The organism is Streptomyces sp. NPDC034043, from assembly GCF_055575675.1.
Genome location: NZ_JBVISF010000005.1, coordinates 371020 through 484652, shown reverse-complemented (window position 1 = coordinate 484652; position 113633 = coordinate 371020). Strand labels below are relative to the sequence as shown.

General features: G+C 71.3%; 97 protein-coding genes, 4 tRNA genes and 4 pseudogenes (1 of these 105 running past the window's edge). 48 read left to right on the top strand and 57 right to left on the bottom strand.

Annotation, left to right across the window (positions count from 1 at the left end; translation table 11 throughout):
• Window positions 1-28 carry the beginning of an NADP-dependent oxidoreductase gene (locus ACZ51S_RS15975; protein WP_468961091.1) on the bottom strand. The gene continues 995 nt to the left of window position 1, outside the view, so the window shows 28 of its 1023 coding nt (coding positions 1-28); it begins with the start codon at window positions 26-28; its stop codon lies off the left edge, out of view.
• Window positions 29-123: 95 nt separating this feature from the next.
• On the opposite strand from ACZ51S_RS15975, the gene ACZ51S_RS15970 reads away from it, so the two are divergent.
• Window positions 124-546, top strand: a complete 423-nt coding sequence (locus ACZ51S_RS15970; protein WP_468478319.1) for a MarR family winged helix-turn-helix transcriptional regulator — start codon at window positions 124-126, stop codon at window positions 544-546.
• A gap of 108 nt (window positions 547-654) precedes the next feature.
• Here ACZ51S_RS15970 and ACZ51S_RS15965 read toward each other — a convergent pair whose 3' ends face one another.
• The gene (locus ACZ51S_RS15965; protein WP_468884007.1) at window positions 655-1347 is read right to left on the bottom strand and encodes an SCO2400 family protein; all 693 of its coding nucleotides are present in this window, start codon (window positions 1345-1347) and stop codon (window positions 655-657) included.
• A gap of 78 nt (window positions 1348-1425) precedes the next feature.
• Between ACZ51S_RS15965 and ACZ51S_RS15960 the strand changes: the two genes are divergently transcribed.
• Window positions 1426-2004 (top strand): hypothetical protein, encoded by a 579-nt coding sequence (locus ACZ51S_RS15960; RefSeq protein ID WP_468801977.1) that lies wholly within the window; start codon window positions 1426-1428, stop codon window positions 2002-2004.
• A 12-nt stretch (window positions 2005-2016) separates the two neighbouring features.
• Here the strand turns inward: ACZ51S_RS15960 and ACZ51S_RS15955 are convergent, their stop codons facing one another.
• Window positions 2017-2718, bottom strand: a complete 702-nt coding sequence (locus ACZ51S_RS15955) for an esterase/lipase family protein (RefSeq protein ID WP_468478316.1) — start codon at window positions 2716-2718, stop codon at window positions 2017-2019.
• Between the two features lie 225 nt (window positions 2719-2943).
• On the opposite strand from ACZ51S_RS15955, the gene ACZ51S_RS15950 reads away from it, so the two are divergent.
• From ACZ51S_RS15950 to ACZ51S_RS15940, 3 genes are all read left to right on the top strand, one after another.
• Window positions 2944-3981 carry a rod shape-determining protein gene (locus ACZ51S_RS15950; protein ID WP_388939099.1) on the top strand — a complete coding sequence of 346 codons (1038 nt, stop codon included), beginning with the start codon at window positions 2944-2946 and terminating at the stop codon, window positions 3979-3981.
• A complete protein-coding gene (locus ACZ51S_RS15945; protein ID WP_468801978.1) occupies window positions 3978-5588 on the top strand; it encodes a sensor histidine kinase in 1611 nt (536 codons plus the stop codon). The genes ACZ51S_RS15950 and ACZ51S_RS15945 overlap by 4 nt, the downstream gene beginning before the upstream one ends.
• A 1176-nt stretch (window positions 5589-6764) precedes the next feature.
• Window positions 6765-8108 carry a carboxyl transferase domain-containing protein gene (locus ACZ51S_RS15940; protein WP_468961088.1) on the top strand — a complete coding sequence of 448 codons (1344 nt, stop codon included), beginning with the start codon at window positions 6765-6767 and terminating at the stop codon, window positions 8106-8108.
• A gap of 77 nt (window positions 8109-8185) precedes the next feature.
• Here ACZ51S_RS15940 and ACZ51S_RS15935 read toward each other — a convergent pair whose 3' ends face one another.
• Window positions 8186-9445 (bottom strand): MFS transporter, encoded by a 1260-nt coding sequence (locus tag ACZ51S_RS15935; protein WP_468478314.1) that lies wholly within the window; start codon window positions 9443-9445, stop codon window positions 8186-8188.
• Window positions 9446-9695: 250 nt separating this feature from the next.
• Here ACZ51S_RS15935 and ACZ51S_RS15930 point away from each other — a divergent pair, with 250 nt between their 5' ends.
• Window positions 9696-10805: a carboxylate-amine ligase gene (locus ACZ51S_RS15930; RefSeq protein ID WP_468478313.1), complete on the top strand. Its 1110-nt coding sequence runs from the start codon at window positions 9696-9698 to the stop codon at window positions 10803-10805.
• 63 nt (window positions 10806-10868) lie between these two features.
• On the opposite strand, the gene ACZ51S_RS15925 is transcribed toward ACZ51S_RS15930, so the two are convergent.
• The gene (locus ACZ51S_RS15925) at window positions 10869-11855 is read right to left on the bottom strand and encodes a helix-turn-helix transcriptional regulator (protein ID WP_468961086.1); all 987 of its coding nucleotides are present in this window, start codon (window positions 11853-11855) and stop codon (window positions 10869-10871) included.
• 460 nt (window positions 11856-12315) lie between these two features.
• Here ACZ51S_RS15925 and ACZ51S_RS15920 point away from each other — a divergent pair, with 460 nt between their 5' ends.
• The gene (locus ACZ51S_RS15920; RefSeq protein WP_468478311.1) at window positions 12316-12540 is read left to right on the top strand and encodes a hypothetical protein; all 225 of its coding nucleotides are present in this window, start codon (window positions 12316-12318) and stop codon (window positions 12538-12540) included.
• A gap of 383 nt (window positions 12541-12923) precedes the next feature.
• Here ACZ51S_RS15920 and ACZ51S_RS15915 read toward each other — a convergent pair whose 3' ends face one another.
• Both ACZ51S_RS15915 and ACZ51S_RS15910 read right to left on the bottom strand, forming a co-directional pair.
• Window positions 12924-13841 (bottom strand): exonuclease domain-containing protein, encoded by a 918-nt coding sequence (locus ACZ51S_RS15915; protein WP_468961084.1) that lies wholly within the window; start codon window positions 13839-13841, stop codon window positions 12924-12926.
• A 590-nt stretch (window positions 13842-14431) separates the two neighbouring features.
• The gene (locus ACZ51S_RS15910) at window positions 14432-15286 is read right to left on the bottom strand and encodes a DUF4231 domain-containing protein (RefSeq protein ID WP_468961083.1); all 855 of its coding nucleotides are present in this window, start codon (window positions 15284-15286) and stop codon (window positions 14432-14434) included.
• 278 nt (window positions 15287-15564) lie between these two features.
• On the opposite strand from ACZ51S_RS15910, the gene ACZ51S_RS15905 reads away from it, so the two are divergent.
• Entirely contained in the window at window positions 15565-16539 is a 975-nt protein-coding gene (locus ACZ51S_RS15905; protein ID WP_468961081.1) for an amino acid--tRNA ligase-related protein, read from the top strand.
• A gap of 635 nt (window positions 16540-17174) precedes the next feature.
• Window positions 17175-18170 carry a DNA-methyltransferase gene (locus ACZ51S_RS15900; protein WP_468961078.1) on the top strand — a complete coding sequence of 332 codons (996 nt, stop codon included), beginning with the start codon at window positions 17175-17177 and terminating at the stop codon, window positions 18168-18170.
• 63 nt (window positions 18171-18233) lie between these two features.
• Here ACZ51S_RS15900 and ACZ51S_RS15895 read toward each other — a convergent pair whose 3' ends face one another.
• The 5 genes from ACZ51S_RS15895 to ACZ51S_RS15875 all read right to left on the bottom strand — a co-directional run bounded on the left by ACZ51S_RS15895 (window position 18234) and on the right by ACZ51S_RS15875 (window position 24023).
• A complete protein-coding gene (locus ACZ51S_RS15895; RefSeq protein ID WP_468961075.1) occupies window positions 18234-19112 on the bottom strand; it encodes a hypothetical protein in 879 nt (292 codons plus the stop codon).
• Window positions 19113-19573: 461 nt separating this feature from the next.
• Window positions 19574-21424, bottom strand: coding sequence for an AAA family ATPase (locus ACZ51S_RS15890; protein ID WP_468961072.1), 1851 nt, complete (start codon window positions 21422-21424; stop codon window positions 19574-19576).
• 264 nt (window positions 21425-21688) lie between these two features.
• The gene (locus ACZ51S_RS15885; RefSeq protein WP_468961069.1) at window positions 21689-22171 is read right to left on the bottom strand and encodes an NUDIX domain-containing protein; all 483 of its coding nucleotides are present in this window, start codon (window positions 22169-22171) and stop codon (window positions 21689-21691) included.
• A gap of 10 nt (window positions 22172-22181) precedes the next feature.
• Window positions 22182-23414, bottom strand: a complete 1233-nt coding sequence (locus tag ACZ51S_RS15880; protein WP_468961067.1) for a helix-turn-helix domain-containing protein — start codon at window positions 23412-23414, stop codon at window positions 22182-22184.
• Between the two features lie 372 nt (window positions 23415-23786).
• On the bottom strand, window positions 23787-24023 hold the full coding sequence (locus ACZ51S_RS15875; protein WP_468961064.1) for a hypothetical protein: 237 nt from the start codon (window positions 24021-24023) through the stop codon (window positions 23787-23789).
• A gap of 195 nt (window positions 24024-24218) precedes the next feature.
• Between ACZ51S_RS15875 and ACZ51S_RS15870 the strand changes: the two genes are divergently transcribed.
• The 6 genes from ACZ51S_RS15870 to ACZ51S_RS15845 all read left to right on the top strand — a co-directional run bounded on the left by ACZ51S_RS15870 (window position 24219) and on the right by ACZ51S_RS15845 (window position 28806).
• The gene (locus ACZ51S_RS15870; protein WP_468961061.1) at window positions 24219-24728 is read left to right on the top strand and encodes a nucleoside-diphosphate kinase; all 510 of its coding nucleotides are present in this window, start codon (window positions 24219-24221) and stop codon (window positions 24726-24728) included.
• Window positions 24729-24802: 74 nt separating this feature from the next.
• Complete coding sequence (locus ACZ51S_RS15865; RefSeq protein WP_468961058.1) at window positions 24803-25102, top strand: hypothetical protein; 300 nt, start codon at window positions 24803-24805, stop codon at window positions 25100-25102.
• A 148-nt stretch (window positions 25103-25250) separates the two neighbouring features.
• Entirely contained in the window at window positions 25251-25841 is a 591-nt protein-coding gene (locus ACZ51S_RS15860; RefSeq protein WP_468961055.1) for a hypothetical protein, read from the top strand.
• A 39-nt stretch (window positions 25842-25880) separates the two neighbouring features.
• Window positions 25881-26651: a hypothetical protein gene (locus tag ACZ51S_RS15855; RefSeq protein WP_468961052.1), complete on the top strand. Its 771-nt coding sequence runs from the start codon at window positions 25881-25883 to the stop codon at window positions 26649-26651.
• The gene (locus ACZ51S_RS15850; RefSeq protein WP_468961049.1) at window positions 26651-28042 is read left to right on the top strand and encodes a hypothetical protein; all 1392 of its coding nucleotides are present in this window, start codon (window positions 26651-26653) and stop codon (window positions 28040-28042) included. The genes ACZ51S_RS15855 and ACZ51S_RS15850 overlap by 1 nt, the downstream gene beginning before the upstream one ends.
• 20 nt (window positions 28043-28062) lie before the next feature.
• Complete coding sequence (locus tag ACZ51S_RS15845; protein WP_468961047.1) at window positions 28063-28806, top strand: class I SAM-dependent methyltransferase; 744 nt, start codon at window positions 28063-28065, stop codon at window positions 28804-28806.
• 88 nt (window positions 28807-28894) lie between these two features.
• On the opposite strand, the gene ACZ51S_RS15840 is transcribed toward ACZ51S_RS15845, so the two are convergent.
• Window positions 28895-29434, bottom strand: a complete 540-nt coding sequence (locus tag ACZ51S_RS15840; RefSeq protein ID WP_468961044.1) for a zinc finger domain-containing protein — start codon at window positions 29432-29434, stop codon at window positions 28895-28897.
• A gap of 463 nt (window positions 29435-29897) precedes the next feature.
• Here ACZ51S_RS15840 and ACZ51S_RS15835 point away from each other — a divergent pair.
• Window positions 29898-30026, top strand: a pseudogene (locus tag ACZ51S_RS15835) (tyrosine-type recombinase/integrase); the annotation flags it as partial.
• 134 nt (window positions 30027-30160) lie between these two features.
• Here the strand turns inward: ACZ51S_RS15835 and ACZ51S_RS15830 are convergent.
• The 3 genes from ACZ51S_RS15830 to ACZ51S_RS15820 form a co-directional block, all read right to left on the bottom strand.
• Window positions 30161-30234, bottom strand: a tRNA-Ile gene (locus tag ACZ51S_RS15830).
• A gap of 184 nt (window positions 30235-30418) precedes the next feature.
• Window positions 30419-30491 (bottom strand) — tRNA-Asn (locus ACZ51S_RS15825).
• Window positions 30492-30496: 5 nt separating this feature from the next.
• Window positions 30497-30569 (bottom strand) — tRNA-Asn (locus ACZ51S_RS15820).
• Between the two features lie 146 nt (window positions 30570-30715).
• On the opposite strand from ACZ51S_RS15820, the gene ACZ51S_RS15815 reads away from it, so the two are divergent.
• The 4 genes from ACZ51S_RS15815 to ACZ51S_RS15800 all read left to right on the top strand — a co-directional run bounded on the left by ACZ51S_RS15815 (window position 30716) and on the right by ACZ51S_RS15800 (window position 36277).
• Window positions 30716-31015: a YtxH domain-containing protein gene (locus ACZ51S_RS15815; RefSeq protein ID WP_468477852.1), complete on the top strand. Its 300-nt coding sequence runs from the start codon at window positions 30716-30718 to the stop codon at window positions 31013-31015.
• A 40-nt stretch (window positions 31016-31055) separates the two neighbouring features.
• Window positions 31056-32501, top strand: coding sequence for an FGGY family carbohydrate kinase (locus ACZ51S_RS15810; protein WP_388939083.1), 1446 nt, complete (start codon window positions 31056-31058; stop codon window positions 32499-32501).
• 123 nt (window positions 32502-32624) lie between these two features.
• Complete coding sequence (locus tag ACZ51S_RS15805) at window positions 32625-34358, top strand: ABC transporter ATP-binding protein (protein WP_468801981.1); 1734 nt, start codon at window positions 32625-32627, stop codon at window positions 34356-34358.
• On the top strand, window positions 34355-36277 hold the full coding sequence (locus tag ACZ51S_RS15800; RefSeq protein WP_468801982.1) for an ABC transporter ATP-binding protein: 1923 nt from the start codon (window positions 34355-34357) through the stop codon (window positions 36275-36277). Before ACZ51S_RS15805 ends, ACZ51S_RS15800 begins: the two co-directional genes overlap by 4 nt.
• 67 nt (window positions 36278-36344) lie before the next feature.
• On the opposite strand, the gene ACZ51S_RS15795 is transcribed toward ACZ51S_RS15800, so the two are convergent.
• A complete protein-coding gene (locus tag ACZ51S_RS15795) occupies window positions 36345-37490 on the bottom strand; it encodes an RNA polymerase sigma factor (protein ID WP_468477849.1) in 1146 nt (381 codons plus the stop codon).
• A gap of 216 nt (window positions 37491-37706) precedes the next feature.
• Window positions 37707-39785: a molybdopterin oxidoreductase family protein gene (locus tag ACZ51S_RS15790; protein ID WP_468884023.1), complete on the bottom strand. Its 2079-nt coding sequence runs from the start codon at window positions 39783-39785 to the stop codon at window positions 37707-37709.
• 164 nt (window positions 39786-39949) lie between these two features.
• Here ACZ51S_RS15790 and ACZ51S_RS15785 point away from each other — a divergent pair, with 164 nt between their 5' ends.
• Window positions 39950-40522, top strand: coding sequence for a Uma2 family endonuclease (locus ACZ51S_RS15785; protein ID WP_468477847.1), 573 nt, complete (start codon window positions 39950-39952; stop codon window positions 40520-40522).
• Window positions 40523-40529: 7 nt separating this feature from the next.
• Here ACZ51S_RS15785 and ACZ51S_RS15780 read toward each other — a convergent pair whose 3' ends face one another.
• Window positions 40530-41294 (bottom strand): glucose 1-dehydrogenase, encoded by a 765-nt coding sequence (locus ACZ51S_RS15780; protein WP_468801984.1) that lies wholly within the window; start codon window positions 41292-41294, stop codon window positions 40530-40532.
• A 69-nt stretch (window positions 41295-41363) separates the two neighbouring features.
• The gene (locus tag ACZ51S_RS15775) at window positions 41364-41978 is read right to left on the bottom strand and encodes a SanA/YdcF family protein (RefSeq protein WP_468477854.1); all 615 of its coding nucleotides are present in this window, start codon (window positions 41976-41978) and stop codon (window positions 41364-41366) included.
• 468 nt (window positions 41979-42446) lie between these two features.
• On the opposite strand from ACZ51S_RS15775, the gene ACZ51S_RS15770 reads away from it, so the two are divergent.
• The 4 genes from ACZ51S_RS15770 to dnaG all read left to right on the top strand — a co-directional run bounded on the left by ACZ51S_RS15770 (window position 42447) and on the right by dnaG (window position 47851).
• The gene (locus ACZ51S_RS15770) at window positions 42447-43160 is read left to right on the top strand and encodes a sirohydrochlorin chelatase (RefSeq protein WP_468961039.1); all 714 of its coding nucleotides are present in this window, start codon (window positions 42447-42449) and stop codon (window positions 43158-43160) included.
• A 75-nt stretch (window positions 43161-43235) separates the two neighbouring features.
• Entirely contained in the window at window positions 43236-44549 is a 1314-nt protein-coding gene (locus tag ACZ51S_RS15765; protein ID WP_468477844.1) for a deoxyguanosinetriphosphate triphosphohydrolase, read from the top strand.
• 94 nt (window positions 44550-44643) lie between these two features.
• The gene (locus ACZ51S_RS15760) at window positions 44644-45918 is read left to right on the top strand and encodes an NAD(P)/FAD-dependent oxidoreductase (protein WP_388939066.1); all 1275 of its coding nucleotides are present in this window, start codon (window positions 44644-44646) and stop codon (window positions 45916-45918) included.
• Window positions 45919-45952: 34 nt separating this feature from the next.
• Complete coding sequence (gene dnaG / locus ACZ51S_RS15755; protein ID WP_468477842.1) at window positions 45953-47851, top strand: DNA primase; 1899 nt, start codon at window positions 45953-45955, stop codon at window positions 47849-47851.
• Window positions 47852-47909: 58 nt separating this feature from the next.
• On the opposite strand, the gene ACZ51S_RS15750 is transcribed toward dnaG, so the two are convergent.
• Window positions 47910-48353, bottom strand: coding sequence for a gamma-glutamylcyclotransferase family protein (locus tag ACZ51S_RS15750; RefSeq protein ID WP_468801985.1), 444 nt, complete (start codon window positions 48351-48353; stop codon window positions 47910-47912).
• 346 nt (window positions 48354-48699) lie between these two features.
• Between ACZ51S_RS15750 and ACZ51S_RS15745 the strand changes: the two genes are divergently transcribed.
• Both ACZ51S_RS15745 and ACZ51S_RS15740 read left to right on the top strand, forming a co-directional pair.
• Window positions 48700-49242 carry a hypothetical protein gene (locus ACZ51S_RS15745; protein ID WP_468801986.1) on the top strand — a complete coding sequence of 181 codons (543 nt, stop codon included), beginning with the start codon at window positions 48700-48702 and terminating at the stop codon, window positions 49240-49242.
• Between the two features lie 329 nt (window positions 49243-49571).
• Window positions 49572-50174 carry a class F sortase gene (locus tag ACZ51S_RS15740; protein WP_468884275.1) on the top strand — a complete coding sequence of 201 codons (603 nt, stop codon included), beginning with the start codon at window positions 49572-49574 and terminating at the stop codon, window positions 50172-50174.
• A gap of 4 nt (window positions 50175-50178) precedes the next feature.
• Here the strand turns inward: ACZ51S_RS15740 and ACZ51S_RS15735 are convergent, their stop codons facing one another.
• Entirely contained in the window at window positions 50179-50955 is a 777-nt protein-coding gene (locus tag ACZ51S_RS15735; RefSeq protein ID WP_388939058.1) for a sulfite exporter TauE/SafE family protein, read from the bottom strand.
• 255 nt (window positions 50956-51210) lie between these two features.
• On the opposite strand from ACZ51S_RS15735, the gene ACZ51S_RS15730 reads away from it, so the two are divergent.
• Genes ACZ51S_RS15730 through nirD form a run of 3 tightly spaced genes read left to right on the top strand, consistent with a single transcriptional unit; the run spans window position 51211 to window position 55408 of the window.
• Complete coding sequence (locus ACZ51S_RS15730; RefSeq protein ID WP_468884030.1) at window positions 51211-52548, top strand: NAD(P)/FAD-dependent oxidoreductase; 1338 nt, start codon at window positions 51211-51213, stop codon at window positions 52546-52548.
• Window positions 52548-55079, top strand: a complete 2532-nt coding sequence (nirB, locus tag ACZ51S_RS15725; protein WP_468884033.1) for a nitrite reductase large subunit NirB — start codon at window positions 52548-52550, stop codon at window positions 55077-55079. Before ACZ51S_RS15730 ends, nirB begins: the two co-directional genes overlap by 1 nt.
• The gene (nirD, locus tag ACZ51S_RS15720; protein WP_388939052.1) at window positions 55076-55408 is read left to right on the top strand and encodes a nitrite reductase small subunit NirD; all 333 of its coding nucleotides are present in this window, start codon (window positions 55076-55078) and stop codon (window positions 55406-55408) included. Before nirB ends, nirD begins: the two co-directional genes overlap by 4 nt.
• Window positions 55409-55415: 7 nt before the next feature.
• Here the strand turns inward: nirD and ACZ51S_RS15715 are convergent, their stop codons facing one another.
• The gene (locus ACZ51S_RS15715; RefSeq protein WP_388939050.1) at window positions 55416-55820 is read right to left on the bottom strand and encodes a VOC family protein; all 405 of its coding nucleotides are present in this window, start codon (window positions 55818-55820) and stop codon (window positions 55416-55418) included.
• A gap of 320 nt (window positions 55821-56140) precedes the next feature.
• Between ACZ51S_RS15715 and ACZ51S_RS15710 the strand changes: the two genes are divergently transcribed.
• Entirely contained in the window at window positions 56141-57301 is a 1161-nt protein-coding gene (locus ACZ51S_RS15710) for an alkaline phosphatase PhoX (RefSeq protein WP_468477836.1), read from the top strand.
• Window positions 57302-57389: 88 nt separating this feature from the next.
• On the opposite strand, the gene ACZ51S_RS15705 is transcribed toward ACZ51S_RS15710, so the two are convergent.
• The 3 genes from ACZ51S_RS15705 to dusB form a co-directional block, all read right to left on the bottom strand.
• Window positions 57390-58418 (bottom strand): ArsR/SmtB family transcription factor, encoded by a 1029-nt coding sequence (locus ACZ51S_RS15705; protein WP_468477835.1) that lies wholly within the window; start codon window positions 58416-58418, stop codon window positions 57390-57392.
• A 461-nt stretch (window positions 58419-58879) separates the two neighbouring features.
• Window positions 58880-61588, bottom strand: a complete 2709-nt coding sequence (gene ppdK / locus ACZ51S_RS15700) for a pyruvate, phosphate dikinase (RefSeq protein ID WP_468477834.1) — start codon at window positions 61586-61588, stop codon at window positions 58880-58882.
• Between the two features lie 366 nt (window positions 61589-61954).
• Window positions 61955-63097, bottom strand: a complete 1143-nt coding sequence (dusB, locus tag ACZ51S_RS15695; RefSeq protein WP_468477833.1) for a tRNA dihydrouridine synthase DusB — start codon at window positions 63095-63097, stop codon at window positions 61955-61957.
• 79 nt (window positions 63098-63176) lie between these two features.
• Between dusB and ACZ51S_RS15690 the strand changes: the two genes are divergently transcribed.
• The 3 genes from ACZ51S_RS15690 to ACZ51S_RS15680 all read left to right on the top strand — a co-directional run bounded on the left by ACZ51S_RS15690 (window position 63177) and on the right by ACZ51S_RS15680 (window position 66551).
• A complete protein-coding gene (locus ACZ51S_RS15690) occupies window positions 63177-64688 on the top strand; it encodes an MFS transporter (protein WP_468477832.1) in 1512 nt (503 codons plus the stop codon).
• Between the two features lie 180 nt (window positions 64689-64868).
• Window positions 64869-65936, top strand: a complete 1068-nt coding sequence (locus tag ACZ51S_RS15685; RefSeq protein WP_468801991.1) for an aldo/keto reductase — start codon at window positions 64869-64871, stop codon at window positions 65934-65936.
• A 21-nt stretch (window positions 65937-65957) separates the two neighbouring features.
• Window positions 65958-66551 (top strand): TetR/AcrR family transcriptional regulator, encoded by a 594-nt coding sequence (locus tag ACZ51S_RS15680; RefSeq protein WP_388939036.1) that lies wholly within the window; start codon window positions 65958-65960, stop codon window positions 66549-66551.
• Between the two features lie 173 nt (window positions 66552-66724).
• Here the strand turns inward: ACZ51S_RS15680 and ACZ51S_RS15675 are convergent, their stop codons facing one another.
• Window positions 66725-68107, bottom strand: coding sequence for a glycine--tRNA ligase (locus ACZ51S_RS15675; RefSeq protein ID WP_388939035.1), 1383 nt, complete (start codon window positions 68105-68107; stop codon window positions 66725-66727).
• 154 nt (window positions 68108-68261) lie between these two features.
• On the opposite strand from ACZ51S_RS15675, the gene ACZ51S_RS15670 reads away from it, so the two are divergent.
• Genes ACZ51S_RS15670 through ACZ51S_RS15655 form a run of 4 tightly spaced genes read left to right on the top strand, consistent with a single transcriptional unit; the run spans window position 68262 to window position 71439 of the window.
• On the top strand, window positions 68262-69278 hold the full coding sequence (locus ACZ51S_RS15670; RefSeq protein ID WP_468801992.1) for a metal ABC transporter substrate-binding protein: 1017 nt from the start codon (window positions 68262-68264) through the stop codon (window positions 69276-69278).
• The gene (locus tag ACZ51S_RS15665) at window positions 69278-70096 is read left to right on the top strand and encodes a metal ABC transporter ATP-binding protein (RefSeq protein ID WP_468477829.1); all 819 of its coding nucleotides are present in this window, start codon (window positions 69278-69280) and stop codon (window positions 70094-70096) included. Before ACZ51S_RS15670 ends, ACZ51S_RS15665 begins: the two co-directional genes overlap by 1 nt.
• Window positions 70096-70959 (top strand): metal ABC transporter permease, encoded by an 864-nt coding sequence (locus ACZ51S_RS15660; RefSeq protein WP_468477828.1) that lies wholly within the window; start codon window positions 70096-70098, stop codon window positions 70957-70959. Before ACZ51S_RS15665 ends, ACZ51S_RS15660 begins: the two co-directional genes overlap by 1 nt.
• 51 nt (window positions 70960-71010) lie before the next feature.
• Window positions 71011-71439 carry a Fur family transcriptional regulator gene (locus ACZ51S_RS15655; RefSeq protein WP_468477827.1) on the top strand — a complete coding sequence of 143 codons (429 nt, stop codon included), beginning with the start codon at window positions 71011-71013 and terminating at the stop codon, window positions 71437-71439.
• Here the strand turns inward: ACZ51S_RS15655 and ACZ51S_RS15650 are convergent.
• From ACZ51S_RS15650 to recO, 3 genes are read right to left on the bottom strand one after another with little or no spacing between them, the layout of a single operon-like run.
• Window positions 71436-71963: a YcxB family protein gene (locus ACZ51S_RS15650; RefSeq protein ID WP_468477826.1), complete on the bottom strand. Its 528-nt coding sequence runs from the start codon at window positions 71961-71963 to the stop codon at window positions 71436-71438. The two genes, ACZ51S_RS15655 and ACZ51S_RS15650, sit on opposite strands and share 4 nt — an antisense overlap.
• Window positions 71964-71986: 23 nt before the next feature.
• Entirely contained in the window at window positions 71987-72808 is an 822-nt protein-coding gene (locus ACZ51S_RS15645) for an isoprenyl transferase (protein ID WP_030227016.1), read from the bottom strand.
• An 11-nt stretch (window positions 72809-72819) separates the two neighbouring features.
• Window positions 72820-73566 carry a DNA repair protein RecO gene (recO, locus tag ACZ51S_RS15640; protein ID WP_468477825.1) on the bottom strand — a complete coding sequence of 249 codons (747 nt, stop codon included), beginning with the start codon at window positions 73564-73566 and terminating at the stop codon, window positions 72820-72822.
• On the opposite strand from recO, the pseudogene ACZ51S_RS15635 reads away from it, so the two are divergent.
• Window positions 73499-73837, top strand: a pseudogene (locus tag ACZ51S_RS15635) (hypothetical protein); the annotation flags it as partial. The gene recO and the pseudogene ACZ51S_RS15635 sit on opposite strands and share 68 nt — an antisense overlap.
• Before the next feature lie 32 nt (window positions 73838-73869).
• Here ACZ51S_RS15635 and ACZ51S_RS15630 read toward each other — a convergent pair.
• From ACZ51S_RS15630 to leuA, 3 genes and pseudogenes are all read right to left on the bottom strand, one after another.
• Window positions 73870-75387 (bottom strand): annotated as a pseudogene (locus ACZ51S_RS15630) (nucleobase:cation symporter-2 family protein); the annotation flags it as partial.
• 592 nt (window positions 75388-75979) lie between these two features.
• Window positions 75980-76675 carry a TerB family tellurite resistance protein gene (locus tag ACZ51S_RS15625; RefSeq protein WP_468477823.1) on the bottom strand — a complete coding sequence of 232 codons (696 nt, stop codon included), beginning with the start codon at window positions 76673-76675 and terminating at the stop codon, window positions 75980-75982.
• Window positions 76676-77017: 342 nt separating this feature from the next.
• Window positions 77018-78781, bottom strand: a complete 1764-nt coding sequence (gene leuA, locus ACZ51S_RS15620) for a 2-isopropylmalate synthase (RefSeq protein ID WP_388939021.1) — start codon at window positions 78779-78781, stop codon at window positions 77018-77020.
• Between the two features lie 364 nt (window positions 78782-79145).
• On the opposite strand from leuA, the gene ACZ51S_RS15615 reads away from it, so the two are divergent.
• The 4 genes from ACZ51S_RS15615 (at window position 79146) to ACZ51S_RS15600 (ending at window position 82160) form a co-directional block, all read left to right on the top strand.
• The gene (locus tag ACZ51S_RS15615; RefSeq protein WP_468961034.1) at window positions 79146-80222 is read left to right on the top strand and encodes a M4 family metallopeptidase; all 1077 of its coding nucleotides are present in this window, start codon (window positions 79146-79148) and stop codon (window positions 80220-80222) included.
• A 42-nt stretch (window positions 80223-80264) separates the two neighbouring features.
• On the top strand, window positions 80265-80537 hold the full coding sequence (locus ACZ51S_RS15610; protein WP_467886107.1) for a protealysin inhibitor emfourin: 273 nt from the start codon (window positions 80265-80267) through the stop codon (window positions 80535-80537).
• Window positions 80538-80604: 67 nt separating this feature from the next.
• Entirely contained in the window at window positions 80605-81414 is an 810-nt protein-coding gene (locus ACZ51S_RS15605) for a GNAT family N-acetyltransferase (protein WP_468961031.1), read from the top strand.
• A 98-nt stretch (window positions 81415-81512) separates the two neighbouring features.
• Window positions 81513-82160, top strand: coding sequence for a class I SAM-dependent methyltransferase (locus ACZ51S_RS15600; RefSeq protein ID WP_468477820.1), 648 nt, complete (start codon window positions 81513-81515; stop codon window positions 82158-82160).
• Window positions 82161-82213: 53 nt separating this feature from the next.
• Here the strand turns inward: ACZ51S_RS15600 and era are convergent, their stop codons facing one another.
• The 13 genes from era to hrcA all read right to left on the bottom strand — a co-directional run bounded on the left by era (window position 82214) and on the right by hrcA (window position 94062).
• Complete coding sequence (gene era / locus ACZ51S_RS15595; RefSeq protein ID WP_388939010.1) at window positions 82214-83164, bottom strand: GTPase Era; 951 nt, start codon at window positions 83162-83164, stop codon at window positions 82214-82216.
• 306 nt (window positions 83165-83470) lie between these two features.
• Window positions 83471-83836, bottom strand: a complete 366-nt coding sequence (locus tag ACZ51S_RS15590) for a cytidine deaminase (protein WP_388939008.1) — start codon at window positions 83834-83836, stop codon at window positions 83471-83473.
• A gap of 76 nt (window positions 83837-83912) precedes the next feature.
• On the bottom strand, window positions 83913-84266 hold the full coding sequence (locus tag ACZ51S_RS15585; protein WP_468477819.1) for an MmcQ/YjbR family DNA-binding protein: 354 nt from the start codon (window positions 84264-84266) through the stop codon (window positions 83913-83915).
• A complete protein-coding gene (locus ACZ51S_RS15580) occupies window positions 84263-85570 on the bottom strand; it encodes a hemolysin family protein (protein ID WP_388939004.1) in 1308 nt (435 codons plus the stop codon). The genes ACZ51S_RS15585 and ACZ51S_RS15580 overlap by 4 nt, the downstream gene beginning before the upstream one ends.
• Window positions 85567-86064, bottom strand: a complete 498-nt coding sequence (gene ybeY, locus ACZ51S_RS15575; RefSeq protein ID WP_388939002.1) for an rRNA maturation RNase YbeY — start codon at window positions 86062-86064, stop codon at window positions 85567-85569. Before ybeY ends, ACZ51S_RS15580 begins: the two co-directional genes overlap by 4 nt.
• A 13-nt stretch (window positions 86065-86077) precedes the next feature.
• Window positions 86078-87133 (bottom strand): PhoH family protein, encoded by a 1056-nt coding sequence (locus ACZ51S_RS15570; protein WP_388939000.1) that lies wholly within the window; start codon window positions 87131-87133, stop codon window positions 86078-86080.
• Window positions 87134-87260: 127 nt separating this feature from the next.
• On the bottom strand, window positions 87261-88346 hold the full coding sequence (locus tag ACZ51S_RS15565) for a carbohydrate kinase family protein (protein ID WP_468477816.1): 1086 nt from the start codon (window positions 88344-88346) through the stop codon (window positions 87261-87263).
• Between the two features lie 161 nt (window positions 88347-88507).
• The gene (locus ACZ51S_RS15560) at window positions 88508-89422 is read right to left on the bottom strand and encodes a ribonuclease Z (RefSeq protein ID WP_468801997.1); all 915 of its coding nucleotides are present in this window, start codon (window positions 89420-89422) and stop codon (window positions 88508-88510) included.
• Between the two features lie 3 nt (window positions 89423-89425).
• A complete protein-coding gene (locus ACZ51S_RS15555) occupies window positions 89426-89785 on the bottom strand; it encodes a histidine triad nucleotide-binding protein (RefSeq protein ID WP_388938995.1) in 360 nt (119 codons plus the stop codon).
• Between the two features lie 119 nt (window positions 89786-89904).
• Window positions 89905-90651, bottom strand: a complete 747-nt coding sequence (locus tag ACZ51S_RS15550) for a 16S rRNA (uracil(1498)-N(3))-methyltransferase (protein ID WP_388938993.1) — start codon at window positions 90649-90651, stop codon at window positions 89905-89907.
• Window positions 90648-91739 (bottom strand): nitronate monooxygenase, encoded by a 1092-nt coding sequence (locus ACZ51S_RS15545; protein ID WP_468477813.1) that lies wholly within the window; start codon window positions 91737-91739, stop codon window positions 90648-90650. The genes ACZ51S_RS15550 and ACZ51S_RS15545 overlap by 4 nt, the downstream gene beginning before the upstream one ends.
• A 166-nt stretch (window positions 91740-91905) precedes the next feature.
• Window positions 91906-93045 carry a molecular chaperone DnaJ gene (dnaJ, locus tag ACZ51S_RS15540; RefSeq protein ID WP_388938990.1) on the bottom strand — a complete coding sequence of 380 codons (1140 nt, stop codon included), beginning with the start codon at window positions 93043-93045 and terminating at the stop codon, window positions 91906-91908.
• The gene (gene hrcA, locus ACZ51S_RS15535; protein ID WP_388938988.1) at window positions 93046-94062 is read right to left on the bottom strand and encodes a heat-inducible transcriptional repressor HrcA; all 1017 of its coding nucleotides are present in this window, start codon (window positions 94060-94062) and stop codon (window positions 93046-93048) included.
• Between the two features lie 162 nt (window positions 94063-94224).
• Between hrcA and ACZ51S_RS15530 the strand changes: the two genes are divergently transcribed.
• The 3 genes from ACZ51S_RS15530 to ACZ51S_RS15520 all read left to right on the top strand — a co-directional run bounded on the left by ACZ51S_RS15530 (window position 94225) and on the right by ACZ51S_RS15520 (window position 96492).
• A complete protein-coding gene (locus ACZ51S_RS15530) occupies window positions 94225-94956 on the top strand; it encodes an MBL fold metallo-hydrolase (RefSeq protein ID WP_468801998.1) in 732 nt (243 codons plus the stop codon).
• A gap of 28 nt (window positions 94957-94984) precedes the next feature.
• Entirely contained in the window at window positions 94985-95785 is an 801-nt protein-coding gene (locus ACZ51S_RS15525; RefSeq protein WP_388938985.1) for a DUF3097 domain-containing protein, read from the top strand.
• 98 nt (window positions 95786-95883) lie between these two features.
• Window positions 95884-96492 carry an ADP-ribosyltransferase gene (locus ACZ51S_RS15520; protein WP_468477811.1) on the top strand — a complete coding sequence of 203 codons (609 nt, stop codon included), beginning with the start codon at window positions 95884-95886 and terminating at the stop codon, window positions 96490-96492.
• A 24-nt stretch (window positions 96493-96516) separates the two neighbouring features.
• Here the strand turns inward: ACZ51S_RS15520 and hemW are convergent, their stop codons facing one another.
• The 3 genes from hemW to lepA all read right to left on the bottom strand — a co-directional run bounded on the left by hemW (window position 96517) and on the right by lepA (window position 101755).
• Complete coding sequence (gene hemW, locus ACZ51S_RS15515; protein WP_468961025.1) at window positions 96517-97749, bottom strand: radical SAM family heme chaperone HemW; 1233 nt, start codon at window positions 97747-97749, stop codon at window positions 96517-96519.
• A 56-nt stretch (window positions 97750-97805) separates the two neighbouring features.
• A complete protein-coding gene (locus ACZ51S_RS15510) occupies window positions 97806-99698 on the bottom strand; it encodes an AMP-dependent synthetase/ligase (RefSeq protein ID WP_388938981.1) in 1893 nt (630 codons plus the stop codon).
• 191 nt (window positions 99699-99889) lie between these two features.
• A complete protein-coding gene (lepA, locus tag ACZ51S_RS15505; protein WP_388938980.1) occupies window positions 99890-101755 on the bottom strand; it encodes a translation elongation factor 4 in 1866 nt (621 codons plus the stop codon).
• A 199-nt stretch (window positions 101756-101954) separates the two neighbouring features.
• On the opposite strand from lepA, the gene rpsT reads away from it, so the two are divergent.
• Window positions 101955-102215 carry a 30S ribosomal protein S20 gene (gene rpsT / locus ACZ51S_RS15500; protein ID WP_030030523.1) on the top strand — a complete coding sequence of 87 codons (261 nt, stop codon included), beginning with the start codon at window positions 101955-101957 and terminating at the stop codon, window positions 102213-102215.
• Between the two features lie 246 nt (window positions 102216-102461).
• Here rpsT and holA read toward each other — a convergent pair whose 3' ends face one another.
• Window positions 102462-103454 carry a DNA polymerase III subunit delta gene (holA, locus tag ACZ51S_RS15495; protein ID WP_467886161.1) on the bottom strand — a complete coding sequence of 331 codons (993 nt, stop codon included), beginning with the start codon at window positions 103452-103454 and terminating at the stop codon, window positions 102462-102464.
• Between the two features lie 61 nt (window positions 103455-103515).
• Here holA and ACZ51S_RS15490 point away from each other — a divergent pair, with 61 nt between their 5' ends.
• Entirely contained in the window at window positions 103516-103758 is a 243-nt protein-coding gene (locus ACZ51S_RS15490; RefSeq protein ID WP_388938975.1) for a hypothetical protein, read from the top strand.
• A 17-nt stretch (window positions 103759-103775) separates the two neighbouring features.
• Here ACZ51S_RS15490 and ACZ51S_RS15485 read toward each other — a convergent pair whose 3' ends face one another.
• From ACZ51S_RS15485 to ACZ51S_RS15455, 7 genes and pseudogenes are all read right to left on the bottom strand, one after another.
• On the bottom strand, window positions 103776-104657 hold the full coding sequence (locus tag ACZ51S_RS15485; RefSeq protein ID WP_468477808.1) for a YceI family protein: 882 nt from the start codon (window positions 104655-104657) through the stop codon (window positions 103776-103778).
• Window positions 104658-104793: 136 nt separating this feature from the next.
• Window positions 104794-107172 (bottom strand): annotated as a pseudogene (locus tag ACZ51S_RS15480) (ComEC/Rec2 family competence protein); the annotation flags it as partial.
• 86 nt (window positions 107173-107258) lie between these two features.
• Window positions 107259-108287: a ComEA family DNA-binding protein gene (locus ACZ51S_RS15475; RefSeq protein ID WP_468961021.1), complete on the bottom strand. Its 1029-nt coding sequence runs from the start codon at window positions 108285-108287 to the stop codon at window positions 107259-107261.
• Between the two features lie 225 nt (window positions 108288-108512).
• Window positions 108513-109358: a DegV family protein gene (locus ACZ51S_RS15470; RefSeq protein ID WP_388938970.1), complete on the bottom strand. Its 846-nt coding sequence runs from the start codon at window positions 109356-109358 to the stop codon at window positions 108513-108515.
• 72 nt (window positions 109359-109430) lie between these two features.
• The gene (locus tag ACZ51S_RS15465) at window positions 109431-110234 is read right to left on the bottom strand and encodes a hypothetical protein (protein WP_468802001.1); all 804 of its coding nucleotides are present in this window, start codon (window positions 110232-110234) and stop codon (window positions 109431-109433) included.
• A 145-nt stretch (window positions 110235-110379) separates the two neighbouring features.
• Complete coding sequence (gene leuS / locus ACZ51S_RS15460; protein WP_468477805.1) at window positions 110380-113244, bottom strand: leucine--tRNA ligase; 2865 nt, start codon at window positions 113242-113244, stop codon at window positions 110380-110382.
• Between the two features lie 257 nt (window positions 113245-113501).
• Window positions 113502-113574: transfer RNA gene (locus tag ACZ51S_RS15455), tRNA-Ala, on the bottom strand.
• Window positions 113575-113633 lie beyond the last annotated feature (59 nt).

The window sequence follows — 113633 nt, the reverse complement described above, 5'->3', positions numbered from 1 at the left end:
CACGGCTGACGGCGGGGATCTGAGACATGAGGGACTCCAGGGGAACGAAGTTTTACTTCAGAACGTGAAACAACCATGCGCCTGGATATTTCACGTTGTCAAGTAAACCGGTACGCTGGAGCCATGCCCAGTCGTCGCGCAGACCCAGTGACCGTCGAGGTCGTCGAGCTCATCGGCGATGTCGTGGCCCGCTATCACATGGAGTACGAGGAGGCGGCCGCCCGCCACCAGCTCACCGGCGCTCAGGCCAAGGTGCTGAACTTGCTCGCGATGGAGCCGCTGCCCATGCGGCACATCGCGCAGAAGCTGCGCTGCGAGCCCTCGAACGTGACCGGCATCATCGACCGGCTGGAGACCCGTGGCCTGGTCGAACGCCGCCCGGACCCGGCCGACCGCCGGGTGAAGCTGGCCGCGCCCACCGAGGAGGGCGCCGCGACCGCCGAGCGGCTGCGCGAGTCGCTGGACTTCGCGCGCGAGCCGCTGGCCGGGCTCTCGGCGGAGGAGCGCACGGCGTTGCGGGACCTGCTCAGGCGGATGCTGGGCTGAGCGGCGCGGGGATGCCGTACGGACCGGATACGCCGCACCGGCCGGGGGGGCCGCACGGATCGGAGCTGCCCTGCACACCGGACGTGCCGTACCGGCCGTGAGGCCCGGTCAGCAGAAGATCCAGAACACGCAGGTCTCGGTCGGCTTCGGCTTCGGCTTGCCCGTCGTGCTCGTCGGGCTCGGCCGGGTGGGCTGCGCCGTGCCGGTGGGGCCCGGCGCGGGCTGTCCCGGCTGTGTCGGTTTTACGGATGCCCCGCTGCTGGAACCTTTCTGCGAGGGCGTCGCCTCCGAGGCGGAGGCGCTCGCGCTCCCCGACGGCTGCGCCGAGGCGCTCGGGCTGCCGCTGGGCCGGGCCGCCTTCGCCGCCCCGCCGGAGCCCTTCGGCAGGACCGAGGGCACGGCCGGTCCCTCCCCGCTGGGCAGCGGGTCCGGCTGCTTCGGCCCGTCGTCGGTCAGCACCACCTTGTCCGCCCGGTCGGCGCCCTCGTCGTCGGCCACGATCCGGGCCACGGCGATCGAGCCCCCGGTCGCCAGCACCAGACCCAGCCCGAGCGCGAGCACGCCCCGGCCCCGTCTGCGGCGGGTGGCGGCGCGCTTGCGGGTGCCGGCGCGGCCCTCGTGGGGGCCCGACAGCACGACGAGCGAATCGGCGAACACCTCGGCCAGCGCGGGCTGCGGCTCGGGGCCCGGGGACGGCGCGCTCGGCGCGGCGACCACCAGGTGCTCGGCCGGGGTTCCGCACCCGGCGCAGGCGAGCGCGCCGTTGAGGTGCCTCTGACAGGCGGGGCAGAAGTAGTTCATGGCGACCGCAGGCTATGCGGTCCCCGGCAACATAAGCATTCCGGGAACGTAAGGATCCTGTGTGGAATCGTTACTTCCATGACAGCGACCCCGACTCCCGGGCGTCCGGGAGCCTTCGGGCCGGCCGCCTTCCAGCTGGTGCTGCTGCGCAGGATGGCGGACTTCCAGCCCGGCCTGGCCGAGGAGGCCCGGCTGCGCCTCGGCGCCACCCTCGCGGAGCAGCGGGAGGCCAACCGGCGCTGGCAGGCGATGGTCCGCTCCCCCAGGTCCCGCGGGGCCCTGGCGCGTTACCGGTCGGTGCTCGGCCCGCCGGAGTCCGTGGAGCGGCGCACCATCGGGGACCTGGGGTGCGAGGCCCTGCTGTGGCCGGTGCCGCTGTGGCCGGAGCTGCGGTTCGAGGTGCTGGCCGCGCCGGACGGGGCGGTGTGGAACGAGTGGCTGGTCCGGGCCCCGGGCGCACGGGGACCCGTACTGGAGACGGCCGGTGACCTGCGGCCCTGGTCGGCGACGGTGGACGAGGTGGCGCGGGCCTTCGCGCCGGCGCGGCCGATGGAGGGCACGGCGCCGACGCGCTGGCGGCTCGCGTTCACCGCGTCGGACCGGCCGCTGGTGGCGGAGTTCACGTACGGGCTGCTCCAGCGGGTGCAGGAGGGGTAGGGCCGCCTCCGGTCAGCCCCGCAGGAAGGCGCGGACTCCGGCCGAGGTGGTGTCGTCACCGAGCAGGTCGTTGTGCTTCAGGCAGCCGACCGGCGTGTTGAGGGCCCCGGCGAGCGGGACGCTGCCGTCGGGGTTGACCACCTCGTCGCACTCCGACCAGAAGGTGGCGTACCTGACCGCGCCCGGGGTCTCGTCACCGGCGGCGAGGTTCTTCGTCACGTACGAGCCCGGGGTCATGTCGCGGCAGGCCTGGTCCCACAGGGCGCAGGCCCAGGCGGTGGACGTGCCGTGGTTGGGGCCCGCCAGGGAGACCCAGTGGTCCACGGCCGCGTCGCCGCCGCCGTACTTGACGTACCAGCGGCTGACGAGTGAGCCGAAGGAGTGCCCCACGAGGTCCACGCGGGCGGCGCCGGTCTGCCGGCGGACCTGGTCGACGTAGGCGGCGAGGCGTCCGGAGAGCACTTCGTTGACGGACTGGTGGGTGTCGTAGCCGAAGGAGAAGAGCTCCGAATCGGCGTACCCGTCGGCCCTGAGGTCCTCGCGCAGGGACCCCCAGACCCCCGGGTCGGCGTTGTAGCCGTGCACGAAGACCACCGGATTGCGGGCGGCGGCGTCCTCGGCCGCCCGGGGGACGGCGGCCTGGGCCGGAAGGGGTGCCAGGAGGGCCAGGCAGAGGGTCAGGAGCGCCAGGAGTCTCTGGCGGGGCGTCAGCATCGGGTCCCCTTTACCTTGTTACGCACGGGTAGCGCGGATGGTGCGCGCATGCTGCTGCCTGTCGGTACAGAAATCCACCCCCGTGCAGCACCCCTCACCCGTACGCCATGACCCCACCCGGACCAGCCCAGCGGGCGGTATGACCCCTTTATCCGAGAAGATGTGAAATGCGATCGGCGGTTGCCGGTCTCTCATCCTTCGTCCGCGCTCTCGGGAGGATCTGCCGTGACCGTCAGTCTTGAGCAGTTGCGCCGCTGCCACGTCGCCGTCGACCTGGGAGCCGCGAGGACCCGCGTCTACGTCAAGGGACCGGGGCTGGTCGTCGACGAGCCCAGCGTCGCCGCCGTCAACACCCGCACCGGCGCCCTCATCGCCGTCGGCACCTTCGCCGAGCGGATGACCGGCCGCACACCCGACTACATCCGCGTCGTGCGCCCCGTCTCCGGAGGCACCGTCGTCGACATCGAGATGGCCCAGCGGATGCTGCGTCACCTCCTCGGCGAGAAACTGCGCCGCGCCCTGCGCCGCAAGCCCCGACTGCGCGCCGCCTGCTGCACCCCGCACGACGCCGATCCGCTCGCCCAGCGGGCGGCCGTGGAGACCATGGTCGGACTCGGCGCCCGGCGCGTCGAACTCGTCGACACCCTGATCGCGGCCGCCGTCGGCTGCGGCCTGCCCGTGGAACAGCCGACCGCGACCATGATCATGGTGTGCGGTGCGGCGGCCACCCAGATCGCGGTGCTCTCCCTCGGCTCGATCGTCACCGCCCAGCGGATCCCCGTCGGCGGCGAGGCCATCGACCACGCGGTGGTCCAGCACCTGCGCCACGCCCACGAACTGATGCTGCCGAGCCAGGCCGTACGCCCCCTCCAGCTGGCCCTGCACGGCAACGGCATCACCCCCGACGGCCCGGCCTCCACCCTGATCCACGGCCGGGACGTCGCCACCGGACTCGCCCGCTCCGTCCACGTGGACACCGCCGCCGTGCGGGACGCCATCCACACCCCGCTGACGGCCGTCCTCGACGGCATCGGCAAGGTGCTGCGGGACTGCCCGCCCGACCTGGTCGCGGACCTGACGGACCGGGGGATCATGATGGTGGGCGGCAGCGCCCTGCTGCCGGGCCTGGACCAGATGCTGCGGGACTCCACCGGAATGCCCGTGGCCATCGCCGAACGGCCCGACGTGTGCGCCGTGCTGGGACTCGGCGCGATGCTGGAAGGAAAAATCGCCCCCATGGTCCTCAACCCGCTGGCCGGATGACCCTGGACGGACCCGCCGGCGCCGCCGGGACCGGCGGGGCCGGTGTGCCGTCGAGCCTCCCGGCGCTGCTGGAGGCGGTCCTCAGCGTCGGCTCCGAACTGGAGCTGCACACCACCCTCCAGCACGTCGTGGACTCCGCCACCGACCTGTGCGGGGCGCGGTACGGAGCGCTCGGGGTCGTCGACCCCGAGCGCGTCCGGCTGACCCAGCTGTTCACCTCCGGCATGACCGACGCCGAACGCGCCGCGATCCCCCGGCTGCCCGACGGCCGCACCGGCGTACTCGGCGCGCTGATCACCGACCCCCGGCCCCTGCTGCTGGACGACCTGACGAGGGACCCCCGAGCGGCGGGCTTCCCGCCCGGCCACCCGCCCATGCGCAGCTTCCTGGGCGTGCCGATCCGGGTGCACACCGAGGTCTTCGGCAACCTCTACCTCACCGAGAAGCGCGGCGGCGGCCCCTTCACGGACGAGGACCTCGCGCTGATGCGCGTCCTGGCCTCGCAGGCCGGCATAGCGATCGGCAACGCCCGGCTGTACGAGACCGCGCGCCGGCGCGAACGCTGGATCGAGGGCGCGGCCGCCGTCACCACCACCCTGCTGGCGGGACGCCCGGCGGCGGACGCCCTGATGTGCGTGGCCGAACGCGCCCGGCTGCTGGCGGACGCGGCGGCCGGTGTGGTGCTCCAGCCGACGCCGGAGGGCGGCATGGAGATCGTGGCCGCCTCGACGCACGGGGACCCCGGCGACCTGGTCGGCACCGCCATCGCCCCCGGTTCGCCCGTACTGGAGCAACTCCTCGGCGGTGAGCCCGTCTTCATAGAGGACTCCGCGACCGATCCCCGGATGACCACCCACGTACGCGAGCGCTTCGGGCCGAGCATGATGCTGCCGCTGCAGAGCGGCGGGCAGCTGATCGGGACCCTGGCCCTGCCCAGGGCCCGGGGCGGGCAGCCGTACGACGCGGTGGACCGGCTGCTGGCCTCGCAGTTCGCCTCGCAGGCCGCACTGGCCCTGGTCCTGGCGGACGCGCAGCACGACCGGGAGCAGCTGGCCGTGTACGAGGACCGCGACCGGATCGCGCGCGACCTGCACGACCTGGTGGTGCAGCGGCTGTTCGCCACGGAGATGATGCTGGAGAGCACGCGGCGGCGGTCGGCCAACGCGGCGACGGGCGAAGAGGGGGGAGACGGAGAGGGCGGCGACGAAGTCGGCGAGGAGCTGGGCCGCGCCGTGGACGAGCTGGACTCCACCATCCAGGAGGTCCGCACGGCCATCTTCGCCCTCCAGCAACCCCCGACCGACGCCCCGACGACGTTCCGGGGGCGAGTGCTGCGCGAAACGGGCGGAGCCGCCGTACTGCTGGGGTTCCAGCCGTCGGTGCACTTCGCGGGACCGGTGGACGCCCTCCTCCCGGACCCGGTGACGTCCGCGCTCCTGTCGACCCTGCGCGGCGCCCTGGCGGCGGCACACCGGCGCAGCGAGGTCACGTCGATCGAGGTCGAGATCGACGCGACCCCGTCCCGAGTCCGCCTGACGGTCTCCGACGACGGCCGCACGGAAGCGGGCACGCGGGGCACGACGGTGGTGTGGGAGGCGGGACTGTAGGGAGATCCCCTCGGGCGGTCTCAGGGCCGGTTCGGGGGTTTCCCGTCAGTCCCATCGTCCTTCCGGTTCGTGCCGGTCCCTCAAGGGCGCTCACTTCGTTCGCGTCGCTACGCGATGGCCTTCGGCCACCCTTGACCGACCGACCCGCCCAGGAAAGCCGAAAGACTGCCGGGAACCCCCAAAAGAACGGTCACGGGGCAGGAAGGCGAGGGACGGGCCCCTCAGCGACGAGACGAGGGGCCAGGCGTCGGCTTGCTGGGCATCCGGGCCCTCAGAGACCGTCGGCGGTCCACCCTCGCGCGTCAGATCGCTACACCCTCCTCACGGCATAGCGTCGGGCGACCGTCCGGGGCCGATACCCGCACCAAATGACGATCAGGGCCGCATCCGGGGCCCGTGGGCGCGTCAGATCGCTACGCGCTTCCGCCCGGGAGGCGTCTGCGGCCCGCCTGTGGTGTGTGGCCCACCAGCGAGGCCGATAGTCCCTTTTGGCCACTCTTGATGGGCGTGGGTGAGGCGTAAAGGGTCTCTGTCGGAGTCTGCCGTTGAAGAAGGCGTCCCCAGGCTCCGACAGACCATTGAGAGACCCGTGAGAGGCCCGCGAGGGTGCCCTGATGGTCATGTGGTGCGGGTATCAGCCCATGGCGACCGCCGGACGCCAAGCCGGGAGGAGCGCGTAGCGATCTGACGCGCCCACCGCTCCCGAAAGGGCCCCTGATCGACATTTCGAGCGGGTATCAGCCCATGACGACCGCCGGACGCCAAGCCGGGAGGAGCGCGTAGCGATCTGACGCGCGGGGGTGGACCGCCGAGGGTCTTCGGGGGCCCGGATGCCCGACGGACCGTCCCCGGCCGCCCGCCTCGTCACTGAGGGGCCCGTCCCTCCGACTCTTGCCCCGTGACCGTTCTTTTGGGGGCTTCCCGGCAGTCCTTGTCTTTCCGGGGCGGGACGGCCTGTCAAGGGTGGAGCGAAGCGACATCGCGAAGCGACGCGACGAAGGAGCGCCCTTGACAGGCCGGCCCGAACCGGAAGGACGATGGGACTGACGGGAAACCCCCAAACCAGCCCCGACACCGCCCCGCCGGAACCCCGCCCCCGAAACCCCGCCCCGCCCCAGCCCCCGCCCCCGCCCCTAGTCCATGGCCTCGCGAGCGGGCTCCGCCTAGGGTGGCTGCGTGACGATCCGCCTCTCGGCCCGTGCCGCCATCGCCGCCCTCACCGATCCCCGTACGTTCGCCGAACTCCCCGTCCCCCGCGCGGAGTCCCCCGACGACGGCCCCATCGGCTGGACCGGCTACGACGCCTCCCGGGCCCGTGCCACCGCGCGGACCGGCGAGCAGGAGTCCGTCGTCATCGGCACCGCCCTCATTGGCGGCCGTCCGGCGGCGGTCATCTCCTTCGAGTTCGGCTTCCTCGGCGGCTCCCTCGGGCAGCACACCGGAGACCGGCTCGAGGCCGCGTACCGGCACGCCCGGGAGCGGCGCCTGCCGCTGGTGTCCCTGATCGCCACCGGCGGGTCCCGGATGCAGGAGGGGATGCTGGCGCTGACCCAGCTCCAGCGGGTGGCGCGGCAGTGCGTGCTCACCCGGGCCGCCGGGCTGCCGCAGATCGCGGTGCTGCGCGACCCGACCACCGGCGGCGGGTGGGCCACCCTCGGGGCGGGGGCCGACGTGGTGCTGGCGCTGCCCGGGGCGCAGGTCGGCTTCGCGGGGTCCCGGGTGCGGCCGGCGGACGCCGATCCGGCGGCCTACACCGCCGAGGGGCAGTACGCCGCCGGGCACGTCGACGCCGTCGTGCCCGCCGCGGAGCTCCCGGCGGCCGTCGCGGACTGGCTGCGGGTGCTGACCGCGCCGCGCCCGGACGGGGCGGTCGAGCCCCCGGCGGCGCTGGCCCGCGCGACGCCCCCGGAGACGGGCTGGGACGCCGTCCGGCAGGCGCGGCACCCGGACCGCCCGCGGGCGGAGGCGTACTTGCGGGCCTACTTCGAGCTGCGCCTGCCGCTGCGCGGCGACCGGGCCGGGGCCGCCGATCCCGGGATGCTGTGCGGGTTCGGGCTGCGCGGGGGGCGGGCCGTCGCGTACGCGGCCCAGTGCGGCACCGCCACCCGCCCGGCGGGCTACCGTACGGCGGCCCGGGTGATCCGCCTCGCGGACCGGCTGGGGATCCCGGTGCTCACCCTGGTGGACACCCCCGGCGCGGCCAACGACGCCGCCGCCGAACACGCCGGCGCCGGCCCGGCCATCGCCGACGCCTTCGCGGCGCTCGCGGAGGCCTCCGTACCGGTGACCACCCTGCTGATCGGCGAGGGTGGTTCGGGCGGGGCGCTCGCCCTGGCCGCGCCCGAGAACACCTGGGTCACCCCGGACAGCTACTTCTCGGTGATCGCCCCGGAACTGGCGGCGGCCATCCTGAAGCGCCCCGCGGAGGAGGCCCCCGCCACGGCGGACCAGCTGCGCATCCGGCCGCAGGACCTGGTCGCCCTCGGGGTGGCCCGGGGGATCGTCGCCCCCGCGAGCTGAGCCCGTCCCGCAAGCTGAGCCCGTCCCGCGAACGGCGCCCCGCGCCAACGGCGTTCCGGCACGGAGGCGCGCGCCCGCTACGCCTGGGGCGAGCGCGCGTCGTAGCGGGCGAACGAGCGCCACCGCGCGGCGAGCCCGCACAGCACCAGCACGCACGCGACTCCTCCCCCCGTGACGGCCACCGTCGGCGAGGTCAGGTCGGCGACGGTTCCGGCGAGGAAGTCCCCCAGCCGGGGTCCGCCCGCGACGACCACGATGAACACGCCCTGGAGGCGCCCCCGCATCTCGTCCGGGGTGGCGGCCTGCATCATCGTGCTGCGGAACACCATCGAGACGGTGTCGGCGCAGCCGGCCGCCGCCAGGAAGACCAGTCCCAGCCAGAGGTTCCGCGTCAGGCCGAAGACGGCGATGGCCAGCCCCCACGCCCCGACGGAGAGCAGGATCGCCAGCCCGTGGCGCCGGATCCGGCCCTGCCAGCCGGAGAACAGCCCGCCCAGCAGCGCGCCCACCGCGGGGGCGGCCACCAGCAGGCCGACCGTCTTGGCGTCGCCGCCGTACCAGAGCACGGCGACGGCCGGGAACAGTGCCCTCGGATGCGCCAGCACCATGGCGGCCAGGTCGGCGAAGAAGGTCATCCGGATGTTGGGGCGGGTCCCGAGGAAGCGCAGGCCGTCGAGGACGGAGGCCCGCCCGCCCTTGGTGCGGCCCTCCGGCAGCATCGAGGGCAGCCGCCACATGGCGTACAGGGCGGCCGCGAAGGTCACCGCGTCGACGAGGTAGGCCGCCTGGTAGCCCCACCAGCCGACGATCACGCCGCCCAGCACCGGCCCCAGCATCGTCCCGGAGGTCATGGTGACGGAGTTCAGGGCGTTGGCGGCGGGCAGCTGCTCGGGCGGCAGCAGCTTGGGGATCATGGCCGAGCGGGCGGGTCCGTTCAGCGCCCCGCAGACGGACTGGAGGGCGACGACGGTGTAGAGCAGCCAGACCCGGTGGTAGTCGAGCAGCGCGGCCGCGGCCAGGCCGAAGGACAGGACGGTGAGCCCGCTCTGGCTGTAGAGGCCGAGCTTGCGCCGGTCCACGGTGTCGGCGATGGCGCCGCCGTACAGGCCGAAGGCGACGAGCGGGACGAGCGAGAAGAGCCCGACCAGGCCGACGGAGAAGCTGGAGCCGGTGATCTCGTAGACCTGGAGCGAGATCGCGAGGGCGGTCATCGCCTGGCCCATCCAGGAGATGGTGCCGCCCACCCACAGCCGCCGGTAGTGGGCGGAGGTGCGCAGCGGGGTCAGGTCGGCGAATACGCGTCGCGCGGGTCGGAGGGGGGAGGCGGTACCGGTCACACGGGATGGTAACCAGGCCCGTCTAGCGCCGCCCTCGAGCCCGGCGGGCGTGCACCCACCGGCCACGCCCTCACCACGCGGAGCCGGGGCCCCACGGCGCGCCCGATCTTACCGCTAACTCGCCACTATCACCCGAGATTTGACCGGATCGACGTACCCTCCACGCCTCCTGTTCGGCTCATGATGAAAAGACTCGTATGTCCAGGGAGGCGTAGTGATCGAACCTGGCAACAGCACAACGAGCGCCATCGTGAGCGGGGTTCCCGTCCCCCTCACGGTCGGGGTCGAGGAGGAGTTCCTGCTCGTCGACGCCACCACCTTGCGGGTGGTCCCCGCCGCTCCGCTCGTCCTCGCCACCGCCGCCGGGCTCCCGCAGCAGCTGCACGCCGAGGGGACCCGGTACCAGGTGGAGATCTCCACTCCGGTCGCGGATTCGGCGGTGACCCTCCGCGAGGAGCTCGCCGTCCTGCGGCGTTCCCTCTCCGCGGCGGCCCGTGAACACGGCTGCCGGCTGCTGGCCGCCCCCTCGCCCGTGATGGCGGTGGAGGGGCCCCTGCACCTGACCGACGACGAGCCGCGCCAGCGGGAGCAGCACCGGCGGTTCGGCGCGCTGACGGACACCCTGGTGAGCTGCGGCCGCCACATCCACATCGGCACCCTCGACGTGGACACGGCGGTGGCCGTGTCCAACCGGGTCAGACCGTGGCTGCCCACGCTGATCGCGCTGGCGGCCAATTCCCCCTTCTGGGGCGGCCGGGACACCGGTCACTCCAGCTGGCGGGCCATGGCCTGGTCGGGCTGGCCCTCGGCGGGGCTGCCCCCGCACTTCACGTCCACGGCCCACTTCCGGCACTCCGTGCAGACCCTGCTCGGCTCCGGGGCGGCCCTGGACACCAAGATGGTCTACTGGGACCTGCGTCCGTCCGGGAACTGGCCCACGCTCGAGATCCGGGCGCCCGACATGTCGTCGGACATCGACACGGCCGTGCTCCAGGCGGAGCTGGGGCGCGCCCTGGTGGCCTCGGCGCTGCGCGCGATCGCCGAGGGCCGGCCGGAACCGCCCGTACGGGACGACGTACTGCGTCTCGCGCGCTGGCGGGCGGCGCACGACGGTCTGGAGGGCTTCGGCCTGGACCCGTACACGGGCGCCGAGATCCCGGCCGCCGCTCTGGCGGAGGCGCTGCTCGACCTGGTGGCCGGGGACCTGGCCGCCGTGGGTGATCTGGACCACGCGGCCAAGACCCTGGGCGGGCTGCTGCGCGACGGGTCGGGGGCCGCCCGGCAGCGTACGGTCTTCGCCCGCCGCGGGGACCTCACGGACGTGCTGCGCCACCTGGTGGAGGAGACGGAGAACTTCTAGCCGGTTCCCCCCGCGGCCGCGGCCGCGGATGCCCGCTCGGGGCGTCCGCGGCCGCGGTGCCCCTCAGAGCCAGCCGCGCTGGGCGGCGCGCAGGCCGGCCTCGAAGCGGCTGGTGGCGTTGAGGCGTTCCATCAGCGCGGCCATCTGGCGGCGGACGGTGCGCAGGGACACCCCGAGCCGCTTGCCGGCGGCCTCGTCGGTCAGGCCGGAGGCCAGCAGCTTGAGCAGTTCGCGTTCGCCGGCGGTGATGCCGTCGTCGGCGGGGTGCTCGCGGGCGGCACCGAGCGGGACGGCCTGTTCCCAGGTCTGCTCGAAGAGGCTGACGAGGGAGGCCACGATGCCGGGGGCGGTGGTGCAGAGGGCGCCGAGCCTGGAGTTCGCGGGGTCGATGGGGACCACTGCGGTCTTCCGGTCGAAGATCACCAGGCGGGGCGGCAGTACCGGGCTGGTGCGCACCTGGGCCCCGAGGTCGGTCTCCCACTGCACGTAGGCCAGGGTGGCGGGGTCGTTGCGCACGCTGTCCTGGTAGACCGACCGCAGCTGGACCTTGCGCCGCAGGGCGTCCTCGTCCAGTGGCCGCGAGGCGTCCAGGCTGGCCTGGGACTGGGCGCCGCCCGGCATGATCGAGAGGCATTCGACGGTGAGGCTGCGGGTGAGGACCTCCAGCCGGGCCTGGATGGCGTCGAGGCCCACGAGCCGTTCGGCGCCGTCGGACTCCGTGTTCGGCCGCAGTCCCGCGAATTCCGCGACCGCGCGGGCGGCGGCCGCCTTGCTCGCCGCCAGCTCCTGCTGACGGCGGACCAGTTCCTCCTCCTGGCGGCGCAGGATCTGCTCCAGTCCCGCCTCCGGGCTGACGGCCCGCAGCCCGCCCGCGTGGTCGCGCGAGGGGGTGAGCAGATCGAGGTCGACGAGCCGGTCGAGCCCCTCGCGCACCTCCGCCTCCGTGATCCCCAGCCGTGCGCCCAATTCGGCCACCCCGCCGGTCGGATCGGCGAGCATCTCCCGGTAGACGGCCTCTACGAGGGTGTCCAGTCCCAAAGCTTCCAGCATGCTTGTGCCCCCCGGCCTGTTGGTCCCGGCGGATGAAGTTCCGCCGCGGGTTGATCCTAAAGGTGCGCAGGTCGGGCCATAGGCAGTCTCTTTCGATCTTGTTCGCCGGGCCCGCTCCCCATCCGGCGGCCGGGCGTGGCGGGCCGGTGGAGCGACCGGTTGCCGGCAGCCGTCGGGCGCCTCGGCGACGCCCGCGGGGGCGGAGCGGATCTGGCCGGATCCCGTAGGGGCTATCGGGACGGCACCTTCGCCCCTGTCACCTTCGCCCCTGTCACCTTGGTGCCTGTCACCTTGGTGCCATCGGAATCCTCTTCTCCCTCTATACGGCGCCCAGCAGGATGGTGCTCACCGGGACGGCGGGGCGCGGAGCCCCACCCCAGGCCAGGGACGAAAGGCCGGACCGGTGCAGCGCGCCCATCCACACCGCACTGAAGCCGCTCGTGTTCCGCAGGGGGATTCCATGTCTCGCACCGCTCGCCTGATCGCTGCCGCCGGCGTCACCGCTCTGCTGTCCTGCACCGCCGCCGTCGCGGTCACCGCCGGCCCGGGCACCATCGGCTGGGACTCGGTCCAGGCGGCCACGGCTCCGGGCACCATCGGCTGGGACTCGGTCCGGGCTGCCGGCCCCGGGACGATCGGCTGGGACTCCGCCGCCACCGACGAGCGCACCATCGGCTGGGACTGACCCGCGGTCCCTTGCCCTGCCCGCCCACCCCGCCCCAGAAAACGCCGAAGCCGCAGGTGCAATCGTTTCTGCACCTGCGGCCTGCGGTGGGGCGGGTGGGACTCGAACCCACGGCCGACGGATTGTGAGTCCCGAAGAGATCGTCCAAGACGATCACCCCTGACCCCCACGTGTCCTTACTTGCCTGGTCAGCGACCCTTGTCGTCCAGCTGAGTGAGCCCCGACGGGCTCGGACCGCATCCGTCCGAGCCCGTCCGCTCACGCATCGCTCACGCACAGATTGATCCCTGATGTGCGCTGACCTGTACGTTCACCTCCAACGGGGATCGCTCCCCGCTTAGATATCGAGCTGAGGCGGGGCGTCCAAGAGGCCGGGCCGGGCCTCAGGAGCCCAGGCGGCGCAGAAACTCGTCCTCATCCAGAACCTCAATGTCCTGCCCGGCTTCGAGCAGGGCCTGCGCCTTCTTGGCCTTGCCGCTCAGCGTGTCGCCAGGCTTGAGCTGGGTCTGGGAAGCAGAGACCAGGATGTTGGTCTTCCTGGTCATGTTCTCCGCGGGCTGTGCACCAGCCGCGGCGAGCCGCGCGAACGCTTCGTCTCTCTTCATCGACGTGAGGGCGCCCGTGATGCACACCGTGAGCCCATACAGCTCCCCTTCCGGGTTTGCGTTCGGGTCCGCCCCGGGCACAGGCTTCCGCTCGCCCGAACCCTGGTACTGACTCCCCCGCCACTGTCCATCGGGGGTCATGGAACCCCAGCGGATCTGGTGCTTCGCCAGGAGCTCATCCAGCGACACCGCCCCCGCCTCACGCATCGCGGCGAGCATGACCTCAGCCGCGGCGCGGGCGTCTGCCTCGGCGTTATGGTGATCAGCGAAGGGGAGGCCGGCAGCATCCATGCAGAAGGTAAGCCCGTAGCTCAACAGCTTCCAGGTACGTCGGGCAACAACCTGCGAACAGGTGTACTGAACTTCAGGCCAGCCGATCCCTTCGGCATCACATGCGGCTCGGATCACGCTCATGTCGAACCCAGCGTTGTGGGCCACGAGCGGACGGCCCTCAGCGAAGGTCAGGATGTCGCGCAACACCGCGCCCCACTCGGGCGCCGCTGCCACGTCACCGGCGGAGATGCCGTGGATCCCCACGTTGTACGGATTGAAGTGCCCGTGCGCCGCGGGCGGCTGAATAAGGGCCGACCAGGTGTCCACCACCCGTCCACCATCCACGGCCGCCAGTCCGACGGAGCAGGGGCTCGCCCTGTGTTCGTTGGCCGTCTCAAAGTCGATCGCTACCCATGAAGACATGACGCAAGTGTCATGAGGTAGTCATTGACGCAACAGCGTCGAAATCGCCAATCATGGCTTGGAATCACGCATTCGGTTCACCCCCCTCCGAGCTCTCCACAGAGTTCGGGCGGCTCTGGGCGACGATGGAGGCAGCATCCGGGCCGGGAGGAAGCCTCCACTCAACGACCTGGAGGCCAGCCAATTCGATGATCTCCTCCGGGACTCCCAACCGACGTAAAGGGGTCGCCCCGTACTTGTCGAGCCAGGCTCGGCGTCTGGCTTGCTCATCCGGGCCCAGTACCGTCCAACAGTCGAGAGCTACCCCTGGCGTACCGCTCTTCTCCATCGGGTGCTGGGCGGCCACGTGCCGAACGAAAGCGATGTTTGCAGGGTCCTGAGCGAGAGCGACGAGGCACCAGGCCGTCGTGCGCGACAGGGACGCTCCGTGCGCGCCCCTGAGGCGCCAGGCCCTCCACTGCCAACGCGGCGCCAGCAGCCAACGGATCACGTGTGGCTTCATATTCTGCATCGGAGCGCGAGCCAGCTCCGGGAGCATGACCTGCGCAGGGGGCAGTGTCGCGCTACCCATTCACTGACGGCCGTCGCGCTCAACCCGCTCGCTCCTCGCTCGAGGAGCTTGACTGCTCGAGCTGCAGTTCACGCTTCCTCTGCTCTTCCTTCAGCCGTTCAACGAATCCTGCATATTTCCGAAGACGCTCACCTTCAGAAAGGGGGACATCGCCATGGCCTGCATAATCATCGAGCATGAACTGAGATGCGTTGTAATGCTTCTCAATCTCGTCCGCCGTCGACTGAAGGTTGTACCCACGCTCACGGAACTTGAAATACCCCGTTACACCAGCCGAGATGCCGACGAGCGCGCTCAGAGCAGACGTAATAATCCGAAGAACCAGACTACTGCCCTCATTCATCGCGGTCAGCGTCGAAGTGACGATCGATCCCGTGATGATGATCAGCTGGAAGAAATTATGGATGCGCCGGTTAGCGTTAGCCGACTTCCGATACTGAGCGATGAGGTCAAGTGAGGCCTCCCGATAGATCCGAAGACCGGAAGGCGAGTCGAGGGGCAGGTCGGCTGCCGCCGTCTGCCGGTCCTGGAGCGCATTACGCAGCGCGCCCGTACGGTCTACGATCTTCCTGCGGTTCTTCAGGAGCAGCCACCCCATTGCCACCCAGAGGCAGGTGACGGCGACTAGGCCCGCATAACGAGCAAATGCCGGCTTGGTCTGCCAGAGCCCCACGATGACCGTGTAGCCCAGAAGGGCAGCAAGCGTGATCGCACCTGCTAAGCACAGCCAGTAGATGCGCTGGAAGGTGCGAGACGCCTTGAGATCTGCTTCGATCTCATCGAACTCCTTGAGCCGTCTCCGGTAAGCCTCCTGCAGACGTCGCTCATCCTCTTCCGACAGAAACGAACCCGGCCCCTCAACCCCAGCTGCCACCGCTCCCCCAAACTACCCAGCGACACAAGTTCGCGAGAATAGAGAAGGACCAGAAAGTTCAGCAAGAGTTCACCACCAGCCAAAGGGGCTAAGGAAAATCAGGCCAAGATCTAATTGACCGAAACACACTCACCCGATCAGGCACATCTCGCACAGGCGGGCGGTTTTAGCCATGATCAGGTGATCCCCAAGGGCCCAAATCGAACGCAAGTGCTCATCTTGCGCGACCACTCCGGCATGGTCCAGCTGACCCAAAAACGCGACGGCAGCTGGAGTCCGTGCTCGAGTCCCCTGACCCCGAGTCCGCCGTGCGGATCACCGGACGCGCCTTCGACGCGTCACAGGTCGAGCTCGGCGGCTTGGAGCTCGTCCCCGAGTCGGTCGAGGTGCTGAACCTGGCGGAGGCCCTGCTGCCGATCGGCGAGCGCACCGGGCCCGAGCACCGGCTCGACTGGCGGTTCCTCGACGTCCGCAAGCGGGAGACCGCCCAGCTGGTGTTCACGGTGCAGACGACCCTGGAGCAGGGGCTGCGCGAGTACGCCATGAAGCACGGCTGCACTGAGATGCACACCCCGAAGCTGATGGGGACCGCCTCGGAGTCCGGGGCGGAGGTGTTCAAACTCGGGTACTTCGACCGCTCGGCATACTTAGCGCAGTCGCCGCAGTTCTACAAGCAGATGGCGGGGGCCCCCAGTATCGACCGCGTCTTCGAGATCGGGCCGGTCTTCCGGGCCGAGCCGTCGTTCACCTCCCGGCACCCGACCGAGTTCACCGGTGTAGACATCGAACTGTCGTGGATCGACGACGTCGAGGACACCATGGCCTTCGAGGAGCGGATGCTCACCCACGCCATCGCCAAGGTCGCCGAGGTCCACGGGGAGCGGATCCGCGAGATCTTCGGGGTCGACATGGCGGTGCCTGAGACGCCGATCCCGCAGATCACGATGGCCGAGACACAGGAGGTCCTGCGGGCCGGCGGTTTGGACTCGGAGGGGATGAAGGAGGACCAGGACCCAGACGGTGAGCGTCGGATCGCCGCGCACATGAAGGAGCGGACCGGGCGCGAGTTCGCGTTCATCACGCACTACCCGGCGAGCATCCAGCCCTTTTACCACATGCGCCCGGAGGGGCAGCCAGACCTGACACTCAGCTTCGACTTGCTGTGGAAGGGCCTGGAGGTCACCACTGGAGCTCAGCGTGAGCATCGCACCGACGTCCTGCTGAAGCAGGCGGAGGACAAGGAAAGGGCATGAGCACCGAGCCGATGCAGGACTCCCTGACACATCTTCCGCTTCGGCTGCCCGCCCCACAGCGGCCTCGGCGCCGGCCTGGGCCGCATCCTCATGGCCATACGGCTTGGAGTCCATCCGCGAGGCAGCCTTCCTCTTTCGCGGACCGAACCGACTCACCCCATGACTGCCGCGATCTTCTGAGCACCGTTCGAGCTCACAGAGCAGCGGAAGCTACACGCTCACCTGACGGGCACTCACTGATCTCTGTGACGAATCTGCAGGTCAGAGGGGCTCGACGAGCTAATCGTCAGGCTCTATACTCGACAAGTCACACGGCCAGGGAGCCACCTCAACTCTTTCCAGATACAGCTCCAGCGCAGAGTTGATAATTCCGAATTCAGGAAACACAGAAAGGCGGTCTCGAGGCAATGGCAAGTACGCCGCCCAGCGGAGTCCGGGCGAGCCGAGACCGCAGAAAGTCTAATTCCGCAGGAGAAGCAAGCGGGAGTCCCACAGCTGTCGAAGTTCCACTGTTCGATGAGGTCCCAAACGCCTTGCTTCCCGCAGAATATGCCTCGGAGTTCAGGAAAGCCGAGCAGCCCACCGTAGAAGTGCAGGTCGGGGATGCCCGAAACGTAGCCCTAGGCGATGACACAGTGGACCTCATCGTCACCTCCCCTCCCTACTACCAGAAGCGAGACTACGGCGTTTCCGGTCAGATTGGGCAAGAGACCACTCCTCGTGCCTATGTGGACGCGATGATGGAGTGCCTGAAGGAGTGGAGGAGAGTACTTCGCCCCACCGGCTCCGTCTTCCTCAACGTGGGCGACTCTTACGTAAAACGCTCCCTCGCCGGGATTCCGAGTCGAATCGAGGCAGCCGCCATTGACGACGGCTGGCTCGTGCGAAATAGGATCATTTGGGCAAAAGATGGTGGCATGCCCGAACCAGCCCGGAACAGGCTGGCCGGCAGGCATGAATACATCATTCACCTGACCCCGCGTCCGACGTATTACTACGATCTTCATGGCTACTCGAACGACGTAGGTAACGGCGCTAACCCGGGCGACGTCTGGCGAATCAATCCCGAACGGAACATGAGTCGCCACCTCGCCCCGTTCCCTACGGAAATCGTCCGCCGTGCAGTCCTGCTCGCCTGTCCACTGGTCGTCTGCGGCAAGTGCGGAACTCCCAGCGAACGGATCATTGAGCGCACTGCCCAACTTGATCCGACACGCCCGCAGGCGCGACGAGCCATGGAACTAGCGAAGGAAGCAGGGCTTACCTCGCGGCACATCGCGGCCATCCAAGCGACGGGGGTGTCCGACGCCGGCAAGGCCCTCAAGGTACAAACAGGAACCGGTAGAAACGCGGCCGATGTTCAAGCCCTGGCCGCGGAAGCAAAGAAAGCTCTCGGGGGCTACTTCCGAGAATTCACCTTTGCGCAGAAGCGCACGACAGGTTGGACGCGCTGCCAGTGCCCTGAAGACGCCCCGCTGCAACGTGGCGTGGTCCTCGACCCATTCATGGGTACTGGCACTACGCTGAAGACCGCTTTCGCAATGGGCCGTACTGCTGTTGGTGTTGACCTCAATCCGATCACCGACAGCAAGTTCGCCGAGGTAACGGGCCAAGGCAGAAATACCAGCTGACATGCCAGGGTGCGGGCCGGGAAGTCCAATCAGGACTCCCGGCTTCGCACCCATACTTGTCTGCTACAAGGCTGGCGACGCAAAAGGCACACCCGCGAGGATCATCTTCGCCAGCTCATGAAATCCTGCGACGTTTCCTTCAGGCCGCTCCGGGTCAACGCCGATGGCGAGTACGCGCCCACCGACCTGAGACGTGAAATCGTAGAACTTCTGCGGAATGGGACGCGGAGTGTAGTAGATGATTGCACCCTGACCCGTTTCACCAAGCCCGGCATTGGAGAAGTACCCCAGCATTTTGTAGATCTCTTCTGTTGGCACTCCAGATCGTTTTCTCAGTTTCGGATCAACATAAAATACATTGTCGCCGACAATCACTGTGAAATCTGGCCTACCTCCAAGTCGCCCGCCTGGACGCTTCCAGGCCACTTCTGCACCAACAGCCGTTTTTGCCAAGTCGTACTGAAAGCGGACAGCAACATCCGTCTCACCGGCAGCCCATGAGAATACGGGCAGCTTGGAGAATTCTTCAACTTCCGGAAGATCCTGGCCAAGCAACTTTGAAATAGTGCCAGCCATCTCTCCTAGAGACCAGAGCTCGAACAGGGTCGCATCAAACGACGAGTCATAGAAAAGCCACGCCAGCTCGCCCGGATCAAAGGTTGGCGGCGAAGCTGACATGATCCGACGCACCCATGAGGCCAACAGCTCGTACGGTTCTCGATTCCCCACATGGCCAGCGTCAAGGCGCCCGTCTACGTTTTCCAGGACGGCGAGAGCCCATTCTCGGCTACCCATTCGCGCAACCTCACCGCGATGCTCTGAGAATTCCGGCGAAAACGAGAGTGCTGCGAGGCGTTCCAGCAGCGCATCAGCTTCTTGACACTCCCTGCTGCCGACTGGCGCAGCAGCCGCCACCAGAGCCTGCTCGATCTCAGTCTCCACCCAAGCAAGTGAGTAGCACGCAAGAAGGTTTTCGGGTGTACGCGAGGAACGTTCGACTCTCAATACGGGATAAATAGACGGAACTCGGACTTCAGCCCGCCGAGTCGCCCATCGCGCTACGTCGAGCCTTCCTGCTAGTGCGCCTACGGAATCACTTCGTTTTACGCGGTAACGGAAGTTCGGGCGATCGAGAACCGACTCGAGTATCGTGACCAAGCTCAGGCCGGCAGCGAGGGACACTCTAAGCCTCAATCCGGAAAGAGCCCGAGCCGGTGATCCTGGTTCGCCGTAATCTCCTCCCGCCACTCCTCCGCTGGCCTCCGTCAACTTCTCTCGAAGCCCACGCGAAAAATACGTGCCGATGAGAGGAAGCGCGCCATAAGTGGCTGCAGCCCTCCCCTCCTCACTGAAGTAGCCATTAGACTGCCAAGAATCAGCTACTCGGCTTTCACTCCCCACGCCTACCGCACCGATTGTGTGTTGCGTAGATGACGGATGGCACGACGAGTTTCACTGAGCGCGCTCTGCTGGCTGTCAAAATACTGCTGCACTTGCAAGATGTGAGAAGCCCGCAGAGTGCTCATTTGAGGCACAATGCGGTCGGCGAACGCAGCATCAAGCGCCCTCCGCAGGTCGTCTTCTTGAACGTCAGGCACTGCAGCCATGGTCAGCAGCACAGCCTTCCAAAGATCTACTGCCTGGGCGCTGCCAATCGGCCAGGAAAGCTCTTGCCCATCGGCACTTCCCGTCTTGCCGTATCGTAGCCACTGGAAGATTCCGACGATCGTATCCTGAATCGAGGAGATAGCCGTCTTGGCCTTACCTTCGGGTGCACCGTTAAGCATCTCAGGGTACTGCCTACCCAACCATGCGGATGCTTGGCGGCGGCAGAGATCAACCTCTTCCTCAACCTGAGCCTCCTCAGGGACGCCTACATAAACAAACTGGAAGCGCCGAGTTAGCCCCTGCGAGATCGAATTAACAAACGATGTATCCACATCGTTCATGGTTCCAATGATGCGAAACCTCCCTGGAACCCAAAGAAGACGTCTCGCTGGCTCCTGCTCAAACCAAAGATCAATGGGCGTCGACCGCAGGTGCCCACCGTCAGTGGACGAGAGCACGGTGTACAAGCCGCCTACAGCACGATCAATATCCGACCGGTTCAGCTCATCGATGATCAGCCAGCTGGAGGTGGTACTCGAATCGCTTGAAGAGCCATCTTCCTCGTCTTCTTGCATCTTCTTCGCGCAAGCTAGTGCTGCCGTTGGCACGACGCCCAGCACGGGCTCGAGAGATCCGTTATTTGTCGGGCGCAACCCGCCTATTACTTCGTACGTAGTCCAGTCAGCGGTAGCCGTCGTGATCAGAGTATCCGCTGAAAAGGCCTCGGCAAGTAGACGTGCCAGCGTGGTTTTGCCAGTTCCGGGCGGGCCTTGAAGTACAAGATTGCCGGACAGTAGGGCGACGACACACCGCTCAATCAGAGAATCTTCGTCCGGCAGAATGAGGTCGCGCTCGTCAGCAAGTGACTTCACGACCTCAACCATCGCCCTAATGTCGGCTCCGACAAAGGACCGAGTCGAGTAATCTCGCGTCCACTCGTAGCCTTCAGTGGAGCTCGAATCGACTTCTGCCGGGTTGACTACGGCCGTTTCCTTGGGCGAGATTGGAGGCTCCAGGAGAAGTCCGAGCTCCTGGCTGGCAGGTTCCAACTGGAGGGGAATCGCATCTTCTAGAGACATGTCACCAAAGAGCTCATCCATCTCTTCTGTGGAGAGATGAAACTTATCGCGAAATTGCTTTACAAGACCTGCGACCGCCAGCTCAACACCGTCAGGGAAATCTTGTCGATCCCGGAGGAACCAGGCGATAGAGTCCACCAGCGGAAGCTTCTTCCCCTTCAATTGCTGAACGAGAATCTTCGCCCATTCGGCGCCAGTGCCTGGCTTTAGCGCAATATGGACACTAGGCCCGTCCTTGCTGACACTAAGGACTGCCAACAACTTCTTATTGGGGCGCTCAAGTGTCGTCTTCAAACTACCGACTGGCCAACCACCGTTCTTCTGGTCCTTGTTCCAGCGGCCACTGAACGGTTCATACCATTTGTACGGTTCCCTGCCAGCTGCGCCGAAAAGATCATCGCAGGCCTCCCTCATGGCCTGGTTACTGATGGTCAACGTCTTCCCGTGCTCCAGGCCCATACGCTTCAGGACCAGCAGCTTGGCCACGTCCGAGCCGGCCCGGGCAGTGCCCACCGACGACAAGGCATCGGCTGCTTGGATCACACGCTCGGCTGAGATCTGCGCCACACAAACTCCATCTGACTCAGTTGACCAGCAGGAGACAAGCTCAGCTTGCTTCCAAAGCGATCATCGAAGCACACAAACCGCTGCTTTGGGCGAGTTCGGCTGACAGACGACGAGCTCGGGAATGGTCACCGCCCGCAAGCCCGCATCGCAGGGCCTCTGCACGTCGGCGGAGCTTGCGCGCAGTGGCTCGCGCGACGGGATGATGCCAGCTCAGCCGAGGTAGGGGTACGCGCCGCCGACGTTGGCGTCGTTTCTCTCTGTGGGCTACGCCCGCGATGCTGGCGCTACACCATGCTCCAGATAGACAGTGTTGCCGTCCACCCGGGCCTGGATGGCGGCCACGACTCGACGCGCCAGGCGAGGGATGGTGAGCTCCGTTACCTGGTCGGCGTTGTGGAAGTCGTAGCCGCGGAGCTCGTCGGCTTGTAGTGCGATCTGGCGGCAGTCATCTGCGCTCAGGCGGCCGCCGTCGAAGAGGTAGAGGACCTTGTCCCCCTCGCCCGGGTTCGGCGCCCAGTCCACGACGAGGAGGCGGCCGATGTGCGGTTTGATGCCGAGTTCCTCCTGGACCTCACGCACACAGGCCGCTCGAGGCGACTCCCCCTCCTCAACGTAGCCCCCAGGGATGTCGCGGTAGTCCTTGTAGGACGGCTCGACGAGGAGGACTCGATCGGCTTCGTCGAAGAAGAGAGCGCCGGCTGCCATGCGCGGGCGGGCCATCTTCGCTTCGTGCTCGTTCTCGCTCACGGATCGGACTCTAGCTGCCCGCGACGATGCCCAGTCTGCGGGCCAGGTCTGCGACGGGATGGGCAGGCCGGCCCCTGGTGCCGCGTATCCAGCCGATGACCAGTTCTCGGCTCAGGTAGTGGTGGCGGACCTGCTCGGGGGCCGCCTGTTCCGCTTCCAGCAGGACGGCCAGGGCTTCGTCAGTGCGGTTCCAGGAGCTCAGTGCCCTGGCGACTTCGAGGCTGTGCCGTACGCGCCGCTCCACGGGCAGGCCGGTCGTGTCGATTCGTGAGCCCAGGTCCGCGGCGATCTGGATGTCGCCGAGTTCGCCGGCGGTGGCCACGCAGTGGATCGCCACGTTGGTCGGGCCGAAGGCCGTCCACATGTGATTGGCGTCGGCGCCGAGTCGTTGCGCCGCCTCGTTTGCCTCGCGGAGGAATGCCTGCGTGGTCGCCCGGTCTTCTGCACGTGCGGCGGCCATCGCGCCTGTGAGGAACAGCGTGCCGTACACCGAGAGGTACTCATCGTTGGCGTTGCCGAGCTCGGGCTGCATGACAGCTGCCGCGTCGTTCACCAGCTGGACCGCGGCTGTGAAGCGTCCGGTGGCCAGGAGGCAGTGCGTGACCGCTCGGAAGAGCGATCCCGTGACTTCACTGCGGCCACTGTGCTGCGCTGCTGCCAGACCGCGGTCCGCGGCGATCCACGCCAGCTCGGACTCTCCGACCTTGCCCAGCACCATGGCCGCCCCGTGGTAGGCGAGAGCGAGCAGGGCGTGTGCTTCCTCCGCCTCGTGCCCCGTGTAGGCGCGGGACGCGACGAGGGCATCGGCCAGTACGAGGGGGAGACGTCGGGTGGCGAAGCCGTACCGAGACGCCTGGTAGGCATCGAGCACGTCGCCCACGTCGCCGCGGAGGTCCTGTACGGCGGGTGGTTCCTCGTCGCTGGCCGCTCCAAGTAAAGGGGCGAGCTGCTTGTAGTCCATGAGCGTTTCCCGCAGCGCGGGAACCGTGCGGTGGCCGCTGTCGGCTGACCACTCCATGAGAGCCGGCTCGGCGAGCAGGTCTCCGAGGGAGACGTCGAGGGCGTCGGCGAGTGAGGTGATCACCGAGAGGCGATCGAGCTCGATCCGGTTGTTCTCCGCTTTGCTCAGCCAGTCCGTGGTGCGGCCGACAAGGCCGGCCAGTACCTCTTGGGAGAGGCCGCGCCGGCGCCGGTACCAGGCGACGCGCTCGCCGATGGTCAGGTTCTCTGTCATACCTCGCATGTCCTGATCATCACCTCGTGGCCGAAGTGAACCCCGGAAGGTTTTTCCGGGGTGTCACCGGGCGCCCTGGCTACTGTCGCAGCAGACCGAGAACACTGCTGGGAGATGCGAACAACTCGTTCTGCATCGACTGGCTTTGGCTAACGATGCTCGTCCGTTCCGCCCGTCTTCTTCAGGCAGAGAGATCGGAGATGGCCCAGCCATGACGCCCGCACCGCGAGATCCCGAAGGAGCGGTCCAGGCCGTATCGCAGCGCCCCGTGACCGTCGAAGCCGCAGCCGGCTGGAGTTCGCTGCCGGAGTGGCTCACGGTCCGCGCGCTGGTAATCGACACTGGCACCGGCCGCCGGGGTGAGGTGCAGCCGTGGCCCTACTACTCCGAGAGGCCACCTACCAGTGCCTGGCTGCGGCCGGAGGGCGGCGGGAAGGAGTGGATGGCGCCGATCGACGGCCTCAGGCCGGCCCACGGCGATCCGGCCGCGTGAAGCCTCAGCAGCTGTGGCAGCGGTTCGAGTGGGGGAGCGGGAGCTGCTTCCGCTGCGAACGGCTTGAAGTCGAGGTGACCGTCATCGGCTCCATCGTCGTGGGCGACGTCGAGGTCGAGATCCACGCGTGCAGGAAGTGTGTTTTCCGCCTGGAACAGCTGCACTGGGTCCTCGTCGGACGACAGTCTCGGCCACTTGGCCGATAACCCTTCTATCTGTCAACTAACTTGCACAGAAGGGGCTTTCGCCGCCGGTAACCTCAGGCGGACGAGGCGCTGAGCGCCCGTCATATGGCTTGCCTGAAAGCTGAAAGGGAATCGATGGCCCAGGATCAGGAAAACACCGTGGAGCGCACGCTCGTCCTCCTCAAGCCCGACGCTCTGGTCCGCGGCTTCGGCGGGAAGATCATCGCCCGCTTCGAGGACGCGGCTCTGAAGATCGTCGGCGTCAAGATGAAGCAAATGGACGCCGAGTTCACCCGGCGCCACTACTTCGACCTGGAGGAGCGGCTCGGCCCGGAGGTCTACAACCTCACCGCGACCTTCATGCAGCAGGGTCCGGTCATCGCGCTCGTCCTGGAGGGCTTCGACGCCGTCGCGACGGTCCGAAAGATCGTCGGCAGCACGTACCCAAACGACGCCCCCGCCGGAACGATCCGTGGCGACTTCTCGCACTACAGCCGCGGCGCCAGCGCCGCCTCCGGGAAGGCCGTGGCGAACCTCGTGCACGCCTCGGGCAACAAGGAGGAGGCCGACATGGAGGTGGACCTCTGGTTCGACAAGGACGAGCTCCACAACTACCGCACCCTCGCGGAGATCTTCACGTACTGAGCCCGGACCGATGTCACCTATCGGCTGTCGACGCGTTGAACACCACCAGGCACCACCGTAGGAGAGAAGACATCATGAGCAACCCGACCCGCGTCGCCTCCGTAGCCGAGCTGGAGAACGTCTTTCAGCAGGAGCTGGCCACCGACCTCTGGGCCGCGGCGGAGACCGCCTTCGCTCTCGCCACCCGCAGCCGTGACATCGGCGACTGGGCCAAGTCCCGTGAGTGGGCCAAGCAGTGCCTGACCCTGCTGGCCGGCTTCCCGGACGAGACCGAGGGCGACGTCGCCACCAAGCGGGTGTCCGTCGGCGGGGTCCCGCTGCCGAACTACCTGCACGAGGGCGTCGTACGCGACCGCTTCGGCGACCTCGACTGACGTACAACCACGGCGGCGGTGCGGCACGCGGCCGCGGACCGCACCCCGCCGTTCGCTGATCAACCACACATCGCATCCAACCGAGCCACCCCCATGCGTGGCCTGGCTCGGGCGGATCACCCATGCCCGATTCCGGAAGGGAGCCCCTGTGGCCATCGAGATCGAGATGCGCGCCCGGTTCGACAAGGACGCCTACGACCAGCTCCTCGACCGCCTCACTGCGGAGGCCGAAGACGTCGGCTGCGACGACAAGAACATCTTCTTCTACGTGCTCCCGGACCAGCTGCTGAAGGTCACCGACAACGTGGCCGCCGGCTCGGCGAAGGTCACGCTCAAGGCCAGCAAGATCGGCCAGGGCTCCGCCTTCCCCGAGACGGAGATCGCCATCGGGCGCGAGGACGTGCCTGCCGCGGTACGGATCTTCAACGCCCTCGGCTTCGAGGGCACCATGCACCAGGCGTTCAACCAGCGGCACAACTTCCGCTTCCGCGGCGTCGAGATCGCCGTGAAGTGGAGCGAGGCCTGGGGCCACCACGCCGAGTTCGAGGTGCTCCTGGACGAGTCCGCGGGGACCACGGCACAGGAGGAGGCCGCCGCCCGCATCCGCAACGTCGCCGACGAGCTCGGCATCCGCCTGATGACCGAGGAGGAGCTCGCCGACTTCACGGCCGCCTTCGAGGCCGCCGAGCAGGAGCGCAAGGAGAAGGACGCGGCCACCGTCGCCGCGCCCGCCAGCTAGGCATTCGCTGTCGTAGACCACCACGAGGAGGTGGGTCCGATGAGCACGACCTCGCCGGCCGACAGTCTGGTCGAGCTGGCTGCACGCAAGCAGCTCCCGCATCACCAGTACACCGATCCCGCCACCGTACGCTGGATCACCGCCAATCGGCCGGACTTCCCCGACGGCCCGCCTCCTCCCACCCTCCGGCCGAGCTCGCAGGAGATCGTGACCCGCGCGGCCATCCCCCGCGACTGGCTCGCCGAGCCCAAGTGCCATGACTCCCTCCACGGAGTCCGGCACGCCATGCGCACCGCCGCCCTGGCGGCGCTCCTGGCCGAGGCCACAGGGCTCAGCGGCAACGACACCGCCACCCTCATCCTGGCCGCGGCGGTCCACGACTGCCGCCGCCTCCACGACAAGGACGACCGCGGCCACGGCGCCCGGGGAGCCATCTGGCTCACGGACAACGCCGACACCATCTGGAGCCACTTCGGACTCACCCCGACACCCAGCCGCATCGCCGCCGCCGGCACAGCCGTCCGCCTCCACGACGTGCCGTACGAGCATTTCTCCCCGGACGACCGCACCGACCACAGCCGCGCCGAGACGATCAGCGACCTGCTGAAGGCCGCCGACGCTCTGGACCGCTACCGGTTGCCCAAGCTCACCTGGTGGCCTGACCCCGCCCAGATCCACTGCGAGGCATTCGACGACTTACGCGCCACAGCCTTCGAGCTCGTCATCCGCTCCGAGTCGGCGTGGCTGGCGGGGGCGAGTAGCGCGGACGCCGTGTTCACCGGGCTGGCACAGCTGGAGCTGATCAGCTGATGGACTTCATCGACGCCTACGAGCAGTGGGCCGACGCCCACGCGTTCTTCGACACCACGCTCATCCCGAGCCCCGCCGACGTCCAGGATCCGCTCGCGAGCCAGACCGCGGCGTGGGAGGACCGCTTGGTCGACACCCCCAACGGCCGACTGCTTCGGGACAACGCGCTCTTCCGCGCGCTGAGCGGGGACGGCAAGCTCCACCTCCTCCACGTCACGCACGCCCTGGAGCAGATCAGCGAGCACGGCACGCTCTACCCCTCCGGTGGCTGCCTGGTCGGCAGCGTCTACTGCGCGCCCCTCACAGCGACCGAGCGCGGCTTCCGCATGCACAACCTCGGCGAGTACATCCTGACCAAGGAAGCCCCTGCCTTCGCCGCCAAGGCCAACGCCTCGGGGCGGACGCCCACGCCGCTGATCTTCGAAGTGACTCTCCCGTCGCAGGCGTACCGGGGGCTGGCCGGCGTGGACTACCTCCGCCTCGGCTCGATCCACCTCCAGATCTACATCCGCCTGGAGTACCTGCTCTCCAAGACTGAACGCCACCAGCTGCGCGAGACCATCGTCAGCCGGATCAAGAACTCCACAGCCTTCCTCGCCCTGGCGGCTGCCGTCGCCTACAAGGGCGCGGCCGTCCAGTCCGACAGGTTTCTGCGGCTGCTGGACGAGACGATCCCCCGCCTGCCGATCCTCGGCTATGTGTACTTCGAGGCTCTGGCCGAGTACCTGATGCTGCACTCCGCCACCCCTGGTACGCGTGAGCGGGCCGAGCGCGGCGAGTTCGACAACTGGCTCTACAAGGAGATGTTGTTCGCGTCCTTCCCGGATATGGCGGGCAAGTTCGACCTGGCCAAGTTCCGGCCGTCGCCCGCTGACCTGGCCGCGCTCCTCGCGCGGATCGACCCGGGCCTCGACGTGCGCCACGCCCGTAGCTACCTGACCGAGCGGATCAGCCACCTGGTCGCGGTCCGCCTCTTCACGCCCGGGCAGGTACCCGAGGCCTGGCACCGCACCCGCTGGGAGTTCGACAGCCTCTCCACCCAGCTCGGGCCACTCCTCGGCCACCTCATCCACCGGGAGCTGCGCACCTTCGGCCGGTACCCGGACTTCTACTTCTACTTCGACCAGCACAAGGCGCTACAGGCGTGGAACTACTGGAACCACATGGACATCATCACGCCCTTCAACGGGACCATTCCGAAGGGCGAGATCGGCATCAACCCCGCGTACCCGGACCTGGCGTACCGGGTCTGGCGAGCTGAGCAGGACGACAGCGGCCGCCTCCAGCCCGCCGAGGAGCTCAACCTGACCATCGCCCCGCGCCTGGTCGACATCAAGTACACGCTCATGCGCAACAACCAGTGGACCGCCTCGGCCGCTGGCACCGCCTGATGCGAGAGGACACCGCTCCGATGAACGCCCACCGCACGAACGGCACCTCCATCGACCACCTCGGCGAGCAGATCACCACGCTCCTCGCCGACCCCGCGACCACACACGGCCTGGCCCGGACGCTCCGCGCCGCGGCCAAGGAGATCGAGCTCAGCCGGTACCACAGGGTCAGCCAGAGGGCCTTCCCCAGCGGCCGGATCGACGCGGCCCCCAAGAACATCCAGGTCGGCGGCGGCGCCCACCGCATCGACGGCTTCTTCAACATCGACGCCGTACCGCCGGCCGACCTGCTGTGGGACGTCCGCGAAGGGCTGCCGCTCCAGGACAGCACGGTGGAGGTGCTGTTCTCCGAGCACTTCCTCGAGCACATCGACTACCCGATCTCCGCCAAGCAGTACGCCCGCGAAGCCCACCGCGTCCTCGCCCCCGGCGGCCAGCTCATCACCGGCGTTCCAGACGCGTCATTCGTCCTCAGCCGGTACCCCGCCAGCCCTCAACAGGCCGAGGAGATGATCGACCGCTGGTACGCCAAGCGGAACTGCCGCGACGACATCAACACCTACCTCGACCTGATCAACTATGTCTTCCGCGACCAGGACGACGACCCCACGTACACCCCGCACCTCTGGGCCTACGACCTCGACAAGCTCCGCCAACTGTTCACGGAGGCGGGCTTCAAGACCGTCGAACCGTGGCAGTTCGACGCCACCATGGCCAACCCGAAGCGCGAATGGGCCAGCGTCTACGTCATCGCGACCAGGTGACCTGCGTCTCGGCCAGTCCAGGCCACCTGGTCACTGCCGGGTGGAAACGGGCAGAGGAGAAAACGTTCAAGGGCCCGAGGCCTGGGGGCTACGCGGCGAAGGTTTCGTGGCGTGCCTGGAGCGCCCGGTAGGGGGCGAGGGCACGGCGAGCCTCGGCCGGGATCGGGCTCCCCGTAGCCGCCACTCGTGCCGCGACTGCCGCGGCCGGTTGCCTGCCGGTCAGCTGGCGCTGCTCGACTGGCGGGGTGAGGCTGGCAGCAACGGCTTGGCGGCCGGCCCGGATCTCGGCCAAGTAGGCGACCGTGTCATCGGGGTCGGCTTCCGGGACTGGGTCGACGTGTCGCTGGAGGAGCTCGGCGCGGCGGGGGGCCCAGGCCCTGAGGATGTCGGTCGGTTCAATAGACCGGTACTGCGCGGTGCGGTCGCTCCCTTGCTGCTCGTAGAAGCGGTCCACGGCGTGGACCGCGTCCCAACGGACCGATTCCAGCACAGCAGGGACGCTGGCAAGCGCATCGCCCCACGGCCGGATGAGCTCAGCAGCCTGTTGGTGCGTGGACATCAGGCGACGCAGGCGGCTGTCGAACGTGCCGGCGTGGTTGAGCAGCGCGGCCACTTCTTGCAGATTCATTCAGACGCCTCCGTCCTGGGGTGAGTGGGACGACGTCCGCGGTCGGATTTGAAGGGAAGGTGCGCTGGTCCAGATCAGCCCAGGCCCGGAGCCAGTAGCGGGCGGACTTGGGAGCGTCTCCGGGGGTGGTGCGGCGGGCGACGACCCCGACCAGGGCGTGTGTGCCGTGGTGCTTGATGAGGTCTTCGAGGTTGTGCTCCTCGCTGGGGCTGAGGTTCCAGTGGACCGTCAGGCCCTCCGCTTGCATTGCGAGCGCGAGCTGGCGGACGGGTTCGCTTCCCACGGAACAGGGAGAGGTCGCGCGCGGCTGCTGTTCTTTGTGTTGCTTCTGGTTACTTGCGTTCTGGGGGCCTGTGACCGGCTCCCTGGGGACCTGTGACAGGTCCCCAACCGGGCCTGATACCGATCCCCTGAGGGCCTCCTGCACACCCGGGCCGGTGAGAGGCCCGGGCTTCTCACCAGCCACACGATCAAGGAGACCTTGCGGCACTCCACGATCACGCTCACTTCGGACACTTACACGAGCCTGCTGCCCGAGGTGGACAGGGCTGCCGCGGAGGGTGCTGCCCGGGTCGTACCCCGGGCTCGGCAGGCGGTGGGCTCGGATACCGCCGCTCACGCATCGCTCACGCACGAGGCCCGAAACGACAGAGTGCCCCGGCCCAGGAAGCCCGGGCGGGGCACTGAAGTCGCTGGTCGAAACGATTCTGCTGACCAGGTCTGCGGTGGGGCGGGTGGGACTCGAACCCACGGCCGACGGATTATGAGTCCGCTGCTCTAACCGGCTGAGCTACCGCCCCTTCACGGCGTGGCGCGTACATGTGTGCGCGCCGTCTGCCGCAGCATAGCCGCTCATACGATCTCCTGCCTCGGATGCCCCGCATGATCGGCTGCGCTCGTTCAGAGAGACCGCGCCGAAGGCTGCCCGGTTCCCCGAGGAGGGCAAAAAGAAAGAGGACCCTCCCGGGTCCTCTCCTCTTCCTGCTCCCCCGACTGGACTCGAACCAGTAACCTGCCGGTTAACAGCCGGCTGCTCTGCCAATTGAGCTACAGGGGACCGCGCTCCCCCGACTGGACTCGAACCAGTAACCTGCCGGTTAACAGCCGGCTGCTCTGCCAATTGAGCTACAGGGGATTGCTGCGGTGCACCGAACAGCCCACCTCCGGCCTTGCCGGGGGGCGAGCGCCCGTTGCGAGTCATAGATTAGCGCAAGCAGGGGGGTGCTCCGCCAATCGGTATCGCAGCAGGCCGGGCACCGAGACAAACGAAGGGTGACAGGCATGCGCTACAAGGTCACGTTCCTCTCCGGAGTGGCCCTCGGGTACGTGCTGGGCACGGCCGCGGGCCGGGAACGGTACGAGGAGATCAAGAAGTCCGCCCGGCGGATCGCGCAGAACCCGGCGGTCCGCAACGCCGCCGAGACCGCCGGGCAGACCGGACGGCAGTTCGCGGGCAAGGCGTTCGCCGTGGTCGGCGACAAGGTGGGCGACGCCGTGCCGGAGTCCGTGGCCAAGCGGGTGCGGTCGCTGCGGGACCGCGGACACGGCACCGAGGACGAGTGGGGCACGAGCAACACCTGAGGCGGCCGGGTCCGGCCCGGCGTGCGGCAGAATTCTCCGCATGGGGATAGTCGCCGGGCTGGACAGCTCTTCCACCTTCACTCGCATCGTCGTCTGTGACACGGATACGGGGGCCGTGCTGCGCCAGGGCTACGCGCCCCATCCACAGCCCACCGGCGAGACCGTCCCCCACGAGACCGACCCACAGGCCTGGCTGCTCTCCCTCGGCGAAGCCGCCGGGGGCGGGCTGCTGGAGGGCGTCCAGGCCATCGGCGTCTCCGCGCAGCAGCACGGCGTGCTGCCGCTGGACGCGCAGGGCGCGCTGGTCCGCCCCGCCCTGGTCGGCAACGACAAGCGCGGTCAGGTCGCCGCGGTCGACCTGGTCGAGGCGCTCGGCGGCAAAGCCGCCTGGGTCGCGGCCGTGGGCTCCGTCCCCCACGCCGCGCAGCCGATCACGAAGCTCGCCTGGCTGGCCCGTAACGAGCCGGAGGCCGCGCGCCGGATCGCGGTGGTGCTGTCCCCGCACGACTGGCTCGTCTGGCAGTTGCTCGGCCGGCCCGCGCGCCGCACCACCGACCGGGCCGGCGCCTCGGGCACCGGCTACTGGTCGGCGGCCACCGGCTCCTACCGCCCCGACCTGGTCGAGCTGGCGCTCGGGCACCAGGCGCTGCTGCCCGAGGTACTCGGCCCCGCCGACGCCGCCGGGATGACCCCCGAGGGGCTGCTGATCTCCGCCGGTACCGGGGAGACCACGGCCGCCGCGCTCGGACTGGGCATCGGGCCGGGGGACGCGGTGGTCTCGCTGGGGGCCTCCGGTTCCGTGATGGCCGTGCACCACGAGGCGCTGTCCGACCCGGGCGGTCTGATCACCTCCCTCGCCGACGCGGCCGGCATGCACCTGCCGGTGGTGAACACGTCCAACGCCGTACGGGCCCTGCGCGGCACCGCCGACATGCTGGGCACCGACCTGGAGGGGCTGAGCGCGCTCGCGCTGAAGTCGACCCCGGGTGCACACGGGCTCGTGCTCCTGCCCTACCTGGAGGGCGAGCGGACCCCGAACCTGCCGCACGCCGCCGGGACCCTGTCCGGGCTGCGCCGGGACTCGATGAAGCCCGAGCACCTCGCGCGGGCCGCCTTCGAGGGCATGCTGTGCGGGCTGGTCGACGCCCTCGACGTGCTGCGGCACCGGGGCGCCCAGATCCGCCGGGTGTTCCTGCTCGGCGCCGCCGCCGAGCTGCCCGCCGTACAGGCCGCCGCGCCGGGGCTGTTCGGGACGCAGGTGGTCGTACCCGCTCCGGCGGACTACGCGGCGCTGGGCGCGGCCCGTCAGGCGGCGTGGGCGCTGGGGGTGCGGCAGGGCACGCTGGCCCCGCACGTCCCGCCGCTGTGGCCGGCCCCGCCTGCCCAGGTGTTCGAGCCGGGCGAGGACTACCCGGCCTGGCAGGCCGTGCGCCAGCAGTACGTGACAACGCGGGAGCAGCTCCACCCGGGGGCGTTCGGGTTCTAGGGCGCGGGCCGCACGGTGGCCTACTCCTTTTGTCCCGGCTTTGCGAAAAGCGGTGGGGATCGGGCCACCGGTTGGCACAAGATGGAGTGAACCCCCCTCGATCTTGCCTACCGGAGCCTGCGCGTGCTCATACGACTGCTGCGGACCCATCTGGGTCCGTACAAGAAACCCATCGCCGCACTGGTCCTGCTGCAACTCCTGCAGACCAGTGCGAGCCTCTACCTGCCCACGCTCAACGCGGACATCATCGACGACGGTGTCGTCAACGGGGACACCGGCTACATCCTGCGCTTCGGCGCGCTGATGCTCGCGGTCTCCCTCGTCCAGCTCGTCTGCAACGCCGGGGCCGTCTACTACGGGGCCCGCACCGCGGCCGCTCTCGGCCGCGACGTCCGGGCCTCCGTCTTCGACCGGGTGCAGAGCTTCTCGGCGCGGGAGATGGGCCAGTTCGGCGCCCCGTCGCTGATCACCCGTACGACGAACGACGTCCAGCAGGTCCAGATGCTGGTCCTGATGACGTTCACCCTGATGGTCTCGGCGCCGATCATGTGCGTCGGCGGCATCGCCATGGCGCTCTCCCTCGACGTGAAGCTGTCGGCCGTCCTGCTCGCGGTGGTGCCCGTGCTGGGCGTCTCGGTCGGGGCGATCGTCTGGAAGACGCGGCCCCTGTTCCGCCAGATGCAGGACCGCCTCGACGTCGTCAACCGCGTGCTGCGGGAGCAGATCACCGGAAACCGCGTCATCCGCGCCTTCGTCCGCGACGGCTACGAAGAGGAGCGGTTCCGCAAGGCGAACACCGGGCTGACCGACGTCTCGCTGGCCTCCGGCAGGCTGCTCGCCCTGATGTTCCCCGTGGTCATCCTGGTCGTGAACATCTCCAGCGTCGCCGTCATCTGGTTCGGCGCGATGCGCGTGGACAGCGGCGGCATGGAGATCGGCCAGCTGACGGCCTTCCTCGCCTACCTGATGCAGATCGTGATGGCCGTCATGATGGCGACCTTCATGTTCATGATGGTGCCGCGCGCCGAGGTGTGCGCCGAGCGCATCCAGGAGGTCCTGGACACCGAGTCCAGCGTCGTCCCGCCCGCCGAGCCGGTGCGTACGCTCGCCCGGCGCGGGCGGCTGGAGCTGCGCGGCGCCGACTTCCGCTACCCGGGCGCCGAGGCCCCGGTGCTGCGGGGGGTGGACCTGGTGGCCCGCCCCGGCGAGACCACCGCGGTGATCGGCTCCACCGGCAGCGGCAAGTCCACGCTGCTGGGGCTGGTGCCCCGGCTGTTCGACGCGACCGGCGGCGAGGTGCTGGTCGACGGGGAGGACGTACGCCGGATCGAGCCGGAGCTGCTCGCCCGGACGGTCGGCATGGTCCCCCAGAAGCCGTACCTCTTCTCCGGGACCATCGCCTCCAACCTGCGCTACGGGCGCCCGGACGCGACCGACGAGGAGCTGTGGCGGGCCCTGGAGGTGGCGCAGGCCAAGGACTTCGTGTCCGAGCTGGAAGGGGGGCTGGAGGCGCCCGTCACCCAGGGCGGGACGAACGTCTCCGGCGGCCAGCGGCAGCGTCTGGCGATCGCCCGGACGCTCGTGCAGCGCCCCGAGATCTACCTCTTCGACGACTCCTTCTCGGCCCTGGACTACGCCACGGACGCGGCGCTGCGCGCGGCGCTCGCCCTGGAGACCGAGAACGCGACGGTGGTCATCGTCGCCCAGCGGGTCTCCACGATCCGCGACGCCGACCGGATCGTCGTCCTCGACGAGGGCCAGGTGGTGGGCGAGGGGCGCCACCACGAGCTGATGGCCGGCAACGAGACCTACCGGGAGATCGTGCTCTCCCAGCTGACGGAGGCGGAGGCCGCATGAGCGGGCCCGGAGGACGGATGATGACGGGGCCGGGCCAGCGGTCCATGGACTTCAAGGGGTCCGGCAAGCGACTGCTGGGCCAGCTCGCGCAGGACCGGGCCAAGCTGGGGGGCATGGTCGCGGCCGTGGTCGGCAGCGTCGGCTGCGCGGTGGTCGGGCCGAAGATCCTCGGGGAGGCCACCGACCTGGTGTTCTCGGGGATCGTCGGCCGGCAGATGCCGGACGGCCTGACCAAGCAGCAGGCGCTGGACGGGCTGCGCGACAAGGGCCAGGGCGGGATGGCGGACATGCTGTCCGGCACCGACTTCACCCCCGGGCGGGGCATCGACTTCGGTGCCGTCGGGGTCATGGCGCTCTGGGCGCTGGTGGTGTTCACCCTGGCGGGCCTGCTGATGCTGGTCGCCACGCGGCTGTCGAACCACGTGATGAACGGCACCGTGTACCGGATGCGCGAGGAGCTCCAGGCGAAGCTGTCGCGGCTGCCGCTGTCGTACTTCGACCAGCAGAAGCGCGGCGAGGTGCTGAGCCGGGCGACGAACGACATCGACAACATCGGCCAGACCCTCCAGCAGACGATGGGCCAGCTGATGAACTCGCTGCTCACGATCGTCGGCGTGCTGGTGATGATGTTCTGGATCTCGCCGCTGCTGGCGCTGGTCGCGCTGGTGACCGTACCGCTGTCGGTGGTGGTCGCGGCGAAGATCGGCAAGAAGTCGCAGCCGCAGTTCGTGGCGCAGTGGAAGAGCACGGGCGCGCTGAACGCCCACATCGAGGAGATGTACTCCGGTCACGCGCTGGTGAAGGTCTTCGGGCGGCAGAAGGAGTCGGCGGCGGTCTTCGCCGAGCAGAACGAGGAGCTGTACCGGGCCTCCTTCAAGGCACAGCTGGTCAGCGGCATCATGCAGCCGGCGATGTTCTTCATCTCGAACGTCAACTACGTGCTGGTCGCGGTCGTCGGCGGTCTGCGGGTGGCCTCGGGCAGCCTGTCGATCGGTGACGTGCAGGCCTTCATCCAGTACTCGCGCCAGTTCTCGATGCCTCTGTCGCAGGTGGCGTCCATGGCGAACCTCGTGCAGTCGGGCGTCGCCTCGGCGGAGCGGGTCTACGAGCTGCTGGACGCGCCGGAGCAGGAGCCGGACGTCGAGGTTCCGGAGCGTCCGGAGAAACTGCGCGGCCAGGTCACCCTCGACAAGGTGGCCTTCCGCTACGAGCCGGACAAGCCGCTCATCGAGAACCTCTCGCTGTCGGTGGAGCCGGGCCAGACGGTCGCCATCGTCGGCCCGACGGGCGCCGGCAAGACGACGCTGGTCAACCTGCTGATGCGGTTCTACGAGGTCACGGGCGGGGAGATCGCCCTGGACGGGGTGGACATCGCGAAGATGACCCGCGAGGAGCTGCGCGCCGGGATCGGCATGGTGCTCCAGGACACCTGGCTGTTCGGCGGCACGATCGCGGAGAACATCGCCTACGGCGCCTCGCGCGAGGTAACGCGCGCCGAGATCGAGGAGGCCGCGCGGGCGGCGCACGCGGACCGCTTCGTCCGCACCCTGCCGGACGGTTACGACACGGTGCTGGACGACGAGGGCGCGGGGGTCAGCGCGGGTGAGAAGCAGCTGATCACCATCGCGCGGGCGTTCCTGTCGGACCCGGTGATCCTGGTGCTCGACGAGGCGACGAGCTCGGTGGACACCCGTACGGAGGTGCTGATCCAGAAGGCGATGGCGCGGCTGGCGCACGGCCGTACGTCCTTCGTGATCGCGCACCGGCTGTCCACGATCCGCGACGCCGACGTGATCCTGGTGATGGAGAGCGGCTCGATCGTGGAGCAGGGTACGCACGAGGAGCTGCTGGCGGCGGACGGCGCGTACGCGCGGCTGTACGCGGCGCAGTTCGCGCAGGCGGTGGCCGAGGTCGACTGACCGGCAGCGTGGACCGCGGCTCCGGCCGTGCGGGTGGGGGCGTCCTTCGCGGCGCCCCCTTCGCGTTTCAGTCGAGGTAACCGCGCAGCTGGTCGGCGAAGGCGTGGTCGCGCAGCTTGTTGAGGGTCTTGGACTCGATCTGGCGGATGCGTTCGCGGGTCACGCCGAAGATGCGGCCGATCTCCTCCAGGGTGCGGGGCCGGCCGTCGGCGAGCCCGTACCGGAGCTGGACCACCTTGCGCTCGCGTTCGCCGAGGGTGGAGAGCACGGCTTCGAGGTGCTCGCGCAGCAGGAAGAACGCGGCGGATTCCATCGGGGAGGTGGCGTCGCCGTCCTCGATCAGGTCGCCGAGGGCGACGTCGTCCTCCTCGCCGACCGGGGCGTGCAGGGAGACGGGCTCCTGGGCGAGGCGGAGGACCTCCAGGACCCGCTCGGGCGTCAGTTCCAGGTGGACGGCTACTTCTTCGGCGGTGGGTTCGTAGCCGCGTTCCTGGAGCATGCGGCGCTGGACGCGGACGACGCGGTTGATGAGCTCGACGACGTGGACGGGGACGCGGATGGTGCGGGCCTGGTCGGCGAGGGCCCGTGACATCGCCTGCCGGATCCACCAGGTGGCGTACGTGGAGAACTTGTAGCCGCGGGCGTAGTCGAACTTCTCGACGGCCCTGATGAGTCCGAGGTTGCCCTCCTGGACCAGGTCGAGCATGGTCAGTCCGCGTCCGACGTAGCGCTTGGCCACGGAGACGACGAGCCGCAGGTTCGACTCGATGAGGCGGCGTTTGGCCATGCGGCCCATGACGACGAGTTTGTCGAGGTCGACGGCGAGCTGGGAGTCGAGGTCGGCGGCGCCGGCGAGTTTCTCCTCGGCGAAGAGGCCCGCTTCCACCCGCCGGGCGAGTTCGACCTCTTCGGCGGCGGTGAGCAGCGGGATCCTGCCTATCTCGCGCAGGTACTGGCGGAAGAGGTCCGCGGAGGGCCCGGCCCCGGTGCCGCCGTCCCGGCCGCGCGAGCGCTGCGGGGGCACCGGTGCGATGAGTTCGAGGACCTCGGGCTCCTCTTCCCCGGCGTCTTCCACGGTTTCGGCCTCCGGATCCGGATCGGAGGCGTCGTCCGCGGGGCGGCTCGCGTTCACGGTCAGGGTCTGGGTCTGCACGGGGGCGACCTCCAGGGCTCCGAGGACGGTGGCACCGCACCTCAGTGTGGGGTACGGCACATCGCTGCCACGAGGGGCGTGCGGGCACTTTCTGAGCCCGCCGCGTGACGGATGGTTACCCCCTGGCGGGAACCCCGATGCGGACCGGACGCATGTCCGAGCCGGCGGCCGCGTCGGGCCGCCGTCGGGCCCGTCGTGGAGCCGCCGTCGGGCCGTCGTCGGGCCGTCCGGAAGAGGACGGCCGTCATCCGCGGCCGTACGGCGTCCGGGGCGGGGCTACGCGGGCTCCACCCGGACCGCGCAGACCTTGAACTCCGGCATGCGCGAGACGGGGTCCAGGGCCGGGTTGGTGAGGGTGTTGGCACGGCCCTCGCCGGGCCAGTGGAACGGCATGAACACGGTGTCCGCGCGGACGGCGTCCGTGACGCGGGCCGGGGCGACGGCCCGGCCGCGGCGGGAGGTCACCGCGAGCGGGGCGCCGTCGGTCACGCCGAGGCGGGCCGCGAGGCGCGGGTGGAGCTCCACGAAGGGGCCGGGTGCGGCGGCGTTGAGTTCGGGCACGCGGCGGGTCTGCGCCCCGGACTGGTACTGGGCGACGACCCGGCCGGTGGTGAGCAGCAGCGGGTACTCGGCGTCGGGGACCTCGGCGGCGTCGCGGTGCGAGACGGCCGTGAAGCGGGCCCGGCCGTCGTCGGTGGCGAAGCGGTCCAGGAAGAGCCGTGGCTGTCCCGGGGAGCCTTCGGGGCAGGGCCAGAAGACGCCCTGCTCGGCTTCGATGCGGGCGTAGGAGATGCCCGAGTAGTCGGCGGGGCCGCCTTCGGAGGCGCGGCGCAGTTCGCCGAAGACCTCCTCGGGGTCGGTGGGGAAGCCCTTCTCCACGCCGAGGCGTGCGGCGAGCCCGTGCAGGACCTCCAGGTCGCTGCGGACCCCGGGCGGCGGGGTCAGGGCGCGGCGGCGCAGCAGGACGCGGCCTTCCAGGTTGGTGGTCGTACCGGTCTCCTCCGCCCACTGGGTGACGGGCAGGACCACGTCCGCGAGCGCGGCAGTCTCGGAGAGGACGACGTCGGCAACGGCGAGGAAGTCCAGGGAGCGGATGCGTTCCTCGACGTGGGCGGCCCGGGGGGCGGAGACCACCGGGTTGGACCCCATGAGGAGGAGGGCCTTGACGTCGCCGCCGAGGGCGTCGAGGAGTTCGTACGCGCTGCGGCCGGGGCCGGGCAGGCTCTGCGGGTCGACGCCCCAGACGCGGGCCACGTGTGCGCGGGCCGCCGGGTCGGTGAGCTTGCGGTAGCCGGGGAGCTGGTCGGCCTTCTGGCCGTGCTCGCGGCCGCCCTGGCCGTTGCCCTGGCCGGTGAGGCAGCCGTAGCCGGAGTACGGGCGGCCGGCGCGGCCGGTGGCGAGGCAGAGGTTGATCCAGGCGCCGACGGTGTCGGTGCCCTTGGACTGCTGCTCCGGTCCGCGGGCGGTGAGGACCATGGCGGAGGAGGGCGCGCAGAACAGCTCGACGGCGCGGCGCAGTTCCGGCACGGGGATGCCGGTGATGCGCTCGACCAGTTCGGGCCAGTGGGCCATGGCGGCGGCCCGGGCGGCCTCCCATCCGGTGGTGCGGCCGGCGATGAACTCCTCGTCGGTGCGGCCCTCGGCGACCACGAGGTGCAGCAGCCCGAGGGCGAGGGCGAGGTCGGTGCCGGGGCGGGGCGCGAGGTGCAGGTCGGCCTGCTCGGCGGTGCGGGTGCGGCGGGGGTCGACGACGATCAGGGTGCCGCCGTTGGCCTTGAGCTCGGTGAGGTAGCGCAGGGCGGGCGGCATGGTCTCGGCCAGGTTGGAGCCGACGAGGATGACGCAGCCGGTGCGCGGGACGTCCTCCAGCGGGAAGGGCAGTCCGCGGTCGAGGCCGAAGGCCCGCTGGTGCGCGGCGGCGGCCGAGGACATGCAGAAGCGGCCGTTGTAGTCGATCTGGGAGGTGCCGAGGGCGACGCGGGCGAACTTGCCGAGGGCGTAGGCCTTCTCGTTGGTCAGGCCGCCGCCGCCGAAGACGCCGACGGCGTCCGGGCCGTGGGCGCGGCGCGTGCGGGCGAGGCCCCCGGCGACGGCGTCGAGCGCCTCCTCCCAGGTGGCCGGGACGAGCGGGCCGCCGGCGTGGGTGCGGATGAGCGGCTCGGTCAGGCGCACCCGGGAGGAGAGCACGGCGGGGGCGGTGCGGCCCTTGCCGCACAGCGCGCCCCGGTTGACGGGGAAGTCGGTGCGCTCCTCGACCGTCACCGTGTCGCCGCCGGGGGCGGGGCGCAGGTTCATGCCGCACTGCAGGGCGCAGTAGGGGCAGTGGGTGGCGGTGGCTTCCGGGGAGCTGTGCATACGGTCCAGGGTGCGGGCGGGGTGTTACGCGGGGGCCTCACCTCGCGTTACACGTGGGGTACGCCGGTCTCCCGGTGCCCGGCCCCGCACGGTGAGCCGCACCCGATGAGGCCCGTCGGCGGCCGGGCGTGGCTAGGCTGGCGGGGCCAGGACTGGAGGACACCATGACCGCCACGCTTCCCGAGTGGCTCTACCCGCCGCGCCCCAGCGGCTGGGAGGCCGACGACCTCGACCGCATCCCGAACCTGCCCCGCCGCACCGAACTGATCGACGGAGCACTGATCTTCATGGTGTCGCCCCAGCGGGCCTGGCACGACCGTGTCGTCCGCCGTCTGACCGCCGCATTGGAGGACCAGGCATCAGAGGAGAGCACGGTCGCGGCGCAGATGACCGTGCGCCTGAGCGTGAAGAGCCGCCCCGAGCCCGATGTCATCGCAGCGACCGTCACCTACGACCCGGACCGGACCTGCTTCCTGCCGGAGGACGTCGCGCTGGTCGTCGAGGTGGTCTCCGACGAGTCGCAGGAGCGGGATCGGGAGACGAAGCCCTTCAAGTACGCCCGGGCCGGGATCCGGCACTTCTGGCGCATCGAGGAGGAACACGGCCTCCCGGTGGTGCACGCCTACGAGCTTGACGACACGACCCGCACCTACGTCCCCACCGGTATCCACCGGGAGCACCTCAAGACGAGCGTGCCCTTCGGCATCGACATCGATCTTGCACGCCTCGCGCGGTGAGACCGGCCTACTGTCCGGTCAGGTACCTCACCGTCAGGCCGGCCGTCCAGCCGCCGTCCACGGCGAGCTCGGCGCCCGTCACGTAGCCGGCGGCGTCGGAGAGGAGGAAGGCGACGGCGGCCGCGATCTCCTCCGGGACGCCGACGCGGCCCAGTGGGGCCCCGGGGTAGTTGCCCTCGCCGGCCCGGATGCCGACGGGGGCGGTCATCGGGGTCAGCGTCATGCCGGGGTGGACGGAGTTGACGCGGATCCTCGCCTCGGCGAGCTCGACGGCACCGATCTTCGACAGCCCCCGCACCCCCCACTTGGAGGCCCCGTACCCGGCGGTGAGGGCGAGTCCCGTGAGGCCGGCCGCGGAGGAGATGTTGACGATGGAGCCGCCGCCGTTCGCCCGCATCAGGGGTATCGCGGTCTTGATCCCGATGAACACACCGACCAGGTTGACCTCGACGACCTGGCGGAAGTGCTCGACGCTCTCGTGTTCCAGGAACTGGCCGGTGGGGATGCCGGCGTTGTTCACCAGTCCGTCGATCCGGCCGAACTCGGCGGCCGCGTACTCCAGCGCCGCCCGCCAGTCGGTCTCGCTCGTCACGTCGTGCCGCAGGAAGCGGGCCGCGTCGCCGAGCCTGGCGGCGGTCTCGGCGCCCTCGTCCTCCAGCAGGTCGGTGATCAGCACCCGGCCGCCCCCGTCGACGACCGCCTGCGCGGCCGCCGCGCCCAGGCCCCGGGCCCCACCCGTGATGACGACGGCCTTGCCGCTCAGATCGACCACAGCCCCCACGCTCCACCCCCACCGCGGATACTCCGCATATGACTAATAGGCATACGCCGATCCGCGGTGTCAGTCTGCCAGAGCTGCCAGGACCCGCGACACCCCCTCCTCCTTCGGGCCGAGGAACCTCGGCTGTGGCTGGAAGGCCGCGTCGAGGGCCGCCTTGCCGGCCGCGAAGACCTCGCGGGCACCGCCGTAGTACCAGGTGGAGTCGTGCTCGTCGTCGACGCCGACACCGTAGGACTCCACCCCCGCCGCCTGGCACAGCGCCACCGCGCGGTGTATGTGGAAGTGCTGGCTGACCAGCACCGCGCGGCGCACCCCGAATATCTCCCGGACCCGCACGCAGGAGTCCCAGGTGTCGAATCCGGCGTAGTCGCTGACGATCCGGTCGTCCGGTATCCCGTGGCCCCTGAGGTAGGCGCGCATGGCGCCCGGCTCGTCGTACTCGGTGCGGCTGTTGTCCCCGGTCACCAGGACCACCTTCACCTTGCCCGCGCGGTAGAGCTCCGCCGCCGCGTCGAGCCGGTACGCCAGGTACGGGGTCGGCCGGCCCTTCCACAGGCCCGCCCCGAAGACCACCGCCACCCCGGCGTCGGGCGCGTCGGCGGTGGTCCGCAGCCGGTCGGCGGCCGCGGCGCGCGTCCACGTCGAGGGCAGCAGCGCCAGCACGCACAGCGCCATGACCGTCTGCACGGCCCTCCGGCGCACCCGCACCGTCCGCAGCGCGCCTGCGCGCGACCGCACGGCCCGCCACCGCACGGCCCACTCCCGCACGGCCCACCACCGCCCGACCCGCTCCCGCTCGTCCATGACCGTCCCCCCTCATCCCGCACGCCTTTCGCACGGATTGACGAACCGGCCCCGCCCCCAGTTCCACCCGCCCCGCCTTTCACTCGTACGAATGACCGAGTGAGCCGCAGGAAAACACCCGTCACCCCCGCGCAACGCCCACGCAATCTGGACCCCGCAGGATCGGTTCATGACGGAGCCGGTGCACCCTCCCGCCACCCAGCCCCTCCCCTCCTCCGCCCTCCCGCCCTCCCTCCCCTTCGGCAGCGCGGCCGAGCTGCTGACCCGGATCACCGATCAGCTCGGCACCCAGCTCAGCGGCCTGCGCCCGCCCCGCGCCCGGCACCACGGAGTCCTCCCATGCACCCCACCCTCGTCGCCGTGGCCCACGGCAGCCGCGATCCGCGCGCCCCGCTCACCGTCCTCGCCCTGCTCGAGCGGGTCCGCGAGCTCCGCCCCGCCCTCGACGTCCGCCTCGGGCACATCGAGCTGAACCGGCCGCTGCTGTCCGACACCCTCCGGGACACCACCGGCTCGGCCGTCCTCGTACCGCTGCTGCTCGGACGCGGGACCCACGTCAAGCGGGACCTCCCCGCCGCCGCGGCCCGGGCCGGGCACCTGCGGATCCGGACCGCCGCCCCCCTCGGCCCCCACCCCCTGCTCGTCGAGGCCCTGTTCGAGCGGCTCCTGGAGGCCGGCTGGACTCCGGGCACGGCCGTCGTACTGGCCTCGGCCGGGTCCCTCGACCCGGACTCCGCCGCCGACACCCGGCGCAGCGCCGACCTGCTCTCCGAACGGCTCGGCGGGGTGCCCGTGGTCCCTGCGTACGCCTCCGCGGCCGCCCCGAGCGTGGCGGACGCCGTCCGGGCGCTGACCGCCCGGGGGCACCACCGGACCGCGGTGGCCTCGTACTTCGCCGCCCCGGGCCGGTTCGCCTCGGCGAGCGCCGCCGCCGCCACCGGTCCGGCGGCCGCCCCGCTCGGCGCGCACCCGGCCCTGGCCCGGCTGGTGCTGCACCGCTACGACGAGGCGCTGGCCCGGAGCGCCGGGCAACGGGAACTGGCCACCGCCTGACGGCCGCATCGCTCGGATCGCTCCGGATCGCTCCGGATCGCTCCGATTGTCGGTGGCTCCGGTTAACGTCTGAGCATGGAAGGCACGTCGCACGCTCCCGCCTACGAGTCCTACGATCCGGCCGCCACCGAGCGCTGGGCCCCCGAGCCCGACAAACGGCCCGGCCGCACCGCCTTCCAGCGCGACCGCGCCCGGGTGCTGCACTCGGCCGCGCTGCGCCGCCTCGCCGGGAAGACCCAGGTCGTCACCCCGGGCACCCGTTCGTTCGACTGGGACGCCAGTCCCCGCACCCGGCTGACGCACTCCCTGGAGTGCGCGCAGGTCGGCCGGGAGCTCGGCGCGGCCCTCGGCTGCGACCCGGACCTGGTCGAAGCGGCCTGCCTCTCCCACGACATGGGCCATCCGCCGTTCGGGCACAACGGCGAGGAGGCGCTCAACGAGTTCGCCAAGGACTGCGGCGGCTTCGAGGGCAACGCCCAGTCCCTGCGCCTGCTGACCCGGCTGGAGCCCAAACGGTTCGTCACCGGCCCGGACGGCGAGCTGGCCAGCGTCGGCCTGAACCTGACCCGCGCCTGCCTGGACGCCGCCACCAAGTACCCCTGGGCGCGCGGGGACCACCCCACCGACCCCGCCTCGGTGAAGTTCGGGGCGTACGAGGACGACCTGCCGGTCTTCGAGTGGCTGCGGCGCGGCGCGCCCGCCGACCGCAAGTGCTTCGAGGCCCAGGTGATGGACTGGGCGGACGACGTCGCGTATTCCGTGCACGACTTCGAGGACGGGCTGCACGCCGGCCACCTCGATCCCAACCTCCTCTTCGCCGAGCCGGAGCGGACCGCCATCTGGCGGGTCGCGATCGGCCGGTACGTGCCCGCCGACACCTCCCCGGAGGAGCTGCGCGAGGCACTGGACCGGCTGATGGAGGAGGAGTGGTGGCCGCACGGCTATGACGGTTCGGCGGTGGCTCAGGCCCGTCTGAAGGACGCCACCAGCCAGCTGATCGGCCGTTTCTGCCTGGCCGCCGAGGGCGCCACGCGCGAGGCGTACGGCGCCGGGCGGCTCACCCGGTACGCGGCCGAGCTGGTCGTGCCGCGCGAGGCGCGCAACGAGTGCGCGGTCCTCAAGGCGGTCGCCGACCTGTACGTGATGCAGCGCGACGAGCAGGAGCGGCTGCGGGCCGACCAGCGCATCGTCCTGGCCGAACTCGCCGAGGCGCTCAGCGCCCGCGCGCCGGAGGGCCTGGACCCCCAGTTCCGGGCGATCTTCGACGCGGCGCCGGACGACAGGGCCCGCAAACGGGCGGTCATCGACCAGATCGCCTGCCTGACCGACGCCTCCGCCCGCTCCCTGCACGCGCGCCTCACCCGACGCGGGCGGCGCGCCGAAGGGTGAGCCGATCGGGCCACTCCCCCTTCACGCGGCAGGCTGGGTGCGGGACGCTCGCAAGGTGGCCGCACGTGGCCGATGGGTTATGAGGAGGCATCAGGTGGTCGACGCACACCAGACGTTCATCATCGTTGGCGCAGGGCTGGCCGGGGCCAAGGCCGCCGAAACGCTGAGGGCGGAGGGGTTCACGGGCCGGGTGATCCTGATCGGCGACGAGCGTGACCATCCGTACGAACGGCCCCCGCTGTCCAAGGGCTACCTGCTGGGCAAGGAGGAGCGCGACAGCGTCTTCGTGCACAAGCCGTCCTGGTACGCGGGCGCGGACGTCGAGCTGCACCTGGGCCAGCCCGCGGTGCACCTGGACCGGGACGCCAAGACGGTGCGCCTGGGCGACGGCACCCTGCTGCACTACGACAAGCTGCTGCTGGCCACCGGCGCCGAGCCGCGCCGCCTGGACATCCCCGGGACCGGTCTGGCCGGGGTGCACCACCTGCGCCGGCTCGCCCACGCCGATCTGCTGCGCAAGGCGCTGGCCTCCCTGGGCCGGGACAACGGCCACCTGCTGATCGCCGGGGCGGGCTGGATCGGCCTGGAGGTGGCGGCGGCCGCCCGCGGCTACGGGGCGGAGGTGACCGTGATCGAGCCGCTGCCCACCCCGCTGCACGCGGTGCTCGGCCCGGAGATCGGCCGGCTCTTCACCGACCTGCACGCCGAGCACGGGGTCCGCTTCCACTTCGGCGCGCGGCTGACGGAGATCGTCGGCCAGGACGGCATGGTGATGGCCGCCCGCACGGACGACGGCGAGGAGCACCCGGCGCACGCGGTGCTCGCCGCGATCGGGGCGGCGCCGCGCACCGCGCTCGCCGAGACCTCGGGGCTGGCCCTGGTGGACCGGGAGCACGGCGGCGGCATCGCCGTGGACGCCTCGCTGCGGACCTCCGACCCGGACGTGTTCGCCGTCGGGGACGTGGCCGCCGCCCACCATCCGGCGCTGGGCACCCGGCTGCGGGTCGAGCACTGGGCGAACGCCCTCAACGGCGGCCCGGCCGCCGCGCGGGCGATGCTGGGGCAGGAGGTCTCGTACGAGCGGGTGCCGTACTTCTTCTCCGACCAGTACGACGTCGGTCTGGAGTACTCCGGGTACGCCCCGGTGGGCGGCTACGACGAGGTGCTGGTGCGCGGGGACGCGGGCAAGCGGGAGTTCGTCGCGTTCTGGCTCTCGGACGGCCGGGTGCTGGCCGGGATGAACGTGAACGTGTGGGACGTCGTCGAGCCCATCCAGGCCCTGATCAGGTCGAAGGCGCCGGTGGACCGCGAAAAACTGGCGGACCCTTCTGTTCCGCTTGAGTCCCTGGTGCCGGCGGAGGGGGCCTGACGGGTTTGCCGGCGCCCGGCCGTAGAATTCACGGGTGGCAGGACGGATCAACGACGACGACGTGAAGGCGGTACGGGACGCGGTCCCGATCGACGCCGTGGTCTCCGAGTACCTCCAGCTGCGCAACGCCGGCGGCGGCAACCTCAAAGGGCTGTGCCCCTTCCACGACGAGAAGTCCCCGTCCTTCCAGGTCAGCCCCAGCAAGGGCTTCTATCACTGCTTCGGCTGCCAGGCGGGCGGGGACACCCTCGACTTCATCATGAAGATCGACCACCTCTCCTTCTCGGAGGCGGTCGAGCGCCTGGCCGGCCAGGCCGGCATCACCCTGCGGTACGAGGAGGGCGGCTACACCGCCGGCACCAGCGGCCGCGGCGAGCGGATCCGCCTGGTCGAGGCGCACAAGGCCGCCGCCGTCTTCTACGCGGAGCAGCTCGGCGGCGCCGAGGCGGAGATCGCCCGCCGGTTCCTGGCCGAACGGGGCTTCGACCAGGCGGCGGCCGAACACTTCGGCGTGGGCTACAGCCCGGCCGGCTGGGACCACCTGACCCGGTACCTGCGCGGCAAGGGCTTCACCGACAAGGAACTGATCCTCTCCGGGCTGGCCCAGGACAGCCGCAGCGGCAAGCCCATCGACCGCTTCCGGGGCCGGCTGATGTGGCCGATCCGGGACATCAGCGGCGAGGTGGTCGGCTTCGGCGCGCGCAAGCTGCGCGAGGACGACAACGGGCCCAAGTACCTGAACACCCCCGAGACGGCGATCTACAAGAAGTCCCAGGTGCTGTACGGCATCGACCTGGCGAAGAAGGAGATCGCGAAGACCTCGCGAGCCGTGGTCGTCGAGGGCTACACCGACGTCATGGCCTGTCACCTGGCCGGGGTCACCACCGCCATCGCCACCTGTGGCACGGCCTTCGGCGGGGACCACATCAAGATCCTGCGCCGGCTGCTGATGGACAACGCGACCGCCGAGGTGATCTTCACCTTCGACGGTGACGCGGCCGGGCAGAAGGCGGCGCTGCGGGCCTTCGAGGACGACCAGAAGTTCGCCGCGGAGACCTCCATCACCATCGCCCCCGACGGCATGGACCCCTGTGACCTGCGTCTCGCGCACGGCGACGCGGCGGTGGCCGGGCTCGTGGACTCGCGCACCCCGCTGTTCGAGTTCGCCCTGCGGCACATCGTGGGCCGCCACAACCTGGAGAACCCGGCGGGGCGGGCGGCCGCACTGGCCGAGGCCGCGCCGGTCGTCGCGAGCATCAAGGACCTCTCGATCCAGCACGAGTCGGCGGTCCAGCTGGCCGGGATGCTGGGCATCCTCGACGAGCAGTTCGTCGTCAAGCGGGTGGCGCAGCTGGCGCGCTGGGCCCGCGAACGCGGCGGCCAGCCGCAGCAGCAGGGCCGGGGCCGTCCCCAGGAACCGGCTCCCGCGCCGCCGCCGGCCGGCGCCGGCGGACCGGCGCTGAACCTGCGCAGCCCCGCCCACCGCACCGAGCGGGAGCTCCTCAAACTGGCGCTCCAGCGGCCGGCCCTGGTCTCGCCCGCCTTCGACGCGTACGGGATCGACGAGTTCACCGCCCCGCCGTACGCGGCCGTCCGCCAGGCCATCCAGGACGCCGGCGGGGCCGCGCAGGCCACCGACGACTATCTGGCCCGGGTCCGTGACGCGGCTCCTAACGACACCGTCCGCGCGATGGTCACGGAGCTGGCGGTGGAGGCCATCCACGCCAAGACGGTGGACGAGGTCTACGCCGGCGTCCAGCTGGTCCAGGTCCGCCTGCGCGCGGTGGACCGGCGGGTCCTGGAGATCCAGGGCGCCCTGACCCGGCTGAGCCCGCAGGCCCCGCCGGAGCAGCACGCGGCGATCCAGCAGGAGCTGTGGGTGCTCCAGCAGTACGGCCAGCGCCTGCGCAACCGCGGCGCCGAAGGGCTGTAGCGGCCGCGCCCCGGCCGAAACCCCGCGGCCGCCCCGCGGACACGCCCCGCGGATGCGCCTAGCGCAGGAGCCAGTCCCCGCCGGGGATCTCGGTGCCCGACTCCGCGAGGCGGCGGGCCAGCGGGGGTGCCGCCAGGTAGACCCAGACCCGGACCCGGCTGCCGTCGGGGCGGACGGCCTCGCGGGCGACCCGGTCGTAGACGTTCCCGTGGTGTCCCGGACCGGCGTACTCCTCCAGCAGGTCCAGTGCGGCCAGCAGTTCCGCGTACGCCCCCGGCGCGGCCGTGATCAGCTCGCCGGCCACGGCGGAGCCGGGGCGGTCGACGGCGTACGGGTAGCCGGGCCCTTCGTACAGCGCCGCGTCCGGCAGCCGGGCGGGCTCCTCGGCCGCCGTCCGGCCCCGCAGGAACAGGTCGTGGTTGGACTCCCCAGGCCGCAGCGTCCCGTACACGAAGAACGGCAGCACGCCGGACGCGGATCCCGGCCGGTCGACCGATGCCACAGGGCCCTCCCCCGACGATGGCTGGACGGTGCGGCGGCCCGGGTCCGAGGGCCCCGCTCCGCCGCGCACCCCCACCGTACGCACCGCTCTCGCGCGGTCCCCGGCTGCCCGGGCGGGCGTCCCGTAACGACCGGTTCCGCCCGGTCCCGGGGACGCCGCCGCCGCGCCGCCGGCCTGACATCACCCGGACGGCGTGGCCGGACACGGATGCCCCTTCACGGCCCTGACCTGCACGGATGCCGGGCCGGCGGGGCACCGCGGGCGCCATCCGGCGCCGGTTCGGCAGGCGCGCACCGGGCGGGCCGGTTTATCTCGAAGCACGACCCCGTGTCCCCCTGGAGTACCCATGCGCCGCAGCACCGCTCACGTGCTCACCGCCACCGCGCTGACCGCCGTCGCCTTCGCCGGGCCGGTCGCCGGAGCGGTGGCGGCCGCGGAGCTCGGCATGACGGCTTTCGCGCCCGGGGACTTCGCCGTGCTGGAGGTCTGGCCGAAGTCGGCCGCCCCGGGGGCCACCGTCACCGTGCACACCAAGGCCTGCGGCCGGGGCGGCCGGGCCGAGGGCGACGCCAGCACGGTGGACGGCGGCCGCTTCGACCTGGCGCCGGGCCACCGCGCGGACGTGGTGACGGGCCAGTTCCGGGTCGGCGCGGGTCTGCGGCCGGGCACCTACGGCATCGGCGCGACCTGTACGAACGGCAAGTTCGCCACCGGCGACCTGGTCGTCACCGAGCGCGGCCCGCAGGGCCACGTCCGGACCGGGGTGGGTGGTGGCACGACCACCGCCACCGACCCCGCCAAGATCGCGGCGGGAGCGGCCGTGCTGGCCGCGACCGCCGTCGGCGGTACCTGGCTCCTGCGTCGCCGGGCGAGCGGCACGCGGAGCTGACGGGCGCCCACCGCGGCTGCGGCCGCGGTCCGACCGGTACCGCCCCCCGTCGCCCGCCCCGCGAGGTCCCCCCGTTCGCGGGGACGGGCGACGGCCACTCCCAGGAACGGCGAGACGAGGGGGTACGGCGCATGTGTGGCGGCTTCCCCGGCGGGCGGGACCGCGTACCGGACGGCGCCGCCCGGCGGGACGGCGTACTCCACGGCGGCACCGGCGTACGCGGCGGCCCGTCCGGCGGCATCCTCGGCACCAGCACCAGCACCAGCACCAGCACCGGCACCGGCACCCGCACCCGGCGGGGCGGGTCGCCGGGCGTCAGGGCGCTCCCGGTGCGGGCCGGGCTGGTGGCGGTCGCCCTGTGCGTCGGCGTCTGGCTCATCGGCAGCGGCTCGGCCGTGACCGTGCGGCCCCCGCTGCCCTCCCCCGCCGAGGCGCTGAGCGCGCAGCTGCTGTACCCCGGGAGCATCGCCCCGCTCCCGGGCTCGCCGCCGGTGCGGATCAGGATCCCGGCGATCCGGGTGGACGCCCCGCTCACCGGGCTGGGCCTGGACCGCGAGGGCCGCCTCGAGGTGCCCCCGCCGTCCCGCCTCGACCTCGCGGGGTGGTACCGGGACGGGACCACCCCCGGGGCGGCGGGGACCGCCGTGATCGCGGGGCACGTCGACCACGCCAGCGGCCCGGCCGTCTTCTACCACCTGGGGGCGCTGCGCCGGGGGGCGGTGATCGAGGTCGCCCGCGCGGACGGGCGTACGGCCCTGTTCACCGTCCACGCCGTCGAGGTGTACGACTCCGGGGCCTTCCCGGACCGGCGGGTGTACGGGCCCTCGCCGCGCGCCGAGCTGCGGGTGATCACCTGCGGCGGCGCCTTCTCGCCGCGCACCGGCTACCAGGGCAACGTGGTCGTCTTCGCCCACCTGACGGGGACGGCCTGAGCCGCTATCCCCACTGTTCGAGCCCGAGCTTGACCACGAGGGCGCCCACCACGGTGAGCAGGACGCCGCGGACGAAGCCGCTGCCCTTCTTCAGTGCCATCCGGGCCCCGGCCATGCCGCCGGCCAGGTTGAAGACCGCCATCAGCGCGGCCAGCTGCCAGAACACCATGCCCTGGTACGCGAACATCGCGAGCGCTCCCGCGTTGGTGCAGCAGTTGACGATCTTGGCGGTGGCGGAGGCGGTGACCAGGTCGAGGTGGAGCAGGGCGGTCAGGGCCAGCACCAGGAAGGTGCCGGTGCCGGGCCCGATGAGGCCGTCGTAGAAGCCGATGCCCAGGCCGGCGAGGGCGATGGCGAGGAGCACCCGGCCCCGGGAGACGGGCGAGGCGGAGGGGGCGGCGCCGAAGCCGGGCTTGAAGATGACCACGGCGGCGACGACCACCAGCACCCCCATGATCAGCGGCCTCATGGTGTCCTTGCTGATCCCGCCGGCGAGCGCGGCCCCGCCCATGGATCCGGCGAGCGCGGCCAGCCCGATCCGGACGGCGAGCTTCACGTCGATCGGGGTCCGGCGGGCGTAGGTGACGGCCGCTCCGGCGGTGCCGACGATGGCCACCGCCTTGTTGGTCCCGAGGACGGCGGCGGGCTGGGCGTTCGGCAGGCCGAGCAGCAGGGCCGGCAGGAGCAGCAGGCCGCCGCCGCCGACGACCGCGTCGATCCAGCCGGCCGCCGCGGCGGCCGCGCACAGCACGATGATCATGGTTGTCGATATGTCAGGCACGGCCCCGACCCTAGGGACCGGATCGATGCAAGAACCATCGATCGCCGGAAACTTGCGCAAAGGTTGAGCTTCGCCCGGGCGCCGGCCCCGGCGGGCGGCCTCCGGGGCGGCAACTCCGTGCGCCCGGAGGTCCTCACGCGCCCTGACCGGCGCGGGAGCGCCTCACGGGCCCCTGACCGGGGCGCTGAGGTCGGTGTTCCGTCCGGGTAACAGGGGCGATGCGGCGGGGAAACAGCCTGCCCGCACGCTCGTGCCATGACCTCGGAACAGCGTGTGGTGGTGATCGGCGGCGGCCTGGCGGGCCTGCGGCTCGCTGCGCGGCTGGGCCCCGGTGCGGCGGTGACCGTGCTCGGGGAGGAGACCCACGCCCCCTACAACCGGGTCCTGCTGGCGGAGGTGCTGGCCGGCCGGTACGCACCCGAGGTCACCGCGCTCCCGGAACCCGGCCCGGCCCTGCGCCGGGGTGTGCGGGCGGTGCGGATCGACCGCGCGGACCGCACCGTGCACTGCGACGACGGCTCCGTGGAGCGGTACGACACGCTGGTGCTGGCCACCGGCTCCAACCCGGTGCTTCCGCCGCTGCGCGGGCTGTTCGCCCCGGACGGGCGGGAACTCCCCGAGGGGGTGCACGCGTTCCGCACCATGGACGACTGCCTGGCCCTCGCGGCGGCCGTACGCCCGGGCGTGCGGGCGGTGGTGATCGGCGGCGGGCTGCTGGGCGTCTCGGCGACGCGTGCGCTGGCCGCGCGGGGTGCTCAGGTGGTCCTCGCCCAGCAGGCGGAGCGCCTGATGGAGCGCCAGCTGGACGCCGACGCCTCCGCGCTGCTGCGGGACCACCTGACGGCGCTCGGCGTGGAGATCCACACGGAATGCCGGGTCCGCGGCCTGATCACGACGCCCGCGCCGGGCGGACCGGCGGGGCCGCGGCGCGGCTCCTCCCCGCTCTCCGGAAGTACCGGCCCCGCCCGTCCGCCCGCCCACCGGGTGCCCGGCCGGACGCCCGGCCCGGGCCCCCGCAGGGTCACCGGGGTGGAGCTCGCCGACGGCTACCGGCTCGACGCCGACGTCGTCGTCCTGGCCTGCGGGGTCCGTCCGCGCGTCGGGCTGGCCCAGGCGGCCGGACTGGAGGTCCGCAAGGGCGTCGTGGTCGACGGCCGGCTGCGCACCGGCGACCCGCGCGTCCACGCCATCGGCGACTGCGCCGAGCACGACGGCCGGGTGTACGGCCTGGCGGGACCCGCCCTGGAACAGGCCGACGCGCTCGCGGCGGTCCTGCTGGGGGGCGACGCCGAGTACGGCGGCACCCGCGCCCTCACCCGCCTCACGCTCCCCACCGCCGACGGCCCCGGCCCCTTCGACCTCGCCGCGTTCGGCGACCCCACCCCGCTCCCCGGCGACGACGTGCTCCGCCTCGCCGACGCCACCCGCCGCACCTACCGCAAGGTCGTCCTGCGCGGCGACCGGCTCGTCGGCGGGGTGCTCCTCGGGGAGCTCTCCACGGTGGGCGCCCTCGCCCGCACCTGGGAGGGCGACGAGTTCCTGACCGCCCCGCACGACCCGTTCCACCTGCTCACCGACGACGGAGGCCACTGATGACCGTGCCCGAGCCCCTGCCCGCGATCGTGCTCATCGGACACGGCATGGTCGGCCAGCGCTACCTGGAGGCCCTCGCCGAGCGCGGGGCCACCCGGACGCACCGGATCACCGTGCTCTGCGAGGAGCCCCGGCCCGCCTACGACCGGGTCCACCTCACCTCGTACTTCTCCGGGAGTACCCCCGAGGACCTCTCCCTCACCCCGGCCGGCTTCATCGAGGAGCACGGGATCGAGCTGCGCCTCGACGACCCCGCCGAGCACGTCGACACCGGCGCCCGTACGGTCACCTCCCGCTCCGGGCAGGTCTTCCCGTACGACGTCCTCGTCCTGGCGACCGGCAGCTACCCCTTCGTGCCGCCCGTCCCGGGCAAGGACGCACCCGGCTGCTTCGTGTACCGCACCATCGAGGACCTCCTCGCGATCGAGGACTACGCCAAGACCCGCTCCAGCGGAGCCGTCGTCGGCGGCGGGCTGCTCGGCCTGGAGGCGGCGGGCGCCCTCCAGGGCCTCGGGCTCGCCACCCGCATCGTGGAGTTCGCGCCGCGCCTGATGCCCGTCCAGGTCGACGAAGGCGGCGGCGCGGCCCTGCTGCGCACCATCGAGTCCATGGGCCTGACGGTGCACACCGGGGTCGGCACGCAGGAGGTGCTGACCGGTGAGGACGGCTCCGTCCGCGGGATGAGCCTCTCGGACGGCTCCACGGTCGACACCGACCTGGTGGTCTTCTCGGCCGGGGTGCGCCCCCGCGACCAGCTGGCGCGCGCCGCGGGGCTGGCCGTCGGCGAGCGCGGCGGCATCACCGTCGACGCCCGCTGCCGCACCTCCGACCCGCACGTGTACGCCATCGGCGAGTGCGCGCAGGCCGTCGACGGCCGCGTCTACGGGCTGGTCGCGCCCGGCTACGAGATGGCCGAGACCGCCGCCGAGGACCTCCTGGGCCGGGAGAAGGAGTTCACCGGCGCGGACCTCTCCACCAAGCTCAAGCTGCTCGGCGTGGACGTGGCCTCCTTCGGCGACGCGCACGGCGCCGCCGAGGGCAGCCTGGACGTGGTGTGGTCCGACTCCCGTTCAGGCGTCTACAAGAAGCTGGTCGTCTCCGCCGACGGGGTACTGCTCGGCGGTGTGCTGGTCGGCGACGCCGACTCGTACGGGCTGCTGCGCCCGCTCACCGGCAGCGTCCCGCCGGTCGCCCCCGAGCAGCTGGTGCTGCCCGCGGGGGTCGGCGCACCCGTCGCGCTCGGTCCGTCCGCGCTGCCGGACACGGCGGTGATCTGCTCCTGCCACAACGTCACCAAGAAGGCCATCACCGCCTGCGCCACCCTGCCCGAGGTGAAGAAGTGCACCAAGGCCGGCACCGGCTGCGGCAGCTGCCTGAAGGTGATCGGGCAGCTGCTGCCGGCCGCCGCCGACAAGGGGCTGTGCGGCTGTTTCCCGTACACCCGGGCCGAGCTGTACGAGATCGTCCGCACGCGGCGGCTGGTCTCCTACCGGGAGATCCTGGACGGTCACGGCCGGGCCGAGGCGCGCGGCGGCGAGGGCTGCGAGGTCTGCAAGCCCGCCGTCGGCTCGATCATCGCCTCCCTGGCCCCGACCCTGGGCGCCAGCGGCTACGTACTGGACGGGGAACAGGCCGCCCTCCAGGACACCAACGACCACTTCCTCGCCAACCTCCAGCGCAACGGCTCGTACTCGGTGGTGCCGCGCATCCCGGGCGGCGAGATCACCCCCGACAAGCTGATCGTGATCGGGGAGGTGGCCCGCGACTTCGGCCTCTACACGAAGATCACCGGTGGTCAGCGCATCGACCTGTTCGGCGCGAGCGTGGACCAGCTCCCGAAGATCTGGGCCCGTCTGGTCGAGGCCGGTTTCGAGTCCGGGCACGCGTACGGCAAGGCCCTGCGGACGGTGAAGTCCTGCGTGGGGCAGACCTGGTGCCGCTACGGGGTGCAGGACAGCGTACGGATGGCCATCGACCTGGAGCTGCGCTACCGGGGGCTGCGGGCCCCGCACAAGCTGAAGTCGGCGGTGTCCGGCTGCGCCCGCGAATGCGCGGAGGCGCAGAGCAAGGACTTCGGCGTCATCGCGACGGCGAGCGGCTGGAACCTGTACGTCGGCGGGAACGGCGGGGCCACCCCGCGGCACGCCGACCTGCTCGCCCAGGACCTCTCGGACGCGGAGCTGGTCCGGCTCATCGACCGGTTCCTGATGTTCTACATCCGCACCGCCGACCGGCTGGAGCGGACGTCCACCTGGCTGGACCGCCTGGAGGGCGGCCTGGACCACCTGCGGGACGTGGTGGTGCACGACTCCCTGGGGCTGTGCGCGGAGCTGGAGGCCCTGATGGCCGACCACGTGGCGCACTACCGCGACGAGTGGGCCGAGACCCTGTCGGACCCGGACCGGCTGCGCCGGTTCGTGTCCTTCGTCAACGCGCCCGGCGCCCCCGACCCGACGGTGAAGTTCGTTCCCGAGCGCGACCAGGTCAAGCCCGACCTGGCCGTCCTGACCATTGGAGGACCGGTCCGATGACCGTCGAACTGAAGGTGGCCGAAGGCTGGCTGACGGTGTGCCCGCTGTCGGTGCTCACCCCCGGGCGGGGGGTCGCGGCCCTGCTGCCCGACGGGAGCCAGGCAGCGGTCTTCCTCGACCGCTCGGGCCGCCCGTACGCCATCGGGAACCAGGACCCGTTCACCGGGGCGCAGGTCCTGTCGCGCGGGCTGCTGGGGGCCGCGGCGGGCCGGCCCTTCGTGGCGTCGCCGCTGCTGAAGCAGCGCTTCGACCTGGAGTCGGGGCGCTGCCTGGACGACGAGGAGGTGGCGGTCCGGACGTACCCGGTGCGGACCGCCTCCGCCCCGTAGGGGGTGGTCAGCCCTCGACGGCGGCCGGGTCCATCCAGACGTACTCCCACACGTGGTGGTCCAGGTCCTCGAAGGCGCGGCCGTACATGAAGCCGAGGTCCATGGCGGGGCGGGGTTCGACGGCGCCGGCCGCGAGGGCGGCGTCGACGACCTCGTCGACCTTCTCGCGGCTGTCGGCGCTGAGCGCGACCATGACCTCGGTGGTCTTGGAGGCGTCGGCCACGGGCTTGGTGGCGAACTCCTTGAACTTCGCCTCGGTCAGCAGCATCGCGAAGATGGTGTCGCTGATCACCAGGGAGGCCGCGGTCTCGTCGCTGAACTGCGGGTTGAAGGAGTAGCCGAGCTTCTCCCAGAAGGCCCTCGCGGCGTCCAGGTCCTTCACCGGCAGGTTGACGAAGATCATCTGAGCCATTTCGGTTCCTCTTCTCTGGTGGGGCGTGCGGCGCGGCGCCCTGCCCGGTGTGCTGTCGAAGGGGTAGACGGGGGGCGCCGCCGGAACTCATCGCTGTCCGGAGACGTTTTTTTCGGAATTTCGTTTCCGCAGGTCAGGGACCCGATCGGTGGTTTCCGGGCGGCCCGGCGAGCAGCGGGCGCCGCACGGGCATTGACCCCGAGCCGGTCGCTCGCGCGTCATGAGGAGTTGGCGCCGCGTCCATGCGGCGCCCTTAGGTTCCTCGACGCATGCGACCCCGCGCCCGACCGGGCGCGGGCCCTCCTCCCCCAGGAGTGACCGTGGAACGTCGTACCTTCCTGCGCGGTGCCGTGATCGGCACCTCCGCCGCCGCCTTCGCCGGCACCCTCAGCCACGGGGCCGCGTACGCCGCCCCCGCCCAGCCGGGCGCCGGGCCCTACGGCGCCCTCGGCGCGGCGGACGCCAACGGGCTCATGCTGCCGCCCGGTTTCACCAGCCGGGTCATCGCCCGCTCCTCCCAGCGGGTGAGCGGAACCTCGTACACCTGGCACAACGCCCCCGACGGCGGGGCGTGTTTCGCGGACGGGACCGGCTGGATCTACGTGTCGAACTCGGAGATCAACCCGGGCGGCGGCGCGAGCGCGGTGAGGTTCAACTCCTCGGGCACGGTCACCGGGGCGTACCGGATCCTCTCCAACACCCGGCAGAACTGCGCGGGCGGCAAGACCCCGTGGAACACCTGGCTGTCGTGCGAGGAGGTCAGCCTCGGCTACGTCTACGAGAGCGACCCGTACGGGGTGAACGCGGCCGTGCAGCGGCCCGCGATGGGCCGCTTCAAGCACGAGGCGGCGGCGGCCGACCCGGTGCGCAAGGTGGTCTACATGACCGAGGACGAGTCGGACGGCTGCTTCTACCGGTTCGTGCCCACCACGTGGGGCAACCTCTCGTCCGGCACGCTCCAGGTCATGGTCGCCGGAAGCGGCACCTCCGGATCCTTCAGCTGGCAGAACGTGCCGGACCCCGACGGCTCCCCGGCCACGACCCGCACCCAGGTCTCCGGCGCCAAGCGCTTCACCGGCGGCGAGGGCTGCCACTACGCGAACGACACCGTCTGGTTCACCACCAAGGGCGACAACCGGGTCTGGCAGCTCAACCTCGCGAGCGGCACCTACGAGCTGGCCTACGACGACTCGCTGGTCCCGGGCGGAGCCGCGCCGCTGACCGGCGTCGACAACGTCACCGGGTCGTCCTACGGCGACCTGTACGTCGCCGAGGACGGCGGCAACATGGAGATCTGCGTGATCACCCCGGACGACGTGGTGGCGCCCTTCCTGCGGATCACCGGCCAGTCCTCCTCGGAGATCACCGGCCCCGCCTTCTCCCCGAACGGCAGCCGGCTGTACTTCAGCAGCCAGCGCGGTACGAGCGGCTCCTCGAGCGGCGGCATCACCTACGAGGTGACCGGGCCGTTCCGCGTCTGACGCCCGGTCCGGCCGGCTCCCGGCCCGGCGGAGGAGGTCACCGCCTCTCCCGCCGGGCCGTGGCGCGTGCGCCCGGCGAACCGATCCTTCAGGAGACCACCGCGCCGCCCCTGAGCAGGGCCGCGCCCAGCGGGGTCACCGTGTGCAGGACCGCGTTCCCGTGGCGCAGGGTCGTCACCAGACCCGCCTCGCGCATCACGCAGGCGTGCTGGCTCGCGGAGGCCAGGGAGACCCCGGCCCGGCGGGCCAGTTCGCTGGTGGTGGCCCCGTCGCCGATGGCCCGCAGCACCACCGAGCGCGTGTGCCCCACCAGCTTGCCCAGGGTGCGCTGACGCTGCTCCTCGGCCGGCCGGGCGGCCTCCCCGCCCGCCGCCGCGGAGGCCAGCTGGGCGGCGGCCGGGTAGACCAGCACCGGCGGCAGCTCCGGGTCGTGCAGGGTCACCGCCGTCCGGCGGCAGAAGAAGGACGGCTGGAGCAGCAGCCCGCGTCCGCGCAGCCGTACGTCCCGGTCCACCGGGTACTCGCACTCCAGCACCGGGGCCCGCCAGCGGAGCATCGGCGGCAGCGAGGAGAGCAGCTCGTCCGCGCCCCCGTCCAGGAGGGCGCGGCCGCGTGCCGCCCGCTCCGCCTCGATCTGCGCCTGGATGTGGCTCCAGTACGGCTCCACGGCCGCCCGGTGGTACGCGCGCAGCTCGCCCAGCAGCCGGGGCAGGTACTTGGTGCCGCCGTCCATGAACTCCCGCAGCCGGGCCGGCGGCGGGGTCCCGAAGGCCGCCCCGAAGCCCGTCCCGGCACCGGAGCCCACGAGGGACAGCTCCCGGCGCAGCCGCTCGGGGCGCAGCCCGCGCAGGGTGTCGAGCCCGAGGTCCCACCCGTACTGGCCCTCGGCCGGGGTCAGGAAATCGGGGAAATAGCCGCGAGCCGGTATGAGCGCACCCAGCAGCCTTGTTTCACCATTCAACCGGCTACGGGTTTCCGTACGCCATTCGCCGAAGAACCGGGCGTCACGCCGGTCTCTTAAGCGATGAAAACTAAGAATCGTTTCCCACAACGCATCGGGACGCCCTGCCATCCGTACGCGTGCCAGGTCCACTCCAGTGAAATGGATACGAAGCACCGAACCCCCACCTGTGCAACCGCAATCCCCCCGCCCCACGAGTATGCACGCCGTCACACGTGGTCACCACGCCCTTTCAGCCACAGTTGAAACCCCTTTCGGCGGAGGCGTGACAAGCGAAATCCTGTACTCCGCCAGGCACACTCCGGTGCGACCGAAACGCTCCGTGAAGGCCGTGGGGGGCTTTGCGGGGCCTGGCGGTCGGTCGCACTGGGAAGCGCCGACGTGCCTGGCGGATAGGCGGCAGGCGGTGGACGGGTGGGGATCCGTCCACCGCCTGGCGCCGTAATGACATTGTTGAAAATTTTGCGACACGGACCGTCTCGCGAACCGCCCCGCGAAATGGGTCGCGCCCTCCCCCGGCAGTCAGGGAACCGGGGGAGGGCGCAGTCAGGAGGGGCCGTGAGCGCCCCGGGGCCCCTCAGGGGGCCTCACAGGCCCCCTGAGGGGCCCACAGGGGCTCAGCGGCTGTCGGAGCCCTTCGACTCGGCGGCCGCGCGGCCGGCCTCCAGACGCGCCACCGGGATCCGGAACGGCGAGCAGGAGACGTAGTCGAGGCCGACCTCGTGGAAGAAGTGCACGGACTCCGGGTCGCCGCCGTGCTCGCCGCAGACGCCGAGCTTGAGGTCGGGGCGGGTGGCCCGGCCCTGCTCGACCGCGTGGCGCACGAGGGCACCGACGCCGTCCTTGTCGATGGTCTCGAAGGGCGAGACCCCGAAGATGCCCTTCTCCAGGTAGGCCGTGAAGAAGCTGGCCTCGACGTCGTCGCGGGAGAAGCCCCACACCGTCTGGGTCAGGTCGTTCGTGCCGAAGGAGAAGAACTGCGCGGCCTCGGCGATCTGGGCGGCGGTCAGAGCGGCGCGCGGCAGCTCGATCATGGTGCCGATCGACAGCTTGAGGCTGGTGCCCGTGGCGGCCTCGACCTCGGCGATGATCGCGTCGGCCTCCTCGCGGACGATCTCCAGCTCCTGGACGGTGCCCACGAGCGGCACCATGATCTCGGCGCGCGGGTCGCCCTTGGCGTTCTTGCGCTCGGCGGCGGCCTCGGCGATCGCCCGGACCTGCATGGCGAACAGGCCGGGGATGACCAGACCGAGGCGGACGCCGCGCAGACCCAGCATCGGGTTCTGCTCGTGCAGCTTGTGCACCGCCTGGAGCAGGCGCAGGTCGTTCTCGTTGGCGTCCTTGCGGGACTCGGCGAGGGCGACGCGCACCGACAGCTCGGTGATGTCGGGCAGGAACTCGTGGAGCGGCGGGTCGAGGAGGCGGACGGTGACGGGCAGGCCGTCCATGGCCTCGAAGAGCTCGACGAAGTCCTTCTTCTGGAGCGGCAGGAGGGCATTGAGTGCCGCCTCGCGCTCGCCGTCGGTGTCCGCGAGGATCAGGCGCTCGACCATCTCGCGGCGCTCGCCGAGGAACATGTGCTCGGTGCGGCACAGGCCGATGCCCTGGGCGCCGAAGCGTCGGGCGCGCAGCGCGTCCTCGGCGTTGTCGGCGTTGGCGCGCACCCGCAGGCGCCGGACGCGGTCCGCGTACGCCATGATCCGGTGCACGGCGGCGACGAGCTCGTCGGCGTCGTCGGCGCCGGCGTGCATGCGGCCCTCGAAGTACTCGACGACCGGGGACGGTACGACGGGTACCTCGCCGAGGTACACCTTGCCGGTGGAGCCGTCGATGGAGACGACGTCGCCCTCTTCGATGACCGTGTCGCCGACCGTCATCCGGCGGCGCTTGGTGTCGACGTCGAGGTCCTCGGCGCCGCAGACGCAGGTCTTGCCCATGCCGCGGGCGACGACGGCGGCGTGCGAGGTCTTGCCGCCGCGCGAGGTCAGGATGCCCTCGGAGGCGATCATGCCGTCGAGGTCGTCCGGGTTGGTCTCGCGGCGGATCAGGATGACCTTCTCGCCGGAACGGGACCACTTGACGGCCGTGTACGAGTCGAAGACGGCCTTGCCGACCGCCGCGCCCGGGGAGGCGGCGATGCCGCGGCCGAGGAGCGCGGTCTTCGCGTTCTCGTCGAAGCGCGGGAACATCAGCTGGGCGAGCTGGGCGCCGGTGACGCGCTGGAGGGCCTCGGCCTCGTCGATCAGGCCCTGGTCCACGAGCTGGGTGGCGATGCGGAAGGCCGCGCCCGCGGTGCGCTTGCCGACGCGGGTCTGGAGCATCCACAGCTGGCCGCGCTCGATCGTGAACTCGATGTCGCAGAGGTCCTTGTAGTGGGTCTCCAGCGTCTCCATGATCGTCATGAGCTGGTCGTAGGAGGTCTTGTCGATGGTCTCCAGGTCCGCCAGCGGGACGGTGTTGCGGATGCCCGCCACCACGTCCTCGCCCTGGGCGTTCTGGAGGTAGTCGCCGTAGACGCCCTGGTGGCCGCTGGCGGGGTCGCGGGTGAAGGCGACGCCGGTGCCCGAGTCGGGGCCGAGGTTGCCGAAGACCATGGAACAGACGTTGACGGCGGTGCCCAGGTCGCCGGGGATGCGCTCCTGGCGGCGGTAGAGCTTGGCGCGGTCGGTGTTCCAGGAGTTGAAGACCGCCTCGACCGCGAGGTCGAGCTGCTCTCGGGCGTCCTGCGGGAACTCCCGGCCGGCCTCCTTCGCGACGATCTTCTTGAAGACCTTGACCAGCTTCTTGAGGTCGGCGGCGTCGAGGTCGGTGTCGACGGTGACCTTCTTGGCGGTCTTGGCCTCCTCCAGGGCGTCCTCGAAGAGCTCGCCCTCGACGCCGAGGACGGTCTTGCCGAACATCTGGATGAGGCGGCGGTACGAGTCCCACGCGAAGCGCTCGTTGCCGGCCTGGGTCGCGAGGCCGGTGACGGACTCGTCGGAGAGGCCGATGTTGAGGACGGTGTCCATCATGCCCGGCATGGAGAACTTGGCGCCGGAACGGACGGAGACCAGCAGCGGGTCGTCCGACTGGCCGAGCTTCTTGCCCATCTTCGCCTCGAGGGCGGCGAGGTGCGCGCTGACCTCGTCGCGGAGCTCGGCCGGGGCCGTGCCGCTCTCGAGGTAGACCTTGCAGGCCTCGGTCGTGATGGTGAAGCCGGGAGGCACGGGAAGGCCCAGGTTGGTCATCTCGGCGAGGTTGGCCCCCTTGCCGCCGAGAAGGTCCTTGAGGTCCCGGTTGCCCTCGGTGAAGTCGTAGACGAACTTCTGATCTTTGTTTTCCGACACGGGTCTCGACTCCTCGAGGACTCGGGTGGCTGCCCTGACGGCCAGGAACATACCCAGATCGAAGGCTTCCCGGTACGTCCACTTGGCCGTCATGAGGGCGTAACCACCCGTGCGCCAGTGGATCGAAAGTAACCACTGAGTAATGGAAACGCACGAAGAGCCTTCAGAAGCCGAAGCGTGGAGGGGCTCCTGAGGCGTGATCGCGCTCGGATGAGCGATCATCGATACATTTGCGTTCAACTCTTGAACGCACAAAGGGTGGCACCCAGTGCCACCCTTTGAAAGTCTTACCCGTGACTTACGCGCTCATCTGAGCGAAACCCCTCCCATGCGTGGCGTATATCACGCGGCACGCAGGGCGATTTCTCAGCCTCCGGACGTGTCCAGCTCGGCGTCCTCGCTCACACCGGCGCAGTCGTAGGGATCCTTCAGCCAGCCATCCGGCAGGACAACCCGGTTGTTTCCGGACGTCCTGCCCCGCGGGCCGTCCGCGCCGTCGGGCCACGGCTGGTCCAGGTCGAGCTCGCTCAGATGAGCGTCCAACTCGGCCAGGGAAGAGGTCACCGCGAGCTTGCCCCGCATCTCGGAACCCACGGCGAAACCCTTGAGGTACCAGGCGACGTGCTTACGGAAATCGATCACACCGCGCGCCTCGTCGCCGATCCACTCCCCCAGCAGCCGCGCGTGCCGCAGCATCGTCTGCGCGACCTCCCGCAGCGCGGGCTTGTGGAAGTCCTCGGGCCGGCCCTCGAAGGCGGCGACGAGGTCGTTGAACAGCCACGGCCGCCCCAGGCAGCCGCGCCCCACGACCACGCCGTCGCAGCCGGTCTCGCGGACCATGCGCAGGGCGTCCTCCGCGCACCAGATGTCGCCGTTGCCGAGCACCGGGATCTCCGGCACGTGCTCCTTGAGCCGGGCGATCGCCTCCCAGTCGGCGGTGCCGCCGTAGTGCTGGGCCGTGGTGCGGCCGTGCAGGGCGATGGCGGTGACCCCCTCCTCGACGGCGATCCGGCCGGCGTCGAGGTAGGTCAGGTGGTCGTCGTCGATGCCCTTGCGCATCTTCATCGTCACCGGCAGGTCCCCGGCGCCCGCGACGGCCTCGCGCAGGATCGCGCGCAGCAGGTGGCGCTTGTACGGGAGGGCGGAGCCGCCGCCCTTGCGGGTGACCTTGGGGACGGGGCAGCCGAAGTTGAGGTCGATGTGGTCGGCGCGGTCCTCTTCGACGATCATGCGGACGGCCTTGCCGACGGTGACGGGGTCCACCCCGTACAGCTGAATCGAGCGCGGCTTTTCCGTCGCGTCGAAGTGGATCAGCTGCATGGTCTTCTCGTTGCGCTCGACCAGGGCGCGGGTCGTGATCATCTCGCTCACGAAGAGTCCCTTGCCGCCCGAGAACTCGCGGCAGAGCGTACGGAACGGGGCATTGGTGATGCCGGCCATGGGCGCGAGCACCACGGGGGGCTGCACGGTGTGCGGGCCGATCGCGAGGGGCGGGGGGAGCGTGGTCATCCCCCTATTCTCGCGCACGCGGCGTTCGTTAGTTATCCGTACTATCGGCGGTATGCATCACATGAGTGGCGCAGATCACATGAGCCGTCGGCGTCGCCTGCTCGTACTGGCGATCTGCTGCATGAGCCTGCTGATCGTCAGCCTGGACAACACCGTCCTGAACGTGGCCCTGCCCGCCATGCGCCGCGAGTTCCACGCCTCGGTCTCGGGGATGCAGTGGACCATCGACGCCTACACCCTGGTGATCGCCTCGCTGCTGATACTGGCCGGATCGACCGCGGACCGGATCGGACGCCGCAAGGTCTTCGTCTGGGGGCTGGTCCTCTTCACCGCCGGGTCGGTGCTGTGCTCGCTGGCGCCCGGCCTGGAATGGCTCATCGCCTTCCGGATGCTCCAGGCCGTGGGCGGGGCGATGCTCAACCCCGTCGCCATGTCCATCATCACCAACACCTTCACCGACCCGAAGGAGCGCGCCCGCGCCATCGGCGTCTGGGGCGCGGTCGTCGGCATCTCGATGGCGGCCGGTCCGCTGGTCGGGGGGCTGCTGGTGGACTCGGTGGGCTGGCGGTCCATCTTCTGGGTCAACGTGCCCGTCGGGGTGCTCGCCCTCGTGCTGACCCTGCGCCACGTCCCGGAGTCCCGGTCCGAGCGGCCGCGGCGGCCGGACCCGGTGGGGCAGCTGCTGGTGATGGCGGTGCTGGGCGGGGTGACGTACGCGATCATCGAAGCTCCCGCGGAAGGCTGGAAATCGCCCCCCATCGTCGGGTGCGCGCTGGGCGCCGCCGCCGCGCTGGCCGGACTGGTGCTCTACGAGTCCCGGCGGGCGGACCCGCTGATCGACCCGAGGTTCTTCCGCAGCGCCCCCTTCAGCGGGGCCACGGTGATCGCGGTGAGCACCTTCGCCTCGCTCTCCGGCTTCCTCTTCCTCACCACCCTCTACCTCCAGGAGGTGCGGGGGCTGAGCGCCCTGGACGCCGGGCTGCACATGCTGCCGATGGCCGCCTTCGCCTTCCTGTGCGCGCCGGTGTCCGGCCGGCTGGTCGCCAGCCACGGGCCGCGGCCGTCGCTGCTGATCTCCGGGGTGGCCATGGGGGCGAGCGGGCTGCTGTTCGCGGCGTTCTCGGCGGAGGCCTCCACGCCGCTGATGTTCACCGGGTACGTGCTCTTCGGCATCGGCTTCGGCCTGGTCAACGCACCGATCACCAATACGGCGGTGTCCGGGATGCCGCGCGCCCAGGCGGGGGTGGCGGCCGCCGTGGCCTCCACCAGCCGGCAGACGGGCGGGGCGCTGGGGGTGGCCGTGATCGGAGCGGTGCTGGCGGCCGGCACCGCCGGGGGCGCGGACTTCGCCGCGGCGGCCCGGCCCGCCTGGTGGATCATCACCGGCTGCGCGTTCCTGGTGCTGGTGGTCGGGGCCGTCACCACCGGCCCGTGGGCCCACGCCTCGGCGGTGCGCACGGCGCGGTCCCTCGGGCCGTCCTCCGCCGCCCCCGCCGCGCCCGCCGCTCCTCCGCCGGGACAGGCCCCGGGCCCCGGCCCCCGCATGGACGGCGGACTCCCGCCGGCCCCGGGACCGGCGCCGGCGGGCTGACCTTCCGGCGACGGCGCGTCCCGAGCGTTGTGACCAGCTGTTCCGGTGCGGCCGGGCCCCTGTGGGGGTCCGGCCGCACCGGCATGTGCCGGGCCCCGGCTCGGGTCCTGTTCCTTGCGCGCCTCACCGTGACGGATGACAGATATTGAAATCTGTCATCCGTCATGCCATTCTCGTCGCATGACGACGAACGAGAACGCCACCACCGCCACCACCACCGCCGTCCTCGCCCCCGCGAGCCGTCGGCTGGGCACCACCGGCCCTGCCGTCTTCCCCCTGGGACTGGGCTGCATGGGCATGTCCGCGCTCTACGGCGAGGCCGACCGGGCCGAGTCGCTCGCGACCGTCCACGCCTATCTCGAAGCCGTGCCGGAGGGCACGGGCGCGCTGCTCGACACCGGCGACTTCTACGGCATGGGCCATAACGAACTGCTGATCAACGAGGCCTTGCGCACGGCCCCGGCCGCGGCCCGCGAGCGGGCGCTGACCAGCGTCAAGTTCGGGGCGCTGCGTACCGTCGAGGGCGGGTTCACCGGATACGACGGCCGGCCCGAGGCCGTGAAGAACTTCCTCGCCTACTCGCTCCAGCGGCTCGGCCGGGACCACGTCGACATCTACCGGATCGCCCGCGTGGACCCGGCCGTCCCAATCGAGGAGACGGTCGGCGCCATCGCCGAGGCCGTGCAGGCCGGGCACGTACGGCACATCGGCCTCTCGGAGGTCGGCGCGGACACCCTGCGCCGGGCCGCGGCCGTCGCCCCTATATCGGACCTCCAGATCGAGTACTCCCTGATCTCGCGCGGCATCGAGGAGGAGATCCTGCCGGCGGCCCGCGAGCTCGGCATCGGCGTCACCGCGTACGGGGTGCTGTCCCGCGGCCTGATCAGCGGACACTTCACCCGCGACCGGGCACTGGCCCCCGGCGACTTCCGCGGCATGAGCCCCCGCTTCCAGGGCGACAACCTGCACCGGAACCTCGACCTGGTCGACGCCCTGCGCAAGGTCGCCGAGGAGAAGGGGGTCACGGTCGCCCAGACCGCGATCGCCTGGGTGCTCTCCCGGGGCGAGGACATCGTGCCGCTGGTCGGCGCACGGCGCCGGGACCGGCTGGCCGAGGCACTGGGTGCCATACGGGTCGAGCTCAGCCCGGCCGACCTCGCCGCCATCGAGGAGGCCGTCCCGGCGGGGGCGGCGGCCGGCGAGCGCTACCCCGCGGCGCAGATGGCCCACCTCGACAGCGAGCACTGAGGCGGCGGTACGGTCGTACCCATGCCCTCCGCTGCGACCGAACCCCTGACCCCCGAGCGCATCCTCGAGACCACCGAGGAGGTGCTGCGCCGCTTCGGCCCCACCAAGGCCACCGTCGTGGACGTCGCACGCGCCCTGGGGGTGAGCCACGGCAGCGTGTACCGGCACTTCCCCTCGAAGGCGGCGCTGCGCGAGGCGGTCACGGACCGCTGGCTCGCCAAGAGCGTGGTCATGCTGGAGAAGATCGCCTCGGCCCCGGACGAGCCGGCACCCTCCAAGCTGGAGGCCTGGCTGGAGGCCCTCTTCGAGGCCAAGCGCCACAAGGCGGGCGACGATCCGGAGCTCTTCGCGACGTACACGGTGCTGCTCGGCGAGAACAGCGGGGTGGTCGACGCGCACCTGGGCGAGCTGATCGACCAGCTGACCCGGATCATCGCCGAGGGCGTCTCGGCCGGCACCCTGGTCGCGCCCGACGTCCCGGCGGCCGCGCGCGCCGTCTTCGACGCCACGGGGCGCTTCCATGATCCGCAGTACGTGGCGGACTGGCTCTCGCCGACGATCCTCACGGAGTTCGAGGCGGTCACCGCACTGCTCATCCGGGGCCTGCGCCCCTGATCCGGCGCGGTCGCCGCGATCGGCCCTGCCCTGCGGACGGTCCGGTCATCCCGGCGCACCGGGGCGGAGCGCTCGGCGAGAGCCCGGCGTCCGGCGTCCGGTGCCACACGCACGAAGACCGGTGGCCCGGTGCGCGGATCGCGCACCGGGCCACCGGTCTTCCGGGCGGGAACCTAGCAGCCGAGCAGACGGCTGCCGAGGTAGCTCTGGATCTGGTCCAGGGACACGCGCTCCTGCTTCATGGTGTCGCGCTCGCGCACGGTCACCGCGTTGTCGTCGAGCGTGTCGAAGTCGACGGTGACGCAGAACGGCGTGCCGATCTCGTCCTGGCGGCGGTAGCGGCGGCCGATGGCGCCCGCGTCATCGAACTCGATGTTCCAGTTCTTGCGCAGGTCGGCGGCCAGGCCCTTGGCCTTCGGCGACAGGTCCGCGTTGCGGGACAGCGGCAGGACGGCGACCTTGATGGGCGCCAGGCGCGGGTCGAAGCGCATGACCGTGCGCTTCTCCATGGCGCCCTTGGCGTTGGGAGCCTCGTCCTCGACGTACGCGTCCAGCATGAAGGCGAGCATGGCGCGGTTGACACCGGCCGCCGGCTCGATGACGTACGGGGTGTAGCGCTCCTTGGCCTCCTGGTCGAAGTAGACCAGGTCCTGGCCGGAGGCCGCCGAGTGCGCCTTCAGGTCGTAGTCGGTGCGGTTGGCCACGCCCTCGAGCTCGGAGAACTCACTGCCGCCGAAGTTGAAGCGGTACTCGATGTCGGCGGTGCGCTTCGAGTAGTGGGAGAGCTTCTCCGCCGGGTGCTCGTACCAGCGCATGTTCTCCTCGCGCAGACCCAGGCCGCGGTACCAGTTCCACCGCTCCTGCATCCAGTACTCCTGCCACTGCTCGTCCTCGCCCGGCTTGACGAAGAACTCCATCTCCATCTGCTCGAACTCGCGGGTGCGGAAGATGAAGTTGCCGGGCGTGATCTCGTTGCGGAAGGACTTGCCCATCTGCGCGATGCCGAACGGGGGCTTCTTGCGCGAAGTCGTCTGCACCATGGCGAAGTTGGTGAAGATGCCCTGGGCGGTCTCGGGGCGCAGGTACGCCTTCGAGCCGGTGTCCTGGGTCGGGCCGAGGTGGGTCTCCAGCATGCCGGAGAACTGCTTCGGCTCGGTGAACTGGCCCTTCACACCGCAGTGCGGGCAGTTGATGTCGGCGAGGCCGTTCGCGGGCAGACGGCCGTGCTTGGCCTCGTACGCCTCTTCCAGGTGGTCGGCGCGGTGGCGCTTGTGGCAGGCGGTGCACTCGGTGAGCGGGTCGGAGAACGTCGCGACGTGACCGGAGGCGACCCACACCTCGGGGGCGAGGATCACGGAGGAGTCGAGACCGACGATGTCCTCACGCCCCGTGACCATGGCCTTCCACCACTGGCGCTTGATGTTCTCCTTGAGCTCGACACCCAGCGGACCGTAGTCCCAGGCAGCCCTGGAGCCGCCGTAGATGTCACTGCACGGGAAAACGAAGCCACGGCGCTTGCTCAGGCTGACGATGGTTTCGATCTTGTCGGCGGCCACGGTGCTCTCTTCATTACGAGGACGAACGCGAATGCCTCAGGTTACCGGCGCCCGCACCCTCCCTTTCAAATCGGGTATGCCCTTCAACGGCCCCCGGCACGCCTCCGACCTGGGTTTTTGACAACGGTTTCCATCTTTGATGAAAATGGATGTCATGAACGTACGACGCCTCATACCCACCGCCGCCCTCACCGCCGCCGCAGCCCTCGGCGCGACGGCCCTCACCGCCTGCTCCGGCACCGCCGGCCCGGCGGCCGCCGAGGACGGCAAGCTGCACGTGACGGCGTCGTTCTACCCGCTGCAGTACCTCGCCGAGCAGATAGGCGGCGACCACGTCAAGGTCGACACCCTGACCAAGCCGGGCGTCGAGCCGCACGACCTGGAGATCACGCCGAAGCAGACCGGCCGGCTCGCCGAGTCGGACGTGATCTTCTACCTCAAGACCCTCCAGCCCGCCGTGGACAAGGCCGTTGAGCAGTCCGGCGTGAAGAACGTCGTCGACGCGGCCACCCTCACCAAGCTGGAGGCACACTCCGCCGAGGGCCACGAGAAGCACGAAGGCCACGAGGGCGAAGGCCACGCCGCCGAGGGCGAAGGCGCCGGCCACGCCGCCGAGGGCGAGGGCCACGACCACGCCCACGGCGAGGCCGGCGAGGACCCGCACGTCTGGCTCGACCCGGCCAAGTACGCGGAGATCGCCAAGGGCTTCGGCGCCGTCCTGGAGAAGGCCGACCCCGACCACGCGGCGGACTACCGGAAGAACACCGCCGAGCTCACCGCCAAGCTGGGCGCCCTGGACACCGAGTTCAGGGACGGCCTGAAGAACACGGCCTCCAGGACTTTCATCACCACCCACTCCGCCTTCGGCTACCTCGCGGAGCGCTACGGCCTCGACCAGGAGGGCATCTCCGGCGTCGACCCCGAGGCCGAACCCAGCCCGGCCCGGATGAAGGATCTCCAGGCCGTCGCGAAGAAGGACAATGTCACCACCGTCTTCTTCGAGACCCTGGCCAGCGACAAGACCGCCAAGAGCCTCGCCCGGGACACGGGCCTGACCACCGACGTCCTCGACCCCCTCGAGGGAATCACGGACAAGTCGCAGGGCGCTGACTACTTCGAGGTCATGCGTTCCAACCTGAAGAACCTCCAGAAGGCACTCGGATCCAAGTGATGACAGCAGCAACGGAGGTGCGCGCCATGCAGTCCACGCCACGAGAGGCCGAGGACCAGCCCGTCATATCCCTGCGCGGGGCCACCGCCTCGCTCGGCGCGCGCCCCGTTCTGCGCGGGATCGACCTCACCGTCCGCCGCGGTGAGGTCGTCGCGCTGCTCGGCGCCAACGGCTCCGGCAAGTCCACGGCCGTCCGCGCCGTCGTCGGACAGGTCCCGCTCACCGGCGGCACCCTCTCCCTCTTCGGCACCGACTTCAAGCGCTTCCGCGAGTGGTCGCGGATCGGCTACGTCCCCCAGCGCACCACCGCCGCCAGCGGCGTCCCCGCCACCGTCCGGGAGGTCGTCTCCTCCGGCCGCCTTGCCCGTACCCGCTTCGGGGTCCTGCGGAAGGCCGACAGGAGCGCCGTCGAGGCCGCCCTGGCCCTGGTCGGCATGGAGGACCACGCCGACACCTCGGTCAACGCGCTCTCCGGCGGCCAGCACCAGCGCGTGCTCATCGCCCGGGCGCTCGCCGTCGAACCCGAGCTGCTGATCATGGACGAGCCGATGGCGGGCGTCGACCTGGGCAACCAGGAGGTCCTCGCGGGCGCCGTACGGCAGCAGGTGGCCCTCGGCACCACCGTCCTGCTCGTCCTGCACGAGCTGGGCCCGCTGGAGCCCCTGATCGACCGGGCCGTGGTCCTGCGCGACGGCTGCGTCACGCACGACGGCCCGCCCCCCGAGGCCGTGGGCCAGCACGCCCTGCCCGGCCACGACCACGTACACCCCCACGCGGCGCACGACGCCGAGCCCCTGCGGACGGGACTGCTGAGCTGATGGACCTCCTGAACCACGCCTTCATGCAGCGGGCCCTGATCGCCGCCGCGCTGGTCGGCATCACCGCGCCCGCGATCGGCACGTACCTCGTACAGCGCCGCCAGGCGGTCATGGGCGACGGCCTCGGTCACGTCGCCATGACCGGCGTCGCCCTCGGCTTCGTCCTCCACACCAGCCCCGTGTGGATGGCCACCCTCGTCGCGGTCCTCGGCGCCGTCGGCATGGAGCTGATCCGCTCCCGCGGCAGGACCAGCGGGGACGTGGCCCTGTCCATGCTCTTCTACGGCGGCCTGGCCGGCGGCGTGATGATCATCAACGTCGGGGGCGGCTCCACGACCAGCCTGCTCAGCGCCATGTTCGGCTCGATCACCACCGTCGCGCCCGAGGACGTCACCGCGATGGCGATCCTCGCCGCCTTCGTCCTCGCCGTCACGGTCGGCATGCGCCGCCAGCTCTTCGCCGTGTGCCAGGACGAGGAGTTCGCCCGGGTCACCGGCCTGCCGGTGCGGGCGCTGAACCTGCTGCTCGCCGTCACCGCCGCCGTCACGGTCACCGTCGCGATGCGCATCGTCGGCCTGCTGCTGGTCAGCGCCATGATGGTGATCCCGGTGGCGGCCGCCCAGCGGGTCACCCGGGGGTTCGCGGCGACGCTGGGCCTGGCGGTCGCGATCAGCCTCACCGTCTCCCTGACCGGCACGGCGGCCACGTACTACATCGACGCGCCGTCGGGTGCCACGATCGTGCTGCTCGCCATCGGTGTCTTCCTGGTGATGACGGTCCTGTCCGCACCGCTGGCCAGGCGCCGCGCGAAGGCTTCCCGGGCAGCCGGGGAGGTCTGCGTCCAGGACGACGTGAAGGTCTAGCAGCGGCGGCCGCCTGGCACAATGGCGGCAGGCCGAGACGAGGAGGAACCGGTGGCGACTGCGCCTGGCGAGACGAGTACCGCGCCAGTACGAGGGCGATCCACCCGGCAGCGGGCCGCCGTGGCGGCGGCGCTGGACGAGGTGGACGAGTTCCGCAGCGCCCAGGAGCTGCACGACATGCTCAAGCACCGCGGTGACTCCGTGGGCCTGACCACCGTGTACCGCACCCTCCAGTCCCTCGCGGACGCCGGCGAGGTCGACGTGCTGCGCACCAGCGACGGCGAGTCCGTGTACCGGCGCTGCTCCACCGGGGAGCACCACCACCACCTGGTCTGCCGCAAGTGCGGCAAGGCGGTCGAGGTGGAGGGCCCGGCCGTGGAGAAGTGGGCCGAGTCGATCGCGGCCGAGCACGGCTACGTGAACGTGGCCCACACCGTCGAGATCTTCGGCACCTGCGCGGACTGCGCGGCCGCCGGCTAACCGGTCCTGGTCAGGTTCCGGTCGAAGAACGATCGGATCCGGTCGAGGTCCTCGGGGGTCCGGGCCGCGCGCTTCGGCACCCAGCCCAGGTCCCCGTTGAGGAACACGAGGACGAACAGGCCCCGGGTCTCCGCCCAGCCCCGGTACTTGTCCCACCTGTAGGCCACCGCCGTCCCGTCGGGGCGGTGGTTCTGCGTACCGAGCCCGGTGACGACCAGCTTGTACTCGGGGTGCTCCGCGGCCCAGCGGTACATCCGGCGCGCCCGCCGCCGCAGGTCCAGGCAGTGCAAGACGGCACCCAGGGCCATTCCCACCCCGCCCGCGAAGGCCAGGCCGGCCAGGTCCGCCGCCCGGCCGCGCTGGAGCACGACCAGCCCGATGGGCACCCCGGGGAGCACCACCAGCCACAGCAGCAGCTCCTTGCGGCCCCCGGGGGTACTCAGGGCGCGCCAGCGCAGCACCTCCCACGCGTCGCGGCGGGCCGCGCCGTAGTGCAGCTCCACCGCCATGTCGGTCGTGTCCATGGCGGCGGAGCCTAGCGGAGGCCTCAGCTCCCGGAGCCCTCGGGCTGGTTCGGGACGGCGCCGCCGAAGCGGCGGTCGCGCTGGGCGTACTCCAGGCAGGCCGCCCAGAGGTTGCGGCGGTCGAAGTCCGGCCACAGCACGTCCTGGAAGACCATCTCGGCGTACGCGCTCTGCCACAGCAGGTAGTTCGAGGTGCGCTGCTCGCCGCTGGGCCGCAGGAACAGGTCCACGTCCGGCATGTCCGGGTAGTAGATGTACTTGGCGAAGGTCTTCTCGTTCACCTTCGACGGGTCCAGCCTGCCGGCCGCCACGTCCCGGGCGATCGCCTGCGCCGCGTCCGCGATCTCCGCGCGGCCGCCGTAGTTGACGCAGAAGTACAGGGTCATGGCGTCGTTGTCGACGGTCTGCTCCTGAGCGATCTGGAGCTCCTGGACGACGGACTTCCACATCTTCGGCATGCGGCCGACCCAGCGGATCCGGATGCCGAGCTCGTTCATCTCGTCGCGGCGGCGGCGGATGACGTCGCGGTTGAAGTTCATCAGGAAGCGGACCTCGTCGGGCGAGCGCTTCCAGTTCTCCGTCGAGAAGGCGTAGAGGGACAGGTTCTTGACGCCCATCTCCAGGCAGCCCTTGAGCACGTCCAGGACGACGCCCTCGCCGACCTTGTGCCCCTCGGTGCGCGGCAGGCCGCGCTCCTTGGCCCAGCGGCCGTTGCCGTCCATGACGACGGCGACGTGGTTCGGGACGAGCTCACCGGGGATCTTCGGCGGGCGCGCACCCGACGGGTGCGGCTCGGGAACCTTGTACTCGCGGCGAGAACGTCCCAGAATCCCGCGTCGTGCCATGTGCCCAGCTCCTATTTCTCGACGTATCGGAGGGAGCGTAGCCCGCGCTCCAGATGCCAGTGCAAATAGGCCGAGACCAGCCCGCTGCCCTCCCGCGCGTGACGGGCCTCGCAGGCGTCCGCGTGCTTCCAGTCGCCCGTCAGCAGCGCGCTGAGCAGGGCGATGGCCTCCGACGAGGGTACGACGGAGCCCGGCACCCGGCAGTCCCCGCATATGACCCCGCCCGCGGCGACGGAGAAGTGCCGGTTGGGGCCGTGGATCCCGCACTTCGCGCAGTCCTCGAAGCTGGGGGCGTAGCCGTTGACGGCGAGGGAGCGCAGCAGGAAGGCGTCGAGGATGAGGTGCGGTTCGTGCTCGCCGCGCGAGAGGGTGCGCAGGGCGCCGACCAGCAGGAGGTACTGCTGTACGGCGGGCTCGCCCTCGTTCTCGGTGAAGCGCTCGGCGGTTTCCAGCATGGCGGTGCCGGCGGTGTAGCGGGCGTAGTCGCTCGCGATGCCGTTGCCGTAGGGGGCGATGATCTCGGTCTGGGTGCACAGCGGCAGGCTGCGGCCGACGAGCTCGCTGCCGCGTGCGAAGAACTGCACGTCGGCGTGGGAGAAAGGTTCCAGCCGGGCGCCGAACTTGGACTTGGTACGCCGCACCCCGCGGGCGACCGCCCGGACGCGGCCGTGGCCGCGGGTGAGGAGCGTGATGATGCGGTCCGCCTCACCCAGCTTCTGGGTGCGCAGCACGATGCCGTCGTCGCGGAACAGGCTCATGGCCCCATTGTCCCCTGTGCGCGGACAGCGCCGACCCCCGTCCGGGGAGCACCGCCCAGCGGTGACTGGGCGGGTCCGGACGGGGGTCGGCACCCCTTGGGAGGGTCAGGAGGCGGGCGTACCCGCGTCGTCGGCCTTCTCGACGGCCTTCTCGGAGTCGGCTGCCGCGGCGCCGGCCCGGCCGACGGCGACCTTCTCGGCCCCGGCGGCCCCGGCGGCGGCCTTCTCGGGGGCGGCCTTCTCCGGGGCGCCCTTCTCGGGGGCGGCCTTCTCCGGGGCGCCCTTCTCCGGAGCGTCCCTTTCCGGGGCGTCCTCCGCGTCCCCGGCCTTCTCCGAGGCGCCCTTCTCCGCGGCACCGCCCTTCTCCGCGTCCGCCGGAGCGCCCACCGGCTGGGCGGGCAGCTCGACGTGGGCCGCGGTCTCGACGAGGGCGGAGGCCGGTACGAGGGCCGCGGTCCGCGCGTCGTCCTTGGCCGGGCCGTTGAAGATCAGGTTGAGCACGATGGCGGCCGTGGCACCGAGGGTCACGCCGCTGTTGAGGAGCGAGGACAGGTCGGGGTCCATGTGCTTGGAGAAGAGCACCGGGACGGTGGCCGGGAGCAGGGCGAAGGCGAGGGAGACGCCGACGACCAGCGCGTTCTTCTCCTCCTTGAGGTCCACCTTGGCCAGCGTCTGGATGCCGGCCAGGGCGACCATGGCGAACATGACGGTCGCGGCGCCGCCCAGCACACCGTGCGGGACGGCGGCGACGATCGCGGCGGCCTTGGGCAGCAGACCCAGGATGATCATGAAGACGCCCGCGGCGACGACCACGAAGCGGCTCTTGACCTTCGTCATGCGCACCAGGCCGACGTTCTCGGCGAAGGCGACGTACGGGAAGGAGTTCAGGACGCCGCCGAGGGCGGTCGCGGCGCCGTCGGCACGCAGGGCGCGGGCCACGGTCTCGCTGTCGACCTCCTTGCCGACGATGTCGCCCACCGCGTACGTGTCGCCGGTCGTCTCGACCATGGTGATCAGCATGACGATCAGCATCAGGACGATCGGGAACCATTCGAACTTCGGCATGCCGAAGTGGAAGGGGGTGCTGACCCCGACCCAGCCCGCGTCACCGACGTCGCCGAACTTGGCGTCTCCGAGGAGGAACGCGACGGCGGTGCCGACGACCAGGCCGAGCAGGATGGCGATGCTGGAGAGGAACGGCTTGCCGAGCTTCATCAGGACGAGGATGAAGAGCATCGTGCCGCCGGCGTAGGCGAAGTTCTTCGGGTCGCCGAAGTCCGGGCTGCCGAGGCCGCCGGCCGCGTCGTTGAGGCCGACGGGGATCAGGACGATGCCGAGCACCGTGATGACGGTGCCGGTGACCACCGGCGGGAAGAGCCGCATGACCGCCCGGAACGCGTTGGCGGGCAGCCAGGCGAAGGCGAAGGTGGCGATGCCGGCGGTGATGACCGCGCCGTAGATGACCAGCAGCGCGGCGGTGCCGCCGCCGGCGCCGAGGCCTATGGCGATCATCGGGGAGACCGCCGTGAAGGTGACGCCCTGGATCAGCGGCAGTCGCGCGCCGATCCTGCCGATGCCCCAGGCCTGGATGATCGAGGCGATACCGCAGGTGAGGAGGTCTGCGTTGATCAGGTAGACGAGCTGTTCAGGGCTCAGCTTGAGTGCGCTGCCCACGATGATCGGGACGATCACCGCGCCGGCGTAGAACGCGAGTACGTGCTGGAAGCCGTACAGCGCGAGCTTGGGGAGGGGGAGCACCTCGTCGACCGGGTGCGTGCTCTGCTCTCCGTTGGCGGAAAGCCGGGCGGCGACACGTGCCATCTCTGCCTTGCCCTTCAATGAGGTAGGTAACGAGAGGAATCTGGTTGTCCCTGGGCGAAGTGGGTCGTTAACCCGTTGGTTCGCCAGGGTTGTCAGCTCGAACACGTGGATCGAAGCGCCCGGATGTTTCCGGCGGCGTCTCCTCGTGTGACCGGAATTGAACGCCTGTGGAAGCGCTCACAGATATCGGAGACTTCGACGAACCGAAGGCGTTTCAGGATGCCGGATCTGGCGGTTCCTCCAATGGCGCAGCCGCGCCGCTCAGCGTATGGGGCGAGGACCACGGAACACTTTCCGCAGGCTGCGCACCTGCGAAGTTCCGCGCTTCGACGCGAGCTGTACCCGGTTCGCAAGCATTCGGCCCCGCAAATCCGAGAGCGTAATTCCGGCCGTCCGAAATGCGGAACTTTTGTACGGAAGGACCGGGTCCAGCCCCTTGCACGGACGCCGCGGCGCCCCGGTTCACCCCCGTGAGGCCGGATCGTTACCTCGCTCGCGGCCATTTGTGGCGGTTCGGCCGTCCGGATCGTGGCCGAAAAGGCAGCCGGACCCGGCGGAGAACCCGCCGGGTCCGGAATTTCGTACGCGTTCCCTACGGGGCGCGGACCGCCGAGAGGAGGCCGGACACCTCGTCCGTGCCCATCCGCAGCGCCGCCCCGACGGTGGCCAGCACCTCGCGCTCGGCGGGGATGTAGGGGCCGTCCGCGAGGGCGATCCGCGCGCCCTGGAGCAGGATCGACTCCCGCCCCGGCACGGCCAGGTGCGGGGCCAGGGGCTCCAGCGCCTCGTGGAGCTCGATCGACAGCGCGGCCCCGCAGCACTCGGGCCCGTCGTACAGCCCCAGCCGGCCCTCCTCGGTGGCCAGGGCGTCCACGAGGGACTCCAGCTGCTCCGCGGTGCAGTCCTGGAACCCGGCGGCCCGTACGGACGCCACGGCGGCGTCCAGGGCGCTGCGCGAGGTGGTCCCGCCCGCCGCGAGCACGGCCAGCGCCACGGTGTGCACGGCGTCGCGCAGCAGCGCCGAGAAGCGGGTGGTGGTCAGGTGGTCCAGCACGTCGGTGTCGAAGCGCTGCCGGCAGCCCTGGCACTCGATGACGGGCCCTGCCTCCCCGCGCGGCAGCAGCGGCACGCCGAGCACGGTGAAGCGCCTGCGCCCGGTGCGCCTGCGGAAATTGCGGTCACCGCCGCAGCCGGGGCAGAAGAACTCCCCGTCTCCCACGGTGCTCCAGGTGGTGCGGATGCCCCAGACGGTCAGCTTCCGGCCGTCCCCACCCCGAACTGGCAGCACGTCGCACCTCCGTATCTCCCCCGCGGCGCTCAGGACGCGGGCGGGACCCCTCCGGCAGCACCGCCGGGTTGGCGTGATGTTAGCCACATCGGTGAGGCCGCGTCAGTCGTGCGACAGGACAACATCGCGCGGGGACGGGAGTTGGCCGAAGTGCGCCCCCGGCGAGGGGCCGTGCGGCGCACGGGATCCGCGTCAACGCGGTGCTTCCCGGAACCATCCGCACGGAGCGGGCGCCGGCCCCCGGACGGAGACCGCGCGCCCCGGGAACGGTCCGCGAAACGGGCCCGGGGACGCCGGAGCCCCCGTCCCCCGCGGCGGGGGACGGGGGCTCCGGCGGGGCGGCTAGCGTCCCGCGCGGTTGACGGCGGAGATGACCGCCTTCAGGGAGGCGCGGGTGGTGTTGGCGTCGATGCCGATGCCCCACAGGACCCGGCCGTCGATCGCGCACTCGATGTACGAGGCGGCCACGGCGGAGGCGCCCTCGCTCATGGTGTGCTCGGTGTAGTCCAGCAGGCGGGCGTCGACGCCGATGCCGGCCAGCGCGTCGAAGAAGGCCGAGATCGGACCGTTGCCGGTGCCGTTCAGGACCGTCTCCACGCCGTCCACGACCGCCTCGACGGTCAGCGTGTCGGTGCCGTCCTTGTCGGTGGCGGTCGAGCCGGAGCGCAGCTGGATGCGGCCCCACGGGTTCTCGGGGTTGGGCAGGTACTCGTCCGAGAAGACGTCCCAGATCGCCTTCGGCGTGACCTCGCCGCCCTCGGCGTCGGTCTTGGCCTGGATGATCCGCGAGAACTCGATCTGCATGCGGCGCGGCAGGTCCAGCTTGTGGTCGTTCTTCAGGACGTACGCGATGCCGCCCTTGCCGGACTGCGAGTTGACCCGGATGACCGCCTCGTAGGAGCGGCCGACGTCCTTCGGATCGATGGGCAGGTACGGGACGGCCCACTCGATGTCGTCGACGGTCTTGCCCTGGGCGGCCGCGTCGGCCTCCATGGCGTCGAAGCCCTTCTTGATGGCGTCCTGGTGGGAGCCGGAGAAGGCGGTGTAGACCAGGTCGCCCGCGTAGGGGTGGCGCGGGTGGACCTCCATCTGGTTGCAGTACTCGCTGGTGCGGCGGATCTCGTCGATCTGCGAGAAGTCGATCTGCGGGTCGATGCCCTGCGAGAACAGGTTCATGCCCAGGGTGATCAGGTCCACGTTGCCGGTGCGCTCGCCCTGCCCGAACAGGCAGCCCTCGATGCGGTCGGCGCCGGCCATCAGGGCCAGCTCGGCGGCCGCGACGGCGGTGCCGCGGTCGTTGTGCGGGTGGACGGAGATGCAGATGTGCTCGCGGCGGGTCAGGTTGCGGGCCATCCACTCGAAGCGGTCCGCGTGGGTGGAGGGGGTCGAACGCTCCACGGTGGCGGGCAGGTTCAGGATGATCTCGCGGCCCTCGGCGGGCTGCCAGACGTCGCAGACGGCCTCGCAGACCTCCAGGGCGAAGTCCAGCTCGGTGTCGGTGAAGATCTCCGGGCTGTACTGGTAGCCGAAGACGGTCTCGGGGCCCAGCAGCTTCTCGGCGTACTCCATGACCAGGCGGGTGCCGTCGACGGCGATCTGCTTGATCTGCTCCTTGGAGCCGCGGAAGACGACCCGGCGGAAGGTCGGGGCGGTCGCGTTGTACAGGTGCACGGTGGCGCGCTTGGCGCCGACCAGCGACTCGACGGTCCGCTCGATCAGGTCCTCGCGGGCCTGGGTCAGTACGGAGATGGTGACGTCGTCCGGGATCGCGCCCTCTTCGATGATGGAGCGCACGAAGGCGAAGTCGGTCTCGCCGGAGGACGGGAAGCCGACCTCGATCTCCTTGTAGCCCATGCGCACCAGCAGGTCGAACATCTCGCGCTTGCGGGCCGGGGTCATCGGGTCGATCAGCGACTGGTTGCCGTCCCGCAGGTCGGTGGACAGCCAGCGGGGGGCCTTGGTGACGCGGGCGTCGGGCCAGGTGCGGTCCGGGATGTCCACCTGCTCGTACGCGCCGTACTTGTGGATCGGCATCCCGGAGGGCTTCTGGGTGTGGGTCGCGTTCGTGATGGGCGTGGGGCGACCGACAAAAGGCTGCTGGCTCATGGCGTTGGGCTCCTCGCGTGTCCGCGTAGTTCGCTGGGACGGCCGACGGCGGTAGTGAAAACCGCAACACCAAACTCCGCGGGGAGGGGGCCGGCCTACGACTACAGACCCTCGCCGCGGCAGCTAAGGAGAAGCAGCCCGAAACGCATGATGGGCCGAGCCTAGCCGAGCCGCGCCGTATCGCGAGGACCTGTTTCAGTATGCAAGACCCCGGTGCCCGATTTGCACCCTTTGTGAGCTACGACTCTTTCCGGGCGCCCAGGTCAGGGCGATCCGTCAACGCGGCGCACTTCGTTTGAGACAACCGAATGAATCATGGTCGCTGCTAGTGACAGCGGCATGACCCACTGCCACATTGCCGTGCATGGATGCCTTCCTTTCCCCTGGCCACACCCCCCACCACCCCGTCTTCTGCACCGTGGTGCCCCCTCACCTGCTCCGCAAGGCCGCCCAGTCCCCGGACGGCGCGCGGGCCGAGGCCGCCCTGCGGACCCTCGAGCACGACAGCGGCCTGCGCGAGCGGCGGCAGATCAACGCCCTCCGCGGGATCGCCCCCTCCCTCGTCGACTCCCCCGCCGAAGGGCCCTCGCGGACGGTCTACGACGCCCAGCACCGCACCCGGCTGCCCGGGAAGAAGGTCCGCGGGGAGGGGAGCGAGCCGGTCGGCGACTCCACCGTCAACCGTGCCTACGCGGGGCTCGGGGCGACGTACGAACTGTTCCTGAAGGCCTTCGGGCGGCACTCCATCGACGACTCCGGGCTGCCGCTGGACGCGACCGTCCACTACGGCGAGGACTACAACAACGCCTTCTGGGACGGCCGGCAGATGGTCTTCGGCGACGGGGACGGGGACCTGTTCCTCGACTTCACGGTCTCGGTGGACGTCATCGGGCACGAGCTGGCCCACGGCGTCACCCAGTACACGGCCAACCTCGACTACCACGGCCAGTCCGGGGCGCTCAACGAGTCCATGTCGGACGTCTTCGGCTCGCTGATCAAGCAGTACTCCCTCGGCCAGACCGCCGACCAGGCGGACTGGCTGATCGGTGCCGGGCTGCTCGGGCCGAACGTCACCGGGGTCGCGCTGCGCTCGATGAAGGCGCCGGGGACCGCTTACGACGACGACGAACTCGGCAAGGACCCGCAGCCCGCGACCATGGACGACTACGTCAACACCTCGCGCGACAACGGCGGCGTCCACATCAATTCCGGGATCCCCAACCACGCCTTCTACATCGCGGCCACCGAACTGGGCGGCAAGGCCTGGGAGCGGGCCGGGCGGATCTGGTACGACACGCTGACCGGCGGGCAGCTGGGCGAGAAGGCCTCCTTCAAGGACTTCGCCCGGCTCTCGGTGGCCGCGGCGGTCGCCCGGTACGGCGAGGGCGGCGCGGAGCACCAGGCCCTCCAGAAGGCCTGGTCGTCCGTCGGCCTGGCCTGAGGAGGCTGGGCGCGGCGGCCCGCATCGGGTAGAAGGGGCACCATGCGGATCGAAGTGGTGCGGACGGGCGGTTTCGCGGGGATCGAACGCCGGGCCGAGGTGGACACCTCGGGCCGGCCCGACGAGGAGGAGTGGCGGGCACTGGCCCTGCTGGCCCTGCGGCCGGACCCCCGGGCCGAGCCGGGGCCGGGCGGCGTGCGGGACGGCTTCTCGTACCGGATCACGGTGGACGGCCGGACGGTGTCCTGCCAGGACCCGCACCTGTCGGACGCCCAGCGCAGCCTGGTCTCGCGGGTGCTGAAGGAAGGCGCGTAACCGGGGCCGGTCTCCGGGCCGGGCATAAGCAGGTGCCCGGCCGCGGCGGTTTTGCTTGGATGGCGGGATGAGTGAAACGATCTTGGCCGCCCTGGAGCAGTACTACGACACCGTCCCCCGCCGGGGCGGTGCGCGCGGCGAGGACTTCGGGCCGCTGACCCTGTTCGTGCAGGAGGGGCAGGGCTGGCAGTACTACGCGCGGCCCGCCGCCGGCGGCGCGAACGCGACCGCCGAGGACGTACGCGCGGTGCTGGAGAGGCAGCGGGAGCTGAAGGTGCCGGAGTCCTTCGAGTGGGTGGCCGAAAACACCCCCTCGCTGCGGGCCGCGGTGGAGGAGGCGGGGCTGCACGTGCACGCCCACCCGCTGATGGCCCTGGACGAGGACGCCGAGCCGCTCCCGCCGCATCCCGAGGTACGGCTGCTCGGCGCGGGGGACCCGCTGCTGCGGGCCGCCGTGACCGTCCCCGCGCTGGCCTTCCGCGAGCCGGGCACGGCCCTGGGCACGGCGGGACCGGCCCAGCTCGCCGCGGCGCTGGAGGACCCGGCCTCGGAGGAGCACCGGGCCAGGGTGTCCGGGATGCTCGCCGACGGGCGCACCGCGATGGCGGCGGCCGTACGGGACGGCCTGGTGCTGTGCTCGGGCCAGTACAACCCGGTCGGCGACGTCGCCGAGATCGTCGGTGTCGGCACCCTGCCCACCGCCCGGCGGCAGGGGCTGGCCCTCGGGGTGACGGCGGCGCTGGTCGCCGCGGCCCGCGCCCGCGGCGCCCGTACGGTCTTCCTGTCGGCCGGGGACGAGGACGTGGCCCGGATCTACGCCCGCGCCGGGTTCCGCCGGGTGGGAACGGCCCTGATCGCGGAGCCGGCGGCGGCCTGAGGCCCGGCGGGTTTGCCGGTTCGGCAACGGGAGTTGCCCGGGGCCCGGCCCCGGCGCAGCATCGTCCGTACCGGCAGACCCGTACAGGAAGAGGCCCCATGTCCGAGCAGCAGCACCACCAGGACCACCCCACGGGCGCGGAATGGTGGGACGCCCGCTACCGCGAGAGCGACCGCATCTGGAGCGGCAGGGCCAACGCGGTCCTGGTCCGCGAGGCCTCCGACCTGACCCCCGGGCGCGCCCTCGACCTCGGCTGCGGCGAGGGCGCCGACGCGGTGTGGCTCGCCCAGCGGGGCTGGCGGGTCACCGGGACCGACATCTCCGGGGTGGCGCTGGAGCGGGCGGCCGGGCACGCCGCCGAGGCGGGGCTCGCCGACCGCGTCGACTGGCAGCGGCACGACCTGGCGCGGTCCTTCCCCGACGGGGAGTTCGACCTGGTCTCCGCGTGCTTCCTGCACTCGTACGGGGACTTCCCGCGCGAGCGGATCCTGCGCACCGCCGCGACGGCCGTGGCCCCGGGCGGGATCCTGCTGATCGCGGGCCACGCGGGCGGGCCGTCCTGGGACCCGGACGCGCACGCGGACATCCACTTCCCGACCCCGGACGAGGTCCTCGGCCAGCTGGAGCTGCCGGAGGGCGGCTGGGAGGTGCTGGTCGCGGCCGAGCACGAGCAGGCCATGACGGCCCCCGACGGCCGGCCCGGGAGCCGCAGGGACAACGCGCTGAAGGTGCGCAGGCTCCGCTAGGCCCTGGAGCGTCCTCGGCGTTGTCCCGCCGGGCGCTCCTTCGGCGACAGGGCCTAGAAGCCGAGCTTGCGGAGCTGCTTGGGGTCGCGCTGCCAGTCCTTGGCGACCTTCACGTGCAGGTCGAGGAAGACCGGCGTGCCGAGCAGCGCCTCGATGTGCTTGCGCGACTTCATGCCGACCTCCTTCAGGCGCGAGCCCTTCGGGCCGATGATGATGCCCTTCTGGCTGGGACGCTCGATGTAGACGTTGGCGTGGATGTCCAGCAGCGGCCGGTCCGCGGGCCGGTTCTCGCGCGGGATCATCTCCTCGACCACGACGGCGATGGAGTGCGGGAGCTCGTCGCGCACGCCCTCCAGCGCGGCCTCGCGGATCAGCTCCGCGACCATCACCATCTCGGGCTCGTCGGTGAGGTCGCCCTCCGGGTACAGCGGGGGGCTCTCGGGCAGCAGCGGCGCGATGAGGTCGGCCAGCAGCTGCACCTGCTTGTCGCCGACGGCCGAGACGGGCACGATCTCGGCCCACTCGATGCCGAGCTCGGCGCCCAGCTGGTGGATGGCGAGGAGCTGCTCGGCCAGCTGCTTGGACTCGACCAGGTCCGTCTTGGTGACGATGGCGATCTTGGGGGTCTTCTTGATCCCCGCGAGCTCCTTGGCGATGAACTTGTCGCCGGGGCCGAGCTTCTGGTCGGCGGGCAGGCAGAAGCCGATCACGTCGACCTCGGCCCACGTGGTGCGCACCACGTCGTTCAGGCGCTCGCCGAGCAGCGTGCGCGGCTTGTGCAGGCCCGGCGTGTCGACGAGCACCAGCTGCGCGTCCGGGCGGTGCACGATGCCGCGGACGGTGTGGCGGGTGGTCTGCGGCCGGTTGGAGGTGATCGCGACCTTGGTGCCCACGAGCGCGTTGGTCAGGGTCGACTTGCCCGCGTTGGGGCGGCCGACGAAGCAGGCGAAGCCCGCGCGGTGCGGGGCGTTGGGCTCGGGGGAACGATCGCTCATACGGGCCATTCTCCCCGATGCGGCCCCCCGCGCCGACCAGGCCGCTGCCGCAGGGGCGGCGGGAGGCTCGCGGCGCCGGTCGCCGGGCCGCCCGGGACGGCGTCCGTACGGCCTCCGGGGCCGGACCGGCGGGCCGTCCCCGCCGCGGTCCGGGCCCGCTCCAGCGGGCCGGTGGCGCCCGCCGCGGCCCCCCGCGCCCGCCGGCTTCGCCCTCAGGAGGGGGCGTCGCCGCCCCGGCCCCGGCGGCGCCCGTCTCCCGGAAAACGCGCCGGCCGGCCGTCGGGCTGACGCCCGGCGCCGCCGGGGTCCCGGGGTTCAGGCTCCGGCGGGCGTGGTGGACTTCAGGGTGCCGTCCGGGGCGGCGAGCAGGACCGGGGTGGCGGGGCCGCCCAGGTCGCGGACCGCGGCGCGGTCGGCGTCGGCGGGGGCGTCGGCCGCGCTGACCACGGCCGCGGCCTCCAGGGAGCGCGCTCCGCTGGCGACCGCCATGGCGACGGCCGTCTGGAGGGCGCTCAGCTTGAGGGAGTCGAGCTCCACGGTGCCGGCGACGTACGTACGGCCGGTCTCGTCCCGTACCGCCGCCCCTTCGGGGACTCCGTTGCGGGCCCGGGCGCTGCGCGCCAGGGTGATGATCTTGCTGTCCTCGGGGTCGATGCCGTTGCCCACGGTGCTCTCGCTCATGGGCGACAGCATAGGGAGCGCCCCGGCAAAGCCCGGCGACGGCCCCGCCGGGACGGTCCCTTCGTGCGGTTCCGCGTCACGGCCGGTCGAGCCGCAGCCGCTCCGCCCTCGGCAACCCGGCCACGACCAGGTCGTACGAGTCCTCGACCAGCTCCCGCACCAGTGCGTCGGGCAGACCGCCGACCGTCACGGTGTTCCAGTGCCGCTTGTTCATGTGCCAGCCCGGGACGATCGCCGCGTGCTCGGCCCGTAGCCGCACGGCCGCCTCCGGCTCGCACTTGAGGTTGACCTTCAGCGGCTCGGCGTCCAGCGCGGTCAGGGCGAACACCTTCCCCAGCACCTTGAACACCGAGGTCTCCGGGGTGAAGGGGAACTCCTCCACGGCCGCGTTGAAGCCCAGGCAGAACGCGCGCAGCTCCGCGGGGGTCATTCCGCCTCCGCCTCTTCGGCCTCCGTCACGACCACCGGCTCCACCAGCACCGTCACGATCTTGTTCCGGCGCCCCGCCGGGGATTCCGCCGTGAGCTTCAGCGGACGCCCGTCCGGCAGGTCCACCACCGCCGAGGCACCCGCGATCGGGACCCGGCCCAGCGCCTTCGCCAGCAGCCCGCCGACCGTCTCCACGTCCTCGTCGTCGAAGGCCAGGGCCCCGAACAGCTCTCCGAGGTCGGTGATGTCGAGCCGCGCCGTGACCCGGTAGCGGTCCTCGCCCAGCTCCTCCACGGGCGGGATCTCCCGGTCGTACTCGTCGGTGATCTCGCCGACGATCTCTTCCAGGATGTCCTCGATGGTGACGATGCCGGCGGTGCCGCCGTACTCGTCGATGACGACGGCCACGTGGTTGCGCACCGACTGCATCTCGCGCAGCAGGTCCCCCGCGTTCTTCGTGTCGGGCACGAAGACCGCGGGCCGCATCACCGTGGAGACCAGGTCGGACTCGGCGTCCCGGTTGATGTGGGTCCTGCGGACGAGGTCCTTCAGGTAGACGATGCCGACGATGTCGTCCTCGTTCTCCCCGGTGACGGGGATCCGCGAGAAGCCGGACCGCAGCGCGAGCGTCGTCGCCTGCCGGATCGTCTTGTAGCGCTCGATGCACACCAGGTCGGTGCGGGGCACCATCACCTCGCGCACGAGGGTGTCGCCCAGCTCGAAGACCTGGTGCACCATCCGGCGCTCGTCGTCCTCGATCAGCGATTCCTTCTCCGCGAGGTCCACCATCGCGCGCAGCTCCGCCTCGGAGGCGAAGGGCCCCTTGCGGAAGCCCTTGCCGGGGGTGAGCGCGTTGCCGAGCAGGATCAGGAGCTGCGGGACCGGACCCATGACCCGCGCCAGCGGTACGAGGACGTACGCGGCCGCCGTCGCGGTGTTCAGCGGGTGCTGGCGGCCGATCGTACGGGGGGACACGCCCACCGCCACGAAGGACACCAGCACCATCACGGCGATGGCGACGAGCAGCGCCGTCCAGTTCTCGCCGAACTCGTCGAGGCAGACGTACGTGACGAGCACGCCCGCCGCCATCTCGCAGGTCACCCGCACCAGCAGGGCCACGTTGACGTACCGGGTGGGGTCGCCGGCGACCTGGGCGAGCTTCGCGCTCCCGCGCCGGCCCTCCCGTACCGCCTGCTCGGCGCGGAAGCTGGAGACGCGGGCGATCCCGGACTCGGCGCACGCCGCGAACCAGGCCACCACGGTCAGCAGCACCGCCCCGGTGATCAGCTGGGCGGCGCCGGTCACGAGACGGTGGGGGCCGGCGAGGGGCCGGTCAGGCCGCGCTCGGCGCGCCAGCCGTCGACGATGGCTGCCTGGAGGCCGAACATCTCGGCCTTCTCGTCCGGCTCCTCGTGGTCGTACCCGAGCAGGTGCAGCACCCCGTGGACGGTCAGGAGCTGGAGCTCCTCGTCCATGGAGTGCCGCGTCGGCGCCTCGTCGCCCTGCTTCTTGGCCACCTCGGGGCAGAGCACGATGTCACCGAGGAGACCCTGCGGGGGCTCCTCGTCGTCCTTCGTCGGCGGACGGAGCTCGTCCATCGGGAAGGACATGACGTCGGTCGGTCCGGGGAGGTCCATCCACTGGATGTGGAGCTGCTCCATGGCGTCCTCGTCGATGACGATGACGGAGAGCTCGGACAGCGGATGGATCCTCATCCGGGTGAGCGCGTAGCGGGCGATGTCGAGGATCGCCTGCTCGTCGACCTCGGTTCCGGACTCGTTGTTGACGTCGATCGACATGGTGCGCTGGGTTCTACTTCCGCTGGTTGCCGTTCCGGGCCGGACCGGTCTCCCGGGCCGCCTGGCTGTCGTCGTACTTCTCGTACGCGTCGACGATACGGCCGACCAGCTTGTGCCGGACGACATCCTCGGACGTGAGCCGCGAGAAGTGGATGTCCGGCACCCCTTCGAGGATCTCCTGGACCTGCCGCAGACCGCTCCTGGCACCGCCCGGAAGGTCGATCTGGGTGATGTCACCGGTGACGACGATCTTCGAATCGAAGCCGAGGCGCGTCAGGAACATCTTCATCTGCTCGACGGTGGTGTTCTGCGCCTCGTCGAGGACGACGAAGGCGTCATTGAGGGTTCTGCCCCTCATGTAGGCCAGGGGCGCGACCTCGATGGTTCCGGCGGCCATCAGCCTTGGGATCGAATCCGGGTCGATCATGTCGTGCAGGGCGTCGTAGAGCGGGCGCAGGTACGGGTCGATCTTGTCGAACAGCGTGCCCGGGAGGAAGCCGAGCCGCTCGCCCGCCTCGACGGCGGGGCGGGTCAGGATGATCCGGCTGACCTGCTTGGACAGCAGCGCCTGGACCGCCTTCGCCATCGCGAGGTAGGTCTTGCCGGTACCGGCGGGGCCGATGCCGAAGACGATCGTGTGCTTGTCGATCGCGTCGACGTACCGCTTCTGGTTGAGGGTCTTGGGGCGGATGGTGCGGCCCCGGTTGGAGAGGATGTTCTGCGTAAGCACCTCGGCGGGGGTCTCCGGGTCACCGCCCTCGCTGCCGTTCGCCTTGAGCATGGCGATCGAGCGTTCCACTGCGTCCTCCGTCATCGGTTGCCCGGTGCGGAGCACCAGCATCATCTCGTCGAACAGGCGCTGGATCAGGGCGACTTCCGCCGCCGCCCCGACCGCGCTGACCTGATTGCCCCGAACATGGATGTCGGCCTTCGGGAAAGCCTTTTCGATCACGCGCAGCAGCGCGTCGCCCGAGCCGAGCACGGTCACCATGGGGTGCGTCGCCGGGACCGTGAAGTGGGCGCGCGCCTGGCCCTGCGCCGGGGTGTGGGCTGTCGGTGTCTGAGTCATGGGCCGGCACTGTGGCCTGCGCATACCTCCCGCTGAGGGGCCGCGCCGATCGTCGACCTCCGGAATACCAGGGTACGTCCACCCCAGGCCGAGCCCGAGGGGTTTTCCGGGCGGTCCCGGACGGTTCCTACACCGAGTGCCGGAAGCCGATGGTCGGGACCGCCCGGCGGCGCGAGCAGGGCGCGGCGCCCGGCGGGACGAGGGCGTCCAGGAAGGCGTAGCGGTCCCGCAGGGCGTCGGGGGCGGTGCGCCACCAGTGGGCCACCTCGGGCCAGCCCGGGGCGGAGAGGGAGCCGCCGAACTCCTGCACCGAGAGGGCGGCGGTCAGCCCGGCGAAGGCCAGCCGGTCGGCGAGCGGCCACCCCGCCAGGCTGCCCGTGACGAAGCCGGCCACGTACACGTCGCCCGCGCCGGTCGGGTCCAGGGCGTCCACCGGGATCGCGGGGGCCTCCGCCGTCTCCCCGGTGCGGCTGTCGACCGCGTACGAGCCCTCCGAGCCCATGGTCACCACCGCGACCGGGACCTTCTCCGCGAGGGCCCGGGCCGCTCTGCGCGGACACTCGGTCCGGGTGTAGCGCATCGCCTCTCCCGCGTTGGGCAGGAACGCCTCGCAGTGCTGGAGGTCGGCCAGGGCCCCCAGGTCCCACCGCCCGGTCTCGTCCCAGCCGACGTCCGCGAAGATCCTGGAGCCCCGGCGGGCCGCCTCCGAGATCCAGTCCTCGGTCTGCCCGGCGCCGAGGGAGGCCACCGCCGCGCGCGCCTTCGGCGGGCACCAGGGGAAGGGGCCGGGGCCAGCCGGGGGCGGTGCCTCGTGGCCGTGGGAGACCATGGTGCGCTCGCCCTCGTACGCCATGGAGACCGTGACGGGGCTGTGCCAGCCGGGGACGGTGCGCGACATGGACAGGTCGATGCCCTCGCCCTGTTCGAGGGCGTCCCAGCAGTACTCGCCGTAGTGGTCGTCGCCGAAGGCGGCGGCCAGCGCGGTGCGCAGGCCCAGCCGGGCCAGGGCGGTGGCCATGTTGGCGACGCCGCCGGGGCTGGAGCCCATGCCGCGCGCCCAGGACTCGGTACCGCGCACGGGGGCCGTGTCCAGGCCGGTGAAGATGATGTCGAGGAAGACCGTGCCGGTCAGGAAGACGTCGCAGCCCGGCTCTTGGGGATCGCGCACCGGTCCGAGCGGGTCGAGGGCGATGCGGCTGTCCCGACTGGTCACGGTGTGCTCCCCGGTGAAGTGTCGTTTCTGCGAGTGGGCTGGAAAACTGCCAGCCCTGCCCGGGCCGGGCAGGACCAAAACCCAGTGTGACGCACATCACCGGAGCCCCGCTCACCTCCGCCCCCAGCGCCACTGGAGGAACACCACCCCCGGCGCTCCTCCTACCGCTTGGGCAGGGCCACCCGTCCCAGGTCCGCCGCGATCGTCAGCTCCCCCTCGAATCCCGCCGCGCGGGCCTCGCGTTCGAACTCCGACGGATCCGCGTACCGCTGCGAGAAGTGCGTCAGCACCAGGTGCCGTACGCCCGCGTCCCGCGCCACCCGCGCCGCCTGTCCGGCGGTGAGGTGGCCGTGGTCGGTGGCCAGCCGGACGTCCGCGTCGAGGAAGGTCGACTCGATGACCAGCATGTCGCAGCCCTCCGCCAGCGCGTCCACGCCGTCACAGAGCCGGGTGTCCATGACGAAGGCGAACCGCTGCCCCGCCCGGTGCTCGCTGACGGCCTCCAGCGTGACCTCGCCCTCCGGCCCCTCCAGCCGCCCCTCGCGCTGGATCCGGCCGACGTCGGGCCCCTTGATCCCGTACCGCGCGAGCAGCGCGGGGACCATCCGGCGCCCGTCCGGCTCGGTCACCCGGTAGCCGAAGGACTCCACCGGGTGCGAGAGCCGCCGCGCCTCCAGGACGTACGAGGGCCCGCGCGCGAGCACCCCGTCCGCGGCGACCGGCTCCTCCAGGAGCCGCACGGTCTCCCGGTAGGCGGTGGCGTACCGCAGCCGGTCGAAGAACTTCTGCCCCGAGGCCGGGTAGTGCGCCGTCACGGGGTGCGGGACCTGGTCGAGGTTGATCCGCTGGATCACCCCGGCCAGGCCGAGGCTGTGGTCGCCGTGGAAGTGCGTGACGCAGATCCGGTTGATGTCGTGCGCCGCGACCCCGGCCCGCAGCATCTGCCGCTGCGTGCCCTCGCCCGGGTCGAAGAGGATGCCCTCGCCGTCCCAGCGCAGCAGGTAGCCGTTGTGGTTGCGGTGCCGGGTGGGGACCTGGCTGGCGGTGCCCAGGACCACGAACTCGCGTACGGACACGGCTTATCCGGGCGGCCACTGGAGGCCGCGGCCCCCGAGGACGTGCAGGTGCGCGTGGAAGACGGTCTGGCCCGCGCCGGCGCCGGTGTTGAACACCACCCGGTAGCCGCTGTCGGCGATCTTCTCCTCGGCGGCGATCTCCCCGGCCTCACGCAGTATGTCGGCGATCACGCCCGGCTCGGCGGCGGCGAGGGAGGCCGCGTCGGGGTAGTGCGCCTTGGGGATCACGAGCACGTGGGTGGGCGCCTGCGGGTTGATGTCCCGGAAGGCGACGGTCGTTTCGCTCTCGCGGACGAGCGTCGCCGGAACGGTCCCCTCGACGATCTTGCAGAACAGGCAGTCCGCCTGCGGTTCCCCGGCCATTGCTGCGCCTCCCGTTGACGTTGATCGGTCGGGGCATGCTACCGGGCCGGCCCCGCAGCCCGGGGCCGGTGCGGGGCCGCGTACGGCGCCCGCCACCCGGACCGCCCCCGGGCGGCGGCCTACGACCAGCGCCCCGTGCGCGCCAGCAGCACCGCCGTCGCCGCCGTGCCGGCGGTCGACGTACGCAGCACCGAGGGGCCCAGCCGGTACGGCAGCGCCCCGGCCGCGGCGAAGGCGGCCAGCTCCTCCGGCGACACCCCGCCCTCGGGGCCGACCACCAGCACCACGGACCCCTTCTCCGGCAGCGGGGCCGTGGCCAGCGCCGCCGAGGGAGCGTCACGGTCCTCGTGCAGCACCACCGCCAGGTCGGCCTGCGCCAGCAGCGCGGCCACCTGCTTCGTGGACATCGCCCCGGCCACCTCCGGGAAGCGGACCCGGCGCGACTGCTTGCCCGACTCCCGGGCCGTCGAACGCCACTTGGCCAGGGACTTCTCGCCCCGGTCGCCGCGCCACTGGGTGATGCAACGGGAGGCCTGCCACGGCACGATGGCGTCGACGCCGGTCTCCGTCATCGTCTCGACCGCCACCTCGCCCCGGTCGCCCTTCGGCAGGGCCTGCACCACGGTGATCCGTACGTCGGGCTCCGGTTCCTCCCTCACGGACTCCAGGTCCGTGACCACCAGGCGGTCCTTGCCCTCCGCCGCCTTGACCACGCCTTCCGTCCACCGGCCGCGCCCGTCGGTGAGGACCACGTCCTCGCCCGGGTTCAGCCGCTTCACGGACACCGCGTGCCGCCCCTCGGGGCCCTCCAGCACGAACTCCGGCCCCGCCGGAACCTCTTCGACCACGAACACGGGGGCCGTCATGACGCTCTCCTCATCTGCAATGCCTTCAACGCGTTCTGCGCCTCGGCCAGTTCTGCCACCAGTACTTCCACCAGCGCCCCGGCCGGCAGCGTCCGGGCAAGCCGGTGCCCCTGCCCGGCCCACAGGGACATGCCCTGCGGGTCCCCCGCCGCCGCGGCGGCCTTGCGCAGGCCCGAGGTCATGTCGTGGACCTGGGGGTAGGCGGCCGGCGCGTACGGCCCGTGCTCCCGCATGAAGCGGTTGACCAGCCCCCGCGCGGGCCGGCCCGAGAAGGCCCGGGTCAGTTCCGTGTGGGCGAACATCGGGTCGGTCAGCGCCCGCTTGTGCAGCGGGTGCGCTCCCGACTCCGGGCAGGCCAGGAAGGCCGTGCCGAGCTGCGCCGACTCCGCGCCGGCCGCGAGCACCGCCGCGATCTGCGCGCCCCGCATCAGGCCGCCCGCGGCGGTGATGGGCAGGGCCACGGCCTCGCGTACCTGCGCGACCAGCGCGAGCAGGCCGACGCCGGCCGTGCCGTCGGTCTGCGGGTCGTCACGGTGGGTGCCCTGGTGGCCGCCCGCCTCGATCCCCTGGACGCAGACGGAGCCGGCGCCGGCCGCCTGCGCGGTACGGGCCTCGTCGACCGAGGTGACGGTGACGACGGTGTGCGTTCCGGCCCGGCGCAGCCGCTCCAGGACCTCGGGCGCGGGCGTGCCGAAGGTGAAGGAGACCGCCGGGACGGGGTCCTCGAGCAGGATGGCGAGTTTGGCCTCGTAGCCGTCGTCGCCGGTGGCGATGATGTCCTCCGCGGCGAGCGAGACCGCGTACCATCCGGCCTCGCCGGCCAGCTGCCCGCGGTAGGTCTCGACGGCGGCCTGGTCCACGTAGCCGGTCTGCGGCACGAAGAGGTTGACGCCGAAGGGCCGCCGGGTCAGGCCGCGGGTCCGCTTGATCTCCTGGTACATGCCGTCGGCGGTCTTGTACCCGCCGGCGAGGTAGCCGAGCCCGCCGGCCTCGCACACGGCGGCGACGAGCGGCGGGCAGGAGGCGCCGCCCGCCATGGGAGCCTGCACGATCGGGTACGGGTGGAGACCGTTCGGCGCGGAGGACATGGACTGCATCGTGCCACGTCCCGGGCACCGCGCCGAACCGTCGCTTTCGCCTGGCATAGTCCGTTCCCGGGCGGTGTCCGGGAATCGACGCGTGCCGTGATCCGGGAAGCACGGAGCCCGGCCCGGGGCGTCCCCGGACCGGGCTCCGTACGGGTTCCCGGGCGCCTCAGCGGCCGTTGAACGCGTCCTTCAGGCGGCTGAAGAGGCCCTGCTGGCCGGGGGCGAACTGCCCCATCGGCCGCTCCTCGCCGCGCAGCTTGGCGAGCTGGCGCAACAGCTCCTCCTGCTGGGCGTCGAGCTTGCCGGGGGTGGTGACCTCGACGTGGACGATCAGGTCGCCCCGGCCGCCGCCGCGCAGGTGGGTGACGCCGCGCCCGTGCAGCGGGATGGCCTGCCCGGACTGGGTGCCGGGCCGGATGTCGATCTCCTCCATGCCGTCCAGCGTCTCCAGCGGGCACTTGGTGCCCAGGGCCGCGGCCGTCATGGGGATGGTGACCGTGCAGTGCAGGTCGTCCTGGCGCCGCTGGAAGGTCGGGTGCGGCAGCTCGTGGATCTCCACGTAGAGGTCGCCGGCGGGGCCGCCGCCGGGGCCGACCTCGCCCTCGCCCGCGAGCTGGATCCGGGTGCCGTTCTCGACACCGGCGGGGATCTTGACGGTGAGGCTGCGGCGGGAGCGGACCCGGCCGTCGCCCGCGCACTCGGGGCACGGGGTCGGGACCACGGTGCCGAAGCCCTGGCACTGCGGGCAGGGGCGCGAGGTCATGACCTGGCCGAGGAAGGACCGGGTGACCTGGGAGACCTCGCCGCGGCCGCGGCACATGTCACAGGTCTGCGCCGAGGTGCCGGGGGCGGCGCCCTCGCCGGTGCAGGTGCCGCAGACGACGGCCGTGTCGACCTGGATGTCCTTGGTCGTGCCGAAGGCGGCCTCGTCCAGTTCCAGGTCCAGGCGGATCATGGCGTCCTGGCCGCGGCGGGTCCGCGAGCGCGGGCCGCGCTGCGAGGTCTGGCCGAAGAAGGCGTCCATGATGTCGGAGAAGTTGCCGAAGCCGCCCGCTCCGAAGCCGCCCGCGCCGCCACCGCCGCCCGAGGAGGACAGCGGGTCGCCGCCGAGGTCGTAGACCTGCTTCTTCTGCGGGTCCGAGAGGACCTCGTAGGCCGCGTTGATCTCCTTGAAGCGCTCCTGCGTCTTCGGGTCCGGGTTCACGTCCGGGTGGAGTTCACGGGCGAGGCGGCGGAAGGCCTTCTTGATCTCGTCCTGCGATGCGTCGCGGCGCACGCCGAGTACGGCGTAGTAGTCCGTGGCCACTTACGACTCCGCCAGGATCTGTCCGACGTAACGTGCCACTGCGCGTACCGCTCCCATCGTTCCGGGGTAGTCCATGCGGGTCGGTCCGACCACGCCGAGTTTGGCGACTGCTTCGCCGCCCGAACCGTAGCCGACGGACACGACCGACGTGGAGTTGAGCCCCTCGTAGGCGTTCTCGTGCCCGATCCGTACGGCCATTCCCGACTCTCCGGCCTCGCCGAGCAGCTTGAGGAGCACCACGTGCTCTTCGAGCGCTTCCAGCACCGGCCTGATCGTCAAGGGGAAGTCATGTCCGAAGCGAGTGAGGTTGGCGGTGCCGCCGATCATCAGCCGCTCCTCCGCCTCCTCGGCCAGCGTTTCGAGAAGGGTCGCGAGGACGGCCGTGACGGTCGCCCGGTCCTCGATCTCGAACGACTCCGGAAGGTCCTGCACCAGCTGCGGGACGTCGGTGAACCGACGGCCCACGACCCTGCTGTTGAGCCGCGCCCGCAGGTCGGCGAGGGAGTTCTCGCCGAAGGGCGTCTGGGTGTCGACCATGCGCTGCTCGACGCGCCCCGTGTCGGTGATCAGTACGAGCATCAGCCGGGCCGGGGCCAGCGACAGCAGCTCGACGTGCCGCACGGTGGAGCGGGTCAGCGACGGGTACTGGACGACGGCGACCTGGCGGGTGAGCTGCGCGAGCAGCCGCACCGTGCGCCCGACCACGTCGTCGAGGTCGACGGCGCCGTCGAGGAAGTTCTGGATGGCCCGGCGCTCGGGGCTCGACAGCGGCTTGACGCCCGCGAGCTTGTCGACGAAGAGCCGGTAGCCCTTGTCCGTGGGGATCCGGCCGGCGCTGGTGTGGGGCTGGGCGATGTAGCCCTCCTCCTCCAGCACGGCCATGTCGTTGCGGACGGTGGCGGGCGAGACGCCCAGCCGGTGCCGCTCGGTGAGGGCCTTGGAGCCGACGGGCTCCTCCGTCCCCACGTAGTCCTGGACGATGGCGCGCAATACCTCGAGCCTGCGTTCACTGAGCATCGCGCACACCTCCGGATGCGGGTCGGTCGTCGGTCTGGCCGTCGGGGGCCGGTCGCTGGCTTGTTGGCACTCTGCGCGTCTGAGTGCCAGACATCCCCCGGTCAGTGTACGGCCGGGTAGTACGCCGCGGGCAAGGGCGGCCCGCCAGGGTAGCGTCGCGGCATGGACGTGCGTTGGGAAGAGGCGGGCTGGGAACGGGTCACCGGACGGGTCGGCCGGCGGCGGCTGCCGGTGTGGGACTGCACGGTGGGGCTGGTGGTGGGGGACGAGTCGGTGCTGTTGATCGACCCCGGGTCCTCGGTGCGCGAGGGGGCGGGGGTGCGGGCCGAGGCGGAGCGGCTGACGGGCCGCCGCGTGACCCATATCGCATTCACGCACGGACATTTCGACCACGTGCTGGGCGGGGCGGCCTTCGCGGGCGCCGAGACCTTCGGGGCGGTCGGCCTGGACCGGCTGCTGTCGGCCCCCACCGGCCGCGAGGAGGTACGGGCGAGCGCGGTCCGGCACGGCCTGGCGGAGGCGGAGGCCGCCGAGGCGGCCGGGCTGCTCCGGGCACCGCGGCACCTGGTGTCGGGCGAGTGGACCCTGGAGCTGGGCGGGGTGCAGGTGCTGCTGGCCAACGTGGGGCCCGCGCACTCCCAGCACGACCTGGCCGTCTTCGTGCCGGGCGAGCGGGAGGCGGTGTTCTGCGGGGACCTGGTCGAGGAGTCGGGCGAGCCCCAGGCCGGCCGGGACGCGGTGCCGGGCCAGTGGCCGGCCGCCCTGGACCGGCTGCTGTCCCTGGGCGGGGACGACGCGGTGTACGTGCCGGGGCACGGAGCGCTGGTGGACGCGGGCTTCGTGCGTGCGCAACGCGCCACACTGGCGGGCCGGTTCGGCGTGTCGGAGGCGTGAGGGCGCCGGCTCTCCTAGTGTCGGCCGAATGCGTGAGTACTCCCCCGACCTGACCCCGCAGTGGAAGCGCGCCAAGGCCGTACCGGAGGTGCCGGCCGACCCGGACCTGGTGGTCGAGGTGGCGGGTACGGACTTCTGCGGCGCGGTGGTGGCATGCGAGGCGGGCACCGTGACCCTGGAGGACCGTTTCGGAAAGCGCCGGGTCTTCCCGCTGGAGCCGCGCGGCTTCCTGCTGGACGGCGCCGTGGTGACCCTGACCCGCCCCTCGCGGGGGCCCGCCGCGCCGGCCCGTACGGCCTCCGGCTCGATCGCCGTCCCGGGGGCGCGGGCCCGGGTGGCGCGCGCCGGGCGGATCTACGTGGAGGGGCGGCACGACGCCGAGCTGGTCGAGCGGGTGTGGGGCGACGACCTGCGGATCGAGGGCGTGGTGGTGGAGTACCTGGAGGGCGTCGACGACCTGGCCGCCGTGGTGGAGGAGTTCGCCCCGGGGCCGGACGCCCGTCTCGGCGTGCTGGTGGACCACCTGGTGCCGGGGTCCAAGGAGTCCCGGATCGCGGCCTCGGTGACCTCAGCGGACGTGCTGGTGGTGGGTCACCCGTACGTGGACGTCTGGCAGGCCGTGAAGCCCTCCGTGCTGGGCATCCGGGCATGGCCGGAGGTGCCGCGCGGCCAGGACTGGAAGACGGGCGTCTGCCGTGCGCTGGGCTGGCCCGCGAACACGGGGGCCGCCTGGCAGCACATCCTGTCGCGGGTGTCCTCGTACCGGGACCTGGAACCGACGCTGCTGGGCCGCGTCGAGGAGCTGATCGACTTCGTCACGGCGCCCTGAGGCGCGGCACGCCGGGGCACCGCGCACCGTCGGACGACTCGCCCACCTACGGGTGACAGTGCGTGTGCGGAGCACCACGAAGGGCAAGGGTGCTCACCATGATCACCTTTGCTCTGCGGCAGCGCGCCGTCCTCGCCGCGACCGTGCTCGCCGCCGCCCTGCTCCCGCCCGCCTCCGCCTCGGCCGCGGCGCACGCCGCCCCGGCGAACTCCTGTCCCCGGGTGACCGACCACCTCTTCGCCGCGGCGGACAAGACCGTCGTGGTGGAGCGCATCACCCCGTCACCGTCCTGGCGGATCAACTGCAAGCAGCTCTACCGCTCCGACGGCCGTCCGCCGTCGGTGGTCTTCGAGGAGGGCTTCAAGCCGAAGGCACCCCTGGACGGCCAGTACGACATCGAACAGTACGTGCTGGTCAACCAGCCCTCCCCGTACGTGTCGACCACCTACGACCACGACCTGTACAAGACCTGGTGGAAGAGCGGCTGGAACTACTACATCGACGCCCCGGGCGGGGTGGACGTCAACCAGACCATCGGCGACACCCACAAGTACGCCTCCCAGGTGGAGGTCGCCTTCCCCGGCGGCATCGACCGCTCCTTCATCGTCGCGGTGTGCCCGGTCGACAAGACCTCCAAGACCGAGATCATGGACGAGTGCCAGGACAACCCGCACTACAAGCCCTGGCGCAACAGCTGGCCGAGCTGACCCCGCCCCTCCGCCGGGACCTGGTCAGTCGACCAGGTCCCGCACCACCGCGTCGGCCAGCAGCCGCCCGCGCAGCGTCAGCACCGCCCGCCCCGCGTCGTACGGCCCGGCCTCCAGGAGGCCGTCGGCCAGGGCGCGGCGGGAGGCCGCGAGGCCCGCGGGGGCCAGCAGGGACAGCGGGACGCCGTCCACCAGCCGCAGCTCCAGCAGGATCCGCTCCACGCGCCGGTCCTCCGCCGACAGCAGCTCGCGCCCCGCGCCCGGCGACCGTCCCTCCGCCAGGGCGGCCGCGTACGCGCCGGGGTGCTTCACGTTCCACCAGCGCACCCCGCCGACGTGCGAGTGGGCGCCCGGGCCCGCGCCCCACCAGTCGGCGCCGCGCCAGTACAGCTCGTTGTGCAGGCAGCGGCCGGCCTCGGAGGTGGCCCAGTTCGACACCTCGTACCAGGAGTACCCGGCCCGCTCCATGACCTCGTCGGCGATCAGGTACCGGTCGGCGTGCACGTCGTCGTCGGTCATCGGGACCTCGCCGCGGCGGATCCGGCGGGCCAGCTGCGTGCCCTCCTCGACGATCAGGGCGTACGCGCTGACGTGGTCGGGCCCGGCGCCGAGCGCGGCCTCCAGCGAGGCCCGCCAGTCGTCGTCGGACTCCCCCGGGGTGCCGTAGATCAGGTCGAGGTTGACGTGCTCGAAGCCCGCTGCCCGCGCCTCCGCGACGCACGCCTCGGGGCGCCCGGGGGTGTGCGTGCGGTCCAGCACCTTCAGGACGTGCTGCCGGGCGCTCTGCATGCCGAAGGAGATCCGGTTGAAGCCGCCGGCCCGCAGCTCCGCCAGGTACTCCGGGTTCACGGACTCCGGGTTGGCCTCGGTGGTGACCTCGGCGTCCTCGGCCAGCCCGAACTCGTCGCGGATCGCTGCGAGCATCCGTACGAGGTCCCGCGCGGGCAGCAGCGTGGGCGTGCCGCCGCCGACGAAGACGGTCCGCACGGCGCGCGGGTCGTCGCCGAGCACCTTGCGGGCGAGGCGGACCTCGCCGATCAGGGTGTCGGCGTAGTTCTCCCGGGAGGCGAGCACGCCGCCGGTACCGCGCAGCTCGGTGGCGGTGTAGGTGTTGAAGTCGCAGTACCCGCAGCGCGTGGCGCAGTACGGGACGTGCAGGTAGAAGCCCAGCGGCCGCCCCCCGGTGCCCTCCAGGGCGTGCGACGGCAGCGAGCCGTCTTCGGGCATGGGTTCACCATCGGGCAGTGCGGAAGGCATGACGCCATTGTCCCGCACCGCCCCATGGTCGTTTACGCCCCCGGCCGGGGGCCGGACTAGGCCTCCCGGGAGCCCTCGTACATTTCGTCGATGAGGTGCTTGAACTCACGCTCGACGACCGGGCGCTTCAGCTTGAGGCTGGGGGTGAGGTCGCCGTGTTCGACGTCGAGGTCGCGCGGCAGGATGCGGAACTTCTTGATCGTCTGCCAGCGCTGGAGGCCCTCGTTGAGGGTCTGCACGTACGTCTCGATCAGGCGGCCGGTCTCCGGCGCCGCGAGGACCTCCGCGTACGTCTTGCCCTCCAGGCCGTTCTCGGTGGCCCAGCCCAGGATCGCGGGCTCGTCGAGGGCGACCAGGGCCGAGCAGAAGTTCCGGTCGGCCCCGTGGACGACGATGGCCGAGACGTACGGGCAGATCGCCTTGAACCGGCCCTCGATCTCCGCCGGGGCGACGTACTTGCCGCCCGAGGTCTTGATCAGGTCCTTCTTGCGGTCGGTGATGCGCAGGTAGCCGTCCGGGGAGAGCTCGCCGATGTCGCCGGTGTGCAGCCAGCCGTCGCTCTCCAGGACCTCGGCGGTCTTCTCGGGCTGGCCGTGGTAGCCCTGCATGATGCCGGGGCCGCGCAGCATGACCTCGCCGTCGTCGGCGATGCGGACCTCGGTGCCGGGGAGCGGCTTGCCGACGGTGCCGGTGCGGTAGGCCTCGCCCGGGTTGACGAAGGAGGCCGCGCTGGACTCGGTCAGGCCGTAGCCCTCCAGGATGTGGATGCCGGCGCCGGAGAAGAAGTAGCCGATGTCGGGGGCCAGGGCGGAGGCGCCGGAGATGGCGGCGCGCAGGCGGCCGCCGAAGGCCTCGCGGAGCTTGGAGTAGACGAGCGTGTCGGCGATCTTGTGCTTGGCGGAGAGGGCGAAGGGGGCCGTGGCCCGGCCGGTGCGGCGGTAGTTGTCCTGGGTGACCTTGGCGTACTCGCGGGCGACGCCGACCGACCACTGGAAGATCTTGTACTTGGCCCCGCCGCCCGCCCGGGCCTTGGCGGCCACGCCGTTGTAGACCTTCTCGAAGATGCGCGGGACGGCGGCCATGTAGGTGGGCTGGACGACCGGCAGGTTCTCGATGATCTTGTCGATGCGGCCGTCGACGGCGGTGACGTGCCCGACCTCGATCTGGCCGGAGGTGAGCACCTTGCCGAAGACGTGGGCCAGCGGCAGCCACAGGTACTGGACGTCGTCCGAGTGGATCATGCCGGTGGCGACGGTGGCCTTGGCCATGTACGACCAGTTGTCGTGCGGGAGGCGAACGCCCTTGGGGCGGCCGGTGGTGCCGGAGGTGTAGATGAGGGTGGCGAGCTGGTCGGGGGTGATGGCCGCGATCCGCTCCTTGACCGCCGCGGGGTGCTGGGCGAGGTGTTCCCTGCCGCGCTCCTCCAGCTCGGCGAGGGAGAGCACCCAGCCCTCCGGGTCGCCCTCGGCGGGGACGGCGTCGGCGGCCTCCAGGACCACCACGTGGGCGAGGTCGGGCAGGTCGGCGCGGCGCTCGCGGGCCTTGGCCAGCTGGGCGGCGTCCTCGGCGATCAGCACCCGGCTCTCGGAGTCCGAGAGGATGAAGGCGGACTCGTCGGCGTTGGTGCTGGGGTAGATGGTGGTCACGGCGCCGCCGGCGCACATCACACCGAGGTCCGAGAGGATCCACTCGACGCGGGTGTTGGAGGCGAGCGCGACCCGGTCCTCGGCGCGCAGGCCGAGGCCGATGAGGCCGGCGGCGATGGCGAAGACCCGGTCGGCGGCCTGCCCCCAGCTGAGCGACTTCCAGTCGTCGGGACCGCCTTCGCGGCCGGCCGCGGCCACGGGGAAGCGGTAGGCCTCCGCGTTCGGCGTGGCGGCGACGCGGTCAAGGAAGAGGGCCGCCACGGTGGGCGGGCGGTTCTCGATCAAGGTCTGTGTGTCGCTCACGGACGTCCTCCGGACCACGCGGCAGGGCCTGTTCGGCATGACTACGGGCATGACTACGAGCATGTAACTGGCGAGTAACCGCTACTCAGACTAGGGGGCCTCCGCCTGGCGCGTAAGAGCCATCCGGCGGCCGATTCATAACGAAACAGGCCCCCGGGCCTACGCTCGGGGGCCTGTTTCGCATACGGCGGCTACTTCTTCTTGGCGCCGGACTCGTCGCTGGACAGGACGGCGATGAAGGCCTCCTGCGGGACCTCCACGGAGCCGACCATCTTCATCCGCTTCTTGCCTTCCTTCTGCTTCTCCAGCAGCTTCCGCTTGCGGGAGATGTCACCGCCGTAGCACTTGGCGAGGACGTCCTTGCGGATGGCGCGGATGGTCTCGCGGGCGATGACGCGGGAGCCGACCGCGGCCTGGATCGGCACCTCGAAGGCCTGCCGAGGGATGAGCTCGCGCAGCTTGGCCACCAGGCGCACGCCGTAGGCGTAGGCGGCGTCCTTGTGACAGACGGCGGAGAAGGCGTCGACCTTGTCGCCGTGCAGCAGGATGTCGACCTTGACCAGGCTGGAGGCCTGCTCGCCGGTGGGCTCGTAGTCGAGGGAGGCGTAACCGCGCGTCTTGGACTTCAGCTGGTCGAAGAAGTCGAACACGATCTCCGCGAGGGGGAGCGTGTAGCGGATCTCGACACGGTCCTCGGAGAGGTAGTCCATGCCGAGCAGGGTGCCGCGGCGCTGCTGGCAGAGCTCCATGATCGCGCCGATGAACTCGCTGGGCGCGAGGATCGTGGCCCGTACGACCGGCTCGAAGACGTCCTTGATCTTGCCTTCGGGGAACTCGCTCGGGTTGGTGACGGTGACTTCCTTGCCGTCCTCCAGCACCACCCGGTAGACCACGTTCGGCGCGGTGGCGATCAGGTCGAGGCCGAACTCGCGCTCCAGGCGCTCGCGGACCACGTCCAGGTGCAGCAGGCCGAGGAAGCCGACGCGGAAGCCGAAGCCCAGCGCCGCCGAGGTCTCGGGCTCGTACACCAGCGCGGCGTCGTTGAGCTGGAGCTTGTCCAGCGCCTCGCGCAGGTCCGGGTAGTCCGAGCCGTCCAGCGGGTACAGGCCCGAGAAGACCATCGGCTTCGGGTCCTTGTAGCCGCCGAGGGCCTCGGTCGCGCCGTTGTGCAGGCTGGTGATCGTGTCACCGACCTTGGACTGACGGACGTCCTTCACGCCGGTGATGATGTAGCCCACCTCGCCGACGCCGATGCCGTCGGCCGGGGTCATCTCCGGGGAGGAGACGCCGATCTCCAGCAGCTCGTGGGTGGCGCCGGTCGACATCATCCTGATGCGCTCGCGCTTGTTGAGCTGGCCGTCGACGACACGGACGTAGGTGACGACGCCGCGGTACGAGTCGTAGACCGAGTCGAAGATCATCGCGCGGGCCGGGGCGTCCTTGACGCCGACCGGGGCCGGGACGGTCTCGACGACGCGGTTGAGCAGGGCGTCCACACCGAGACCGGTCTTCGCCGAGACGCGCAGCACGTCGTCCGGGTCGCAGCCGACCAGGTTCGCCAGCTCCTCGGCGAACTTCTCCGGCTGGGCGGCCGGCAGGTCGATCTTGTTGAGGACCGGGACGATCGCGAGGTCGTTCTCCATCGCCAGGTACAGGTTGGCGAGGGTCTGGGCCTCGATGCCCTGGGCGGCGTCCACCAGGAGGATCGTGCCCTCGCACGCGGCGAGGGAGCGCGAGACCTCGTAGGTGAAGTCGACGTGCCCGGGGGTGTCGATCATGTTCAGGATGTGCGTGGTGCCCGTGCCCGCACCCTCGGTGGGGGCCCAGGGCAGACGGACCGCCTGGGACTTGATCGTGATGCCGCGCTCACGCTCGATGTCCATGCGGTCGAGGTACTGGGCGCGCATCTGCCGCTGGTCGACGACGCCGGTGAGCTGGAGCATCCGGTCGGCAAGGGTCGACTTGCCGTGGTCGATGTGCGCGATGATGCAGAAGTTACGGATCAGCGCCGGGTCGGTACGGCTCGGCTCGGGCACGTGGCTGGGGATGGCGGGCACGCAGTGTCCTGATTCTCGGGTCGCTGTCGGATCTGCTGTCGGATCGGTACGCAGACTCCCATGGTCCCATGGACGCGGGGATGCGCTCGGTTTGGGCCGGTCGAAGCGTGCCTGGTAGCCTGGGTGGCTGTGTCTCGCATGCCCTCTCAGCAGACGGGACACAATCCGGAAAATACTCTGAACCTGAAAAGGCTCTTTCGTGGCGAACATCAAGTCCCAGATCAAGCGGAACAAGACCAACGAGAAGGCTCGCCTTCGCAACAAGTCGGTCAAGTCCGAGCTGCGCACCTTCATCCGCAAGGCCAACGAGGCGATCCTCGCCGGCGACGCGGAGAAGGCCACCGCTGCGGCGCGCCTGGCTTCCAAGAAGCTGGACAAGGCCGTCTCGAAGGGTGTCATCCACAAGAACGCCGCCGCCAACAAGAAGTCGGCGCTGGCCTCCAAGGTTGCCGCCATCTGAGTTCCGCACTCGATGTGAACGCCGGGACGGACCCAGCGGGCCCTCTCTTCCGCTCCTGACCGGCACCCCGCGCCGCACGCGGCCTGCGTTCGCCACGCGGGTGCGGCGCACACAGCAGTGACCGAAGGCCCCGGCCTCCGCCCTTCCCCAGGGCGGTGTCCGGGGCCTTCGTGTGTCCGGCGGTCAGCGGCCGGCCGGCGCACCGGCGCCCCGGGAGCGCAGGAAGTGGCGCCGGGGGGTGGCCGGTCAGCGGCGCTGGGGGCGGGCCGCGCGGGCGACCGCCACGACCGCCTTCTCCAAGGCGTACTCCGGGTCGTCCCCGCCGCCCTTCACGCCCGCGTCGGCCGCGGCCACGGCGCGCAGCGCGTCCGCGACGCCGTCCGCCGACCAGCCCCGCATCTGCTGCCGGACCCGGTCGATCTTCCACGGCGGCATGCCGAGGTCCCGGGCGAGGTCGCCCGGACGGGCCCCGCGCGGGGCGGAGGCGAGCTTGCCGATGGCCCGGACGGCCTGCGCCAGGGCGCTGGTGATCAGGACGGGGGCGACGCCCGTCGCGAGGGACCAGCGGAGGGCTTCGAGGGCCTCCGCGGCCCGGCCCTCGACCGCCCGGTCGGCGACCGTGAAGCTGGAGGCCTCGGCCCGGCCCGTGTAGTAGCGGCCGACCACGGCCTCGTCGATCGTGCCCTCCACGTCCGCGCACAGCTGCGCCGCCGCGCTCGCCAGCTCGCGCAGGTCGCTGCCGATCGCGTCGACCAGGTTCTGGCAGGCCTCGGGGGTCGCGGAGCGCCCCAGCGTCCGGAACTCCCCGCGCACGAACGACAGCCGGTCCGCCGCCTTGGTCATCTTCGGGCAGGCGATCTCGCGGGCACCCGCCTTGCGCGCGGCGTCCAGCAGGCCCTTGCCCTTCACCCCGCCCGCGTGCAGGAGGACGACGGTGATCTCCTCGTACGGATCGGCGAGGTACGCCTTGAGCTCCTTCGCCGCGTCCGCGCCCAGGTCCTGGGCGCCCCGCACGATCAGGACCTTCCGTTCGGAGAACAGCGAGGGGCTGGTCAGCTCCGCCAGCGTGCCGGGCTGGAGCTGCTCGGAGGAGAGGTCCCGTACGTCGGTGTCGGCGTCGGCAGCGCGGGCGGCCGTCACCACCTCCCGCACGGCGCGGTCGAGCAGCAGGTCCTCCTGCCCCACCGCGAGGGTGATCGGGGCGAGCGGATCGTCGGTGGGGTTCTTCCTGGTGGCCATCGCCCCCAGCATCCCACGCCGCACTGACAGCGCCCCGCGCCCGGTACCCGAGAATGGTCGGGTGAACGTGCGACATGTACTGGTCCTGCCCGACCGCGACGCCGCCGAGGAGGTGGCCCAGGAGGTCGTCGACCGCTTCGGCCTCCCGGAGGAACCCCAGCTGGTGCGCGACGCCCTCGCCGGCGAGGACGACGCCGAGGACGCCCAGTGGCTGGTGGTCGTCGAGGACCCCCGCGGACACCTCGACGCCCCCGCGCTGGACGAGCTCGCCGCCGAGTACGAGGGCTGGCTGGAAGCCCCGTAGGACGGTGCGCCCGCCCCCTACGCCTTGTGGACGATCTGTACGTCCAGCTCCACTTCCACGCTCGGCCCGATCGCCGCGATCCCCTGGGCCAGCACCGACTGCCAGTTCAGGGCGAAGTCCGCGCGGTTCAGCTCGGCCGTGGCCCGGCAGGCGGCTCGCGGCTCGCCCTCCAGGCCCGTGCCGTTCCCCAGGTACTGGGTGTCGAGGGTGACGGAACGGCTGACCCCGCGGAGGGTGAGGGCCCCGGCGACCGCCCAGCGGCTGCCGCTGCGGTGGATGAACCGCTCGCTGTAGAACTCCACCCGCGGGTGGCGGGGCGCGTCCAGGAAGTCGGCGGACCGCAGGTGGTCGTCCCGCCTGCGCATCCCGGTGTCGATGCTCGCCGTATCGATGATCACGTGCATGGTGGAGTCCTCCATGCGCTCGGCTATCCGCACCGCGCCGGCGAAGGTCGCGAACCGGCCGTGGATCCGGGCGAAGCCCATGTGCCGGGCCGTGAAGGCGATCGACGAATGCGTCGGGTCCAGTTCCCAGTGGCCGGGCTGCGGCAGCAGCGGCGGCTCCACCGCGTCCAGGACGATCTCCGCCGTGCCGGGCTGCGCCGGGTCCCCCACCAGCGTCGCCCCGTGGAAGGGCGCGTAGCCCTCGGCGGTCACGGTGAGCCGGTACTCGCCTTCCGGCATGGCCGCCGTGAAGCCGCCGTACGGATCGGTCTCGCCGCTGACGACCCGTCGGCCGATCGGGTCCGTGACCTCGAACTTGGCCTGCCGGATCGGCTGGTGGACCGTATCGAGCACCCGGCAGCTCAACAGGCGCGCCGTGGGCGGCAATGTGAGCGTCGCGGATGTCTGCGGCCCGGCACCCGCGGCCGGATCCGTCCCCCGCCTGCGACCGAACATGACTGGTGCACCCCCGTGCTGTGTGGACTTGGACCGTGCTCGCGAAGACGCATTCGATCATGCTGTCGGGTTGGGGGCAAACAGAATGGTCGCGCCCGGTATGCCCGGGCCGGCCCGGACGCCGCCTGGCCGGAAACGCACGCATCCCCGCGCCGCTCCCGGCGACGGCCACGGAACCGTCCTCATCGGTGCGCAGCACGGTCGCCCCATGGGCTCTGAGCTGCGCGATCGTCCTCGGCGCGGGGTGTCCGTAGCGGTTGTCCGCCCCGACCGGGACGATCGCGATCCGTGGCCGGATCCGGCCCTGGAGGCCGGGGTCCTGGTGCGCCGAACCGTGATGGGCGACCTTGAGCACGTCCACCGGCCCCAACTCCGGATGCTCCCTCAGAAGGGCCTCCTGGGAGGGCGGTTCGAGATCTCCCAGCAGCAGCAGCGTCAGGCCCGAGGCGCGCACCAGCAGGGCTACGCTCGCGTCGTTGGGCCCCTCGGGCACCGGAGCCCGCGCGGACGGCCACAGCACCTGCCACTCCAGCCGCCCGGTCCGGCGCCGCTCCCCCGGCACCGCCGGCACGACGGGCACCCCGGCTCGCGCGGCCGCCCGCCGGACCGCGGCCGCCTGCGCGGGCGGCTCCTCCAGGGTGGTGGTTTCGATCACACCCACGGACCGGCCCCGCAGCACCCCGGAAACCCCTCCCACGTGGTCGGCGTGGAAGTGCGTCAGCAGGAGCAGCGGGACCCGGTTCACGCCCAGGCGGCGCAGGCAGTCGTCCACCGGCCCCGGTTCCGGCCCGGCGTCCACCACGACGGCCGTCCCCGGACCGGCGGCGATCACGGCGGCATCGCCCTGGCCCACGGCGCACTGGACGTAACTCCAGTCCGGCGGCGGCCATCCGGTGACCGTACGGATCAGCTGCGGCGGCCGCAGCACCGCGATCAGCAGCAGCACGGCCACGGCGGCGCAGACCCCGCGCCGCCGCCCGATCCGGACCCCGAGCCACACGACGGCCGACGTGACCACCCCCAGCAGCAGCCCGCCCCCGAGCCCGCCCGGCCAGGGCAGCTCCGCCCCCGGCAGCCGCGCCCCGCCCCGCGCCACGGCGGCGATCCACCCGGCGGGCACCGCAGCGCACCGGGCCAGCAGCTCCGCCGCGGGCATGCACAGCGGGGCCACCGCGAGGACCGCGAAGCCGAGCACGGTGGCGGGGCCCGCCGCCAGCTCCGCCAGCAGGTTGCACGGCACCGCGACCAGGCTCACCCGGGCGGAGAGCACCGCCACCACCGGCGCGCACACGGCCTGCGCCGCGAGGGCCGCCCCCAGGGCATCCGCGAGACGCGGCGGGGTCCCCCGCCGGCGCAGGGCCCCGGCCCAGCGGGGCCCGAGGGTGAGCAGCGCCCCGGTGGCCAGCACCGAGAGGAGGAACCCGTAACTGCGGGCCAGCCACGGGTCGTAGAGCACCAGCAGCAGCACGGCCCCGGCCAGCGCCGGGATGAGGGACCTGCGCCGGCCGGTGGCGAGGGCCAGCAGGGTGACCGCCCCGCACGCGGCGGCCCGCAGCACGCTCGGGTCAGGCCGGCACACCACCACAAAGGCCAGCGTCAGTGCCGCGCCGCCCAGCGCGGTGGCCCGCAGCGAGAGCCCCAGCCGGGGAGCGAGCCCGCGCCGCTCGGCGTGCTGCGCGCGGGCCGGCGGCCCGATCAGCAGGTACAGCACCACGGTGAGGTTGGACCCGGAGACGGCCAGCAGGTGCAGCAGGTCGGTGGCCCTGAACGCCTCGTGCAGCTCGGGCGGCACCCGCGAGGTGTCCCCGACCACCAGGCCCGGCAGCAGGGCCCTGGCGTCCGCCGGGAGCCCGTCGGTGGCCTCCCGCAGCCCGGCGCGCAGCACCCCCGCGAGCCGCTGTACCCGGTCGGGGCCGCCCGTCACCCCGGGCGGGGCGTCCCCCGGAGGGCGGAGCAGCGCCACGGCCCGCTCCCCGGCCCGCGCCGGCGCCAGCCGGGCCACCACCACGACCCGGGTCGAGGGCTCCAGAACGGCCCATCCCGGATGCCCGGCCAGCACCCGGACCGGGGTCTCCACCCGGGTCCGCGTCCCGTCGGGCCCGCTCACCCCGGTCACCACCGCGTCCAGCACCACCAGCGGCGGCCCGGCCCCGCCGCGGGCCACCCGGGGGTCGGAGCCGACGGTGAGCTCCGCGCGCACCCGGGCGTGTTCGCCGGCCAGCCGGGCCACGGGTCCCGCCCGCGCCCCGGCACGCTCCAGCCCGGCCACCCCCGCCCCCGCGGCGGCGCACAGCAGCGCGGCGGCCACGGCCGGTCCGACCCTCCACCGCGGCTGCGGCCGCCTGGAGCCGACCAGCAGCAGCACGCCCGCCGTGGCCACCGCGAGCCCCGCCCCGGCGGCGCTCCACCCGCCCGGCACCCCGAGCGCCAGGGCCGCCGCGGCCCAGGCCGCCCCGGCCGGCACCGCAAGCCGCAGGTCCACCGGCCCGGTCCGCTCCCGCCGGGCCGCCTCCAGCTCGACGCACCCGGCCCCGGCGCACCCGGGCGGGCCGGCGCACCCGGCCCCGGCACACCCCGGCCCCGTACGCTCCCCGGCGGTGCTCACAGCCGCACCAGCCTTCGCAGCTCCGCGAACCTCCGCTCGCCGATGCCGTTGACCTGCCGGAGGTCCTCCACGGCCCGGAACCCGCCCCGGGCGGTGCGGAAGTCGACGATGTTCCGGGCGAGCACGGGCCCCACCCCGGGCAGCCCGTCCAGCTGCTCGACGGTGGCGCTGCCGAGGCTCAGCGGACCGGCACCGCCCCCGCCCCCGGCACCCGGCCCACCCGACGGCGGCGGCTGCGGGGCGACCCCCACCAGCACCTGTTCGCCGTCGACGAGGACCCGGGCCCGGTTGAGCCCGGTGGTGTCCGTGCCCGGCCGCACTCCCCCGGCGGCGGCCAGCGCGTCCTCCACCCGGGAGCCGCTGGGCAGCCGCCGCACACCGGGGTCGCGCACCTTGCCGCTGACGTCCACCACGATGCGGGCACCCGCACCGGCCGGAGCCGCACCCGCCGCCGCGGGCGAAGCGGCGGGCGCCGGGCCGATCACGGCCGGGGCCGTCACCGGCTGCGGCCGGCCCGACCAGTACTGCTGGGCGGCGAAGCCGACCGCCGCCGCCAGCACCACCACCACGGCGGCCACCGTGCGAGGCTCCACCCCGCACCGCGCCTGCACCCACACGGGCAGCCGCTCCCGCAGAGCCAGCCGCCGCGCCTCCCGCGCCCCCAACACCCCGACGGAATCGGGCGCTTCCCCGGCCCCCGGCACCGCCACACGGTCCGGCACCTCCCCGGCCCCCGGCACACCCACCGGTTCCGCGTCATCCGGCGGATCCGCCACCGGCGGGTAGGCCCCGGTCTCCGCCTGCGAGGGCGCGGGTGCGACCCCCGCGAGGAGGGCCTCGGCCCTGCGCCGCACCTCGGCGGGATCGGGCCGGGACCGGGTGCGGCCGCGGTCCCGGAACCTGCCGTCGGACCGGCGTCCCCGCCCGGGCCCACTGCCACCGCCACCGCCGCCGGCCGCCCTTGGGGAAGCCCCGGCGACACGCGAGGCAGGACCCGACGCGAGACGTGAAACGGGACCCGGCACAGGCCCCGGCACGGGACCCGAGCCGGCACCGGACCCGGGCCCCGGCACAGGACCCGAACCGAAACCCGCCCCAGGACCCGGAACGGAATGCGAAACGAGATGCGAAGCACGCGTTCGAAGAGTCATGCCACCGAAGCTAGGACCGATCCCGGCCCACCGCTCGGAGCGCTCAATTCCGGTGGATGACCGGCCCGTTGTGGATAACCTGGCCACCCTTCCGGGTGATCAGCGTGGCGAGACGACCGCGGCCAGCAGCCCCGGCCCGGTGTGCGCGCCGATCACCGCGCCGACCTCGCTGACGTGCAGCTCGACCAGACCGGGGATGCGTTCGCGCAGCCGCTGGGCCAGCTTCTCGGCCCGCTCCGGGGCTGCGAGGTGGTGGACGGCGACGTCGACGCTGCGCGCCCCGGCCCGTTCGACGGCCAGCTCCTCCAGCCGGGCGATGGCCTTGGAGGCCGTGCGCACCTTCTCCAGCATCTCGATCCGCCCGCCGTCCAGCGTCAGCAGCGGCTTGACCGCCAGCGCCGAGCCGAGGAGCGCCTGGGCGGCCCCGATCCGGCCGCCGCGCCGGAGGTAGTCGAGGGTGTCCACGTAGAAGTAGGCCGCCATGTCCGCGGCCCGCTTCTCGGCAGCGGCCACGGCCTCGTCGGCGGAGCCTCCGGCGTCGGCCGTCTCCGCGGCGGCCAGGGCGCAGAAGCCGAGGGCCATGGCGACCATGCCCGTGTCGACGACGCGGACCGGCACGGGGGCGGTCCGGGCCGCGACGACGGCGGCGTCGTAGGTGCCGGAGAACTCGGCGGACAGGTGGAGGCTGACGATGCCGGTGGCGCCGGCGTCCGCCGCGGCCCGGTAGGCCCGTACGAACTGCTCCGGACCGGGGCGGGAGGTGGTGACCGAGCGGCGCTTCTGCAGGGCCGCGGCGAGGCTGCGGGCGGAGATCTCGGTCCCCTCCTCCAGTGCCTCGTCGCCCAGGACGACGGTCAGGGGGACGGAGGTGATCCCGTGCCGCGCCATCGCCTGTGGGGGCAGGTAGGCCGTGGAATCGGTGACGATCGCGACATGGCGGGACATGAGCCGGAGGTTACCGGCAGAGGAGGTGTTCCGGCAGCCCGGGCATCCCCCGCGCCCCGGACCGCCCTCCGCTCAGGTGGTGGTCTCGGGCCTCGGAGCCTTCTGCCAGGGGTAGGCGGCGGCCGGCGCGGAAGGGTTCAGCTCCGGACGCCCCGCTTCCGCAGCCCGGCCCGATTCCGCCGGACGCCCCGCTTCCGCGTCCCGCCGCGCCCCCGTGGCGGCACCCGCGGCCGCGGCCGGCCCGGCCTCGGCCGTGCGGGCCGCCTCGGCCGTCTGAGCCGCGTCCCAGGCGGCCGCGGCGGCCGCCAGGTCGTCGGCCGGCTCCCGGGACCAGTCGCGCAGGGCGCCCGACTCGACCTCGATCTGCTCCGAGAGGAGCGCCAGCTCGTCGTCCGCGAACCGCTGGGCGCGGTCGCGCGCGGCCCAGCGGAGCGAATCGGCCGACTGCTTGATCTTGAGGGTGCGCTCCCGCAGCTCGGGCAGGCGCTCCGCGATCCGCTTGCGGTCGGGGTCCTGCTCCAGGCGCTTCAGCTCGTCGTCCAGCTCGTGCCCGTGCCGGCTCAGCCTCTCGAAGAGGGCGATGGACTCGCTCAGCGAGCTGTCCGCCCGCACGCCCTCGTAGAGGGCGGTCTGGGTGGCGCGCATCGAGTTCCGCAGGTCCAGGCGCAGCTGGGCGAGCGACCCCGTCACCCCGGGCTGGGCGATGCTCCTGGCCTTCAGGGTGGTGTCCTCCACCGTCCGGCGGGCCTGCGTGATCGTCCGGTCGACGCCGCGCTTCGCCGCGCCGACCGCCTTGACCGTGGCCCAGGCGCCCAGCCCCAGGAAGGCGAACAGCACCACCAGAGCAAAGATGATGATCAACGCGCCTACCTCCATGAGGTTCCCTTCCCCGGCCTGTTCCCGACCCCTCCACCGTAAACGCCGAGGGCAGGCCAGGGGTTCCCGTCGAACCCCCAACCTGCCCGTACGGGATCTCCCCCATGAAGGCCTTGGAACGGCCCCACGAGGAGTTCCGGGCGGCTCAGACGACGATGTTCACCAGCTTCGGCGCGCGCACGATCACCTTGCGGATCTCGGCGCCGCCCAGGGCCGCGACGACGCCCGCGTCGGTGGTGGCCAGCTGCTCCAGCTCGGCCTCCGAGATGCTCGGCGGTACCTCCAGACGCGCCTTGACCTTGCCCTTGACCTGGACCACGCAGGTGACCGTCTCGTCCACGACGTACCGCGGGTCGGCGACCGGGAAGTCCTGGTGGACCACCGAGTCGGTGTGGCCCAGTCGGTGCCACAGCTCCTCCGCGATGTGCGGCGCCAGCGGGGCGACCAGCAACACCAGCCGCTCGGCGACGGACCGCTCCAGCGGGCGGCCCGCCTTCGTGAGGGCGTTGTTCAGCTCGGTGATCTTCGCGATGGCCGTGTTGAAGCGGAGGCCCTCCATGTCCGAGCCGGCCCCGTCGATGGCCTTGTGCAGGGCCCGCAGGGTGGCCTCGTCGGGCTCGCCCTCGACGACGGTGACCGCGCCGGTCTCCTCGTCCACGATGTTGCGCCACAGGCGCTGGAGCAGGCGGTACTGGCCGACGACGGCGCGGGTGTCCCACGGACGCGAGACGTCCAGCGGACCCATCGCCATCTCGTACAGGCGCAGGGTGTCCGCGCCGTACTCCGCGCAGATCTCGTCGGGCGTGACGGCGTTCTTCAGGGACTTGCCCATCTTGCCGTGCTCGCGCTTGACGGGCTCGCCCTGGTGGAAGTAGCCGCCGTCGCGCTCCTCGACCTCGGCCGCCGGGACGTACACGCCGCGCGCGTCGGTGTAGGCGTACGCCTGGATCATGCCCTGGTTGAAGAGCTTGTGGAACGGCTCGGCCGACGACACGTGGCCCAGGTCGAACAGCACCTTGGACCAGAAGCGGGCGTACAGCAGGTGCAGCACGGCGTGCTCGGCGCCGCCCACGTACAGGTCGACGCCGCCGTGCGGCGCGCCCTCGCGCGGGCCCATCCAGTACTGCTCGATCTCCGGGTCCACCAGGGCCGAGGCGTTGTTCGGGTCCAGGTAGCGCAGCTCGTACCAGCAGGAACCGGCCCAGTTCGGCATGGTGTTGGTCTCGCGGCGGTACCGCTTGACGCCGTCGCCCAGGTCCAGTTCCACGTTGACCCACGCCTCGTTGCGCGACAGCGGGGTCTCCGGCTTCGACGTGGCGTCGTCGGGCTCGAAGGTGCGCGGCGAGTAGTCCTCGACCTCCGGCAGCTCCAGCGGCAGCATCGACTCGGGCAGGGAGTGGGCGATGCCGTCCTCGTCGTAGACGATCGGGAAGGGCTCGCCCCAGTAGCGCTGGCGGCTGAAGAGCCAGTCGCGCAGGCGGAAGTTGACGGTGCCCTCGCCGATGCCGCGTCCGGTCAGCCACTCGGTGATGGCGGCCTTGGCCTCGACGACGCCCAGGCCGTCCAGCGAGATGCCCTCGCCGGCGGAATTGACCAGCCTGGCGTCGTGGGAGACGAACGCGTCCTCCCACTCGGCCGGGTCGGTGCCGCGGCCGTCCGTCGGCTCGACGACGCAGCGGATCGGCAGCTCGAAGGCGCGGGCGAACTCGAAGTCGCGGGCGTCGTGCGCCGGGACGGCCATGATCGCGCCGGTGCCGTAGCCCATCAGGACGTAGTCGGCGATGAAGACGGGGACCTTCTCGCCGCTGACCGGGTTGACCGCGTACTCGCCGGTGAAGACACCGGTCTTGTCCTTGGCCTCGGCCTGCCGCTCGACGTCCGACTTGGAGGCGGCCTGCTTGCGGTACGCGGCCACGGCCTCGGCGGGGGTGGCGTACCCGCCGGTCCACACGTCGTGGGTCCCCTCGGGCCAGGCGGCCGGGACGAACTTCTCGACCAGCGGGTGCTCCGGTGCCAGGACCATGTAGGTGGCGCCGAACAGCGTGTCGGGGCGGGTCGTGAAGACGGTGATGGCCTCGTCGCCCAGCGCGAAGTCGACGCGCGCGCCCTCGCTGCGGCCGATCCAGTTGCGCTGCTGCAGCTTGATGGCCTCGGGCCAGTCCAGCGCGTCCAGGTCGTCCAGCAGGCGGTCGGCGTAGGCCGTGATCCGCATGTTCCACTGGCTCAGCCGGGACTTGAAGACGGGGAAGTTGCCGCGCTCGGACCGGCCGTCCGCGGTGACCTCCTCGTTGGCCAGTACGGTGCCCAGCCCGGGGCACCAGTTGACGGGCGCGTCCGAGGCGTAGGCCAGGCGGAAGCCGTTCAGGACGTCGGCGCGCTCGGCGGCGGTCAGGCCGGCCCAGGCGCGGCCGCCGGGGACCTCGCGGGTGCCGTTCTCGAAGGCGGCGACCAGCTCGGAGATCGGCCGGGCCTTCTTCGCGTCGGCGTCGTAGTAGGAGTTGTAGATCTGCAGGAAGATCCACTGGGTCCACTTGTAGTACTCGGGGTCGATCGTGGCGAAGGAGCGGCGCTTGTCGTGGCCCAGGCCCAGCCGGCGCAGCTGGACCTTCATGTTCTCGATGTTCGCCTCGGTCGACACGCGCGGGTGGGTGCCGGTCTGCACGGCGTACTGCTCGGCGGGCAGGCCGAAGGCGTCGAAGCCCAGGGTGTGCAGGACGTTGTGGCCGGACATGCGCTGGTGGCGCGCGTACACGTCGGTGGCGATGTAGCCCAGCGGGTGGCCGACGTGCAGACCCGCACCGGAGGGGTACGGGAACATGTCCATGATGAACTTCTTGGGCCGGGCGACGACCGCCGGGTCGCCGGCCAGGTCACCGGTCGGGTTCGGCGCCTCGTAGGTGCCCTCCGCGTCCCATACGTCCTGCCAGCGTGCCTCGATGTCGGCGGCCATGGCAGCCGTGTAACGGTGCCCCTCGGCCGCCTCGGGGGCCGGGGTGTTCGTCTCGCTCATGATTCCTGAAGCTCCATCGATCGTCTCTGCCGTCTCTGCCTGCCCAAACGAAAAAACCCCTCGCACAGGAGGGGACGCCGCGCCGGTGCCGACCGTCTCGAAGGGTCGGTACTGATCAGCGCGGCTCGGTAAGCAGAAGGCGTACGGCACGCATGGCGTCAGGGTACCGCAGCGGCCCCCACGGGCGCTCGGACGTTCCACGGGCCGGGCACGACGAGAAGCGGGCCACCCGATCCGGGTGGCCCGCTTCTTCACTGTGGAGCTAAGGAGAATTGAACTCCTGACCTCCTGCATGCCATGCAGGCGCTCTACCAACTGAGCTATAGCCCCTTGTTTCTCTCTGCCGCCGGGCCCCTTCTCGGTTTCCCTTGCCGGTTCCCCCTGGCGAC

Coding starts and splice junctions, on each gene's coding strand:
- ACZ51S_RS15970 (WP_468478319.1), top strand. CDS start 124: ATGCCCAGTCGTCGCGCAGACCCAGTGACCGTCGAGGTCGTCGAGCTC.
- ACZ51S_RS15965 (WP_468884007.1), bottom strand. CDS start 1,347: ATGAACTACTTCTGCCCCGCCTGTCAGAGGCACCTCAACGGCGCGCTC.
- ACZ51S_RS15960 (WP_468801977.1), top strand. CDS start 1,426: ATGACAGCGACCCCGACTCCCGGGCGTCCGGGAGCCTTCGGGCCGGCC.
- ACZ51S_RS15955 (WP_468478316.1), bottom strand. CDS start 2,718: ATGCTGACGCCCCGCCAGAGACTCCTGGCGCTCCTGACCCTCTGCCTG.
- ACZ51S_RS15945 (WP_468801978.1), top strand. CDS start 3,978: ATGACCCTGGACGGACCCGCCGGCGCCGCCGGGACCGGCGGGGCCGGT.
- ACZ51S_RS15925 (WP_468961086.1), bottom strand. CDS start 11,855: ATGCTGGAAGCTTTGGGACTGGACACCCTCGTAGAGGCCGTCTACCGG.
- ACZ51S_RS15920 (WP_468478311.1), top strand. CDS start 12,316: ATGTCTCGCACCGCTCGCCTGATCGCTGCCGCCGGCGTCACCGCTCTG.
- ACZ51S_RS15915 (WP_468961084.1), bottom strand. CDS start 13,841: ATGTCTTCATGGGTAGCGATCGACTTTGAGACGGCCAACGAACACAGG.
- ACZ51S_RS15880 (WP_468961067.1), bottom strand. CDS start 23,414: ATGCGAGGTATGACAGAGAACCTGACCATCGGCGAGCGCGTCGCCTGG.
- ACZ51S_RS15870 (WP_468961061.1), top strand. CDS start 24,219: ATGGCCCAGGATCAGGAAAACACCGTGGAGCGCACGCTCGTCCTCCTC.
- ACZ51S_RS15865 (WP_468961058.1), top strand. CDS start 24,803: ATGAGCAACCCGACCCGCGTCGCCTCCGTAGCCGAGCTGGAGAACGTC.
- ACZ51S_RS15855 (WP_468961052.1), top strand. CDS start 25,881: ATGAGCACGACCTCGCCGGCCGACAGTCTGGTCGAGCTGGCTGCACGC.
- ACZ51S_RS15850 (WP_468961049.1), top strand. CDS start 26,651: ATGGACTTCATCGACGCCTACGAGCAGTGGGCCGACGCCCACGCGTTC.
- ACZ51S_RS15845 (WP_468961047.1), top strand. CDS start 28,063: ATGAACGCCCACCGCACGAACGGCACCTCCATCGACCACCTCGGCGAG.
- ACZ51S_RS15840 (WP_468961044.1), bottom strand. CDS start 29,434: ATGAATCTGCAAGAAGTGGCCGCGCTGCTCAACCACGCCGGCACGTTC.
- ACZ51S_RS15815 (WP_468477852.1), top strand. CDS start 30,716: ATGCGCTACAAGGTCACGTTCCTCTCCGGAGTGGCCCTCGGGTACGTG.
- ACZ51S_RS15810 (WP_388939083.1), top strand. CDS start 31,056: ATGGGGATAGTCGCCGGGCTGGACAGCTCTTCCACCTTCACTCGCATC.
- ACZ51S_RS15800 (WP_468801982.1), top strand. CDS start 34,355: ATGAGCGGGCCCGGAGGACGGATGATGACGGGGCCGGGCCAGCGGTCC.
- ACZ51S_RS15790 (WP_468884023.1), bottom strand. CDS start 39,785: ATGCACAGCTCCCCGGAAGCCACCGCCACCCACTGCCCCTACTGCGCC.
- ACZ51S_RS15785 (WP_468477847.1), top strand. CDS start 39,950: ATGACCGCCACGCTTCCCGAGTGGCTCTACCCGCCGCGCCCCAGCGGC.
- ACZ51S_RS15775 (WP_468477854.1), bottom strand. CDS start 41,978: ATGGCGCTGTGCGTGCTGGCGCTGCTGCCCTCGACGTGGACGCGCGCC.
- ACZ51S_RS15770 (WP_468961039.1), top strand. CDS start 42,447: ATGCACCCCACCCTCGTCGCCGTGGCCCACGGCAGCCGCGATCCGCGC.
- ACZ51S_RS15765 (WP_468477844.1), top strand. CDS start 43,236: ATGGAAGGCACGTCGCACGCTCCCGCCTACGAGTCCTACGATCCGGCC.
- ACZ51S_RS15745 (WP_468801986.1), top strand. CDS start 48,700: ATGCGCCGCAGCACCGCTCACGTGCTCACCGCCACCGCGCTGACCGCC.
- ACZ51S_RS15730 (WP_468884030.1), top strand. CDS start 51,211: ATGACCTCGGAACAGCGTGTGGTGGTGATCGGCGGCGGCCTGGCGGGC.
- nirB (WP_468884033.1), top strand. CDS start 52,548: ATGACCGTGCCCGAGCCCCTGCCCGCGATCGTGCTCATCGGACACGGC.
- nirD (WP_388939052.1), top strand. CDS start 55,076: ATGACCGTCGAACTGAAGGTGGCCGAAGGCTGGCTGACGGTGTGCCCG.
- ACZ51S_RS15715 (WP_388939050.1), bottom strand. CDS start 55,820: ATGGCTCAGATGATCTTCGTCAACCTGCCGGTGAAGGACCTGGACGCC.
- dusB (WP_468477833.1), bottom strand. CDS start 63,097: ATGACCACGCTCCCCCCGCCCCTCGCGATCGGCCCGCACACCGTGCAG.
- ACZ51S_RS15690 (WP_468477832.1), top strand. CDS start 63,177: ATGAGCCGTCGGCGTCGCCTGCTCGTACTGGCGATCTGCTGCATGAGC.
- ACZ51S_RS15685 (WP_468801991.1), top strand. CDS start 64,869: ATGACGACGAACGAGAACGCCACCACCGCCACCACCACCGCCGTCCTC.
- ACZ51S_RS15680 (WP_388939036.1), top strand. CDS start 65,958: ATGCCCTCCGCTGCGACCGAACCCCTGACCCCCGAGCGCATCCTCGAG.
- ACZ51S_RS15670 (WP_468801992.1), top strand. CDS start 68,262: ATGAACGTACGACGCCTCATACCCACCGCCGCCCTCACCGCCGCCGCA.
- ACZ51S_RS15665 (WP_468477829.1), top strand. CDS start 69,278: ATGACAGCAGCAACGGAGGTGCGCGCCATGCAGTCCACGCCACGAGAG.
- ACZ51S_RS15660 (WP_468477828.1), top strand. CDS start 70,096: ATGGACCTCCTGAACCACGCCTTCATGCAGCGGGCCCTGATCGCCGCC.
- ACZ51S_RS15650 (WP_468477826.1), bottom strand. CDS start 71,963: ATGGACACGACCGACATGGCGGTGGAGCTGCACTACGGCGCGGCCCGC.
- ACZ51S_RS15645 (WP_030227016.1), bottom strand. CDS start 72,808: ATGGCACGACGCGGGATTCTGGGACGTTCTCGCCGCGAGTACAAGGTT.
- recO (WP_468477825.1), bottom strand. CDS start 73,566: ATGAGCCTGTTCCGCGACGACGGCATCGTGCTGCGCACCCAGAAGCTG.
- leuA (WP_388939021.1), bottom strand. CDS start 78,781: ATGAGCCAGCAGCCTTTTGTCGGTCGCCCCACGCCCATCACGAACGCG.
- ACZ51S_RS15615 (WP_468961034.1), top strand. CDS start 79,146: ATGGATGCCTTCCTTTCCCCTGGCCACACCCCCCACCACCCCGTCTTC.
- ACZ51S_RS15610 (WP_467886107.1), top strand. CDS start 80,265: ATGCGGATCGAAGTGGTGCGGACGGGCGGTTTCGCGGGGATCGAACGC.
- ACZ51S_RS15605 (WP_468961031.1), top strand. CDS start 80,605: ATGAGTGAAACGATCTTGGCCGCCCTGGAGCAGTACTACGACACCGTC.
- ACZ51S_RS15600 (WP_468477820.1), top strand. CDS start 81,513: ATGTCCGAGCAGCAGCACCACCAGGACCACCCCACGGGCGCGGAATGG.
- era (WP_388939010.1), bottom strand. CDS start 83,164: ATGGCCCGTATGAGCGATCGTTCCCCCGAGCCCAACGCCCCGCACCGC.
- ACZ51S_RS15590 (WP_388939008.1), bottom strand. CDS start 83,836: ATGAGCGAGAGCACCGTGGGCAACGGCATCGACCCCGAGGACAGCAAG.
- ACZ51S_RS15585 (WP_468477819.1), bottom strand. CDS start 84,266: ATGACCCCCGCGGAGCTGCGCGCGTTCTGCCTGGGCTTCAACGCGGCC.
- ybeY (WP_388939002.1), bottom strand. CDS start 86,064: ATGTCGATCGACGTCAACAACGAGTCCGGAACCGAGGTCGACGAGCAG.
- ACZ51S_RS15570 (WP_388939000.1), bottom strand. CDS start 87,133: ATGACTCAGACACCGACAGCCCACACCCCGGCGCAGGGCCAGGCGCGC.
- ACZ51S_RS15555 (WP_388938995.1), bottom strand. CDS start 89,785: ATGGCCGGGGAACCGCAGGCGGACTGCCTGTTCTGCAAGATCGTCGAG.
- ACZ51S_RS15550 (WP_388938993.1), bottom strand. CDS start 90,651: ATGACGGCCCCCGTGTTCGTGGTCGAAGAGGTTCCGGCGGGGCCGGAG.
- ACZ51S_RS15545 (WP_468477813.1), bottom strand. CDS start 91,739: ATGTCCTCCGCGCCGAACGGTCTCCACCCGTACCCGATCGTGCAGGCT.
- hrcA (WP_388938988.1), bottom strand. CDS start 94,062: ATGCTCAGTGAACGCAGGCTCGAGGTATTGCGCGCCATCGTCCAGGAC.
- ACZ51S_RS15530 (WP_468801998.1), top strand. CDS start 94,225: ATGGACGTGCGTTGGGAAGAGGCGGGCTGGGAACGGGTCACCGGACGG.
- ACZ51S_RS15525 (WP_388938985.1), top strand. CDS start 94,985: ATGCGTGAGTACTCCCCCGACCTGACCCCGCAGTGGAAGCGCGCCAAG.
- ACZ51S_RS15520 (WP_468477811.1), top strand. CDS start 95,884: ATGATCACCTTTGCTCTGCGGCAGCGCGCCGTCCTCGCCGCGACCGTG.
- hemW (WP_468961025.1), bottom strand. CDS start 97,749: ATGCCTTCCGCACTGCCCGATGGTGAACCCATGCCCGAAGACGGCTCG.
- holA (WP_467886161.1), bottom strand. CDS start 103,454: ATGGCCACCAGGAAGAACCCCACCGACGATCCGCTCGCCCCGATCACC.
- ACZ51S_RS15485 (WP_468477808.1), bottom strand. CDS start 104,657: ATGTTCGGTCGCAGGCGGGGGACGGATCCGGCCGCGGGTGCCGGGCCG.
- ACZ51S_RS15470 (WP_388938970.1), bottom strand. CDS start 109,358: ATGTCCCGCCATGTCGCGATCGTCACCGATTCCACGGCCTACCTGCCC.
- ACZ51S_RS15465 (WP_468802001.1), bottom strand. CDS start 110,234: ATGGAGGTAGGCGCGTTGATCATCATCTTTGCTCTGGTGGTGCTGTTC.
- leuS (WP_468477805.1), bottom strand. CDS start 113,244: ATGAGCGAGACGAACACCCCGGCCCCCGAGGCGGCCGAGGGGCACCGT.